Source organism: Streptomyces sp. YKOK-I1, assembly GCF_054660435.1.
Window position 1 is genome coordinate 2,049,189 of record NZ_BAAGDR010000001.1, and the last position, 114,569, is coordinate 2,163,757.

Below are 114,569 nucleotides of genomic sequence, written 5' to 3' on the forward strand. Positions count from 1 at the left end.
CTTCAGTACGGCGCGTAGCTCGTCGGCGGTCCACTCCCGGCCCGTGAGCCAGCCGGGCAGCTGGCTGTGCCAGACGAGCGTGTGGGCGCGCACCTTCTGGTGGTTCGCCCGGGCGAGGTTCACGATCTCGTCGCCCTTGGTCCAGTCGAAGACGCCCTGCTGCGGTTCGGTGGCGTACCACTTCATGCCGTTGCCGGGGGTGATCATGTCGAACTCGCTGCCGAGGATCCGGGTGTAGGCGGTGTCGGTGAGTTCGGGGTTGTCGGTGGCGCTGCCGAAGTAGCGGCCGTGGCGCTGGGCCAGGTCCGCGAGGGTGGTCCGGGGCTTGTCGTGCGCCTGGGCGGCGGGCCCGCCGGCGATCCCGGCGGCGACCAGGACGGCGGCGAGCGCTCCGGCGAGTCTCAGCCGGGTGCGGACGGTGCTGGACATGGTGCGACTCCTCACGGTCGGTGGGGCGTGGGCAGGCGCGGGCAGGGCCGGGCGCGGGTCATCCCTTCGTGGCGCCGGCGGCGAGACCGCCGACGAGCTGGCGCTCGGCGACGGAGTAGAAGGCCAGGGCGGGAACCATGGCGAGGACGAGATAGGCGAAGATCCGGGCGTACTCGGAGGAGTACTGGCCCTGGAACTGCTGCACCCCGATCGGCAGCGTCCACCAGGACGGCTCGTTGAAGACCAGCAGCGGCAGCAGGAAGTTGTTCCAGCTGGCGACGACGGCGAGCACGGAGACCGTGCCGAGCGCGGGCCGGGCCATCGGCAGCAGGATCCGCCAGAAGAAGCCGAGCGGCCCGCAGCCGTCGAGGGTCGCGGCCTCCTCCAGCTCGGCCGGTATCTCCCGGAAGAAGCCGCGCAGGATGACGATCGTCATCGGTACCCCGAAGGCGGCCTGCGGCAGGATCACCCCGAGCGGGTTGTCCAGCAGGTCCATCGAGCGCAGCAGCAGGAACAGCGGCAGGACGGCCACCGCGAACGGGAACATCAGCCCCATCGTGAACAGCGTGAACAGCAGCTCGCGGCCGCGGAAGGCGAACCGGGCGAAGGAGAACGCGGCGAGCGCGGACACCGCGACCACCACCACCGTCGTCCCGGCCGCGATCACCGTGCTGGAGCCGAGCAGCTGCCAGAAGGAGCCCGAGCCGAGGATGTCGGTGTAGTTGGAGGTGACCCATGGGTCGGGCAGTCCGAAGGGGTTGCGGGAGAGCTGGTCGGTCGACTTGAAGCCGGACAGCACGGCGTACAGCAGCGGTACGGCCATCACGGCGCCGACGACCACCAGCGCGGCGTGCACGGGAAGGGTCCGGCCCCTTCTGCGGACGCTCACGAGCCGCCTCCTCGCATGGTCGTGGTGGCGCCCTGGAGATCGCGGCGGAGCACGAACCGCTGGTAGGCCAGGGCGAAGACGAGGCTGATGCCGAAGATGACCACGCTGATCGCGCTGGCGTAGCCGACCTGGTAGCGCTTGAAGCCGTACTGGAACATGGTCACGGCCATCGTCTCGGAGTGGTGGTCGGGGCCGCCTGCGGTGACGATCCACACGAGGTCGAAGAGCTGGATGGAGCCGATCACCGACAGGAAGACGCTGATCCGCAGGGTGGGGGCGAGCAGCGGCAGGGTGACGCTGCGGAACCGCTGCCAGGGCCCGGCCCCGTCGATCAGCGCGGCCTCGGTCAACTCGGCCGGGATGGACTGGAGTCCGGCCAGGTAGAGCATCATGTGGAAGCCGAAGTACTTCCAGGTCATGACCAGGAACAGGGTGGCCATCACGGTGGAGGGGTCGGCGAACCACTGCCCGCCGAGCCCGTCCAGGCCCACCGCGCCCAGCAGATGGTCGGCCAGTCCGTCGTCGGGGGCGAAGATCATGCTGAACAGCACGCCGGTGATCGCCTCGGAGAGGATGTACGGCGCGAAGAACAGCATGCGGTAGACGGCCCGCCCGCGGATCCTCTGGTTGAGGGCGACGGCGAGGGCGAGCGCGAACGGCAGCTGGAGCAGCAGCGAGAGCCCGACCAGGACGAGGCAGCGCCACAGGTCGCCGAGGAACACCGGGTCCTGGAAGAGACGGGTGAAGTTGTCGCCGCCGATGAAGTCCTCGGGCATCCCGAAGCCGCCCCACCGGAAGAACGCGGCGTACAGCGCGAACAGCATCGGCAGCAGCACGAGCGTGCCGAACAGCGCCAGGGCGGGCACCTGGAAGCCGACGGCGGTGAGCCAGTGCAGCACCCGGCGCCGGGTCCGGCCGGCGGCCGCGGGGAGGGGCGGCGGCCGGCCGGTGTCCGGTGCGCTGCGCTTGTCCGGGAGGTAGGTCGAGGCCATCCGGCTACTGCTCTTCCTTGGCGACCTTGGTGATCGACTCGGTGACCTGCTGGGGCGACTTGGATCCGGCGATGAGTCCGGCGACGCTGTCGTTGACCTCCTGGCCGACGGCGGGCGCGTACGCCTGGTCGAGATAGAGCTGGAAGCCGGTGGCGGCCTTCAACTGGGCCTGTACGGCCGACAGGTTGGGGTCGGTGAGGGCGCTCTCGGCGGCCGGTACGACGGGCAGCACGCCGGTCTTCTTGACCAGCTCGGTGTCGGTGGCGGCCGAGGCGAAGAACTTCAGGAAGTCGACGGCCGCCTGCGGGGCGCCCTTGCGCAGGGCGTGTCCGCCGCCGCCGCCGAAGACCTCGGTGATCGCGCCCTGGCCGCCCTCGACCGCGGGGAACGGGAAGAAGCCGAGGTCGGCGCCGAGCCCCTTGCCCGCGTCGGCCTCGACCACCGGCGCCCACTGGCCCATCAGCTCCATGGCCGCCTTGCCGTTGCCCATGGTGGCGGCCTGGCCGGTGGGGGTGCTGTAGGCGGCGCCGAGGAAGCCCTTCTGGAACGGCTGGAGGTCGACGAGGTCCTGGAGATGCTGACCCGCCTGGACGAATCCGTCGCCGGTGAAGTCCTTGTCGTCGTTCGCCTTGCGCAGGGCGTCGATCCCGGCGGTGCGCATGGCGAGGTAGGCCCAGTAGTACATGCCCGGCCACTTCTCCTTGCCGGCCAGGGCGAGCGGGGTGGTCCCGGCGGCCTTCAGCTTCTTCACGGCGTCCAGGAAGCCGCTCCAGGTGGTGGGGGGAGCGGCGAGGCCGGCCTTCTTGAAGAGCGCCTTGTTGTACCAGAAGCCGATCATGCCGATGTCGAAGGGGATGCCGTAGACCTTCTCGTCGAAGAGGTACGGCTCCCGGGCGACGGAGAGCAGCCCGTCCCCCCATCCCTTGCTCCTGTCGGTCAGGTCCTCGACGAGCCCGGCGTCGATCTGCTGCTTCAGGACGCCGCCGCCCCAGGTGTGGAAGATGTCGGGCAGCTTCCCGGAGGCGGTGAGCGCGGTCATCTTCGACTTGTACGGGTCGTTCTCCAGCTGGACGATCTTGATCTTCACCTTGGGGTTCTCGGCCTCGAACTGCTTGGCCAGGCCGGCCCAGACGTCCTTGGTGGGCTGGGTGGTGGAGATGTTCCACCACTCGATCGTGGTCGTCCCCGACGACCCTCCGTCCGAGTCGCCGCCGCAGCCGCTCAGTGCCGTCATGCTCACCCCGGCCGCGGCGGAGGCCGCCAGGAAGCCGCGGCGGGACAGTGCCGGGTCGCCCATCATGCGCTCCTTCGGTAGATCTTTGGATAGATCGAAAGTTTCGAACCAGATCCAGAAAGCTTCGCTGCTGCCGCACCCTAGAGACACCCTCCGACAGGTGGCAACCCCCTGAACACAGGGAATCCTGGCGCCTGTTCACCCACCAGGGACCGACGGCGACCGAGGGAGCTCCGAAACATTCGGCCTCATCAGCGAACTTTACGAAGAGGTCTTAACGGAAGCTTGACGCCGTCCGGCCCATCATCCGCGGGCCTGTGCGTCACTCTCCGCTTACGCTGAAGCCGCCGTCCGCGTGATGGCCGAAAACCCCACGCCGGACCCGCACCCAGGAGCACGCGTATGGCCACCACCGAGCACCCTCCCCCCGGCCGCCTGCGCGCCTGGATGCTGGAGGGCCTCTCCGACATGGGCAAGGGCCATGCGCAGCAGGGCCGGCAGGCCGAGGCCGAGCCCCGGCACAAGGGCCAGCCCTGGTTCCGGGTGATGTGCCTGACGGGCGTCGACTACTTCTCGACCCTGGGCTACCAGCCCGGCATCGCCGCGCTCGCGGCCGGTCTGCTGTCACCCATCGCGACCATCGTGCTGGTGATCGTCACCCTGGCCGGCGCCCTGCCGGTCTACCGGCGCGTGGCCGACGAGAGCCCCCACGGCGAGGGCTCGATCGCGATGCTGGAGCGGCTGCTGTCCTTCTGGCAGGGCAAGCTGTTCGTGCTGACCCTGCTGGGCTTCGCCGCCACCGACTTCCTGATCACCATCACCCTGTCGGCCGCCGACGCCTCCACCCACCTGGTGGAGAACCCCCATCTGACCAGCGCCCTGCACGACAAGCAGATGATCATCACGCTGGCGCTCGTCGCGTTGCTCGGCGCGGTGTTCCTGAAGGGCTTCCTGGAGGCCATCGGCGTCGCGGTGGCCCTGGTCGGCGTCTATCTCGCGCTGAACGTCGTGGTCGTGATCGTCGGCTTCTGGCACGTGGTCACCGCGGGCCATGTCGTCACCGACTGGGCCGACGCGCTGACGGCCGAGCACGGCAATGTCCTCGCGATGGTCGGGGTGGCCCTGATCGTCTTCCCCAAGCTCGCGCTCGGCCTGTCCGGCTTCGAGACCGGTGTCGCGGTCATGCCCCACGTGAAGGGCGACGCCGACGACACGGAGGAAACGCCCACCGGCCGGATCCGGGACACCAAGAAGCTGCTCACCACCGCCGCCCTGATCATGAGCGTCTTCCTGATCGCGACCAGCTTCATCACCACGCTGCTGATCCCGGAGAAGGATTTCGAACCGGGTGGCCCGGCCAACGGCCGCGCCCTCGCCTATCTGGCCCACGAGTACCTGGGCAGCGCCTTCGGCACGGTCTACGACATCTCCACCATCGCGATCCTCTGGTTCGCCGGAGCCTCCGCGATGGCCGGGCTGCTCAACCTGATGCCCCGCTACCTGCCGCGCTACGGCATGGCCCCGCACTGGGCGCGCGCGGTCCGCCCGATGGTCATCGTCTTCACCCTGGTCGCCTTCCTGGTCACCTGGATCTTCGACGCCGACGTCGACGCCCAGGGCGGCGCCTACGCCACGGGCGTCCTGGTGCTCATCAGCTCCGCCGCCATCGCCGTGACCATCGCCGCCCACAAGGCCGGACAGCGCAGATGGAGGGTCGGCTTCGCGGTCATCTCGGCGGTGTTCCTCTACACCACGGTCGTCAACGTCATCGAGCGCCCGGACGGTGTGAAGATCGGCGCCTGCTTCATCGCCGGCATCATCCTCGTCTCCCTCCTCTCCCGCCTCGCCCGCGCCTTCGAGCTGCGCGTGACGAGCGTGACCCTCGACCCCATGGCGGAACGTTTCATCCGGGACATGGCCAGCCGGAAGCTGCGGTTCATCGCCAACGAGCCCGACCAGCGCGACAAGGCCGAGTACCGCGACAAGATCGAGCAGATCCGCGAGGACAACGACCTGCCCGGCGAGGACTTCGTCTTCGTCGAGGTGACGGTCCTCGACCCCTCCGAGTTCGAGGCGGGCCTGACGGTCCGCGGCGAGGTGCTGCACAACCGCTACCGGGTGCTGACCCTGGAGTCCTCCTCCATCCCGAACGCGCTCGCGGCCCTGCTGCTGCACACCCGCGACAGCACCGGCTGCATCCCGCACATCTACTTCGAGTGGACCGAGGGCAACCCGTTCGCCAACTTCCTGCGCTTCTTCCTGTTCGGCCAGGGCGAGGTCGCCCCGGTCACCCGCGAGGTCCTGCGCGAGGCAGAGCCGAACCGCTCGCGCCGGCCCCGGGTCCACACCGGCTGACCCCGCCGCGGCACCGCGGGGCGCCCCGGCCGCCGTACGCCCCCCGCTGCCGCCCGCTCGCGCACCGCGGCCCTATCGTGACCCGCATGCAGAGCTACACCATCGGACAGGCAGCCCGGCTGCTCGGAGTGAGCCCCGACACCGCGCGCCGCTGGGCGGACGCCGGCCGCGTGGCGACCCACCGGGACGAGGGCGGACGGCGCCTCATCGACGGCAAGGACCTCGCCGCGTTCTCCGTCTCCCTCGCCCGCACGGACAACGCCGACGAGGACGCCCCGTACACCTCGGTCCGCAACGCCTTCCCCGGCATCGTCACGGCGATCAAGCTCGGCGACGTCGCCGCCCAGGTGGAGATCCAGGCCGGCCCGCACCGACTGGTCTCCCTGCTGACCCGGGAGGCCGTCGAGGAGCTGGGCCTGGAGGTCGGCATGGAGGCCACCGCCCGGGTGAAGTCCACGAACGTGCACATCGACCGCGTCTGAAACGCGGCGGAACGGCGCCTCCGTACGAACGCACATGCGTGCCGCTCACGACGATCACCCCGGATTATGCGAAGCCCCAGAAGACGCATGCCTTGCATATGCGGCATCATCATGATGTTGGGCCGTTCGAGGGACCGCTGAAACCGAGGAGTACACCGTGATGACCCGTACCGAGCGCCGTACCCGCCGCGCCGCGCAGGTGACCGGCGCGGGAGTCGCCGCGCTGCTGGCCCTGAGCGCCTGCTCCTCCGACGGCTCCGGCGACACGTCGGCCAAGTCCGACGCCTCGTCCTCCGCCTCCGCCAAGCTCTCCGGCACGGTCACGGTCTTCGCCGCCGCCTCGCTGAAGGAGAGCTTCACCTCGCTCGGCCAGGAGTTCGAGAAGGCACACCCGGGCACGAAGGTCACCTTCAACTTCGGCGGCAGCGACACCCTGGCCGCGAGCATCACGGGCGGCGCCCCGGCCGACGTGTTCGCCTCCGCCAGCCCCAAGACCATGGCGATCGTGACCGACGCCAAGGACAACGCCACCGAGCCGGTCACCTTCGTGCGCAACCAGCTGGAGATCGCGACCCTGCCGGGCAACCCCGACAAGGTCTCCTCCCTCAAGGACCTCACCAAGTCCGGGCTGAAGGTCGTGCTGTGCGACAAGGAGGTCCCGTGCGGCGCCGCCGCCCAGAAGGCGCTGGAGGCCAGCAGCCTCCACCTCACCCCCGTCTCCTACGAGCAGGACGTCAAGGCCGCCCTGACGAAGGTCGAGCTGAAGGAGGCGGACGCGGCCGTCGTCTACAGGACCGATGTGCACGCCGCGGGTGACAAGGTGGAGGGCGTGGAGTTCCCCGAGTCCGCCGACGCCATCAACGACTACCCGATCGCCCTGCTGAAGGACGCCCCCAACGCCGAGGCCGCCAAGGCCTTCATCGCGCTGGTCCGCTCCGCCGACGGGCAGAAGGTCCTCACCGAGGCCGGGTTCCTCCAGCCGTGACCCCACCCGTGAAGCAGGCCGCCGCGGACGCCCTGGAGGGCGGCCCGCGGCGCGCCCGCGTCCGCACGGGCGTCCCGCTCGCCCTGCTCCTGCCCGCCCTGCTCGGCCTCGCCTTCCTGCTCCTGCCGCTGGTCGCGCTCCTCGTCCGGGCGCCCTGGCACACCCTGCCCGCGCAGCTCACCAGCGCCGAGGTCTGGCAGGCCCTGCGGCTGTCGCTGATCTGCGCCACGGCCGCGACCGCGGCGAGCCTGGTGATCGGGGTGCCGCTGGCCTGGCTGCTGGCCCGCACCGACTTCCCCGGCCGCGGCCTGGTCCGCGCCCTGGTGACCCTGCCGCTGGTCCTGCCCCCGGTGGTGGGCGGTGTGGCCCTGCTGCTGGCCCTCGGCCGCAACGGCGTGATCGGCCAGTGGCTGGACTCCTGGTTCGGCATCACGCTCCCCTTCACCACGGCCGGCGTGGTCGTCGCCGAGACGTTCGTGGCGATGCCGTTCCTCGTCATCAGCGTCGAGGGCACGCTCCGCGCGGCCGACCCGCGCTACGAGGAGGCCGCCACCACCCTCGGCGCCTCCCGCTTCACCGCCTTCCGCCGGGTCACGCTCCCCCTGATCGCGCCGGGCATCGCGGCCGGCGCCGTGCTGGCCTGGGCCCGCGCCCTCGGCGAGTTCGGGGCGACCATCACCTTCGCGGGCAACTTCCCGGGGCGTACCCAGACCATGCCGCTCGCCGTCTATCTCGCCCTGCAGAGCGACCCGGAGGCGGCCATCGCCCTCAGCCTGGTGCTCCTCGCCGTGTCGATCGCCGTCCTCGCCGGGCTGCGCGACCGCTGGATGACCGCGTCATGACCACGCTCGGCAAGGACACCGCCCTGTCACCGACCCTGCCCGCCGAGGGCCTCGACGCCCGCCTCGTCGTCGACCGCGGCTCCTTCCGTCTCGACGTCGCCCTGACCGCCGCCCCCGGCGACGTCGTGGCGCTGCTCGGACCCAACGGCGCCGGCAAGACCACCGCCCTGCGCGCCCTCGCCGGTCTCGTCCCGCTCACCGGCGGGCACCTCCGCCTGGACGGCACGCCCCTGGAGCGCACCCCGCCCGAGGCCCGCCCGGTCGGCGTGGTCTTCCAGGACTATCTGCTGTTCCCGCACCTCAGCGCCCTGGACAATGTCGCCTTCGGGCCGCGCTGCCACGGCGCGAGCAAGGCGGAGGCCCGCGCCGTGGCCGCCGCGTGGCTGGACCGCATGGGGCTTGCCGCGCACGCCGGCGCCAAGCCCCGCCGGCTCTCCGGCGGCCAGGCCCAGCGCGTCGCCCTGGCCCGCGCCCTCGCCGTCCACCCCCGCCTGCTGCTCCTGGACGAGCCCCTCGCCGCCCTGGACGCCCGCACCCGCCTGGAGGTGCGGGCCCAGCTCCGCCGCCATCTGGCCGAGTTCGAGGCGGTCGCCGTCCTCGTCACCCACGACCCACTGGACGCCATGGTCCTCGCGGACCGCCTGGTCGTCGTCGAGGAGGGCCGGGTCGTCCAGGAGGGCGGCCCCGCCGACATCGCCCGCCGTCCGCGCACCGACTACATCGCCCAGCTCGTCGGCCTGAACCTCTACCGCGGCCGGGCCGACGGCCACGTGGTGCGCCTGGACACCGGTCCGGCCCTCACCACGACCGAGATCCTCTCCGGGCCGGTGTTCGTCGCGTTCGCGCCGAGCGCGGTCACCCTCCACCGCGACCGCCCCACCGGCTCCAGCGCCCGCAACCTCTGGCGCTGCGAAGTCGCGGGCCTCGAGACCCACGGCGACCAGATCCGGGCCGCCCTCACGGGCGAACTCCCGCTCGCCGCCGACCTCACGACGGTCGCCGCGGCCGAGCTGGATCTCCACCCCGGCGCGGCGGTCTGGGCGACAGTCAAGGCGGCACAGACCCATGCATACCCGGCATGAGCGACGCGGAGCCGTACCGTGGGTGCCCATGACCCTGAGCATCCGCAATCAGCTCCCCGGCACCGTCACCGCCGTCCACCCCGGCGAGGTCATGGCCACGGTCCAGGTCCGCCTCGACGGCGGACAGGACCTCACGGCGGCCATCACCCTGGAGGCCGTGCAGGACCTCGGCCTCACCCCCGGCACCGCCGTCCACGCCCTGGTGAAGTCGACGGAGGTCTCCCTGGCCACCCACCAGGTCGAGGGCCTCTCGATCCGCAACCAGGTCCCCGGCGCCATCACCGGCCTGTCGACCGGCACGGTCATGGCCGTCGTCAAGGTCTCCGTGGCCGGCGGTGAGCTCACGGCGGCGATCACCAAGGACGCGGCGACCGACCTCGGGCTCTTCGTGGGCTCCGACGTCATCGTGCTGATCAAGGCGACCGAGGTGTCCCTGGCGACGGCCTGAGCACGGGCGAGGGCCCGTCCGACACCCGGACGGGCCCTGCGCCTCCTGCCCGATCAGTCCTCGTACGCGTCCAGCGGCGGGCACGAGCAGACCAGGTTCCGGTCGCCGAAGGCCTGGTCGATCCGGCGCACCGGCGGCCAGTACTTGTCGGCGACGGACACCCCGGCCGGGAAGACGGCCTCCTCACGCGTGTACGCGTGCTCCCACTCCCCGCCGAGCGCGCCGGCGGTGTGCGGCGCCTGGCGCAGCGGGTTGTCCTCCGCCGGCCACTCCCCCGCGCCCACCTTCTCGATCTCCGCACGGATGGCGATCATCGCCTCGCAGAACCGGTCCAGCTCGATGATGTCCTCGGACTCGGTCGGCTCGATCATCAGCGTCCCCGCCACCGGGAACGACATGGTCGGCGCGTGGAAGCCGTAGTCGATCAGCCGCTTCGCCACGTCGTCCACGCTCACCCCGGTCGCCTTGGTCAGCGGCCGCAGGTCGATGATGCACTCGTGCGCGACCAGTCCGCCCGGACCGGTGTACAGCACCGGGTAGTGCGGCTCCAGCCGCTTGGCGATGTAGTTGGCGCTGAGCACCGCCACCTGGGTGGCCCGCTTGAGCCCCTCGCCACCCATGAGCCGCACGTACGCCCACGAGATCGGCAGGATCCCCGCGGAGCCCCAGGGCGCGGCCGAGATCGGCCCCACACCCGTCGCGGGCCCGGCGGCGGGCTGCAGCGGGTGGTTCGGCAGATACGGCGCGAGGTGCGCGCGTACGGCCACGGGGCCGACGCCGGGACCGCCGCCGCCGTGCGGGATGCAGAAGGTCTTGTGCAGGTTCAGGTGCGAGACGTCACCGCCGAAGTGGCCCGGCTTGGCCAGCCCGACGAGCGCGTTGAGGTTGGCGCCGTCGACGTAGACCTGTCCGCCCGCCTCATGGACCTGCGCGCAGATGTCGGCGACGTGCTCCTCGAACACACCGTGCGTCGACGGGTACGTGATCATCAGCACGGCCAGCTCGTCGCGGTGCAGTTCGATCTTGGCCCGCAGGTCCTCGACGTCGATCTCGCCGTCCTCGGCGGTCTTCACGACGACGACCTTCATCCCGGCCATCACGGCGCTCGCCGCGTTGGTGCCGTGCGCGGAGGATGGGATCAGACACACGGTCCGCTGCTCGTCCCCGTTGGCCCGGTGGTAGCCGCGCACGGCCAGCAGCCCCGCCAGCTCGCCCTGCGACCCGGCGTTGGGCTGGAGCGACACCTTGTCGTACCCGGTGACCTCGGCGAGCCGCTCCTCCAGCTCCTGGATGAGCGTGAGGTAGCCCTGAGCCTGCTCGGCGGGCGCGAAGGGGTGCAGCTGCCCGAACTCGGGCCAGGTGACCGGCTCCATCTCGGTGGTCGCGTTGAGCTTCATGGTGCACGAGCCCAGCGGGATCATGCCCCGGTCGAGCGCGTAGTCCCGGTCGGCGAGCCGGCGCAGATAGCGCAGCATCGCGGTCTCGGAGCGGTGCTGGTGGAACACGGGGTGGGTGAGGATCGCGTCGGAGCGCAGCAGCCCCTCGGGCAGCGCGTCCCCGGCGGCCGCGTCGAGCGCCTCCACGTCCCCGTCCACGCCGAACGCGGCCCATACGGCGGCCAGCTGGGCCCGCGCCGTGGTCTCGTCGCACGCGATCGAGACGTGGTCCGCGTCGACGAGGTGCAGGTTGACCCCGCGTCCGCGGGCGTCGGCGACGATCTCGCCGGCCCTGGCGGGCACCCGCACCGTCAGCGTGTCGAAGTAGGAGCCGTGCACGACCTCGATCCCGCCGGCCGTGAGGCCCGCGGCGAGGATCGCGGCGTAGCGGTGGGTGCGCCCGGCGATCGACCGCAGCCCGTCGGGCCCGTGGTAGACGGCGTACATGCCGGCCATGACCGCGAGCAGCACCTGGGCGGTGCAGATGTTGCTGGTGGCCTTCTCCCGGCGGATGTGCTGCTCACGCGTCTGGAGCGCGAGCCGGTAGGCCTGGTGCCCGTCCGCGTCCACCGACACCCCGACGAGCCGTCCGGGCAGGCTGCGGGCGAACTTCTCCTGCACCGCCATGTATCCGGCGTGCGGTCCGCCGAAGCCCATCGGCACACCGAACCGCTGTGTCGTCCCGACCGCGATGTCCGCGCCCAGCTCACCGGGCGACTTCAGCAGCGTCAGCGCGAGCAGATCGGCGGCGACGGTGACGAGCGCGCCGAGCCCGTGCGCCTGGTCGATCACGGCCCTGATGTCGCGTACGGCTCCGGAGGCGCCCGGGTACTGCAGCAGCACGCCGTTGATCTCACGTCCGGCGAGCTCGGCGGGGATGCCCTCGCCGAGGTCGGCGACCACGATCTCCACCCCCGTCGGCTCGGCGCGGGTCTGCAGCACGGCGAGGGTCTGCGGCAGCACATCGGCGTCGACCAGGAAGAGGCCCTTCTTGTTCTTCCCCATGCGCCGGGACAGGGCCATCGCCTCGGCGGCGGCGGTGCCCTCGTCGAGCAGCGAGGCGCCGGAGGTGGGCAGCCCGGTGAGGTCGGCGACCATGGTCTGGAAGTTCAGCAGCGCCTCGAGCCGGCCCTGCGAGATCTCCGGCTGGTAGGGCGTGTAGGCGGTGTACCAGGCCGGGTTCTCCATGACGTTGCGCAGGATCACCGGCGGGGTGAAGGTGCCGTAGTACCCGAGGCCGATCATGGAGTCGAGGACCTGGTTGCGGTCGGCCAGCGAGCGCAGCTCCGCCAGGACCTCGGCCTCGGTGCGCGCGTCCGGCAGGTCCAGCGCGTCGGCGTTCTTGATCACGTCCGGGACCGCGGCGGCGGTCAGCTCGTCGAGCGAGCCGTAGCCGACGTGCGCGAGCATCTTGGCCCGCGCCTCCTGGTCCGGCCCGATGTGACGCTGCTCGAAGGGGACGCCCTGTTCGAGCTGGGAGAGCGGAATGCGATCGGCGGTCATGTCTGAGGCCTCCTGGTCTGACGCGACCTTCGAGGGCACCACGGCGCGGGTGCCCGGACGGCCTCCCCCTCTGTCATCTCAACCTGAGAGCTTCACCGGCCGCCACCGGGCAGCCGGCTTTCACCGTCGGTGAGGACGGAGGCCGTCGACGCCGTCGACATCCGTCCTGCTTTCCAGAGTGACCTCGTCCGCGCGGTACGTGTGCCTGAGAGATTCCGGGGAGGAGTTGCTCCTTCGGCGCCTCCGGAGGTCTCCGGAGGACTCTCCCGCACGGGGTCAGCAGCCGTTGTCAGACTACCAGCGAGGTCCTTGAGGACTGCTCGAGTGGCCGCTCGTCCCAATGTGTTCTTTTGTAGTGCTTACGGATGAGTTGCGACCAAGTGGAGGGCCCGTGCAGACCGACATCGATCCGCGCAACCTGATCGGCCGCAAGGCGTTCGACCGCAACGGCACCAAGATCGGCACCGTCGACGAGGTCTATCTGGACGACGCGACCGGCGTGCCCGAGTGGGCCGCGATACGCACCGGGCTGTTCTCCCGGGACGCCTTCGTCCCCCTGGAGCCCAGCGAACTGGTCGAGGGCACCCTCCGCATCCCCTTCGACCGGGCCCTGATCAAGGACGCGCCCGACTTCGGCGTGGGCCGGCACCTCTCCCCGGAACAGGAGCTCCAGCTCTACCACCACTACGGTCTGGACGTCGCCGCTCCTCCGCCCCTGCCGGACCACGACTTCGGCCGACTGGCGGGCACGGACGAGAGCTGACCGCCACACCGGGCATCCGTCATCCGGTGCCGCCGACTCCCCCGGCCCGCTCCCTGAGCGGACCGGGGCATGGACCACCACGCTCACCCTCACGACCCCCGCCGTCCTCACGGCCCCCGCCCTTCTCACCACCCTCACGGCCCACGCCGTTCTCGCGGCCCTCGCCGCCCTCGCCGCCCTCACGGCCCTCGCCGCCCTCACGGCCCACGCCGCCCTCACGGCCCACGCCGTTCTCATACACCTCGCCGCCCTCGCGGCCCTCGCCGTTCTCGTCCGGTCTTCGTCGCACCATCGGTCGCACCAGCGGCAACGGCTCCGCCGACGCCAGGTCCGGATCCTCCACCCGGAAGGTCCGCACCCGCCCCGGCTCCGACTCCGGGGTCTCGAACCGCACGGTGACCCGGCCCAGGCCGCTCCCCTGTACCCAGCCGTGGCCCAGCACGGCGTGGACCACGTCGTATCCGGGACGCCACCGCTGCTCGACCGGCACGGCCTCCGGCACTGCGGGCGCCTCGGAAACCTCCTCCTCGGCCCCTTCCCCCCGCTCCTCCTCCGCGGCCTGGGCGAACAGGTCCTCCTGGGTGAAGTCCGCCAGACCGCTGACACCGACCCCGAGCAGCCGCACCCCGCCCGTGGTGTCGACGGAGTCCAGCAGCCGCCCGGCGGCCTCGCGCACCACCGCGAGGTCGTCCGTGGGCCCCCGCAGCGTCTCCGACCGGGTGAGCGTCGAGAAGTCGTAGCGCCGCACCTTCAGCATGATCGTCCGCCCGGACAGACCGGAGCCCCGCAGTCTGCGCACACAGCGCTCGGCCAGCCGCTTCACCTCCAGCTCCACCCGCAGCCGGTCATGGATGTCGACGTCGTAGGTGTCCTCGACCGACACCGACTTGGCCTCCCGCTCCGCGACGACGGGCCGGTCGTCGCGCGCCAGCGCCATCGCGTACAGCCCGTGCCCGTGCGCCTTGCCCACGAGGCGCACGAGCTCGTCCTCACCGGCCTCGGCCAGCTCGTCGACCGTGGTGATCCCGGCCCGGCGCAGATGGTCCCCGGTGGCCGGGCCCACCCCGGGGAGCGTCCGCACCGACATCGGTCCGAGCAGGGCCCGCTCGGTACCGGGCTCGATGAGCACCAGACCGTCGGGCTTGGCCTGCTCGGAGGCGATCTTCGCGAGCATCTTCGAGGCGGCCAGGCCCACCGACCCGGTGAGGCCGGTGACGGCCCGGATCTCCGCCCGCAGCCGGATGCCGGCCAGCCGGGCCGATTCGCCGTCCCAGGCCGCTCCCCCGGCCTCCAGGTCCACGAACGCCTCGTCGAGGCTCAGCGGCTCCACGAGCGGCGACAGTTCCCGCAGCAGCCCCATGACCTGGTCGCTGATCCCACGGTAGAAACCGAAGCGCGGGACGAGATAGGCGGCGTTCGGGGCCAGCCGGCGCGCCTGGGCCGTGGGCATCGCCGAGTGCACCCCGAAGGCCCGGGCCTCGTAGGAGGCGGTGGCCACCACCCCGCGCGGCCCGATACCGCCCACGATCACGGCTTTTCCCCGCAGGCTCGGCTTGGATGCCTGCTCCGCCTGGGCGTAGAAGGCATCCATGTCGAGATGCAGGATCGTGGGCGCGTTTCTCACATCTCCGATGCTGCACCACGCCACTGACAATGCGGCCGCCCGGCGGGGCGGGGCTTCAGACCGCCCGGTTGCGCCGGCGCGCCAGCTCGTCCGCCGGGTTGGGCCCGACGAGCGTCTCACCGGTGTCGACCCGCTCGCCGTGCAGCTGCGACAGCGCGCCCTCCACGTCCCGCCAGACCACGCCGACGGCGATCCCGAAGATGCCCTGACCGCCCTGGAGCAGTGCGTGGACCTCGTCGGGCGAGCTGCACTCGTAGACCGTCGCGCCGTCGCTCATCAGCGTCATCCGCTCCAGATCCCGGAAGCCGCGCTCACGCAGATGCTGGACGGCCGTACGGATGTTCTGCAGCGACACCCCGGTGTCGAGGAACCGCTTGACGATCTTCAGGACGACGACGTCCCGGAAGCTGTACAGCCGCTGCGTCCCCGACCCGTACGCGGGCCGCACGCTCGGCTCGACGAGCCCGGTGCGGGCCCAGTAGTCGAGTTGCCGGTAGGTGATGCCGGCGGCCGCGCAGGCCGTCGGTCCGCGGTAGCCGATCTGCTCGCTCGCCATGGACGCCGCCCCTCCGCTGCTCGGCACGGCCGCGGGTCGCTGCGGAGCCGCGTGCTCTGCCGCGCCGCCCTGGTGGGGATATCCCCTGCCCGGGCGCAGCCGAGAGCTCGGGGGAGGGTACGGACCGCTTCCCCCGACACCGAGTCCGGGGGCACCCCCAGCCGTACCGTCGCCGCTGCTTCTCACGCCGACCTCCGTCCTTGACCTGCCTTCTCGACGGTAGGCAGTCACCAGGGGTGCGTCAACGATCGCCACACTCGCCACGCCGAGTGATAATCACCCTACGAGTGGTTTCCCGCACCCCGCCGCGGGGAAAGGCTAGCCGAATGCGTGGAGAAGGAGCCGTAGGACGCTCACACGCGCCGCTGGCAAGTGCCGGAAACAGGGCGGCCGACCCGCCGGCCGGCCCGCGCCCCTCCTCGTAGCCGCAGGCCGCGGCTCCGGCTACTGGTTGCTGGTGCCGAAGTCCTCGGGCGAGATCTGGTCGAGGAACTCGCGGAACTTCTCCACCTCGTCCTCCTGCTCGTCCGGAATGGCGATGCCCGCGTCGTCGAGCACCGTGTCACTGCCGAAGATCGGCGTCCCGGTGCGCAGCGCCAGCGCTATGGCGTCGGACGGGCGCGCGCTCACCTCGACTCCGCTGGCGAACACCAGCTCCGCGTAGAAGACGCCCTCGCGCAGATCCGTGATGCGCACCTCGGTGAGCTCCTGGCCGACGGCTTCCAGCACGTCCTTGAACAGATCGTGGGTCAGCGGTCGCGCCGGGGCCATGCCCTGCTGGGCGAAGGCGATCGCCGTCGCCTCCCCCGGTCCGATCCAGATGGGGAGGTAACGGTCGCCTCCCACTTCACGCAGCAGCACGATCGGTTGGTTGGAGGGCATTTCGACCCGGACACCTACGACATCGAGCTCGTTCACACAGCAACCCTAGGCCGTGCCCGGGACGTTTGGGTAGTCGGGCCGGGAACGGGTGACCGATCCGCCCAGGGCGAAACCGGTGGCTCAGGGCAACCGGATGCCGAGAGCGGTCTGCACGAGCGCCGCGTGCAACCGGATGGTGAGCCCCGCCAACTCCTTCGTACGGGCCTCGGCGTGCGCCCTGGTCTGCGGGTTGCGGTGGCGCTTGAGCGGGGCGACCACCTGGTCCACCAGCCCCGCCTCACGGTCCGCCGCGGCCTTCATCACCCGCAGGTGCCGGGGCTCGATCCCGAACCGCCCCAGCTCGGCGACGAGCGAGGCGACGGTGGCGGCCTCGGCGTCGTAGACCCCGTTCTCCAGCGGGACGAGCAGCCCGTAGGACTCCCACTCCACCAGCGCCGACTCGTCGATCCCGGCGGCCGCGAGCAGCTCGGCCCGCCCGATCCGGGCCGCCGTGGGCCCCTCCACGGGCTCCGGAAGGCCCTCTCCGTCCCGCTGCCGGCCCACGGTGGGCAGCGGCACGGCCTCACCCCGCTCCATGGCGTCCAGATGCTCCCGGATCACCTTGAGCGGCAGATAGTGGTCCCGTTGCATCCTCAGCACGTGGCCCAGGCGCTCGACGTCCTGCGCGCTGAACTTGCGATACCCCGAGGGGGTCCGCTGGGGCTCGATCAGCCCCTCCGCCTCCAGGAAACGGATCTTGGAGATGGTGACCTCGGGAAACTCGTCCCGCAGCGCGTTCAGTACGGTGCCGATGCTCATCGGGCCGGCGTCCGCGGCGGCGGTGCCGTGTCCGGCACCGCCCCTCGGTGTTTGAAGCATGGACCTTCCCTTGGTTCCCCCCGGATGGACTCCGGGGGAGGGTCAGTAACCCTGCTGGCTCGCGTAGAAGACCAGCCGGTACTTGCCGATCTGCACCTCGTCACCGTTCGACAGCGGGACCTCGTCGATCCGCTCCCGGTTGACGTACGTGCCGTTCAGGCTGCCCACATCCGCGACCTTGAAGGTGCCGTCCGGGTTGCGACGGAACTCCACGTGGCGACGCGAGACCGTCACGTCGTCCAGGAAGATGTCGCTCTGCGGATGACGCCCCGCCGTCGTCAGGTCGCCGTCCAGCAGGAAGCGGCTGCCCGAGTTCGGGCCACGACGGACGACCAGCAGCGCGGAACCCAGCGGCAGCGCGTCGACCGCGGCCTGCGCCTCCGGCGAGAGCGCCGGCAGCTGGGTCTGACCAGTGGCCTCGGAGTCGTAGGCCTCAAGACCGGAGATGGAGATGGTGGAGGTCGTCTCCGACGCGCGCTCCGGCGTCAGACCGGGACGCAGCGGCGCGCCGCAGTTGGAGCAGAAGCGGCTGTTCTCCGCGTTGCGGTTACCGCACCTCGTACACACCAGGGCCGACATGGGAGAAAACCCTCCACCCGTACTTGAGGTTGACGGTTGGCCGAAACCTATGCCGCCAGACTGTGCGGGGTCAACAGACGCCGCGCCCTCACCTCCGGGAATGTCACCACCCGGGCCGGACACCTGGTCCCGGAACAGCGGCCGCTGGCCCTCTGCGTCGGGCTGTGCGCGATGCCGGGCAGTCGCGTTCTCGCTGCCCTCTCGCGCGCTCTTGCCGAACAACTTCGCAAACAACTTCACGGGCGATTCCCCTTGACCGAAACAGACCCGCCCGTGGGGCAGGACGAACCCTGAATGAATACACCGGCCGACCCGGACACCTTCACAACGTCCGTATCCACCAGACAGTTTCCACCACGCACCACCCGATCGGTGCGTCGACCCCCCGCAACCTCATGCCCCTGCCGGACGACCCCCATGCACCCCCGGTTCACTGGGAGGACGACCGAGCGTAGTCAGGCTGCTTCGCCGCTCGCAAGGCGTCCACGACGATCTTGTCCGACCGCTCGACGGTCACGGTGGCCTGCTCCTTCTCAAGAGTCTGCACCACGCCTCCAGGGATGTTCAGCGCCGGTTCGAGGTCCTGCGGGTTGCCGATGACCTTGAAACGAAACGGCGCGTTGATCTTGTTCCCGTCGACGCTCACGCTGTTGTCCGAATCCGTCAGGTAGGTGCCGGCGACCACCCGCACATCGTTGACCTGGATCGCCTCGGCGCCCGCGGCGCGCAGCTCCTGGATCGCGTCGAGCAGCATGTCCGCCTCGACCGTCCCCTTCGTGTCCTCGATCGTCATCGTGATGCCCGGCCCCTGCGCGGCCACCGTGCCCGCCAGGATGCCGAGTTGCTTCTCCTTCTCCACCGTCTGCTTACGGGCCTCCTCCGCCTGGTCGGAGCTGTTCTCCAGCTCCGCCCGCTGCTTCTCGAGTCCCTGCTTCTCGTCCTCAAGACGCTGACTGCGGTCATCCAGTTCATCGAGGATGCGCACAAGGTCCTCCTGGCGCGCGCCACGCAGGGCGTTCCCGCTGTCGCTGTTGGAGGCCACCTGGACCGCCAGACCGAAGCCGAGCCCGAACAGCAGCAGGGCGACGATGAGTTGGGCCCGGGTGACGCGCGGCGGCCACAGCCCCTTCGCCAGCCGCTGCCGACCGGTCAGCACGGGCGCGACGGTCTCCCGGTCCTCCTCGGCCGCCACAGGGGGCGCCGGGACCTCCTCCGGCAGCTCCTTGCGCAGTCGGTTCTCGGCCACCTCGTCCTGGTTGCTCATCGGCGTCACGCCCGGAAGACGTGCCGGCGGATCGCCGCGGCGTTGGAGAAGATCCGGATGCCGAGCACGACCACGACACCGGTGGACAGCTGGGCGCCCACGCCCAACTTGTCGCCCAGGAAGACGATCAACGCGGCCACGACCACGTTCGACAGGAACGAGACCACGAAGACCTTGTCGTCGAAGATCCCGTCGAGCATGGCCCGCAGACCGCCGAACACGGCGTCCAGGGCCGCCACGACGGCGATCGGCAGATAAGGCTCGACGACCGCCGGAACCTCGGGCCGGACCAACAGGCCGGCCACGACTCCCACGACGAGGCCCAGTACGGCGATCACGATGTGCCCTTCTCAGTTCTCGGCTCGGCTGTACGTACGATCACACTCGGTGCTGCGGGCAGCCGGACGTCGTCCTCCACGGAAATGGCCGTCCGGATGCCGTAGTTCTCCTGCAAGACGCTCAGATAGACGCCGTCCGCGCTGTTCTGGAACTTGGCGCTGAGGTTCTTCCCGTCCCCCACCGCGAGCACCGTGTACGGCGGCACCAGCGGCTTGTTGTCGACCAGTATCGCGTCACCCGCGGCCCTGATCGCCGACAGCGCCGTCAGCCGCTGTCCGTTGATCGAGACGGCCTCGGCCCCCGACGCCCACAGCCCGTTGACCACCTTCTGCATGTCACGGTCACGGACCCGCCCGGTGTCGGAGAACCCGGAGGTCTCCCGCGGGTCGCCGTCACCCCCGGTGGTGGCTTCCTTGGCGTCGTTGACGACGAGCTTGATCCCGGGCCCGTGCACCTCCACGGCCCCCGACAGCACGCTCACCAGATCAGCCCGGCCGCTGCCACCGCTCTGCTTCAGCGCCTCACGCTGCCGGGCGCTGACGTCGTCCCGCAGCCGGTCCACGGTGCGCTCCAGCTCATCGGCCGCCTTCGTCTCGGCGTCGACCCGGTCGACCAGTTCCTCGCGCTCCTTGGCGACGACCGGAGCCGAGATCCGCGCCTGGGCCGCCCCGACGGTCACCACGAGGGCCGCGAGCACCAGCCCGCCCGCGAGACCGAGCTTCGCCCGCAGCGTCTTCGGCAGACCGCCGGCGCCCTCGGCCTCCTTCCGGGCGGCGGCCTCGGCATACCCGTCGTCGAGGCTGTGGTCCATGACGTTGGTGAGCAGCGACATGGACGCGTCCGGACGCGGCACGCGCGCGGGTGTGCTCCGAACGGGGGGCTGCTGCGGCATGCCGCACATCGTCGCACGTCGCGACCACTACCTCCGAATGGCCCCACCGCCGAACCGGACAGGCCCCCTTGAGGAGGCCTGTCCGGCACGCGCGTGTGCCTGCGCGGATCAGCGCCCGGCGCTGTCCACGACCGACGACCACTCGTCGAGCAGGGCCTGCGCGGAGGCGTCGTCGGGCCCCTCCGCCCACAGATGGGTGACGGCCTCGGCCGGGTCGGGCAGCACCATCACCCAGCGCCCGTCCGTCTCGACCACCCGCACACCGTCCGTGGTGTCCACGAAGCGGTCTCCGGCCGCCTCGACGACCCGGCGCATCACCAGCCCCTTGACGGCCCACGGGGTCGCCAGATCCCGCTTCAGGACGTGCGCCCGCGGAATCCGCGCGTCGATCTGGCTGAGCGTGAGCTGCGTCCGCGCCACCAGCCCGATCAGCCGCACGAAGGCAGCCGTACCGTCGAAGACACTGCTGAACTCGGGGACGATGAAGCCGCCCTTGCCGTCCCCGCCGAAAATCGTCGTCTCGTCCCGGCCGACCCGGGTCAGATCGTCGGGCGAGGTCGTCGTCCACTCGACCTGGGTCCCGTGGTAGGCCGCGACCTGCTCGGCGATCCGCGTCGTGGTCACCGGCAGCGCCACCCGCCCGCTGCGCCGCTCCGCGGCCACCAGGTCGAGCAGCACCAGCAGCGCCCGGTCGTCCTCGATGATCCGGCCCTTCTCGTCGACGAGCGACAGCCGCTCGCCCACCGGGTCGAACCGCACCCCGAAGGCCGCCCGCGACGAGGCGACTATCTCGCCGAGCCGTACGAGCCCCGAGCGCCGCTGATCACCCGTCTCCGTCGGCCTTGCCTCGTTCAGACCGGGATTGATCGTCAGCGAGTCCACGCCCAGTTTCCCGAGCAGACTCGGCAGCACCAGCCCCGCACTGCCGTTCGACGCGTCGACCACGACCTTCAGCCCGGACTCCGAGATCCCGGTCGTGTCCACGTTCCGCAGCAGCGATCCGGTGTACGAGTCGAACACGCTGGCCGGGAAGTGCAGATCCCCGATCTCGCCCGGGAACGCCCGCCGGTACTCCTGCCGGGCGAAGACCCGGTCCAGCTTGCGCTGACTGCCCTGCGACAGATCGGCGCCCTGCCCGTCGAAGAACATGATGTCCACGGAGTCCGGCACCCCTGGCGAGGTCCGGATCATGATCCCGCCGGCCGACCCCCGCGCCGTCTGCTGCCGCGCCACGGGCAGCGGTACGTTCTCCAGGTCCCGTACGTCGATGGCGCTGGCCTGCAGCGCGGAGATGACCGCCCGCTTCAGGGCCCGGGCGCCACGGGAGTGGTCACGAGCCGTGGTGACGGTGGAGCCCTTCTTCAGTGTCGTCGCGTAGGCGCCGGCGAGCCGCACCGCCAGCTCCGGCGTGATCTCGACGTTCAGGATGCCGGACACCCCGCGGGCGCCGAACAGATGCGCCTGCCCCCGGGACTCCCAGATCACCGAGGTGTTGACGAACGCGCCGGCCTCGATGGTCTTGAACGGATACACCCGCACATTGCCCTGCACGATCGATTCTTCACCGATCAGGCATTCATCGCCGATGACGGCGCCGTCCTCGATCCGGGCGGCCCGCATGATGTCGGTGTTCTTTCCGACGACGCAGCCGCGCAGATTGCTGTGCTGCCCGACGTACACGTTGTCGTGGACCACGGCCTTGTGCAGGAACGCGCCGCTCTTGACCACCACGTTCGAGCCCACGACGGTGTGCTCACGGATTTCCGCCCCGGCCTCGACCTTGGCGTAGTCGCCGATGTACAGCGGTCCGCGCAGTTCGGCGTCAGGATGTACCTCGGCGCCTTCCGCCACCCACACTCCGGGGGAGATCTCGAAGCCGTCGAGCTCGACGTCGACCTTGCCTTCCAGCACGTCGGCCTGGGCCTTCACATAGCTCTCGTGGGTGCCCACGTCCTCCCAGTAGCCCTCGGCGATGAAGCCGTAGATCGGCTTGCCCTCCTTCATGAGCTGCGGGAAGACATCGCCGGACCAGTCGACGGGAACATCGGCCTCGACGTACTCGAAGACCTCGGGCTCCATGACGTAGATTCCGGTGTTCACCGTGTCCGAGAAGACCTGGCCCCAGGTCGGTTTCTCGAGGAAACGCTCGACCTTGCCCTCTTCGTCGACGATGGTGATGCCAAATTCCAGCGGATTGGGTACACGCGTCAGACAGACGGTGACCAGCGCGCCCTTTTCCTTGTGGAAGCTGATCAGCTCGGTGAGGTCGAAGTCGGTCAGAGCGTCGCCGGAGATGACGAGGAAGGCGTCGTCCTTCAACGCCTCCTCTGCGTTCTTGACGCTTCCGGCGGTTCCGAGTGGCTTCTCCTCATTGGCATAGCTGAGCTCCATTCCGAGCTCTTCTCCGTCACCGAAGTAGTTCTTGACCAATGAGGCCAGGAACTGCACGGTGACGACGGTCTCGTTGAGCCCATGCCTTTTGAGCAGCCTCAGGACGTGCTCCATGATCGGCCGGTTGGCCACCGGCAGGAGCGGCTTGGGCATGCTCGAGGTCATTGGGCGAAGGCGCGTGCCTTCGCCTCCGGCCATCACGACGGCCTTCATGTCGGAAGCGTCCTCCTAGAAGAGACGACGGTCTAGCCGACTTCACCCATCAAGATTGTCCCGCACTTTTCCGAAGCGGGCCATCGAGCCACTACTGCCCCCGCCCGACGACGGGCTCAGCCGGCCATGGCGTCCGCACGAACGAGGCGGCGGACCTGCACCACGTAGAGGACTCCTGCCCACCAGTAGAGCGTTGTACCCCATCCTGCGAACGCCCATCCGAAAATAGCAGCAAGTGACGCGAGCCACCCGCTTCCGTCACTGAGCAGGAGCAACGGGAAGGCGTACATCAGGTTGAACGTGGCCGCCTTGCCCAGGTAGTTCACCTGGGGCGGCGGATAACCGTGTCGCCTGAGGATGCCCACCATCACCAGCAGAACCAGTTCCCTCGCAAGAAGTACAGCCGTCAACCAGACAGGGAGAATCTCCCGCCAGGTGAGGCCGACCAGGGTCGAAAGAATGTAGAGCCGGTCCGCTGCGGGGTCGAGCAGCCGGCCGAGGCTGCTGACCTGGTTCCAGCGCCGTGCGAGCTTCCCGTCCAGGTAGTCACTGACGCCGCTCAGAGCCAGCACCAGGAGCGCCCAGCCGTCGCTCTGCGGACCCCCGAACTCAGGCCTGAGGATCAGCCAGAGAAAGAGGGGCACGCCGAGGAGACGCGCCATGCTGAGGATGTTCGGGATGGTGAGGACCCGGTCTGTCTGGACGCGGGTCTCTTGGACCTCCACCCGGGGGCCTCCATAGAAAACGTGCCAACGATGCCCCCTGACCCTACCTCAACGCAAAAAAGCTCTGGCTCTTGGGCCAGGTGGGCCCAAGAGCCAGAGCTCTAAAAGGAGTTCGGCGGTGTCCTACTCTCCCACAGGGTCCCCCCTGCAGTACCATCGGCGCTGTGAGGCTTAGCTTCCGGGTTCGGAATGTAACCGGGCGTTTCCCTCACGCTATGACCACCGAAACACTATGAAACTGTTTCAGCCGCACCACGCTGTGGCAACGTGGGGCCGTTCGTGGTTTCAGAACCAACACAGTGGACGCGAGCAACTGAGGACAAGCCCTCGGCCTATTAGTACCGGTCACCTCCACACATTACTGTGCTTCCAGATCCGGCCTATCAACCCAGTCGTCTACTGGGAGCCTTACCCCATCAAGTGGGTGGGAATACTCATCTCGAAGCAGGCTTCCCGCTTAGATGCTTTCAGCGGTTATCCCTCCCGAACGTAGCCAACCAGCCATGCCCTTGGCAGAACAACTGGCACACCAGAGGTTCGTCCGTCCCGGTCCTCTCGTACTAGGGACAGCCCTTCTCAATATTCCTGCGCGCGCAGCGGATAGGGACCGAACTGTCTCACGACGTTCTAAACCCAGCTCGCGTACCGCTTTAATGGGCGAACAGCCCAACCCTTGGGACCGACTCCAGCCCCAGGATGCGACGAGCCGACATCGAGGTGCCAAACCATCCCGTCGATATGGACTCTTGGGGAAGATCAGCCTGTTATCCCCGGGGTACCTTTTATCCGTTGAGCGACGGCGCTTCCACAAGCCACCGCCGGATCACTAGTCCCGACTTTCGTCCCTGCTCGACCCGTCGGTCTCACAGTCAAGCTCCCTTGTGCACTTACACTCAACACCTGATTGCCAACCAGGCTGAGGGAACCTTTGGGCGCCTCCGTTACTCTTTAGGAGGCAACCGCCCCAGTTAAACTACCCATCAGACACTGTCCCTGATCCGGATCACGGACCCAGGTTAGACATCCAGCACGACCAGAGTGGTATTTCAACGACGACTCCACAACCACTGGCGTGGCTGCTTCAAAGTCTCCCACCTATCCTACACAAGCCGAACCGAACACCAATATCAAACTGTAGTAAAGGTCCCGGGGTCTTTCCGTCCTGCTGCGCGAAACGAGCATCTTTACTCGTAGTGCAATTTCACCGGGCCTATGGTTGAGACAGTCGAGAAGTCGTTACGCCATTCGTGCAGGTCGGAACTTACCCGACAAGGAATTTCGCTACCTTAGGATGGTTATAGTTACCACCGCCGTTTACTGGCGCTTAAGTTCTCAGCTTCGCCACACCGAAATGTGACTAACCGGTCCCCTTAACGTTCCAGCACCGGGCAGGCGTCAGTCCGTATACATCGCCTTACGGCTTCGCACGGACCTGTGTTTTTAGTAAACAGTCGCTTCTCGCTGGTCTCTGCGGCCACCCCCAGCTCGGGAAGCAAGTCCCCTCACCAGGCGTGGCCCCCCTTCTCCCGAAGTTACGGGGGCATTTTGCCGAGTTCCTTAACCATAGTTCACCCGAACGCCTCGGTATTCTCTACCTGACCACCTGAGTCGGTTTAGGGTACGGGCCGCCATGAAACTCGCTAGAGGCTTTTCTCGACAGCATAGGATCATCCACTTCACCACAATCGGCTCGGCATCGGGTCTCAGGCTATGTGAACGGCGGATTTGCCTACCGTTCGCCCTACACCCTTACCCCGGGACAACCACCGCCCGGGCTGGACTACCTTCCTGCGTCACCCCATCACTCACCTACTGCAAGTCTGGTTCGTCGGCTCCACCACTCCCCTTTGCCCGAAGGCTCCGGGGCGGCTTCACGGACTTAGCATCGCCTGGTTCGATGTTTGACGCTTCACAGCGGGTACCGGAATATCAACCGGTTATCCATCGACTACGCCTGTCGGCCTCGCCTTAGGTCCCGACTTACCCTGGGCAGATCAGCTTGACCCAGGAACCCTTAGTCAATCGGCGCACACGTTTCTCACGTGTGAATCGCTACTCATGCCTGCATTCTCACTCGTGAACCGTCCACAACTACCTTCCGGTGCTGCTTCACCCGGCACACGACGCTCCCCTACCCATCACAGCACCCGTTGGGGCTTATCGCTGCAATGACACGACTTCGGCGGTACGCTTGAGCCCCGCTACATTGTCGGCGCGGAATCACTAGACCAGTGAGCTATTACGCACTCTTTCAAGGGTGGCTGCTTCTAAGCCAACCTCCTGGTTGTCTCTGCGACTCCACATCCTTTCCCACTTAGCGTACGCTTAGGGGCCTTAGTCGATGCTCTGGGCTGTTTCCCTCTCGACCATGGAGCTTATCCCCCACAGTCTCACTGCCGCGCTCTCACTTACCGGCATTCGGAGTTTGGCTAAGGTCAGTAACCCGGTAGGGCCCATCGCCTATCCAGTGCTCTACCTCCGGCAAGAAACACACGACGCTGCACCTAAATGCATTTCGGGGAGAACCAGCTATCACGGAGTTTGATTGGCCTTTCACCCCTAACCACAGGTCATCCCCCAGGTTTTCAACCCTGGTGGGTTCGGTCCTCCACGAAGTCTTACCTCCGCTTCAACCTGCCCATGGCTAGATCACTCCGCTTCGGGTCTTGAGCGTGCTACTGAAACGCCCTGTTCGGACTCGCTTTCGCTACGGCTACCCCACCCGGGTTAACCTCGCAACACACCGCAAACTCGCAGGCTCATTCTTCAAAAGGCACGCAGTCACGAGACACCAGCAAGCTGATGTCCGACGCTCCCACGGCTTGTAGGCACACGGTTTCAGGTACTATTTCACTCCGCTCCCGCGGTACTTTTCACCATTCCCTCACGGTACTATCCGCTATCGGTCACCAGGGAATATTTAGGCTTAGCGGGTGGTCCCGCCAGATTCACACGGGATTTCTCGGGCCCCGTGCTACTTGGGTGTTTCTCAAACGAGCCGTACAGATTTCGACTACGGGGGTCTTACCCTCTACGCCGGACCTTTCGCATGTCCTTCGCCTATCCATACGGTTTCTGACTCGCCGACCAGCCGGCAGACTGATCAAGAGAAATCCCACAACCCCGTATGCGCAACCCCTGCCGGGTCTCACACGCATACGGTTTGGCCTCATCCGGTTTCGCTCGCCACTACTCCCGGAATCACTGTTGTTTTCTCTTCCTGCGGGTACTGAGATGTTTCACTTCCCCGCGTTCCCTCCACACTGCCTATGTGTTCAGCAGCGGGTGACAGCCCATGACGACTGCCGGGTTTCCCCATTCGGAAACCCCCGGATCAAAGCCTGGTTGACGACTCCCCGGGGACTATCGTGGCCTCCCACGTCCTTCATCGGTTCCTGGTGCCAAGGCATCCACCGTGCGCCCTTAAAAACTTGGCCACAGATGCTCGCGTCCACTGTGCAGTTCTCAAACAACGACCAGCCACCCATCACCCCCAACCACACGGTCAGAGTTCACTGGGGCCGGCATCCGAGGGTTCATTCCCTCAGACACCCAACAGCGTGCCCGACACCCTCGCCCCTCCAACTCGCGTTCCACACCGAAGCAGTACTAGCGACCAGAGCAGGTCAAGAGTGCCGAATAATCAACGTTCCACCCATGAGCAACCAGCACCGGACACTCGCCGGTGTACTGGCCTCTGGACCGCAGAGCGGCCTAGAAGTGCTCCTTAGAAAGGAGGTGATCCAGCCGCACCTTCCGGTACGGCTACCTTGTTACGACTTCGTCCCAATCGCCAGTCCCACCTTCGACAGCTCCCTCCCACAAGGGGTTGGGCCACCGGCTTCGGGTGTTACCGACTTTCGTGACGTGACGGGCGGTGTGTACAAGGCCCGGGAACGTATTCACCGCAGCAATGCTGATCTGCGATTACTAGCAACTCCGACTTCATGGGGTCGAGTTGCAGACCCCAATCCGAACTGAGACAGGCTTTTTGAGATTCGCTCCACCTCACGGTTTCGCAGCTCTTTGTACCTGCCATTGTAGCACGTGTGCAGCCCAAGACATAAGGGGCATGATGACTTGACGTCGTCCCCACCTTCCTCCGAGTTGACCCCGGCGGTCTCCTGTGAGTCCCCATCACCCCGAAGGGCATGCTGGCAACACAGGACAAGGGTTGCGCTCGTTGCGGGACTTAACCCAACATCTCACGACACGAGCTGACGACAGCCATGCACCACCTGTACACCGACCACAAGGGGGCGACCATCTCTGGCCGTTTCCGGTGTATGTCAAGCCTTGGTAAGGTTCTTCGCGTTGCGTCGAATTAAGCCACATGCTCCGCTGCTTGTGCGGGCCCCCGTCAATTCCTTTGAGTTTTAGCCTTGCGGCCGTACTCCCCAGGCGGGGAACTTAATGCGTTAGCTGCGGCACCGACGACGTGGAATGTCGCCAACACCTAGTTCCCACCGTTTACGGCGTGGACTACCAGGGTATCTAATCCTGTTCGCTCCCCACGCTTTCGCTCCTCAGCGTCAGTAATGGCCCAGAGATCCGCCTTCGCCACCGGTGTTCCTCCTGATATCTGCGCATTTCACCGCTACACCAGGAATTCCGATCTCCCCTACCACACTCTAGCTAGCCCGTATCGAATGCAGACCCGGGGTTAAGCCCCGGGCTTTCACACCCGACGTGACAAGCCGCCTACGAGCTCTTTACGCCCAATAATTCCGGACAACGCTTGCGCCCTACGTATTACCGCGGCTGCTGGCACGTAGTTAGCCGGCGCTTCTTCTGCAGGTACCGTCACTTTCGCTTCTTCCCTGCTGAAAGAGGTTTACAACCCGAAGGCCGTCATCCCTCACGCGGCGTCGCTGCATCAGGCTTTCGCCCATTGTGCAATATTCCCCACTGCTGCCTCCCGTAGGAGTCTGGGCCGTGTCTCAGTCCCAGTGTGGCCGGTCGCCCTCTCAGGCCGGCTACCCGTCGTCGCCTTGGTGAGCCGTTACCTCACCAACAAGCTGATAGGCCGCGGGCTCATCCTTCACCGCCGGAGCTTTCGACCCTCACAGATGCCTGCGAGAGTGATATCCGGTATTAGACCCCGTTTCCAGGGCTTGTCCCAGAGTGAAGGGCAGATTGCCCACGTGTTACTCACCCGTTCGCCACTAATCCACCCCGAAGGGCTTCATCGTTCGACTTGCATGTGTTAAGCACGCCGCCAGCGTTCGTCCTGAGCCAGGATCAAACTCTCCGTGAATGTTTACCGGTAATCCGGTGCACACATCACGAGAGCGGAACAGTCGGAGGAATGATCCGACCGTTCACAGCGTCCTCGCTGTGTTTTTTCAAAGGAACCTCATCCTCGGCTATCACTGCCGGGGACGGGGTATCAACTAATCTGGCGTTGATTTTTGGCACGCTGTTGAGTTCTCAAGGAACGAAAGCTTCCTTTGTACTCACCCTCTCGGGCTTTCCTCCGGGCTTCCCTTCGGTGTTTCCAACACTATCAGGGTTTTTCCGGCCTCCTGACCACCGTCCCGCAGGCATGCGGAAGATGATCCAGAGTGAGGATCCATCAGAGTTGGTTGCCGCCCTGTTAAGCGCGCTTGATCGCGTCGCTCACCCTCAGGCAGGAGTACGACTGTACACGGGGCCGCAGAGCGCGCGCAAATCCATTAGGCTGGTGGTCTAGACCACGGATCGGACTCTCGTGCGGAACCGGTACTTCATCTGACATACCCTGCTGCACAGTGCGCCGTCCGGGACAAGTAGTAACGGCCCTGTACATCTCCACCCCTGGGAGGCTTCCCATGACCACCGTGACGTCCCCTCTTGCAGGACGCGCCATCGGACTGGCCGCAGTGCCCGATCCGGTCTTCTCCGGAGCCATGGTCGGCCCCGGTACCGCGATCGACCCGGTGCGCGAACCCTCCGAGGCGGTGGCGCCCGTGGACGGGGTGATCGTCTCCCTCCACCCGCACGCGTTCGTCGTCGTCGACTCCGAGGGACACGGTGTGCTCACCCACCTCGGTATCGACACCGTGCAGCTCAACGGTGAGGGCTTCGATCTCCTTGTGAACAAGGGCGACACCGTGACCCGCGGTCAGGCCGTCGTGCGCTGGAACCCGGCGGCGGTCGAAGAGAGCGGGAAGTCCCCCGTGTGCCCCGTGGTGGCACTGGAGGCCACGGCCGAGGCCCTCGGCGAACTCCGCGAGGACGGCGACATGAAGGCCGGCGACCTTCTCTTTACCTGGCAGTGATGCCGCTCCCTATCGGGCAGTGATGCCGGCGCCGTCGTGCTGAACGGCACGACGGCACAGAGGACAACCAACGCGGCGGCGGGACCCGCCGCTCTATCGGAGACGGGTGAGATGGAGACAACGCTGCGAGGCGTCGGCGTGAGTCACGGTGTGGCGATCGGCGAGGTTCGGCACATGGGAACGGCGGTGCTCGAGCCGCCTGCCAAGCAGATACCGGCCGAGGAGGCGGAGCGCGAACAGGGGCGCGCCCGCCAGGCCGTGGAGGCGGTCGCCGCCGATCTGACGGCGCGCGGCAATCTGGCGGGCGGCGAGGCCCAGGCGGTGCTCGAGGCGCAGGCCATGATGGCCCAGGACCCCGAGCTGATGGTGGACGTGGAGCGGCGTATCGCCGTGGGCAGCACGGCCGAGCGTGCCGTGTACGACGCGTTCGCCGCGTACCGCGAGCTGCTGGCCGGAGCCGGTGAGTACCTCGCGGGTCGGGTGGCCGACCTCGACGATGTGCGGAACCGTATCGTCGCCCGTCTGCTGGGCGTCCCGATGCCGGGCGTCCCGGACAGCGACGAGCCGTACGTGCTGGTGGCCCGGGATCTGGCGCCGGCCGACACGGCGCTGCTCGACCCGACGCTGGTGCTCGGCTTCGTGACCGAGGAGGGCGGGCCGACCAGTCACAGCGCGATCCTGGCCCGCGCGCTCGGTGTGCCGGCGGTCGTGGCGCTGCCGGGCGCCGGTGAGCTGGCCGAGGGCACGATGATCGCGGTCGACGGCAGCACGGGCGAGATCTTCGTGCATCCGAGCGACGAGAAGAAGGCACAGCTGAGGGCCGCGGCCGCGGAGCGCAAGGCCGCGCTGGCGGGGTCCACCGGTCCCGGTGCGACCGCCGACGGCCACAAGGTGCCGCTGCTGGCCAACGTCGGTGGGCCGGCGGATGTACCGGCCGCCGTCGAGGCGGGGGCGGAGGGCATCGGTCTGTTCCGCACCGAGTTCCTCTTCCTCGACGACAGCAAGAACGCGCCCTCCGAGGAGAAGCAGGTCGAGGCCTATCGCCAGGTGCTCGAAGCCTTCCCCGAGGGACGGGTCGTCGTGCGGGTGCTGGACGCGGGCGCGGACAAGCCGCTGGACTTCCTGACCCCGGCCGACGAGCCGAACCCGGCACTGGGCGTGCGTGGTCTGCGCACCCTGCTGGATCACCCGGAGGTGCTGCGGACCCAGCTGACGGCGCTGGCGACGGCGGCCGAGGGGCTGCCGGTCCACCTCGAGGTGATGGCCCCCATGGTGGCGGACCGTGCCGACGCCAAGGCGTTCGCGGACGCGTGCCGCGAGGCCGGGCTGCGAGCGAAGTTCGGTGCCATGGTGGAGATCCCGTCCGCCGCGCTGCGGGCCCGTTCGATTCTGCGGGAGGTCGAGTTCCTGTCGCTGGGGACGAACGACCTCGCGCAGTACACCTTCGCCGCCGACCGGCAAGTGGGTGCGGTGTCCCGGCTGCAGGATCCGTGGCAGCCCGCGCTGCTCGACCTGGTCGCGCTGGCGGCCGAGGCGGCCGGGTCCGAGGGCAAGAGCTGTGGTGTGTGCGGTGAGGCGGCGTCCGACCCGCTGCTCGCCTGTGTGCTGACCGGTCTGGGCGTCACCTCTCTTTCCATGGGTGCGGCGTCGATTCCTTATGTGCGGGCGACTCTGGCGAAGTACACGCTCGCGCAGTGCGAGCGGGCCGCTGCTGCGGCGCGGGCGACGGACAGTGCCGAGGAGGCGCGGAGCGCGGCGCAGGCCGTGCTGTCCGGGGAGTAGACGCTCGGGCCGGCCTCCGGTCGGTGGGCAGGGGCGCGCCGCTTTCGAGTGGGGCGCCCCTTCTCGTTCTTGTTCTTCCTGTCGGCTGGGCTTGTCCGGGTGTCGGTTCAGTGGTGGTGGTCGGGCCGGGGGTCCTCGTCCAGTTCCGGTGGGACGCTGTAGTCGACTCCGGACTCGGGGGCGATGAGGTCGCCGGATTCGGCGTCGGTGCAGTAGGCGTCGAAGACCTCGCCCGCGGTCAGAGGTTCGAGGCCGTCGCCGCGCATGCGCCAGCCGTAGACCCGGTCGGGGCCGCCGGGTGCGCTTGTGCGCATGACGAGTCCGCCGGGGCCGCGGGTGGCGAGGCCGAGGGCGAGGACGGTGGTGAACTCCAGGGCTTCGGCCTCGTCGACCTGTGTCGCGCTGTCGGTCTCGTCGTCGGCGTGGAGGACGGCGACGAGGGTTTCGGGTGTTCCCGTGACGCTGCAGACGAGGTGCCGGTCGCCGGGCGGTGCGGTGTCGAGGATGCGGACGACGAGGTCGGATGCGTGCTGGAAGGCGGCGCGGCCGATGTCCTCGCCGCAGGTGGCGCAGGCTCCCAGGCGGGCGAGCAGGGTGGCGGCGTACTCCCAGGTGGCCTGGCGTACGGCTTCGTCGACCAGGGCGGGGAGCAGGTCGGCGAGGGGCTGGCCGTCGTACGGGAGGGTGGGGCCGGTGGTGGCGAGCTGGGCCGTGAAGCGGCTGCGGCTGGCGGGGAGGTCGGGGTCGAGGTTGCCTGCGGTGCAGTAGTCGGCGTATTCCTGCGGGTCGAAGAGGGCGACGGTGGTGTGGGTGCCTTGCAGGGCGCGGACCCTGAGAAGGTCTTCGACCTGGCGGAGGTAGGTGGTGTGGTCGTCGAAGGTGAAGCTGCGGTAGCGCTTCATGGCTCGGAAGTCGTGTTCGTCCGTGAGCAGGCCGATGGTGCCGGCGATTTCGCGGCGCAGGACGCGGCGCATGAGCTGGCGGTCGGTGAGTGCCATGGTTCCCCCTGGGTGCACGGTCGATCAATGCTCACTCACAGTAACCGGCGCCACTGACAACGGCTCTCGCGTGAGCCGTTCGCGGACCAGTCGATGCTGGATTGCGCAGGTCAGGGCGATGGTGGTGCCGAAGGTGAGCCAGCCGAGGGGGCCGGTGGCGATGGCGGCGGTGACGGCGAGTGGTCCGATGCTGCGCTGGGCGGACTGGGCCAGGCCATGGACTCCGAGGTAGGCGCCCTGGGCGGTGTCGGGTGCCAGGGCGACGGAGAGTTCCCAGGAGATCGTGGCGTGGAGGATCTCGGCCAGGGTGAAGAGGGCGGCCGCGGCGGTGAGGCACAGGGTGGTGGTGACGGTTCCGCCGGTCACCGAGACGGCCATGGCGATGCCGGCGAGGACGAAGGCCGCCGAGAGCGGGGCGAGGAGGCGGCGGGCGGCGGCCGTGGTGGCGCCGAAGCGGGCCAGGGGGACCTGGAGGGCCACGACCATCAGGTTGTTGAGGACCATCAGCAGCGGGGCCAGGCCGTGGGGTGCGGTGCTGGTGTGGGCGATCCAGAGGGGCAGGCCGACCTTGAAGACGGCGTCGTCGAGGAAGAGGACGGTGTCGGTGGCCACGTAGGCGAGGTAGGTGCGGTCGCGCCACGGGCTGGTGGGTGCGGCGGTGGGCCTCGGGTCCGTGGAGGTGGTCACCGTGCGGGTGTTCGAGTGGGGTTCGCCGATGCGGAGGGTGAGCAGGGCGCAGGCGAGGAAGGAGAGGGCGTCGCCTGCGAGAAGCCAGTGGTAGGCGGCCGTGGTGCCGAGCGCCAGTGCGGCCGCGGCGGCGAGGCCGCCGAGGGCCCAGCCGGCGTTGGCGACGGTGCGTTGGAGTGCCTGGTAGCGGACGCGGTCGGGGCCGGCGACGCGGGTGGCGTAGAGCTTGGTGAGGACGTTGGCGGCGCGGTCGCCGAGGCTGCCGAGGGAGCAGTAGGCGACGAGGAGCGCGTAGTGGTCGGTGGTCAGCAGGGCGAAGGAGGCGAGGGCGCGCAGCAGTTGGACGGTGACGAGGACGCGGGTGACCGGGAAGCGGTCCGCCAGGCGTCCGCCGAGCGGGGATCCGGCGATTCCGGCGGCTCCGGCCACGGCGACGAGGGTGCCGACCTGGGCGACGGAGAGGCCTGAGACGTAGGTGAAGTACAGGACGCTGACGGATGCCCACAGTCCGCTGCCGACGCGGTCGACGAGGGCGATGGTCAGCATGCGGCGTCCGTCGCGTCCTCCGGGTGTGCTGCGGGTCCAGGTGACTGCGCGGTGGATCGGTCGCACGGGCTCCCCCTTGCCTGGAATTATGTATTGATACATACTTGGCAATGTGGCAACACAATATGGGATCAGTGGTACGACGGCCAAGGGGATTGCCGCGTCCGTCGAACGGGGCGTGACCGAAGGCGCGTTGGGGCCGGGGGCCGCACTGCCTCCGGTGCGGCGGCTGGCGGACGAGCTCGGGGTCAGCCCCGGGACGGTCGCCACGGCCTACAAGGAGCTGCGGCGGCGGGGCATCGTCGTCACACGCGGGCGGGGCGGCACGGTGGTCGCGCCGGTTCCCGCCGTTGCCTCACGCAGACCGCCGAAGGTGCCGGAGGGGCTGCACGACCTGGCAGGCGGGCATCCCGATCCGAAGCTGCTGCCCGCGCTGGTGCCGCCCACGCGCCTGTCCCCCGGCGCCCGTTCGCACCGTGCGACCCCCCGGCTGGAGCGGCTGGAGGAGGCCGTACGGGACTGGCTGCGACCCGACGGCGTACCAGTGGAGCAGGTGACGTTCGCGCACGGCGCGCTGGATCTGGTCGACCGGCTGCTGTCCGTGGAGCTCCGGCCCGGGGACGCCGTGGCCATGGAGGATCCCGGATATCACCATCTTCTGGATCTGGTCACGGCCCTGGGACTGCGGATCGTGCCGGTCGCCGTGGACGACCAGGGGTTGCGTCCGGAGGCGCTCCGGACCGCCGTACGGGCGGGGGTGCGCGCGCTGGTGTGCAGTCCCCGGGCCCAGAACCCCTATGGGGGTTGTTTCTCCGAGGCGCGCCGGGACGAGCTCGTCGAGGTGTTGCGGGGCGAGCCGGATCTGCTGGTCGTCGAGAACGACCACGCCTCGGCGGTCGCGGACGCGCCGCTGTGGTCGCTGACGTCGGGCGGGCTGTCGCGCTGGGTGCATGTGCGGACGGTGAGCAAGTTCCTCGGGACCGACCTGCGGTGGGCGGCGGCGGCCTGTGATCCGACCACGCTGGCCCGGCACGACGGGCGGCTGCTGCTGACGTCCGGGTGGGTCAGCCATCTCCTGCAGGAGACGGTGTACGGGCTGCTGACCGATGACGGCACGCGCGCGTTGGTGAACCGCGCGCGGGAGACGTACGCCCGGCGCAGGGCGGCGCTGCTGCGGGAGCTGGCGGCCCGTGGCATCGCGGCGCACGGTGCGAGCGGGATGAACCTGTGGGTACCGGTGCGGGACGAGTCGGCCGTGGTGAACGGGTTGCGGTCGCAGGGCTGGTGGGTGGCGGCGGGAGCCCGGTTCCGGCTGGCGTCGGAGCCGGGGGTGCGGATCTCCGTGGCCGAGCTGGAACCGGCCGACGCGGTACGGCTGGCCTCGGACTTCGCCGCGGTGCTGGGCGAGTCCGCGGCCACCTACGGTGGCTGAGCGGCGCGCGGGGACGACCTACCGCGTGTGTCAGGCCTTCTTGCGGGCGAGTTCCTCGTAGAAGTGGAGCAGTTCCAGGTTGTCGATGGAGCCCGGGTTGACCGCCTTCTCCAAGGGTGTGCCCTGGAGGAGACGTTTGACGGGCACCTCGATGCGCTTGCCCGTGAGGGTGTGCGGGACACCGGGCACCTCGATGACCTCGTCGGGGACATGGCGCGGCGACAGCTGCTCACGGATGGCCTGCTTGATGCGGCCGAGCAGGGCGTCGTCGAGGACGGCTCCGGGGGCGAGGTGGACGAAGAGGGGCATCCAGTAGCCGCCGTCGGGCTGTTCGATGCCGATGACCAGGGATTCCTTGATCTCGGGGAGCCGCTCGACGACCTCGTAGATGTCGGCGGAGCCCATACGGACGCCCTGGCGGTTGAGCGTGGAGTCGGAACGGCCGTGGATGACGACGGAGCCGCGTGAGGTGACGGTGATCCAGTCACCGTGCCGCCAGACGCCGGGGTAGGTGTCGAAGTAGCTGTCGTGGTAGCGGCTGCCGTCGGGGTCGTTCCAGAAGTGGACCGGCATGGAGGGCATGGGGTTGGTGACGACGAGTTCGCCGACCTCGTCCACGACGGGGTGGCCGTCCGGGTCCCACGACTGGAGGTCGGTGCCGAGGCCGGGCGCCTGGAGCTCACCGATGTACACGGGGAGGGTCGGTACGGCGCCGGCGAAGCAGGAGCACACATCGGTGCCGCCGCTGACGGAGGCGATCCACAGGTCCGCCCCGCTTTCCGCGAACTCGTCGTGCAGCCAGCGGAAACCGTCGGGCGGGAGGGGGGAGCCGGTGGTGGCCACGCACTGGATCCTGGAGAGGTCGAAGTCGCGGGCCGGGTGCACCTCCGCCTTGCGGCAGGCCATGACGTACGCCGCCGAGGTGCCGTACAGGGTGGCTCCCGTGCGTGCGGCGATGCGCCACTGTGCGCCGGTGTCGGGGAAGCCGGGGCTGCCGTCGTAGAGGACGACCGTCGTGCCCGTGAGGAGGCCGGAGACGAGGAAGTTCCACATCATCCAGCCGGTCGAGGTGTACCAGAAGAAACGGTCCTCGGGGCCGAGGTCGCAGTGCAGGCCGAGCTGCTTGAGGTGTTCGACCAGGATGCCGCCCTGGGACTGGACGATGGCCTTGGGCAGGCCGGTCGTACCGGAGGAGTACAGAACCCACAGGGGGTGGGCGAAGGGGACCTGTTCGAAGACGGGTTCCTCGTCACCGGCCGTGAGCGCCGCCCAGTCCAGGGCTCCCTCGGGGGCCTCGGTACCGAGCAGCGGGATGTGGACGACGGCGCGCAGGCTGGGCAGCTCGCGGCGCAGTTCGGCGACGGCGTCGCGGCGGTCGTGTTCCTTGCCGCCGTATCGGTAGCCGTCGACGGTGAACAGGACGACGGGTTCGACCTGCTGGAAGCGGTCGAGGACGCTGCGGGCGCCGAAGTCGGGGGCGCAGGACGTCCAGACCCCGCCCGCGGCGGCGGTGGCGAGGAGGGCGACGACGGCCTGCGGGATGTTCGGGAGGTAGCCGCTGACCCGGTCCCCCGGGCGCACGCCGAGCTCGCGCAGGCGGGCGGCCAGCGCGCCGACCTGGCGGCGCAGCTCCGACCAGGTCACCGGCTGTGGTTCATGAGACTCGTCGACATACAGCAGGGCCGGTTCGTCCGGGCGGGTGGCGGCGGCACGCAGGGCGTGCTCGGCGTAGTTCAGCGTGGCCCCGGGGAACCAGGCCGCACCCGGCATGGAGCGGTCGCCCAGCACGCGCGCGTAGGGCGTCGAGAACCGTACGTCGAACCATTGCGTGACGGCCGTCCAGAACGGCTCCAGCGCGTCCACGGACCAGCGGTGCAGAGCCGGGTACCCGCCGTCCGCGGGGGCTCCGTGGTACTCGGCCGCCCAGGCCTGGAACCTGGTGACCTGGGCTTTCGCGATGCGCTGCGGATCTGGCCGCCAGAGCGGCTCGGGCTTCACGGTCGGCATGGGGGCGGCTCCCGGACTGTGGCGCGTCGTATGCGTCGTCCGCGCACGTGCGGGGTGTGCGCGTGACGCGGCTGACAGGGACGATGCCATGTGATCGACTTCTGCACCAGGGTGTGCCCCACACAGTCCGTGTCGTGAAGATGTGGTCCCGACATGGGTGAACGGCAGTTGAACGACACGCGCGTGTGGAGCGGTCAGTGGCAGGGTGAACAGCATGGACGGTCGTGACCTGGTGCGTTCGATGAAGACGGTGGGTTCCGCCGGGGCCGCCCGGGGGCTCCGTACGGTACGGGCCGCCTGGCGCCGGCGGCGCGCCGACGCCACCGGGTTGCCGGCGCGGGGTGCCGAGCGTGCCCGGGTGCCGGGGCCGGTGCAGGACGTGGAGCCGGGGCCCGGCGGCGGCACGATCCGGTTCAGCCGCTCGGACCTGCGGATCTTCGTGGCGGTGAACGGGGCGGTCTTCTGGGGCTGGGACGGGGCCGAGCCGGAGCCGTCGTACGCGCTGGCAGGGCGGTGCCCGGAGCCCGATCCGCGGGCGGTGCTGGAGCCGGACAAGGACGGCGGCTGGCGGGTGGTGGCCGAGCGGGTGACGGTGGTGGTCTCGCGGCACGGTGCGGTCGAGGTGTGCACCCCGGGCGGGGTGACGTTGCGGCGTGATCTGCCGCCGCGCTGGTGGGAGCCGAGGGACGGCGGTCCGGCGCGCTGGATGCAGCGGTCGGAGGTGGCGGCGGACGCGCGCTTCTTCGGGCTGGGCGGGCGGGCGTCGGGGCCCCGGCTGCGGGGCGGGACGTACCGGCTGTGGAACACGGATCCCGGACACGCGTTCGGCCGCGAGGACGATCCGCTGTATCTGACGATGCCGGTGCAGTTGGTGGTGTCCGACGCGGCGACGCATCTGGTGTTCCACGACTCCTCCTGGGACGGCACGGTGACCCTGCGGGAGGGCGAGGAGGGGGCCGGGTCGGGGCACGACCGGCCGGGTTCGAGCGAGCTGCGGATGGAGGGCGGCCCGTTGCGGTGCTGGGTCGTGGTGGGCACCCCCGCGCGCGTGCTGCTCGCCTGGGCCTCGCTCACGGGGGCTCCGGCGCTGCCTCCGGCGTGGGCGCTGGGGCACCATCACGCGCGCTGGGGCTTCGGCAGCGAGCAGGAGGTGCGGCGGATCGTCGCGGGCTATCACGAGCACGGTCTGCCGCTGGACGCCGTCCATCTCGACATCGACCACTACGACGACCATCAGGTGTTCACCGTCGACCAGGACCGCTTCCCCAAGCTGCCGGTGCTCGCCGAGGAGCTGCGGCGGGACGGCATCCGGCTGGTGTCGATCGTCGACCCGGCGGTCAGGGCCGAGCCGGGCAACGCCGTGTACGACAGCGGGCTCGCCGAGGACGCGTTCGTCAAGGACGCCGCGGGGCGGCTCGTCGAGGGCGTGGTGTGGCCGGGTGAAACGGTGTTCCCGGACTTCACGCACGCGCGTGTGCGGCGCTGGTGGGGAGGGCTGTACGCGGAGCGCGTCGGGCAGGGCTTCGCCGGCTTCTGGCACGACATGAACGAACCGACGTCGTTCACGGCCTTCGGTGAGCCGACGCTCCCGCGGTCGGCGCGGCACGCGCTGGACGGGCGGGAGGGCGATCACCGGGAGGCCCACAACGTCTATGCGCTATGCATGGCCAGGGCGGCGTACGAAGGGCTGCGGGAGCTGCTGCCCGAGGAGCGGCCGTTCCTGTTCTCGCGCTCCGGCTGGGCGGGCCTGCAGCGCTACGGCGGGACCTGGTCGGGGGACGTCGCCACGGGCTGGCCGGGGCTGCGGGCGTCGCTGTCGCTGGTGATGGGGCTCGGGCTGTGCGGGGTGCCGTACTCGGGGCCGGACGTGGGGGGCTTCGACGGGAGCCCGTCGCCGGAGTTGTATCTGCGGTGGTTCCAACTGGGCGCGTATCTGCCGTTGTTCCGGACGCACGCGAGCCTGCGGGCGGGTCGCCGTGAGCCGTGGGAGTTCGGTCCGGAGGTGCTGGAGCACGCGCGCGTCGCGCTCGTCGAACGTCGGCGGCTGCTGCCGTACTTCATGACGCTGGCGCATCTGGCCCGGCGCACCGGGGCTCCCTATGTGCGCCCGGTGTGGTGGGGCGCGCCCGAGGACCGGGCGTTGCGGGACTGCGAGGACGCCTTTCTGCTGGGGGACAGCCTGCTGGTGGCGCCGGTGCTGGATCCGGGTGCCGAGCGGCGCGCGGTGCAGCTGCCGAGGGGGGTCTGGTACGACACGGCGACCGGCCGGCGGCACCGGGGACCGGGGCAGGTGCTCGTGGACGCGCCGCTGTCGCGGATCCCGGTGTTCGCGCGCGCGGGTGCCGTCATACCGGTGCGCGGGGACGACGGGGGGCTGGAGCTGGAGGTGTGGACACCGGCCCGGGGACGGACCGGTGGCGGCCTGGTGGTGCGGGACGCGGGCGACGGCTGGGACGAGCCCGAGGTCGAGCGGTACGTCGCCCGGTGGGAGGGCCGGCAGGTCGTCGTCGAGCGGGAGGACGAGGACGGCCTGCACGCGCCGTCCCACCCCGTGCGGGTCCGTGGGCTCTCATAGCCCCCGCGGCGCCTGAGGGGCGTGCGGCGCGCTCAGATGTAGCGGCCCTCGAAGAACGCCCGTACCGCGTGCGTGTGCAGCGGGAAGGCGAGTTCCTCGGGCCCGCGCAGGACGTGCCAGCCCTCCGTCTCGTCGGTGGCCGCCGACTCCGGCAGGCGGTCGGCGGGGCACTCGGGGAGGAGTCCGAACAGCAGGAGGTGGCCGTCGGGCGAGCTCATGGCGTCGGCGAGGCGGACGTCGCGGCTCGCGGCGTCGATGCCGGTCTCCTCCCTGAGTTCGCGGACGACGGCCTGCCGCCAGTCCTCGCGGTGGTCGATGAAGCCGCCGGGCAGGGCGACTCCCCCGCGCGCGGGGGCGATGGTTCGGGTGATGACGACCAGACCGGTGCCCGCCGTGTCGTACACGGGCTGGAGGGCGACGGCCACCGGCAGCGGGTTGCGGTAGGCGATGGTGGCGCAGGCCGGGCAGGTGCGGGGCCAGCCGGTGACGCCCTCCCCGTAGGGCGCTCCGCAGCTCGAACAGTGGGAGTCGCGCGCGGAGTTCGCATGGGAGTGCAGAGATTCGGACACGCGGCGGAGCGTATCCGATCTTGGGGAGGGCGTCGTGCGCGTGTGGCTCAGTCCGCGGTGGTGAGAGACGCGGTGGAGACGGGGAAGTCGAAGTAGGTGTCCGGGTAGGGCTCGGGCTTGAAGGTGTAGTGCCACCATTCCTCGGCGAGGTTCACGAAGTCGAGGTCTTCCAGGGTGTTCTTGAGGAGCAGCCGGTTGGCGAGCTGCCGGCCCTGGATGCGCGGGTCCAGGGTGTGGGCGAGGGTGTCGAAGCAGTCGTAGCCCGTGCCCATGTCGACGGAGTTGTCCGGGAAGCGCTCCTCCTGGGGCGCGTGGCAGGGCACGAGGGTCTCACCGGGTACGTAGGGCCTGGTCACGAGGGCCGGGAGCTGCACGATGGTGAGGTCCATGGTGGAGCCGCGGCTGTGGCCGGACTTCTCCGCGATGTAGCCGTCCTCGAAGAGCCGGGTCTTGTCGACGTCCGGGTAGAACTCCCCCTTCATGGCCTGGTCGTCGAGGTCCTCGGCCCAGCGGACGAAGTGGTCCACGGCGCGTTGGGGCCGGTAGCAGTCGTACACCTTGAGCGAGTAGCCCTGGCGGAGCAGCCGGCTCTGTGCGCGGTGGAGGGCTTCGGCCGCCGGGCGGGTGAGGATGCAGATCGGCTGCTGGTAGCCGTCGACGGGTGCTCCGACGAAGTTGTGCGGGGTGAAGTAGCGGATGTCCTGAAGGATCGTCGGGTCCACGGTGGAGAGAGCCACGAAGTCCGCGGGGGCCCGGTCGTCGGTGGACGCACGCGCGGTGGCGGACGCGGCGGTCACCGTCAGGAGGGCGACGAGGACGGCGACAAGGCCGCGGACTGCGCTGGAGGGGCGTGTCATGCCCTCACCCTGCCCAAGGCTCGGCACCCGTGCCAAAATTCTGATTGTCCGTCAGATTGCTTGCGGAGGAGGAACGTTGCCGCATACACGCACACCTGTGGTCGCCGGGTGGTTCACCGGCGACGGGGACGACTTCCGGCTGCTCGGGACCTGTTGTTCGGCCTGCCGCTCGGTCTTCTTCCCCCGCGAGGACACGCACTGCCGCAACCCTGGATGCCTCGGCGGGGATCTGGCGGAGGTCCCGCTGTCGCGGCGGGGACGCGTCTGGTCGTACACGGACAGCCGCTACCGGCCTCCGTCACCCTATGTGACCGACCCGGAACTTTCGTGGGAGCCGTACGCGTTGATCGCTGTGGAGCTGGAGTCCGAGCGGCTCGTGGTGCTGGGACAGGCGGTTCCCGGGGTCACCGTCGCGGATCTGGCGGTGGGCATGGAGGTGGAGGTCGTCCAGGGCGTGCTGAGCGAGGACGCGGAGACGACCTGGACGACGTGGCAGTGGCGGCCGACGGGGGTGGCGGGATGACGGCAGACGTGGCGGTGCTGGGCGCCGGGATGCATCCGTGGGGCAAGTGGGGGCGCGGCTTCGTGGAGTACGGCGTGGCGGCCGCGCGGGCGGCTCTGGCCGACGCCGGTCTTCACTGGCGCGACGTCGGCGCGGTCGTCGGCGCGGACACGGTGCGCGGCGGCTACCCGGGGTATGTCGCCGGGGCGACGTTCGCCAAGGCCCTGGGCTGGCAGGGCGCGCGCGTGACGAGTGTGTACGCGGCGTGCGCGTCGGGTGCGCAGGCGATCGACGCGGCGCGGGCGCGGATCCTCGCGGGTCTGACGGACGTGGCGCTCGTGGTGGGGGCCGACGCGGCGCCGAAGGGCTTCTTCCGGCCCGCGGGCGGGGACCGGCCGGACGACCCTGACTGGCTGCGGTTCCGGGTCCTCGGCGCCACCAATCCGACGTACTTCGGGCTGTACGCACGCCGGCGCATGGCCGTGCACGGGGACACCCCGGAGGACTTCGCCCAGGTGAAGGTGAAGAACGCCGCCATGGGGGCGCTGAACCCGTATGCGCGCTACCGCAAGCGGGTCACCGCCGAGGAGGTCGCCGCCTCGGCGGTGGTCGCCGATCCGCTGCGGCTGCTGGACATCTGTGCCACCTCGGACGGCGGGGCCGCCCTGGTCCTGTCGAGCATGGAGTTCGCGCGCCGGCACGGTGCGGCGGAGCCGGTGCGGATCCGGGCCGTGTCCACCGTGACGCCCCGTTATCCCAGCGCCGTTCTGGATCTGCCGGACATCGCGACCGACTCCGCGGTCGCGGTGGATCCCCCGGACGAGCCGTTCCGCGCGTCGATCGCCCGCGCGGCCTACGAGGAAGCGGGCATCGGGCCCGAGGATCTGTCGCTGGCTGAGGTCTACGACCTGTCCACCGCCCTGGAGTTGCAGTGGTACGAGGATCTCGGCCTCTGTGGTGAGGGCGAGGGCGCCAAGCTGCTGCGCGAGGGGGCGACGGCGCCGGGCGGTCGCATACCGGTGAACACCAGCGGGGGGCTCGCCTCGTTCGGGGAGGCGGTGCCGGCGCAGGCGATCGCCCAGGTGTGCGAGCTGACCTGGCAGTTGCGGGGGCAGGCGGGAGAGCGTCAGATCCCACACGCGCGCGTGGGCGTCACGGCGAACCAGGGGCTGTTCGGGCACGGGTCGGCGGTGCTCGCGGTGCGGTGAGGAACGGTCGGGGCCGGGATGCGCGACGCGGGCTCGTCGGCCGGGCGCGGACACCGGCCGCGAGAGGCCCGGAAACGTGCGTGAACGTCTCGTGAACTGGGCCTGGGCGTCCGCCGCCGACGCCATCATGCTCCCGTGCAGTCCTGGACGGATACTCTGCGCTTCGCGTTCCAGCCGGTGGTCAATCTGATCACGGGAGGGGTGGCGGGGCTGGAGATACTCGCTCGCCCGGAGTCCGGCGACATTCTCGCGGAGGCCCGGCGGGACCCCGAACTCGACGGCCGGCTCGCCGTGGCGGCGGTCCGCGCGGCGGCGCGCAGGGAGACGCTGCTGCCGTTGCACGTCAACGTGTTCGCCGGGACCCTGGCCGACCTCGGCGGGCTCAGCCCGCTGCACGACGCGGTGCGTGCGGTGGGGCGGCTGCCGTGGGAGGTCACCGTCGACGTCGTGCCGCCGTACACGCATGTGCCGCAGCGGGCGCTCCTCGAGGCGGTGGGGGCGCTGCGGGAGCAGGGCTTCCGGATCAGCGCGGACGGGGTCGGGGACGGGGACGTACCTCTGCGGCTGCTCGTCGACCTGGCACCGGACCTGGTGAAGCTGGATCCTTCCCTGCTCGCGCGGCCCTCGGCGGTGCGGGCGATGCGGATGTGGTGCGAGGAGACGGGTGCGCTGCTGGGTGTGGAGGGGGTGGAGACCGAACTGCAGTGTGCAACGGCACTGTCGGCGGGTGCGCAACTGGCGCAGGGCGTGCTGTTCGCGCCGCCGGCCCGGCTGCCGGTCGCCGAGGTGTACATCCCGCCGCGGAGTCCCGGCTCGCCGCCGGTGCCGTGGTCGGGGCCGTCGGTGCGGGAGTTCGTACGGCCGGCCGCGCTGCTGCCCGCCGTCGCCTCCGCGGGGCAGGTGCGGGCGCTGCTGACCGGTTCGCCGGAGGTCTCCGGGGTGCTCCTCGTCGACCGGGCGGGCGCCCCGGTCCGTTCGGTGCACCGGTCGCGTTTCCTGCTGTCGTTGTCGGGGCGCTACGGCCATGCCCTGTACGCCGACCGGCCCGCGGCCAAACTGGGCGACCCGCCGAGGACGGTGGGCATCGACGCCACGGCGTGGGAGGTGCTGGACGTGGTCGCGGTCGGCGACCGGGACCGTACCTCGGACGATGTGGCGGTCGTCGACCGGCTCGGGCGGTGCGTGGGCGTCGTACGGCTGGCGGATCTCGTACGGGTGCTGGCCGAGAGCCGGGTCGAGGAGGCGGTGGGGCTCAATCCGCTGACCCGGCTGCCGGGTTCGGACGCGATCACCTCGGAGGCGGACCGGCGGATCGCGGAGGGCCGGGGGTTCGCGCTGAGCTGGCTGGACGTGGACCGCTTCAAGCAGGTGAACGACGGGGCGGGCTTCGCGGCGGGCGACGAGCTGATCCGGTCGGTGGGAAGGGCGTTGCAGGTCGCGGCGTCCGGCAGCACCCGGGTGGGGCACATCGGCGGGGACGACTTCCTGGTGCTGGCCGATCCGGAGGAGTTGGAGCTGCTGGCGGTGTCCGTGCTGGACACCCCGTGGTCGGCGGGCGGGCGTCCGGTCACGCTGTCGCTGGCCACGGTCCTGTGCCCGCCGGGCAGCGTGGCCGACCACCGGCAGGCGGCCGCGTGTCTGGCGCCGCTGAAGAAGGCCGCGAAGTCGCTGCGCGGGGCGAGTTGGGTGGTGGGGCGGGCGGGGTTCCCCGGGCACGAGGTGCGGCGGGGGTCGCCGGTGGCCACGGAGGCGGTGGGGGTGGAGCCGGGCACGGGATGAGCGGAGCGTCGCGATGACCAACCATTGCCGTCCGCCTCCTTGACGCTCCCTGGGCGCCGGTGAACACTTCCCGGTGTCAGCCGACATCGCCGTACATTCTCGGCGTATCCAGGCACGCGCCACGCGGACTTCCTTCTCCGCGGCCCTCTCCCCCAGGGCGATTCGGCTCTGACGGCACGCTCGTCGCGGACGCCGGGCGGGGCGCGGGAACCCCCTGCCATGGCCGAAGCAGCCACGCGCACCGCACCCTGCACAGCGCACCGGGGCCGATCGCCCCGGGCCGGGCCCAGGAGCCGCCATGAGCAACGGAGACATATTCGTCGGCGAGGTCATCGGTACCGCGATCCTCATCCTGTTCGGCGCGGGGGTCTGCGCCGCCGTCACCCTCAGACATTCCAAGGCGCGGGCGTCGGGGTGGGTGGTGATCGCCTTCGGCTGGGGGTTCGGTGTGCTGGCGGGGGCGTACACCGCCGCGCCGCTCTCGGGCGGGCAGCTCAACCCGGCCGTGACCATCGGTATCGCCGTCGACACGGGCAAGTGGGACAAGGTCTGGGTCTATCTGCTGGGGCAGATGGTCGGGGCGATGCTCGGTGCCGTCCTGGCGTATCTGGTGTATCTCGCGCAGTTCCAGGCCAACGTACGGCAGCCGGGCGCCGCGGAGGACGCGGCCGAGGAGCCGACGCCGACGCTGGGCATCTTCTCCACCATCCCGGAGATCCGGAACCCCGTCGCCAACCTGATCACGGAGATCATCGCGACGATGGCGCTCGTCCTGCCAATCCTTGCCTTCGGTCTGACGAAGGGTCTGGGCGAGTCGGGCACGCTCGTGCTCATCGTGTCGCTGCTCGTCGTCGGCATCGGGCTCTCCCTGGGCGGGCCGACCGGCTATGCCATCAACCCGGCGCGCGACCTGGGCCCACGGATCGTGCACACCTTCCTGCCGATCCCGAACAAGGGCACCTCCGACTGGGGTTACGCCTGGATCCCCGTCGTCGGCCCACTGGTCGGCGGGGTGCTCGCGGGTCTCCTCTACCACCTGGCCTTCTGATCGGACTTCTGAACCCAGCCCAAGGGGTAGCCATGACGGACAACGCCGAGAAGTACGTCGCCGCAATCGACCAGGGCACCACCTCCAGCCGCTGCATCGTCTTCGACCACGGCGGCGCGATCGTCGCCGTCGACCAGCGTGAGCACCGCCAGATCTTCCCCAAACCGGGATGGGTCGAGCACGACGCCACCGAGATCTGGTCGAAGGTGCAGGCCGTGGTCGCCGGGGCGATCGCGAAGGCCGGGCTGCGGGCCGACCAGATCAGCGCGCTCGGCATCACCAACCAGCGTGAGACGACCGTGCTGTGGGACCGCGCCACGGGCAAGCCCGTGCACAACGCGATCGTGTGGCAGGACACCCGGACCGCGGCGCTGTGCCATGAGCTCGGCGGCGCGGACGGGCAGGACCGGTTCCGGGATCGGACGGGGCTGCCGCTGGCCAGCTATTTCTCGGGGCCCAAAGCGGCCTGGCTGCTGGACAACGTGCCCGGGCTCAGGGACCGGGCCGAGCGGGGCGAGATCGCCTTCGGCACGATCGACTCCTGGCTGATCTGGAACCTGACCGGCGGCCCGGACGGCGGCCGGCACGTGACCGATGTGACCAACGCCGGCCGGACCATGCTGATGAACCTGGAGACCCTTCAGTGGGACACCTCCATTCTGTCGGCCATGAACGTGCCCGAGGCCGTGCTGCCGGAGATCAGGTCCTCGGCCGAGGTGTACGGCACCGCCGTGGGACAGCTCGGCGGGGTGCCGGTCGCCTCGGCGCTGGGCGATCAGCAGGCAGCGGTGTTCGGGCAGGCCTGCTACGACGTGGGGACGGCGAAGAACACGTACGGGACGGGCAGTTTCCTGCTGCTCAACACCGGCACCCGGCCGGTGCCGTCGAAGAGCGGTCTGCTGACGACGATGGGCTACAAGATCGGCGAGGAGGCGCCGGTCTACTGTCTGGAGGGTTCGATCGCGATAACGGGTGCGCTCGTGCAGTGGTTCCGCGACCAGCTGGGCATCATCCGATCGGCTGACGAGATCGAGACGCTGGCGGCGAGCGTCGAGGACAACGGCGGGGCGTACATCGTGCCCGCGTTCTCGGGGCTGTTCGCACCGTACTGGCGTTCGGACGCGCGCGGTGTCGTCACCGGGCTGACCCGCTACGTCACGAAGGCGCATCTCGCGCGGGCGGTGCTGGAGGCGACGAGCTGGCAGACGCGCGAGGTCGTGGACGCCATGTCCCAGGACTCCGGGGTGCAGATCACCACCCTGAAGGTGGACGGCGGCATGACGAAGAACAACCTGCTCATGCAGCATCAGGCGGACGTCCTCGGGGTGCCGGTGATCCGGCCCAGGGTCTCCGAGACGACCTGCCTGGGCGCGGCGTACGCGGCGGGGCTGGCCACCGGGGTGTGGAACGACCTCGACGAGCTGAAGGCGCACTGGCAGAAGGACGCCGAGTGGACGCCCGCGATGGAGGCGCCGGTACGGGACCGCGAGTACCACAACTGGCGCAAGGCGGTGGAGAAGAGCCTCGGCTGGGTGGAGGACGGCGAGGGCTAGTACGCGTGTGTGCGTCCTCCGCGAGCCGTGAGGCGGCGGCCCGTACCCCGGTCGGCGGGGGTACGGGCCGTGCGGGGCTCAGGTGGTGACGGTCTGCCGGCGCTCGGTGCCGTAGTCCATCGCGTGCTGGACGACACCGACCAGGACGTCCCGGACGGAGCGCCGGTCGCGCGCGTCGCACAGGATCACCGGTATGTCGTCGTCGAGGTCGAGGGCCCCGCGCACGTCCGCAATGGGGTAACGGTCGGCTCCCTCGAAGCAGTTGACGCCGATGAGGAAGGGGATGCCGCGCCGCTCGAAGTAGTCGACGGCGGCGAAGCAGTCCTCCAGGCGGCGGGTGTCGGCGAGCACGACGGCGCCGAGCGCGCCCTCGGAGAGCTCGTCCCACATGAACCAGAACCGCTCCTGGCCGGGTGTGCCGAACAGGTAGAGCACCAGGTCCTCGCGCAGGGTGATGCGCCCGAAGTCCATGGCGACGGTGGTCGTGTGCTTGCGCTCGACGCCGGTGAGATCGTCGATCGGGCGGCCGGCCTCGGTGAGGTACTCCTCGGTGCGCAGTGGCCTGATCTCGCTGACGGCACCGACGAGGGTGGTCTTGCCGACCCCGAAACCGCCGGCGACCAGGATCTTGAGCGTGACGGGCTCGACCGGGGGCTTGCCGCGCTCAGGACGCCCGAGGATCATCGTTCACTTCTCCTGCTTGATGGTGTGACTGGGGTGTGGGGCGGTGGGCCGTAGCCCCCGCCGCCGGGGGTCTCGACGACGAGTACGTCACCGGGGCCGACGTCCGTGGAACCGCTCCCGCCGAGCCGGACGACCGTGCCGTCGGCGCGTTCCACCCGGTTGGCCCCCGGCGCACCGGGGGCCCCTCCGGCCATACCGTACGGGGGAACCCTGCGGTGTTGGGAGAGGGTGGAGACGGTCATGCGTTCACGGAAGCGGATCCGGCGGACGGCGCCGTCCCCGCCGTGCCATTGTCCGGCCCCGCCGCTGCCGTACCGCACGGCGAACTCCTCCAGTTGTACCGGAAGACGCCACTCCAGCACCTCGGGATCGGTCAGCCGGGAGTTGGTCATATGGGTCTGGACGACGGCGGCGCCGTGGAAGCCGTCGCCCGCGCCGGACCCGGAGGCCACGGTCTCGTAGTACTGGTGGCGTGCGTTGCCGAAGGTGACGTTGTTCATGGTGCCGGAGCCCTCGGCCTGGACGCCCAGGGCCGCGTAGAGGGCGCCGGTGATCGCCTGGGACGTCTCCACGTTGCCCGCGACGACGGCGGCGGGCGGTTCGGGGGCGAGCAGGGAGCCGTGCGGCACGACGATCCGGAGGGGGCGCAGGCAGCCGTCGTTGAGGGGGATGTCGTCGGCGACGAGCGTGCGGAAGACGTACAGGACGGCCGCGTTGACGACCGCGTAGGGGGCGTTGAAGTTGGTGGCGAGCTGGGGCGAGGTCCCGGTGAAGTCGACGGTCGCGCAGCGGTTCCCGCGGTCCACGCGTACGCGTACCCGGATGACGGCGCCCGAGTCGGTCTCGTAGGTGTACGCGCCGTCGTCGAGGGCGTCGATGACGCGCCGTACCGCTTCCTCGGCGTTGTCCTGGACGTGGCGCATATAGGCCTGGACGACGTCGAGCCCGAAGTCCTCGATCATCCGGGCGACCTCGTCGACGCCCTTCTGGTTGGCGGCGATCTGGGCGCGCAGGTCGGCGAGGTTGGTCGTCGGGTTGCGGGAGGGGTACGCGGCACCGGTGAGCAGGCGGAGGGTCTCCTCCTCGCGGAAGCGTCCGTCCTCGGCGAGCAGCCAGTTGTCGAAGAGGACGCCTTCCTCGTCGATGGTGCGGCTGTCCGCGGGCATGGAGCCGGGGGCGATGCCGCCGATCTCGGCGTGATGGCCGCGGGAGGCCACGTAGAAGAGGATCTCGGGGTCACTCTCCGTGTCCGCGCCACGGGAGGTGTCGAAGACCGGGGTGATCACGGTGACGTCGGGCAGATGGGTGCCGCCGTGGTACGGATCGTTGACCGCGTAGGTGTCCCCGGGCCGCATGCCCGTGCCGCGACGGCGGATGACCTCCTTGACGCTGGTGCCCATCGAGCCCAGGTGGACGGGGATGTGCGGCGCGTTGGCCACCAGGTTTCCGTCCGGGTCGAAGAGGGCGCAGGAGAAGTCGAGGCGTTCCTTGATGTTGACGGACTGGGCCGTGGACTCCAGTCGGGCGCCCATCTGTTCGGCGATGGCCATGAACAGGTTGTTGAAGACCTCGAGGAGAACCGGATCGACTCGTGTAGCGAGATCGGAACTCTGCGTGACCGCCGTGCGTTCCATGACCAGATGCCCGCCGTGGGTCGCCGCCGCCTCCCAGCCGTCGTCGACCACGGTCGTGGCACTGGCCTCGGTGATGATCGCGGGGCCGGTGACGGACTCGCCGGGGGGAAGGTCCTCGCGGCGGTGCAGGGGTACGTCGCGCCAGGCGCCGCCGGTGTGGAGGCGGACGGTCCGGGGCGTGGCGGTGCGGCCCTCGTACGGGGCGAGGGCGGACAGATCGGGGGGTGGTGTGATGCCGGTCGCTTCCACGGAGAGCGCTTCGACGACGATCGGGCGGTCGAGCGTGAAGGAGTACGTGGCGCGATGACGTTCTTCGAAGGCGCGTGTCATCGCGGCGGGTTCGGTGAGTTCGACGGTGAGGGCGGTGTCGGTGCCGTCGTAGCGCAACTGTGCCCGGCGGGTGACGCGGACGCGGTCGTCGGGGACGTCCTCGGCGCGGAGTTCGGCGCGGGCCGCCGCTTCGAGGGCGTCGGCGGTCTTGCGGATGCCCGGCATGGCGTCGGCTTCGAGCGGGGTCTCGACGGACTGTTCGCGCATGGCGGTGGTGTCGGCGAGGCCGATGCCGAGCGCGGACAGCACACCGGCCATGGGCGGCACCAGGATGGTGCGGATGCCGAGCGAGTCGGCGACCCGGCACGCGTGCTGGCCTCCGGCCCCGCCGAAGGTCGTCAGGGCGTAGCGGGTGACGTCGTGGCCCTTCTGGACGGAGATCCGCTTCACGGCGTTGGCGATGTCGGCCACGGCGATCTGGAGGAAGCCCTCGGCGACCTGTTCGGGGGTGCGGTCGTCCCCGGTCCGCTCGTGGATCTCGCGCGCGAGGGCGGTGAAGCGGTCGCGGACCAGGGCGTCGTCCAGGGGCTGGTCGCCGTCGGGGCCGAACACCTCGGGGAAGTGGGCGGGCTGGATGCGTCCGAGCATCACGTTGGCGTCGGTGACGGTGAGCGGGCCGCCCGCGCGGTAGCAGGCCGGACCCGGGTCCGCACCGGCGGAGTCCGGTCCCACGCGGTAGCGGGAGCCGTCGAACCGCAGGACGGAACCGCCGCCCGCGGCGACGGTGTGGATGTCCAGCATGGGGGCGCGCAGCCGGACGCCGGCGAGCTGTGTGGTGAAGACGCGTTCGTACTCCCCCGCGAAGTGGGAGACGTCGGTGGAGGTGCCGCCCATGTCGAAGCCGATGACGCGGCCGAAGCCGGCGAGCTGGGACATGCGGGCCATGCCGACGATGCCGCCGGCCGGGCCGGACAGGACGGCGTCCTTGCCGCGGAACTGGTGCGCCTCGGCGAGCCCGCCGTTGGACTGCATGAACATCAGCCGGACGTCGCGCAGTTCGTCGGCGACCCGACGGACGTACCGGCGCAGTACGGGCGACAGGTAGGCGTCGACGACGGTGGTGTCCCCGCGCGGGACGAGCTTCATGAGGGGGCTGACCTCGCTGGAGAGCGAGATCTGCGGGAAGCCGATCCGGGCGGCCAGCCGTCCGACGGCCCGCTCGTGCTCCGGGTGGAGATGGCTGTGCATGCAGACGACGGCGACGGCCCGGATCCCGTCGTCGTACGCCTCGCGCAGGGCGTCGGCGAGGGAGTCCAGGTCGGGGGCGCGCAGCACGGTTCCGTCGGCCGCGATGCGCTCGTCCACCTCCACGACCCGCTCGTGGAGGAGTTCGGGGAGCTCGATCCGGCGGGCGAAGATCTGCGGACGGTTCTGGTAGGCGATCCGCAGGGCGTCGCGGAACCCGCGCGTGATGACGAGCAGAGTGCGTTCGCCCTTGCGTTCCAGCAGGGCGTTGGTGGCGACCGTCGTGCCCATGCGGACGGCCTCGACGGGGTCGTCCGAGTCCGCCAGCAGGGCGCGGACCCCGGCGACGGCCGCGTCGGCGTACCGCGCCGGGTTCTCCGACAGCAGTTTGTGCGTCAGCAACCGGCCGTCCGGGCGGCGCGCGACGATGTCGGTGAAGGTCCCGCCCCGGTCCACCCAGAACTGCCAGCCGCTCACGTCCTCACCTCGCTTCCGCGCTGCTCACAGCGCTCGGAGGCCGTTGATCACGTCACGCAGAATACTCACGTCCACCAGCTCGGCAGGGGGTACGGGCCGGTTCACATGGACGAACTCCGTGTCCACGAGGTCTCCGACGAGGACCCGTACCACGCCGATGGGCAGGTCGAGCCCCGCGGACAGCTCGGCGACCGACTGCGGCGCCCCGCGGCACAGATCCACGATGTGGACGTGTTCCGGGGACAGCGAGGGATCGGCCTCGGCCTCGTCCGCGTGGGGCTCGGCGACGACCAGTGCGATCAGATCGAGACGGTGCTGGACCGCACTGGTGGTGCGGCCCCGTGTCATGGCGTAGGGACGGACGACCGGACCGGCCTCGTCGTCGAACCAGTGGCTGCTTCCCTGACCGTCTGTGCTCATGCCATCCCACTACCCGCCCGAGGACAGATCGGTGCGCGGGGCGGTGCCCAGATGTACGCCGACCCGCTTGACCAGCAGGGTCATCTCGTACGCCACCTGGCCCACGTCCGAGTCGGCGTCCGAGAGGACGGCGAGGCAGCTGCCGTCGCCGGCGGCGGTGACGAACAGAAAGGCCTCGTCGAGCTCGACGACGGTCTGGCGGACGTCGCCGGCCTCGAAGTGGCGGCCCACACCCTTGGCGAGGCTGTGGAATCCGGAGGCGACGGCGGCCAGGTGCTCGCCGTCCTCCCGGGTGAGGTCCCTGGACGTGCCGGTCGCCAGACCGTCGCCGGAGAGCACGACGGCCTTGCGGATGCTGGCGACCCGGTCGACGAGTTCGTCGAGGAGCCAGTTCAGTTCGCCGTTGTTGCTCATGTGGCCGGTCGCCTGCGGTGCGGTCATCGACCGTCCCCCTTTGTCGTTCGTTGTGGTGCTGTGCCGCTGTGGGTCTCGTCGCCCGCGGCGTTCTCTGCGCGGCCGCGCTGCCAGCCGCGCTGGAGCGAGGCCATCCTGCTGCGTACCTCGTCGGCGTCCCGCTCCTCGATGTCGGACCGGTTCGCCGTCGTGCGCGGCGCGGGTCCCTGCCTCAGTTGCGGGGCCAGGTTCGCCTGCCGTACCCGGCGGGGCAGCGCCGCGGGCGCGGAGCCGGTGTCATGAGGCCGGTTGCCGAGGGGGCGGTCCTGCGGACCGTTCTCCAGCGTGCGCTCCACCGGGCCGCCCGTGCCACTCAGGCGCGGGTCGGGCAGCTGGTGCGTGCGTGCGGCCGGGCCGTCCTGGCCGCCGGACGTGGCCTGGCGGGTGCGCTGCGGGAGGGCGGGGGGCTGCGACGGGCCCTCGGCGCCGGGTCCGGGGCGGACCGGCAGTGCGGGGGGCTCGGTCGCTCCGGTGCTCCGGGGGATCTGCGCCCCGCTGCCCCGGCGGCGCGAGGGCAGCGGCGCCGGCCCGTCGGTGTCCGCGCGGTGGGCCGGGGTGCGGTGGGCGGATTCCTCGCCCGTCTCCGGCTGCGGGAGGCGCGGGTCGCCGACCGGGCGGCCGTGCGAGCTGACCAGCTTGGGCGTCCGGCGGTCGGGCAGCGGCAGGAGGGCGGCCGGGGCGTCGGCGCGGTGGTCCGGCTCACGGGTGTCGGGCAGCCTGCGGTGCTGGTCGACGGGGGTGACGACCGGGTCGTCCTCGGGGCGGGTCAGGGGGCGGCGCGGGCGGAACAGGACACCGCTGTCGTCCACGTCGTCCAGGGCGGGCGGGAAGCCGCCGAGGGCGTCGAGGCCGACGGGGGCCTCCAGCTCGACCGGTCCGTCCAGCACGGGCGGGCCGGGGAGCTGGGCGGACGGGGAGAGCTCGGGCCGGTGGGTCTCGGCGGACTCGGCGGCCTTCGGGGCCCGGGGGCGGTCGAGGCGGAAGCCGATGCCGTTGGTGTCGGGGACGTCGTCGGTGAGCAGGGCGTCGGGGATGAAGACGACGGCGGTGGTCCCGCCGTAAGGAGAGGGCTGGAGGGAGACGCGGACGTTCTGGCGCTGGGCGAGACGGCTGACGACGAACAGTCCGAGGCGGTCGGTGTCGGACAGCTCGAACTCCGGGGTCTCCGCGAGGCGGAGGTTGGCCTCCAGGAGTGCTTCGGGTGCCATGCCGAGGCCGCGGTCGTGGATCTCCAGGGTGAACCCGTTGGCGACCCGCTCGCCCAGGACCTGGACGGCGGTGTGCGGCGGGGAGAACACCGTGGCGTTCTCCAGGAGTTCGGCCACGAGGTGGGTGAGGTCGGCGACGGCGGGGCCGGTGACGGCGAGGCGCGGCAGCCGGCGGACCTCGATGCGCTCGTAGTCCTCGACCTCGGCGACGGCGGCGCGCACGATGTCCATGAGCTGGACGGGTTTGCGCCACTGCCGGGAGGGGGCCGCGCCGGAGAGGATCACCAGGCCCTCGGCGTGGCGGCGCATCCGGGTGGTGAGGTGGTCGAGCCGGAACAGGTCGGCGAGTTCCTCGGCGTCCTCGGTGCGGCGCTCCATGGTGTCGAGCAGGGTGAGCTGCTTGTGCAGGAGGACCTGGCTGCGGCGGGCGAGGTTGACGAAGACCTCGGAGACACCGGCGCGCAGTTCGGCCTGTTTCACGGCGGCCTCGACCGCCGCGCGCTGGAGGGTGTTGAGGGCCTGGCCGACCTCGCCCATCTCGTTCTTGTCGTACTCCAGCAGCGGCACCTCGGTCTCCACGTCGACCTGCTCGCCCGCGGAGAGGCGGCGCATCACGCTGGGCAGCCGCACGCCGGACGACTCGTGGGCCTCCAGCCGCAGCTGGCGCAGGTCGCGGATGAGGCCGCGGCCGATGCGCACGGACAGCACGAGGGAGACGATCAGGGCGACCAGTCCGAAGACACCGGCGAAGGCCGCCTTGACGATGACCTCGATCGCGATGGGCCGGACGCGGTCCTGGTAGCGGTCGTTGGCCTGTTCGTCGAGGGTGCCCAGCTCCTGGAGGACGTCTCCGGCGGCCGTGTCCCAGTTCCTGGCGGTGACGCCCTTGGGCAGGTCGCCGGGGCCGGACGTGACGACCGACTGCTCGGCGGTGCGCAGGGGGGCGGTGGTGGCGTTCTTCCAGAAGCTCTCGTAGCGCTCGCGTTCCGCGGTGGGCAGCTGGGCGAGGCTGATGTCGTAGACGACGTCGCGCTGGGCGCGGAAGTCGGAGACGTCGCGGATCTCGTCGCGGGTGAGCCGGCCGACGACGAGGGCGGAGCCGAGCAGGGCGTCCTCCCGGGAGAGCAGCTCGCGGGCGAGGGCGACACTGACGAGTGCCCGGTACTGCTTGTCCATCTCCACGCTGTCGACGACGTCCAGCTTGGCCAGCAGGGCGTAGCAGGGGTCGATGAGCTGGTTGTAGAGATCCAGCGCCTGCGCCCGGGTGACGGTGCCCTCCTCGACGCTGCCGCGCAGGGAGTCGAGCCCGTCGAAGGCGTCGAGGACCGCGGTCAGGCCTTCGGAGTCGTCGGGGTCCAGGACGTCTCGGACATCCGAGTCCTGGGCGTTCCGGCGGATCTCGGCGAGCGCCTCGTCGGTGGCGGTCCTGGTGCGGCGCAGCGCGGACAGCGCGTCGGAGGCACGGGGGTCGGCGAGGTAGACGAGGGTCTGGCGGCGTTCCTGCTGGACGACGCGGACCGTGTCCTCGACCGGGTAGTCGACCTTCTCCACGAGGGACGACACGGTGAACAGACGGTTCGCCTCACGGCCCGTCAGTACCGTGGCGAAGCCCCAGATCGCGGTCAGGGACACCAGCGGCACGAGAAGCAGCGCCACGATCTTCCGGCGGATCGACTTCCCGCGAAAGCGCATGGCCTCCCCCAGCTCGAACCCCCTCCGTCAGGGGGTACGCATGTGCGTCAACAAACGGCGCGAGCCTACTACCGACGCACAGTTAACTCGAAGAGCGGTCCGGAAGCCGAACTTCCGCACCGGAGCCCGGACATGGGGAATTGTCCGGGCAATACGGGGGATTGCGACCCCGAAACCCGCCTCCACAAGAAGACCGGATCCGATCGGCCGCGTCGGCGACTTGGCCAGAATTTTTCGGAACTTGGGAATCTTCGCGGCTTCTCGTGCGTCTTCATCATTGGGAATCGGGGGCGGAATCGGCCACAGGAGCCGCAGGCGGTCCCCCGTCGGCGTAAAACAGAGCAAGCCGGGCAGCCACTGGGGAGCCGGGTCTTCGACCCGGAGGTGAGCGGTCTGCCGGCGGTGGGGAGTGACACGGTGATGGGCACGGCGGAGCGGAGCAGAGCGTCCGAAGAGGGTGCGGCGACCACGACACAGGAGCGGTCCTCCTACCGGCCGTTGTGGGTCGAGGAGCCCGCGCGGCGGCGCCGGCTGCCGGACCCGGTGCGGACGGCGGCCGTGCGGGCGGTCCTGATCATCTCTCTGACACTGCTTCAGGCGATGGTGGCACTGCTGTGCACCCTCGCCGAGTCCTGGCTGGCCTTCCCGATGGTGATCAGCAGTGTGGTCAGCACCGTGGTGGCCACCTGGTCGGTGCTGGACGTCTGGGTGACCCGTCAGGTGTGGAACCAGCGCAACGGCGTGGTGTCGGCGCCCAGCAGCACGGCCCGCTCGCTGCGCCGTGAGCGCCGCCGGGCGCGGCGTCAGGCCCGGGCCACGGAGCGGGCGCAGGAGCGGATACGCCGTCAGAGCGGCGCGGGGCAGCTGTCGCACCCCTGAGGCACCGTCATCGGCGCCGGACAGCCCTCCGGGATCGTTTCTGAGGGCGGTCGGCGCCGCTGAGGCGCCCTCGGCGGCGCGCCGACCGCCCGCGCCTCCTACGGGGCGCTGGTGGTCGCGCGCTTGTACATCCGGGTCGCGGTGATCTCGCTGTGCACCGCCTCACCCGCCCGGGGCGGCTGGGGCAGACCCGGACGGAGGTGCTCCTCGACGCTGATGTACTTCAGGCCGGCCCTGAGGTCGGCGTCGTTGCGCAGCCGGATGACGAGCGGGAACTCGGCCAGCGCCGTCGTGTCGAACAGACCGGTGGTGTACAGCAACTGGACTCCGAGCGCGTCCGACACGGCCCGCTGGAGCTCCAGCAGGTAGGTCGCGTTGGCCCGGCCGATGGGGTTGTCGAGGAACAGCGTGCCGGCGTGCCGGTGCCTGTCCCGGCCCCGGTCGTTGGAGCGCAGGGCCGCCATGGTGCAGTACAGGGCGATGGCGGCGGTCAGCAGCTGGCCGCCGGAGAACACGTCGCCCATCTGCCCGACGGGGACGCGCTCGGCGCGCAGCACGGCGTCCGGCTTGAGGATCTCGACCGCGATCCCCTTGGGCTGGAGAGCCGCCCCCACACCCCGGAGCAGCAGTGACATGCCGTCACGCCGCAGGTCGGAGTTCTTCTTGACGGCCGCCCGGGTCGCCTCGTCGATGACCTCGCCGAGCCGCTCGGTGAGGGAGGCCTGGTCGGGCTCCTCGAAGCGGATGCGCAGGAACTCCTGGCCGGACCACTCCCCCAGCCCCTCGGGCAGGCGCGACAGCCGCTGGGCCGAGCGGAGGGTGGCGAGCGCCGTCTCGACGAGTCCGCGCAGCCGGTCCACGATCGAGTCCCGGTTGCGTTCCAGCTGCTGCAACTCGTCGGTGAGCACCCGCAGTCGCGGAGCGAAGGCGTCCGCCCACTTCTGGGCGTGCTCGGGCAGTACGGAGGCGGGCAGTTCGCGGATCTGCTGCCGGGCGGGCGTACGGACCTGCTCGTAGCGCGTGGAGTTGGCGTGCCGGACGAGCACGTCACTGGCCTCGCGCACGGCCGACTCGGCGGCGGAGAGGTCGGCGGCGCAGCCGCGCAGCGAGCGGCGGGCCTCGGCGGCCGACTGGCGGGCCTCCTCCAGCGTCCCGGGATAGGGCTCCGGGGTCTCCTGCTCCTCCTCGGAGTGCTCACGGGTCTGCTCACGCATCAGGTCGCGGAGCATCGCGGCGATCTCGTCGAAGCCGCCGGCCGCGTCCTCGGCGGCCCGGTGTGCGTCGAGCAGTTCGGCGTGCGCCTCGCGGGCCTGGGCCAACGCCTCGGTGCGGGAGGCGAGTTCGGCCGTCGCGGTGCGCAGCAGGGCCTGGGCGTGCTCGGCGTCGCGCGGCTGGAGCTCCTCGGACAGCTCGGTGTGGGCCTCGCCGTCCTCGGGGGCGTGCCGTTCGGCCTCGCCGCGCAGCCGTCCGAGCTGCTCGCTCGCGGTGGACATACGGGTCTCCAGGAGCTGGACCAGCTCCTCGGCGCGGGCGGCGGCGGCCTGCCGGGACGGCCCGTCGGAACCGTCGGGCGACTGGAGCAGCTGCTCGGCACGGGTGCGGACCTTGTTGCTCAGCCGGTCCAGTTCGGCGCGGGCGGCGCTCTCGTCGCTCTCCGCGCGCGCCTGCTCGGCCCGCAGGTCGGCGCCGACGCCGACCTTCTCGTAGACCTGGGAGGCGGCCCGGTAGGCCTCGCGCAGGGCCGGCAGGGAGGACCCGGGCGCGTCGGCGTCGGCCTCCGGTACGTCGTCGGGGGCGCCGGCGATCTCGGCACGCTCGGCGCGCAGCGCCCGCGCGGTGCGGCGGGCGTCGTCGGCGGCGCGCTGGGCGGCGCGGCGGTCCTCGTCGGCGGCACGGGCGCGTTCCAGACAGGACTGGGCCCGTGCCTCCGACTCGGTGGCCTCGTCGGCGAGTTCCCGCAGCTTCACCTGCCAGCCGGCGCGCTCGCGCAGCCGGAAGGCGAGCCCGGCGAGGGCGTCGGCGGCGCGCCGGGCCTTCTGGGCGGCTTCCTGCTTCTCGTCGCGGACCTGGGCGGCCTCGGCGGCGGCCTCCTCCGCCTCGGCGCGCACGGCGCGGGCCTCGGCGAGTTCGGCCTCGGACTCCTCGGCGAAGAGGCGCGCCTCCGCGGCGGCCCGGTCGAGTTCCGTGAGCCGTCCCGCGGGGCAGCCGGTGCGCCAGGAGGCGAGGCGGGCCGACAGTTCCCGGTCCTTGCCGAGCCGTGCGGCGAGCCGGCGGATGTCCTCGTCCCGCTCGGTGGCCCGTGCGCGCAGCGCCTGGCGTTCCTCGTCGGCGGCGTGCTCGTCGTGCATGGCCGGGTTCGGCGGGACGAGGAAGACGTCACCGCTGTGCGCGTCGGTGGCCGGGGTCGGGGCGAGCAGGGCGGCGGCCGTGCCGACGGCGACGGCGGAGCGGGGCAGCAGCGCGGCGTCACCGAGGGCGTCCCGCGCGCGGGCGTGCGAGGCGGGGTCGGTGATGATCACGCCGTCGACCAGTTCGGGGCGGGCGGCGAGCACGCGCGCGTGGTCGGCGGGGTCGACCGCCTGGGCGAGGTAGCGCCAGCCGGGCAGCGCCGGGATGCCGTGCTCGCCGAGGAACTCGACGGTGGCCAGCACATCGGGGCCGGGCGGCAGCAGCCCGCCGTCGCCGAGCGCGCCGAGGATGCGGGAGTCGTCGGCCGCGGCGGTGCGCAGGTCGAAGAGCTGCCGCTCGGCGGAGGAGACGGCGTCGTCGAGCAGAGCGCGCAGGTCGTCGGCGCAGCGATCGAGGTCCTCGGGCGTGAGGGGGCCGCCGTCCTCCGAGGCCGTGTCGTCGTCCGTGTCCTGCCGGGGCTGCGGGATGGGTCCGCGTACGGTACCGCCGGTCAGGCCGAGCAGTTCGCCGAGCCGTCCCTCGGCGGCCAGGGTCTCGGCGAGCCGGCATTCGGCCTCGTACGAGCGCTGTGCCGCCGCGGCCGCGTCCGCCGCGCGGGCCGCGGTCAGCTCGGCGCGGGACTCGGCGGAGGCGGCCTCGCGCGCGTGCTCGCCGGCCCGCCGGGAGGCTTCCCGGACGGTGTCCCAGGCGGCCACGGCGGTCTTCTCGGCGTCACTGGCGGCGAGGGCCGCGCGGGCGGGGTCGGCGTCGGGCGCGCTGTCGTCCAGCCAGCCGGCGCGGACGGCCTCGGCGGTCTCCTGCTCGACCTCGGCGAGTCGCTGGCGCAGATGCCCGATCTCGCTGCGGGCGCGCTGTGCCTCGGTCGCGGCGGAGGTGGCGTCCCGGTGGGCGGTCTCGCCGACCTCCTGGAGGGCGGCCGAGCGTTCCTCCCCCTCGTTGGCGAGGGCCTCGGCGCTCTCGGCGGCCGCGTGCAGGGCCCGTACGAGATCGACGGCGGCCTTGGCGCGGGCGGCGAGGGCCGGGGCGGCGTCGCGCTCGGCCTCCTGGATCGCGGCGGACACGCGCGCCACGCGGTCCGCGGCGGCCCGGTGGCGCAGGACGGCCTCGGCGGCCTGCCAGGCGGAGTGCAGGGTGCGCGCGTCGGCAAGTTCGCGCTTCTGGGCGGCGGCCGACTTCTCGGCGGCGGCGAGGGCCAGCGAGGCGTGCCGGAAGGCGAGTTCGGCGGCGATCAGCGCGCTGCGCTCGCGTCCCCCCTCGGAGTGGGTGACGGCGTAGGCGGCGGCCGTGACCCGCTGGGCGAGGTCGGCGGCGCGCAACCGCTCCTGCACGCCCCGCGCGGACAGCCGGCGCGCCAGGGTGCGGGTACGGCGCTCGGCGCCCGTGTGGATGTCCCGCGCGCGTGAGCGGCCTTCCGCGGCCTCCACGATCCGGCCGAGCAGATCCACCGAGCCGGCGGTGAAGTCCCGTTCGGCGATCAGCTCGGCGCGCCGGCCGAGCTTGTTGCCGAAGCCGCTGACGAGGTCGGCGAGTCCGTCGGTGTCACGGGTGTCCGTGACCGCCCGCAGCAGCAGATCGGTGAAGTCGGCGTCCTTCTTGACGGCGAAGAGGCCGGCGGCCTCGCCCTCGTCGGCGTTCATCTCCCGCTGGTAGCGGAAGAGTTCGGGGTCGAGGCCGAGTTCGGTGAGGTGTTCGACCCACCGGTCGTGGATCTCCTCCCAGTGCACCTCCAGGTGCGGGTACGCCTTGCCCGACTCGGTGAGGGCGTCCCGGAACCCCTTCATGGTGCGTCGTCGCCCCTGGGCCCCGGAGGCGCCCTCGACGGGCGGGCGTACGGCGGTGGACTCGGCGACGGGGAGGTTGTCCAGGCTGAGCCCGGGGCCGGGCCGGAAGGAGTACCAGGCCTCGGCGAACTTGCGGGGGTCGTTGGAGACCTGCCGTCCCCGCCACTCGCTCACCTTGCCGACCACCACGCACTCGCCGGTGAGGACGTGCTGCCACTCCAGGGCCACGTGCCCGCAGTCGTCGGCGAGCAGGAACTTGCGCAGCACGCCGGAGCTGGCGCCGCCGAGGGTGTTGCGGTGGCCCGGCAGCATCACCGAGAAGATCAGCTTGAGCAGGACGGACTTGCCGCCGCCGTTCTCCAGGAAGAGCACGCCTGCGGGCGCGGGCCGGCGCGGCGGGCCGACGGGCTCCTCCTCGAAGAACTCCGCCTGCGTGGGGGCGGGGTCGGGCACGACGTCACCGACACCCCGCAGGTCAAGCACGGTGTCGGCGTAGCGCGCACCGGCGGGCCCGATGGAGTAGAGGCGGACCCGGGACAGCTCGTACATGGCGGACTCTCGTCAGTCTTCGGCAGTTCAGGGGGTTCGGGGGCTGCGGTCGGCCCTCGGGTGGACAGCGGTCGGGCAGCGGTCGGGCAGGCGGCCGTCAGGAGTGGAACGGCAGTCCGGCGTCGGCCACCAGTTCCAGATCGTCCGTCTCGTCGGGGGGCAGCAGCGTCGCCGTGCCGTCGGTGACCGGGACGACGCCCAGCTCCAGCAGCTCGGCCAGGGCCGCGCTGCCCGCCATGTCGCGGACCTGGAGCTGGTAGCGGGCCGTGGTGCGGTACGTCCCGCCGTTGTCGTCGCCGGTGCGCTGGAGGAAGCCGGAGTCGGTGAGGAAGGCGACGGCCTTGCCGACGATCCCGGTGGTCGAGCCGGCGAGTCTGCGGGCGTCCTTGGTGGCTCCGGCGGCGCTGCGTCTGGCCCAGACCCGCCAGGCGGCCTCCAGGCCGGGGGCGTCGGTGGCCGGGTCGGTGTTCTCGCCCTGTTCCTCGGCGCGCTCCTCCAGCCGGCGGCAGGCCTGGCGGACGAAGGAGTCGACGCCGTTGACGCTGACGCGCCCGATGTATCCGTCGTCGGCGAGGTCCTCGGGGCGGGGGAACGCCATCGCGGCGACCGCGAGATGGGCGAGTCCGTGCAGGAAGCGGTCGCCGCCGTCGGCGGACGTGCGACGCGCGTAGTCCCCCATCCTGACGGCGAACACCGAGTCCTCGGCGGCGGTGACGGCCATGCCCGCGCGCGGGGACACCTCCAGCACGATCAGTCCGAGTCCGGCGGCGACGGCGTCGGCGAGCCGGGCGAACGCCGGGTCCTCGCGGTGGCGGCGCAGCAGGTCGGCGTACTCCTGGTCGCGCGCGGGCTGCAGTTTGGGCTGCAGGCCGAAGGCCACGAGCCGCGCCGCGTCGGCGGCGTCGGCGGGGGTGAGGGGCGCGGACACCGGCGCGGGTCCGGCGTCCGGCTCACTCCACTCGACGTGCTCGCTCACGGGTTCGGCTCCTCGGTTTTCTCGTGGTGATTCACGTAATTCACGTGGTGATTCACGTGGTGATTCACGTGGTGATTCACGTGGTGATTCACGTGGTGATTCACGTGGTGATTCACGTGGTGCTGCAAGGGAGGTCCGGGCCGGCTCATGCCGCCTCCGTGCGGTCCGCCGCCATCCCCGCGGCGTCCAGCAGGGCGGTGCCGACGATGAGGTCGGCCCCGCCGAACTCGGGGTCGTCCAGCTCCGTCCCGTCGTCCACGGCGAACAGCAGCTTCTCCTCGCCCTGCCGGTAGGCGGTGCCGACCGCGGGGCTCGCCGCGTGCACGGCCAGCAGCGCCACCAGGTACGGCAGATCGGGATCGGTGCGCCGGGCCTCGGCCAGCAGCCCGGAGAGTCTGCGGGGCGCGTCCGCCGGGAGGTCGAGCAACTCCATCGCGGCGGCCAGTTGCTCCTCGCTGAAGCGGCTGTCGTCCGGGGTCGCGATGAGGTCGGGCTCCGGCATCTCGGCGCCCAGGTGCTCGCGCTCCACCGGTGGCGTCAGCAGCAGGTCGACGAGGTCGCCCATGCGCACGGTCGCCGGGGTCCGGAAGCCCGTCCCCCGCGCGAAGAACGCGCCGGTGACCCGGGCCGCCTGGTCCAGCGGCAGCGGGAGCACGGGGGTGACGAGATGGCCGTAGAGGTCGATCCCCGACGACGTCATGGGCGTGGCGAAGGCCTGCCGGTCCTGTTCGGCGCGGAAGAGCGGGCCGGCCTCCAGCAGGCGGGACTGGAGCTGGGTGTGGCGGCGGATGCAGTCCTTGACGATGTCGACGAGTTCGGCGGCGCGCCGCTTGTTCTCGGCGTCCTCGATCTCGTCGCGGGCCTTGCGGATGTTGGTGAGGATCGCGTTCTCGTGGCGGTAGCGGTCGGCCACGTGGTCGAGCGCCTCGGCGATCATGTCGGGGACGGCGTTGAGCCAGTCCACCGCGCGGACGTTGCGCCGGGTGGCCTCCAGGGCCCTGCGGAGGGTCTCGGAGTACTGCACGGTGCGGTAGCGGGCCTGCTCCGCGGCGAGCTGGGCGTCGGCGAGGCGGCCGCGGCGGATGAGGACCTCGAGTTTGACCTCGGCCGCGATCTGGGCGCTGGTGACGTCGGTGTCGAGGGCGCCGACGAGCACGTTGACCGCCTCGTCCGTGGTCCGCAGGTAGACCGCGCCGCCGTAGCCGGGGACCTCCTCGATCAGCTTGAAGTCGTAGTCGCGGCGCACATAGGTGCCGTCCGCCGCGAAGGTGCCGTACACGGCGCGGAAGCCGCGGTCGACGCTGCCGACGTTGATCAGGTTCTCCAGGACCCAGCGGGCCACCCGCTCGTGCTCGGCGACGGGCCGCCCGGGGGCCTGTGCGGCGATGCGCGGGATGAGACGGGCCACGATCTGGTCGTGGTCCGCGCCGGTGTCGAAGTCCATGTTCAGGGTGACGAGGTCGATGGCGGCGAGGGCGATCTCCGCCATGCCGTAGACCGAGTACTCACCGGCGAGGTTGGCCTTGCGCGCGTCGAGGTCGTGGATGGGCGCGGTGCAGGCGAGCGCGCGCAGCCGCCGCGCCAGGCCCTCGTCGGCGGCCGGGCCCGGGGCCGGGCGCGGCGCCGCGCCGGGCTGGGGCGGAACACGGTCCGTCGATGCAGGCGAAGTCACGGTGCACAGAGTAGGTCCTCGGTCTGACAACGACCCAAACGACCGCAGATGCGACCGGGGGCGGGGAACCGCCGCCACGGGGCCGCGGGGCGGCCTCAGGCGCCGCCCTCGCCCGCGGCGGCTTCACCCACCCGGCGCCGGTACACCTCGACGACCCGGGCCAGGGAGTCCCGCAGGTACACCTCCAGCAGCCGCTCCGCCTCGACCCGGCCGCCCGCCTCCAGCGCCTGGAGGATCTGGCGGTTCCGCACGAGGTACGGCTCGTGCAGCCGGCGCGGGTCGTCGACCACGTGGAAGGCCAGGCGCAGCTCCGCGAAGACGCTCCGCATCAGCTCGTCGGTGCGGGCGCTGCCGGCCAGGGCGACCAGTTCGCGGTGGAAGTGGATGTTGGCGGTACCCACCACTTTCCAGTCATTCTCGAGGGAGGCGACCTGCCCCTCGGAGACGGCCGCGCGCAGTGCGTCGAGGGCGTACGGCGGCTCACCGAGGCCCCGTACGACGGCGCACTCGACGAGCGCGCGCGTGCGGTAGATGTCCTCGACGTCCTCGATGGTCAGGACCCGCACGAACACGCCCCGGTTCAGCTCGTGGACAAGCAGGCGTTCGTGCGTGAGCAGCCGGAACGCCTCGCGGAGCGTGTTGCGGGAGACCCCGAGCGCGCCGCCGATGCTGTCCTCCGACAGCCGGGTGCCCGGCGGGAAGAAGCCGTCGGCGATGCGGCTCCTGAGGATGTCCGAAACCCGTTCGGCCGTGCTGGTGCGCCCCAGGAGGGCGCGGTCGTCGGCCAGTCCCGCCAGCTGCTCTGCCATGCCCGGAATTCAACCGCAGAACACGAGAACGAAACAACACAGGTATTGAAGGATCGTTCAACGATCCTCTACCGTCCTGTCCACGACAAGGCAGGACACCGCACGACACCGCACGACACGGCACAGCCAGACACGGCACGGCTCACTCCCCGCACCCTTCGTCATCCCTCTGCGAGGTGCCCCATGAGCACGACCCCTCCACCCCAGGCCCCGAGCCACGACCAGCGCCCCGCCGCCGCCCACGCCCCCGATGACGGGGCGTTCGCCTGGCTGCAGGCCCTCGGACCGCGTGGCCGCCGCGCCTTCGCCGGCGCGTTCGGCGGCTACGCCCTCGACTCCTACGACTACTTCACGCTGCCGCTGAGCATGGTCGCCCTCACGGCGTACTTCGGCCTGGACAACGGCCAGACCGGTCTGTTCACCACCGTCACCCTGGTCGTGTCCGCGGTCGGCGGCGCCGCCGCGGGCATCGTGGCGGACCGGATCGGCCGGGTCAGGGCGCTGATGATCACGGTGATCACCTACGCCGTGTTCACGGTCGCCTGCGGCTTCGCGCCGAACTACGAGACGCTGCTGGTCTTCCGCGCGCTCCAGGGCCTCGGCTTCGGCGGCGAGTGGGCGGTCGGGGCGATCCTGGTCGCCGAGTACGCGAGCGCCCGGCACCGGGGCCGTACCCTCGGCGCGGTCCAGAGCTCCTGGGCCGTCGGCTGGGGCCTCGCGGCGATCGTGTACACGCTGGTCTTCTCGTTCTTCGACGACGACGTGGCCTGGCGCGTGATGTTCTGGACCGGCGCGCTGCCCGCGCTGCTCGTGGTGTGGATGCGGCGCCGGGTGAAGGACGCGCCGGAGGCCGCCGCCGCCCGTGAGCGGAGCACTGGGAATGGGTCGTTCCCGGCCATCTTCAGGGGCAGCCTGCTGCGCACCACGCTCTTCGCCGGGCTGCTGTCCACCGGCGTCCAGGGCGGCTACTACACCCTCGCGACCTGGGTGCCGACGTACCTGAAGTCGGAGCGGGGCCTGTCGGTGGTCGGCACCGGCGGCTATCTGAGCTTCCTGATCTCCGGCGCCTTCCTCGGCTACCTGACCGGCGGCCATCTCACCGACCGGCTGGGCCGACGCCGCAACATCTGGCTGTTCGCGCTGCTGTCGGCGCTCTGCATCCTGGCGTACGCCCACATCCCCGACGGCGCCAACACCCTGCTCCTGGTCCTCGGCTTCCCGCTCGGGTTCTGCATGTCGGCGATCTTCAGCGGCTTCGGGTCCTATCTGAGCGAGCTGTACCCGACGGCCGTGCGCGGCACCGGGCAGGGCTTCACGTACAACACCGGGCGCGCCGTCGGCGCCGTCTTCCCCACCAGCGTCGGCTTTCTGGCCGACAGCTGGGGTGTGGGCGGCGCGCTGGTCTTCGGCGCGATCGGCTACGGGATCGCCGCCCTGGCGTTGCTGGGGCTGCCGGAGACGCGTGGGAAGGAACTGGAGTGAACCGTCCGATCCTCACGGAGGACCGCCCCTCGGCCACGGCGGGGGACATTCCCCTGACCCTCGTGGACCAGCACGCGCACGCGTGGAGCCCGGAAAGCGCCCGGGCCCGCTTCCGGGAGGGCCTCGCGGGCCCCACGGCCGGGGTCGCCGCGGGCCACACCCAGGTCAACCTGATCTCGGTGCCCGCGGACTGGGCGTACGACATGCTCCTGTTCTGCCAGCGCAACCCGAAGCCGTGTCCGGTCCTCGACGTCACCGACGCCGGTTCGTGGACGACGGTCCTGGCCGAGGGCGCCGATCTGCGTACCGATCTGCCGCGCTACCGGGTGTGGGAGCACGGCGAGCTGGTGGACGAGCCGACGGACGCGCGTGCGTACTGGCGCGAGGACCTGGTGTCGTTCCTGATCGGGTGCAGCTTCACCTTCGAGTGGGCGCTGTCGGGGGCGGGCGTCCCGATCCGCCATCTCGAACAGGGGCGCAACGTCCCGATGTACGTGACGAACCGTCAGTGCCGGCCGGCGGGCAGACTGCACGGCCCGATGGTGGTGTCCATGCGTCCGGTGCCGCCGCGGCACCTGGCGGCCGCCATCCGGGAGAGCAGTCTGCTCCCGGCGGTGCACGGCAGCCCCGTACACTGCGGCGATCCCTCGGGACTGGGCATCGAGCACCTCGGCCGGCCCGACTTCGGCGATCCGGTGGACGCCGAACCGGACGACATCCCGGTGTTCTGGGCCTGCGGGGTCACCCCGCAGGCCGCGGTGATGGCCTCGCGCCCGCCGTTCGCCCTCACCCACGCCCCCGGCCAGATGTTCCTGACCGACGCCCGCGACGAGCAGTACCGCGTGGCCTGAACAGCACGCGCGCAAAGTCACGATGCGGCGCGAAGAAGCACAAGAGAACCGGAAGGAACCATGACCGCGATCGATCTGAACGCCGACCTCGGCGAGGGCTTCGGCCGCTGGCGGCTCACCGACGACGAGCAACTGCTGTCCGTGGTGACCAGCGCCAACGTGGCCTGTGGCTTCCACGCCGGGGACGCGGCCACCATGCGGCGGGTCTGCGAGCTGGCGGCCGGGCAAGGCGTGACGATCGGCGCCCAGGTCTCCTACCGGGACCTGGCCGGGTTCGGGCGGCGCGCCATGGACGTGCCGCCCGCCGAACTGGCCGCCGAGGTGGCGTACCAGATCGGCGCCCTGGAGGTCTTCGCCCGGGCGGCGGGCGCGCGCGTGGCGTACGTCAAACCGCACGGCGCGCTCTACAACCGGGTCGTGCACGACGAGGAGCAGGCCGGCGCGGTGGTCGACGGGGTGCTCCTCGCCGACGCCGCGCTGCCCGTGCTCGGACTGCCCGGCTCGCGTCTGCTGGACACGGCCGGGAAGGCGGGCCTGCCCACGGTCACCGAGGCGTTCGCGGACCGCGCCTACACCGAGCAGGGCACCCTCGTGCCACGCGGCCTGGACGGGGCCGTGGTCACCGATCCGGTGACCGTCGTGGAGCGGTCGGTGAGCCTGGCCCGTTCCGGCACGGTCGCCTCCGCCGCGGGGTCGATCATCGAGGTACGCGCGCGTTCCCTGTGTCTGCACGGCGACACACCCGGCGCGGTGGAGCTGGCGCGCCGGGTCCGGCGGCGGCTGGAGGAATCCGGGGTGCGGGTGGAGGCCTTCGCATGAGCCTGCGTGTCCTGCCGGTCGGCGACGACGCCCTGCTCGTCGAGGTGGCCTCGGGCACCGCGGCGCAGGCCCTGCACGCCGAGCTGGTACGGCGTCGCGCGGCCGGGCTGCTGACGGTCCGGGAGATCGTCCCGGCGGCCCGTACGGTGCTCCTGGACGGCGTGCCCGACCCGGTCCGTCTGACGTCGGAGCTCACGGCCGCCGAGATCCCGCCCGCTCCCCCGCGGGCGGCCGAGGTGATCGAACTGCCGGTGCGCTACGACGGCCCCGACCTCGCGGACGTCGCCGCCCACTGGGGCGTCCCCGCGCACGAGGTGGCCCGGATCCACGCGGAGACCGAGTTCCGGGTCGCGTTCTGCGGTTTCGCGCCCGGGTTCGGCTATCTCACCGGGCTGCCCTCGCACTACGACGTCCCGCGCCGGGCCACGCCGCGCACGGCGGTGCCGGCCGGCTCGGTGGCGCTGGCCGGGCCTTACACGGGCGTGTACCCGCGCTCGTCGCCGGGCGGCTGGCAGCTGATCGGCAGTACGGACGTGGTGCTGTGGGACCACGCGCGCGTGCCGGCCGCGCTGCTCTCGCCGGGCACGCGCGTGCGTTTCGTCGCGGCGGAGCCGGTGGGTGCCGGGTGACGGACCGCGCTCTCTCCGTCGTCCGCGCGGGGGCCCTGACCACCGTGCAGGACCAGGGGCGGCCCGGGCACGCCCACCTCGGCGTGCCCCGCTCCGGCGCGCTGGACGCGCCCGCGGCGGCCCTCGTCAACCGGCTCGTCGGCAATGCCCCCGGGGCGGCGGTCCTGGAGACCACCGTCAACGGCTGCGCCCTGCGGCCCCGCTGCGCCGTCACCGTCGCGGTCGGGGGTGCGCCCTGCCCGGTGACGGTGAACGGGCGTCCGGTCGCCTGGGGCGCGCCGGTACGGGTGCCCGCCGGCGCGGTCCTCGACGTCGGGTCCGCCGTGTCCGGCCTGCGCGGCTATGTGGGCGTGTCCGGCGGCGTCACCGTCGAACCGGTCCTCGGCAGCCGCTCCACGGACCTGCTCTCGGGGCTCGGTCCCGCACCCCTCACGGACGGCACGGTCCTGCCCCTGGGCCCGGAACCCGCGCCGCACGCACGCGTGGACGTCGCCCCGCAGGCCGCTCCCCCGGCCGAACTCGTCCTGCGCGTCACGCCCGGCCCGCGCGACGACTGGTTCACGCCGGAGGCGGTCCGTGCCTTCACCACGCGCGCGTACCGCGTGTCCCCTGCGAGCAACCGCATCGGCCTGCGCACCGAGGGCCCCGTCCTGGAGCGTGCCCTGCCCGGCGAGCTGGCCAGTGAAGGCATGGTGCTGGGCGCCGTCCAGGTGCCGCCCGACGGCCAGCCCGTGGTCTTCCTCGCCGACCATCCGACCACCGGGGGCTACCCGGTGATCGGGGTCGTCCGCACGGCCGACCTCCCGGCCGCCGCCCAGGCGGTACCGGGCACTCCGGTCCGTTTCGTGGCGGTACGACGGCGGTGAAGACGGCGGTGACGACTGCGGTGACGACGCCGGTCAACACGTCAACGGCTGCATCACCGGCCGCGTCGCGTCGCCCTGGGCGGCGTCCGGCTGCGGTTCCGTCGCCGACAGCGCGGCGAGTGCCGCGGAGACCGCCGCCGACGCCCTCAGGTCGAGCCGGGCGCTCGTCCCCCGGGCGCGGTGGCGCATCTCGTCGGCGGCCAGCCCGAGTAGCTGGGGCAGCAGGTCGGTGCAGCGCCGGGCCACCCAGCCGGTGCCCGCCGTCGCCAGCCACCACAGGCTCGCGGAGGTCGTCGGCGCCGGGCGCTCCGGCTCGGGCGAGGGCGCGGGTCCGGTGGCGAGGCCCGCGTCGGCCAGCAGCGCGTGGAAGCGCACGGCCAGCTGCCGGTGCCCCCGTTCGCCCGGGTGCAGCCGGTCCGCGCTCCACATCGCGCGGTCCGTCAGCCAGGCGCCCTCCGCCGCGTGCAGATGGACGGCCCCGTACCGTTCGGACAGCGCGTGGACGACGGTGTTGACCGCGCGCTGGCGCCGGGCCAGCGGGCGGGCGAGGGCTCCGGGCAGGCCGAGCATGGCCCCCGGGTCGGGCAGGCACGCGGTGAGCAGGACCGCGCCCTGCTCGGCGAAGGCGGCGTACACCGTGTCGAGGCGGGCGGCGACGGCGTGGATGTCGAAGGTACAGCGGAGGGTGTCGTTGACGCCCACGACGACGGACACCACGTCGGGCCGCAGTTCCAGCCCGGCCGGAAGCTGCCGTTCCAGCACGTCGCCCGTCTGCGCGCCGCTGACCGCGAGGTTCGTGAACTCCACGGGCTCCTCGCCGATCCCCCCGGCGAGCAGCGCGGCCCAGCCGCGCCACCCGTCGCCTGCCGGGTCGCCCACCCCCTCGGTCAGGGAGTCACCGAGGGCGACGAAACGGGTGCGTCTCATCCGACCCCTCCGGTCACGACGGAACGCACCCGTACCGTCGCGTCGTGCGCGGCGAGGAACGCCTTCACGGACGTCCCCCACCCGAAGCACTCCGCACGCGCGCGTGCCGCGTCCCGGCGCTCCGGCACAGAGCGCTCCAACAGGCCCTCCACCGCGTCGGCGAAGGCACCGCCCCGGTCGGCGGCGACCGCGCCCGCCTCGCCGATCACCTCGGGCAGCGCCGAGGAGGCGCTCACGACGACCGGCGTCCCGCAGGCCATCGCCTCCAGGGCGGCCAGCCCGAACGTCTCCGCGGGCCCCGGCGCCAGGCACACGTCGGCACTGGCCTGGAGCGCGCCCAGGGCGTCCCGGTCGGCGACATGCCCCAGGAAGGTCACCGGCAGTCCGCGTTCCCGGGCCCGCTGTTCCAGGCGCGGCCGCAGCGGTCCGTCCCCGGCGATCACCAGCACCGCCGGCGCACCCCGCGCCACCAGCGCCTCCAGGGCGTCCAGCGCGGTACCGGGCCGCTTCTCCACGGACAGCCGGGTGCAGGTGACCAGCAGGATCTCGTCCTCGCGCGCGTGCCGGGCCCGTACGTCCGCGTCGTACAGCGAGGGGTGCCGGGCGACGAGGTCGACGCCGAGCGGGGCGCGCACCACGTTCCGCGCCCCGATCCGCACGAACTCCCGTTCGGCGAACTCGGTGGTGCACACCACGCGCGCGTAGGTGTGCGCCGTACGGATGTTGAGTGCGTCGGCGGTGCGCCGGGCGGTGGCCTCGGACAGGCCCCAGGTGCGCAGCACCCCGTCGGCGGTCTCGTGGGAGACCATCACGGCCGGGACCCGGGCGCGCCGCGCCCACTTGCCGGTCCAGCGCAGCGTCGTACGGTCGGAGACCTCCAGGCGGTCCGGCGCGAGGTCCTCCAGGAGGCGGGTGAGGCGGCGCTTGTCGGTGAGGACGCGGTAGCCGCCGGTGCCGGGCAGCAGCGGTCCGGGCAGGGTGATCACCCGGCCCTGCTCGGTGTCACGGTCGCTCGCCCGCTCTCCCGGCACGATCAGCACGGGTTCGTGGCCCGCCGCACGGTAGCCCTTGCCGAGTTCGCGCAGCGCGGTACGCAGCCCGCCCGAGGCGGGGGCCACGAAGTTGGCCAGACGGACGATCCGCAGCGGCCCGCCACTCACGCCGCCGGTCATACCACCGGTCGGCCCGCCGCTCACGCCGTCGGTCGGCCCCCCGGTCAGGCCACCGCCCACTCCGCCGATCCGCCCGCCGGTCATACCACCAGTCGGCCCGCCGCTCACCCCGCCGGTAGGCCCCCCGGTCACGCCACCGCCCACCCCGCCGATCCGCCCGCCGGTCATGCCGCCACCACCGGTCGGCGCGCCGCCAGCACGTCACCGTAGTGGCCGATGAGCTGGTCGCCGACGGCGGCCCAGGTGCGCCCCTCGACCGTGGCGCGCCCCGCGGCGCCGTACGCCTTGCGCAGGGCCGGGTCGGCGGCGAGGGCCGCCACCGCGTCCCGTACGGCGGCCGTGTCGCGCGGCGGGAAGAGCAGACCGGTACGGCCGTGGGCGACCAGGTCCAGCGGGCCGCCGGCGGCGGGCGCGACGACCGGCACGCCGCTGGCCATGGCCTCCTGCACGGTCTGGCAGAACGTCTCGAAGGGGCCCGTGTGCGCGAAGACGTCCAGCGAGGCGAAGATCCGGGCCAGGTCGTCGCCGGTGCGGCGGCCGAGGAAGACGGCGCCGGGCAGGGCCTCGTCGAGGTGGGCGCGGCTGGGCCCGTCGCCCACGACCACGACCCGTACGCCCTCCAGCCCGCACACCCCGGACAGCAGTTCGACCTGCTTCTCGGGGGCGAGACGGCCGACATAGCCGACGATCAGTTCGCCGTCGGGGGCGAGTTCGCGGCGCAGGGCCTCGTCGCGGTGCCCCGGGCGGAAGCGGACGGTGTCCACGCCCCGCTGCCACAGCTTGACCCGGGGTATGCCGTGCGTCTCCAGGTCGTGCAGGGCGGCGCTGGAGGGCGCGAGGGTGAGGTCGGCGGCGGCGTGCACGGAGCGGATGCGCCGCCAGGCGGTGGCCTCGCCGACGCCCATGTACGTGCGGGCGTATCCGGCCAGATCGGTCTGGTAGACGGCGACGGCGGGGATGCCGAGCCGGGCGGCGGCCGCCATGCCGCGCACGCCGAGGACGAAGGGGCTGGCCAGGTGGACCACGTCGGCGCGGTGCTCGGCCATGGCCGCGGCGACACGCCGACTGGGGAGGGCGACGCGGACCTGGGGGTAGCCCGGGAGCGGGAGGGAGGGGACACGGACGACGGGGCACGGCGCCGAGGCGTCGGGCCCGGTACCGGCCGCGGTGGCCGGTGCGACGACGAGCGGGGAGTGACCGCGATCTACGAGGTGCCGGGCGGTCTGGAGCGCGCAGTGGGCCACGCCGTTCACGTCGGGGGGAAAGGATTCGGTCACGATGACGACACGCATACCGGTGTTGTCGCCGCCTTGGACGTGGCCGCGTCAACGTGGATCTTTCCGGACGACAAACGTCCCATGAGCGTTGCGCTGCGTGCGCCGACGCACCCCGAACGGCCCGCGCCGCCGGTGCCCGAGCAGGTCGGACGGCGTCCATGCCCGCCTGACCCGTGGGTCATCCGGTGTTCACCGGGCGGGCGGACGTCGCCCGCTCCGGCGGCGCCGGGCCGGTCCCGGGGCTACATCGCGGACGCCGCGTCCGGTCCGATGCGGCTGCGTACGGCCGTCTGGACCTCGGCCTCCTCGGCGGGGTCGGCGGCCAGCCGCCGGAGGCGTTCGACGACCCGGGCGTCGCCGGTCTCGGCATGCCGGGCGGCGATCTCGCGGGTGGTCTCCTCACAGTCCCACAGGCATTCGACGGCGAAGCCGGTGGCGAAGGAGGGGTCGGTGGCGGCCAGGGCGCGGGCGCAGCGCCCGCGCAGATGGGAGGAGGCCGTCTCACGGTAGATGTGGCGCAGCACCGGGGCCGCGCAGACGATGCCGAGGCGTCCGGTGCCGTCGACGAGGGTCCACAGGGTGGGCGCGTCGCAGCCTTCGCCGCGGACGGCCTCGCGCAGGGCGCCGAGCACGAGGTCGCTGTCCTTGGTGCCGCCGCGGCAGGCGAGCATGCGTCCGGCGGCGGCGCCGAGGGCGTCGGGCCGGTGGGCCCAGCCGCGGGCCCGTTCGACGGCGGCGATGCTGCGCATGCGTTCGAAGGCGTCGACGGCGGCGTCCACGACGGCGGTGGAGCCGGTGATCACGGCCTGTTCGACGAGCGTCAGGGCGTCGGGGTCGTTGCAGTCGGCGAGGTAGCGCAGGGCGGTGCAGCGGGCCCCGTCGGTACCGTCCTTGGCGGCCTGCACGATCTCCGGGCGGTCCTCCGGGCCGGCCACGGCGGTGAGGCAGCGGGCGGCGGGGACATGGAGGGCGGCGCCGCGCTCCAGGCCTTGCTGCGCCCATTCGAACACGGCCCGGACGCTCCAGCCGGGGCGTGGTCCGCTGGGACTCATCTGGCGTTGCCAGCGGTCGAAACAGCCGGCTTCCTGGGCGGTGCGCACGCGCGTGGAGACGTGTTCGCGGGGATCCTCGGCCCACAGACGCCAGGGTCGTGGCTCGAAGGCGTCCCGGACGGCGGCGGCCAGTTCGGCCTCGCCCTCGGTGTCGGTGGCGAACCTGGCGAGCACCGGTGCGGCGAGGGCGCGCAGTCCGGCGTCGTCGTCGCGCAGGGCGAGCTCGTCCAGGGCCCAGGCCCAGTTGGTGCCCGTGGCCGCGTACCGGCGCAACAGCTCCAGGGCGTCCCGCCGGCCGTAGGAGGCCAGGTGACCGAGGACGGCCAGGGCGAGGCCCGTGCGTGACTCCTCGGTGTCGAAGGCGTCCTCGACGTCGAAGAGGTGCGCCTCGATCTCGTCCAGTTCGCCGCTGAGGTCGAGGTAGAGACGGGCGTAGTAGAGGGAGCGGTTCTCCACCTGCCAGTCGTGGCGGGGATCGCGCAACACACAGTGGTTCAGTGCCGCGAGCGCTTCGGCGCGCGGGGCGGTGAGCGCGTGCAGCGTACCGTCGCCTCGGCCCCTCTGGAGGAGGCCGAGCAGGGTACCGCTGGGCGCTATGACCGGATCGAACATGGGAAACAGCCTCACATCAAGCGTCGACGCAACCGGGGACGTGCACTACCTGGCCGCGTGACAACACGTCGGGGCGCCCGCCGTTTCCTGCTTGCTGTAGACCATCTTCCTCTGCCTCTCGTCGGTGGCCCATGCGGACCGCATCACGGCCCGCGCGGTGCGGCAACACCTGCCCAGCCCTCACGTCCGTGAATCACGTCGTCATGATGACCCGGCGCTTCTGCCTGCCGCGACCGATATTTCCGGCGGCCTTGTACCGCCTCCCCCGTGGTCGTCGATTTACCTGCTCAGGAACTTCGTATCACCTGATCGCAAGCCGTCGGCGCGACGGCTAGGAGCCGCCGGCCCCCTGGGCCGCGAACAGCTCCAGCAACTCGGCCCTGGCGAACATCCGGGCCGTGTCGACGGCCGAGGGGGTGCCCGCGGCCGGGTCTGCGCCCGCCTCCAGAAGGACCTTGATCACGTCCGTCTCACCCTTGAAGGCGGCCCCGGCGAGCGGGGTCTGCCCCCGGTCGTTGATCCGGTCGGCCTCGGCGCCACGGGCCAGCAGGGCCCCTACCGCGTCGGCGTGGCCGTGGTAGGCGGCGAGCATCACCAGACAGTCGCCGCGGTCGTTGGTGAGGTTCGCCGGAACGCCCGCGTCCACATAGGCCACGAGCTCCTCGGTCCGCCCCTGCCGGGCCAGATCGAAGATCTTGGTCGCCAGCTCCACGACCTCGGGGTCGGGGGCTTCAGTCATCGGCCTGGACCGCCTCTCGCTCACAGCTCGACTCAACCGTTCAGGTGAATCGCCAGCGTACTGGCTCGTGCCGCACATGGGTGGTCCCGTCCGAGGCAAAGATCACGGAGGGACCCGTTCGCCGTAATTCTCCTGCTCAGGCAGCCCAGTAGATATTCCGCCACCAGAGGGAAATGTACGGAAAATCATCCAGTTGCACCTTTTATCGTATGGATACATCCTGTGATCCTGGAAGTACTCATGGTGACTGTCCCCACGCGAACCAGGAGATCCCCAATGATCCTGTCCATGTCAGGCGTCGTCCTGCTCGGCATCATCGTCTTCCTCTTCTTCCGCAAGGACGGACTGAAGGCGTCGCACGCCTGCGTCTCGGCGCTGTTCGGCTTCTACCTGGCGAGCACGGCCATCGCCCCGAGCATCAAGGCGGGCGGCGAGAGCCTGGCCGGCCTGCTCGGCGGCATCAAGTTCTGACGCCGCCCGCCCCGCCGAACGACCCTTCCGTACGCACGATCAGGAGACAGCAGTGGCCCGGCGCCCCCTCCCCCGCATCCTGAGCACAGGCAGCGCGCAGATCGCCCGGAGCCGGGAGCTGGCCCGGACGGCGGCCGACAGCGCCACCGACGTCCTCCAACCACTGATCACGATCACGCGCGGTCTGCGCCGGCTGGCCTCGGCCGGGCGGCGCAGATGGGCCGAGACACCCAAGGACAAGCGCGGCCCGCTGCTGTTCCTGGCGGCCTCGGTGATCCTGGTCGTGGCGCTCGTGCCGTACGGCCCGCTGCTCGCCGTCATCACCCTGATGGCGGCGGCGGCCTGGCAGGGCCGGGACCGCACCCCACCGGATCCCGAAGGCCCCGACGAGTCGCAGACCCAGCGGCTCCAGTCGCTGTACGAGGCCCTGGTCCCGTACTTCTCGACGGCCGAGGACCCTTCTCCCCTCTACGCCCACGGCGGCGAGTGGGAGAAGGCCTTCCCGGCGTACGAGTTCGACGGCTCCGGCCGCGTCAGCCAGCTCGTGATCCGCTACCCGGCCTACTTCCCGGACGGCGAGGCCGAGCCCCGCGCGCGGGTCGAGCTGCTGCTCACCGCCAAGTCGGGCCGTGGCCGCGAGTACCTCTTCACCTGGGACGAGGAGGGCAACGAACTCACGGTCGGGGTCCTCGCCCCGCTCCCCACCGACATCGCCGCCCAGCGCTTCGTGACCGCGCCGGGCGAGGCCGTCCTCGGCTTCACCGACCCCATCCGCGTCCAGCGCACGCTCCCCCTCACCCACGGCACGGAACAGCGCGACGTCCCGCCGGTCGTCTGGCGCACCGGCGCCCGCTCCACCGAGCCGCATCTGCTGGTGGTCGGCCAGCCCGGCAGCGGCACCTCCACCCTGCTGCGCTCCCTCGCGCTCCAGGCCCTCCCGTACGGCGACGTCCTGATCGTCGAGGGCGGCGGCACCGGGGAGTACGCCTGCCTCACCGGCCGGGACGGCGTCCTGGGCGTCGAGGTCGGGCTCGCGGGGGCGCTGACCGGACTGGAATGGGCGGCCCAGGAGACCGAGCGCCGGCTGATCGCGGCCAACCAGGCCCGTCAGGCGGGGCAGACCCCGCCGGAGGACACCAGGCGCCCGCTGTGGATCCTCCTCGACCGTCCCAGCGCCTTCACCCCGCTCGCGACGGCGGACGGCCGCGAGGACCCGCAGTCCCTCCTCCGGGTTCCGCTGCGGCACGGCCGCGCGGCCTCGGTCACCGTGGTGGTGGCCGAACAGTTCGACAGCCTCGACCTGCTGAGCGATGACGTACGGCAGCACACGCGCGCGCGTGTCGTGCTGGGGCCCGCCTCGGCGGGGCGGCTGGCCGCGGTCCTCGGGGCTCCTCCGCACACCACACCCGTGGAGCAGGTCCCGCCGGGGCGGGGGTACGCGCGGCTGGGGACGGGACCGGTGCACCGGCTCCAGGTGCCGGCCACGCCGGATCCGTACGACGACGCGACGAGCGAGATTCAGCGCCAGGCGGTGCTGGAGCTGCTGCCGCCGCGGAGCGCTCCCGCGGATGCGGAGCCGGTTGCGGTGCCCGTGGAGGCGGCTGCGGTGGCCGAAGCCTGAGACGTCGGCGGTGGGGGGCGGGTTCACCCGCCCGCGTCGGCGGGGTGCCGCTGCGCCCACCCGTGCCACCCCGGCGGCACGACTGCCCACAGCGATGAGGGCTGGGCACCGGCCCAGCGGCACGACTGCCCGCAGCGATGAGGGCTGGGCACCGGCCCAGCCGCACGACCGCCCACACCGACGAAGAGCGGGCACCACCCCCACCGCACGACCGCCCGCAGCGACGAAACGTCGGCACCACTCCAGCCGCACGACCGCCCGCAGCGACGAAACGTCGGCACCACCCCAGCCGCACGACCGCCCGCAGCGACGAAACGTCGGCACCACCCCAGCCGCACGACCGCCCGCAGCGGTGAAGGCTGGGCACCACCCCAGCCGCACGACCGCCCTGAGCGGCTTCGCTAGGCGACGAACGTGCGGGGGGCCTCGCCGCCCGCCGTCCCCCCGTTCTGGACGATCTTCGCCGCCGCCGCCAAGCGGGCAGCGGCTTCGTCCGCCACCGCGCCGCCCACCGTGAACGGCAGGCGGACGAACCCCTCGAAGGCGCCGTCCACCCCGAAGCGCGGGCCCGACGGGACGCGCACCCCGACCCGCTCGCCCGCCTCGGCGATGCGCGAGCCGGACAGACCGCCGGCCCGGACCCAGAGCGTCAGCCCGCCCTTCGGCACGGCGAACTCCCAGTCGGGCAGCTCCCGCCGGAGCGCCGCGACCAGCGCCTCCCGGTTCTCCCGGGCCTGGGCGCGCCGCAGGTCGACGGCCTGCTCCCAGCCACCCGTGCTGAACAGCCAGTTCACCGCGAGCTGCTCCAGCACGGGGGTGCCCAGATCGGCGTAGGCGCGGGCCGCGACCAGGCTGCGGATGACGTCCGGGGCCGCCCGTACCCAGCCGATGCGCATCCCCGCCCAGAACGCCTTGCTCGCCGAACCGACCGTGATCACCGTCGACCCTGCGGGGTCGAAGCCGCACACGGGCCGGGGCATCTCGACGTCGTCGTCCAGCCACAGCTCGGTCATCGTCTCGTCGGCGACCAGCACGGTCCCGGCCGACCGGGCCGCCTCCACCAGCCGGCGCCGCTGGTCCTCGTCGGCGAGGGCACCGGTCGGGTTGTGGAAGTCGGCGACGACGTACGCGATCCGCGGCGCGGCCTCGCGCAGCACCTGGCGCCAGCGGTCCAGGTCCCAGCCGGTGAGCCCCTCGGCCATGGCGACGGGCACCAGCCGGGCCCCCGCCTCGCGCATGAGCTGGAGGATGTTGGCGTAGGAGGGCGACTCGACGGCGATGCGTTCGCCGCGCCCGCCGAAGAGATGACAGATCGCGTCGATGGCGCCCATGGCACCGGTCGTCACCATGATCTGCTCGGGCATCGTCGGGATCCCGCGCGCGGTGTAGCGGTCGGCGATCATCGAGCGCAGCGCGGGCAGGCCCGCCGGATAGTCGCCGTGGGTGTGGGCGTACGGGGGCAGCTCCTCGAGGGCGCCCTGGACGGCGCGGGTGAGCCAGGGCTCGGGTGCCGGGAGGGCCGCGCAGCCGAGGTCGATCATCGAGCCGAGCGCCTCCGGCGGCAGGGGTTCCAGCCCGCGCGCGGGCAGCGGATTGCCGGCCGGGACCGCCGTCCAGCTGCCCGCCCCGCGCCGGGACTCCAGGAAGCCCTCCGCGCGCAGCGCCTCGTAGGCGGCGGCGACGGTCGTCCGGCTCACGGCGAACGACAGGGCCAGTTCGCGTTCGGCGGGCAGACGCGCGGCCACCGGGACCCTGCCCTCCAGGACCAGCAACCGGATACCGTCGGCGAGCGCCCGGTAGGCGGGCGGACGGCGGGTGCCGGGGCCGACCGGGCGGTCCTGCTGGGACTTGAGCAGCCGCGCGAGCTGCGCGGCCCCCACCGCGGAGGTCCACTGCGCCATGGTTACCAGTCCACCTTCCCCGAATTGGCCATGGATGACGATTCCTTCCAAGCCACAGAGTGTCATGCGTCAGGCCACTACCACCACCAGGGGGCTTCCCGTGTCCACGCCGGCCCGGTCCACCAGGGGACCTCTCGTCCGCCGACTGCTCCAGCTGTACGTCGGGCTCGCCCTGTACGGCGCCAGCGCCGCGCTGCTCGTCGAGGCGGGCCTCGGCCTGGAGCCGTGGGGTGTCCTGCACCAGGGCCTGGCCGAGCTCACCGGTCTGACGATCGGTGTGGTGTCGATCGTCGTGGGCGCGGTGGTGCTGCTGCTGTGGATCCCGCTGCGCCAGCGCCCCGGTCTCGGCACCGTCTCGAATGTCTTCGTCGTCGGTCTCGCGATGGACGGCACCCTGGCCCTGGTCCCGGAGGTGCACGGCCTGGCCGTGCGCGTTCCGCTCCTGGTGGCCGGTGTCCTGCTCAACGGGGTGGCCACGGGCCTGTACATCACCGCCGACTTCGGGCCCGGGCCGCGCGACGGGCTGATGACCGGTCTGCACCGGCGCACCGGCCGCTCGATCCGGCTGATGCGGACGGCGATCGAGGTGGCGGTCGTCGTGACCGGATTCACGCTCGGCGGCACCGTGGGCGCCGGCACCCTGCTCTACGCGCTGTCCATCGGCCCCCTCGCCCAGTTCTTCCTGCGGGCTTTCGCCGTTGCGAAGGCATCCGACGGCAGCACGGTCGTTGCCACGGGGACACCCCATGGGGCGATACTGCGCAGGTGACCACCCTCATACGCCACCCCTACCTCGACCATCCGGGGCCCATCCCGTTCGCGCACCGCGGCGGGGCCGCGGCCGGGCTGGAGAACACCGTGGCGCAGTTCCGGCGCGCGGTGGAGACGGGGTACCGCTACATCGAGACCGATGTGCACGCCACCCGGGACGGCAAGCTCGTCGCCTTCCACGACGGGACGCTGGACCGGGTCACCGACGGCGCCGGCCGGATCGCCGACCTGCCGTGGGCGGACGTACGGCACGCGCGCGTGGCGGGCAAGGAACCGGTGCCGCTCTTCGAGGAGCTGCTGGAGACCTTCCCCGAGGTGCGCTGGAACGTCGACATCAAGGCGGAACCGGCGCTGCATCCCCTGCTCAACCTGATCGCGCGCACCGGCGCCTGGGACCGGATCTGCGTGGGCTCGTTCTCCGAGGCCCGGGTCGTGCGGGCGCAGCGGCTGGCCGGGCCGCGCCTGGCGACGTCGTACGGCACCCGGGGTGTGCTCAATCTGCGGCTGCGGTCCTGGGGGGTGCCCGCGGCGCTGCGTCCCTCGGCGGTGGCCGCGCAGGTGCCCGAGACCCAGTCGGGCATCCAGGTCGTGGACCGGCGTTTCGTCCGGGTCGCCCATGCGCGGGGCTTGCAGGTGCACGTGTGGACCATCAATGATCCCGATGCCATGCACCGGCTCCTGGACCTGGGAGTCGATGGCATCATGACCGATCACATCGACACGTTGCGCAAGGTCATGGAGGACCGGGGCGTCTGGGTCTGACCCGCCGCACACCGTCATCGCACGCCTTCGCACCAGTGGGAAGGCGAGGGCACGGGTGGGCACCGACACCGTGCGGACGACGGCGTCCGACGAGGCCGCCGGGCGGCGCCGCGAACAGCGCGGCTGGTACTTCTACGACTGGGCGTGCTCCGTCTACTCGGCGAGCGTGCTCACCGTGTTCCTGGGGCCGTATCTGACGTCCGTCGCCAAGGAGGCGGCGGACGCCGACGGATATGTGCATCCGCTCGGCATACCGGTGCGCGCGGGGTCGTTCTTCGCGTACTCCGTGTCCCTGTCGGTGATCCTCGCGGTGGTGGTGATGCCCCTGGTGGGCGCCGCGGCCGACCGCACCGGACGCAAGAAGCCGCTGCTGGGGATCACCGCCTACGTGGGCGCCACGGCGACCACCGGCATGTTCTTCCTGGGCGGCGACCGCTATCTGCTCGGCGGGGTGCTGCTGATCGTGGCGAACGCGTCCATGTCGGTGGGCACCATGCTCTACAACTCCTATCTCCCGCAGATCGCCCCGCCCGAGGAACGCGACGCGGTCTCCTCCCGCGGGTGGGCCTTCGGCTACGCGGCCGGTTCACTGATGCTGATCGTGAACCTGGTCCTCTATCTCGCCCATGACTCCTTCGGCGTCTCGGAGTCGACGGCCGTGCGTATCTGTCTGGCCTCGGCGGGTGTGTGGTGGGGCGGGTTCGCGATCATCCCGCTGCGGCGGCTGCGCGACCGGGGCCGCACCGAGCCGGCCGCCCAGCGGGAGGCGACGGCTCCGGGGCTGCGCCAGCTCGCGGCGACGCTCCGCGACATGCGCCGCCACCCCCTCACCCTCTCCTTCCTCCTCGCGTACCTCATCTACAACGACGGCATCCAGACCGTGATCTCCCAGGCGTCGCTCTACGGCTCCGAGGAGCTCGGCCTCGGCCAGTCCACGCTCATCGGCGCCGTCCTGCTGGTCCAGGTGCTGGCCGTCGCGGGCGCGCTGGGCATGGGGCGGCTGGCCCGGACGTACGGCGCGAAGCGGACGATCCTCGGCTCGCTGGTCGCCTGGACGCTCACCCTGGGGGCCGGGTACTTCCTGCCGGCCGGGGCCCCGGTGGGCTTCTTCCTGCTGGCCTCCGCGATCGGGCTGGTCCTCGGCGGCAGCCAGGCGCTGTCCCGGTCCCTGTTCTCGCATCTCGTGCCGCCGGGCAAGGAGGCCGAGTACTTCTCCGCGTACGAGATGAGCGACCGCGGGATGAGCTGGCTCGGGCCGCTGCTGTTCGGGGTCACCTACCAGTTCACCGGAAGTTATCGGGACGCGATCATCTCCCTGGTGGCCTTCTTCGTCATAGGGTTCGTGCTGCTCGCGCGGGTCCCGGTGCGGCGGGCGATCGGGGCCGCCGGAAATCCGGTACCCGAGAAGATTTAGCGTTCAAGACGAAAGGGCGGTAGTGTACGCGTTTGGCCTGCCAGGCGTACCGTTACTGCGCGTCAAAGATGCCGAAACGCTGGGTGACATCTCCTTGCAGATGTGACAAACCGGGCGCCGGTGGGTACTGCACTGGTTGACAAGGCTGCGGCTACGACGGCGACGCAGGACCCGGAACGGGACTCGGAACGGGAATCTTTACCGCCGACCGGACGTTGACCGGATGACGACGACAGCGACACCTGTCCTGTGGGCGACAAGCCCGGGAGGCACGATTCATGAGTGAGCGAGCTCTTCGCGGCACGCGCCTCGTGGTGACCAGCTACGAGACGGACCGCGGCATCGACCTGGCCCCGCGCCAGGCCGTGGAGTACGCATGCGAGAAGGGGCACCGGTTCGAGATGCCCTTCTCGGTCGAGGCGGAGATCCCGCCGGAGTGGGAGTGCAAGGTCTGTGGTGCCACAGCACTCCTCGTGGACGGCGACGGCCCTGAGGAGAAGAAGGCCAAGCCCGCGCGTACGCATTGGGACATGCTGATGGAGCGGCGGACCCGCGAGGAACTCGAAGAGGTCCTCGAGGAGCGGCTGGCCGTTCTGCGGTCCGGGGCGATGAACCTTGCGGTGCATCCCCGGGACAGCCGCAAGTCGGCCTAGCGGGAAAGCCGGTATTTCAGCGCACGCACATGACCGCGGGCGCCGTACGTGAGATGCGTACGGCGCCCGCGGTCGTTGTGTTACTCCTCGTCCCTGATGACCTCACCCTGGACCACCTTGCCGTCCGGGCGGTGGATGCGGGCCTGCTGGAAGGCGTCGCCGAGGGAGCCGGGGGCCGCGGCGGCGAGGAACCTGCGCTCGGCGTAGGCGCCGAACGCCTTCTGCACGGGCGGAAGCAGCAGGAGCAGGCCGGCGGCGTCGGAGATCAGGCCCGGGATCATCAGGAGCAGCCCGCCGAGCATCATCAGGCCGTTGCCGGAGCCCTTCGAGGGGGAGCCGCCTCGCTGGAGGGCCTCGTTGAGGTTCCGGAAGGCACGGCGGCCCGCCCGCTTGATGACCACGGAGCCGAGGACGAAACCGGCGACGAGCAGCAGGAAGACCACGAACCCGCTCGTCGCGGCCGCGACCGTGGACAGCAGCCAGATCTCCAGCACCAGCCAGACGGCGAGGCCGAGCGGCAGGTACGTCCGCAGGCGCGAGCGCCGGGGGCGGGTGGGAGCGGAGTCGGAGCCGGAAACGGGGTAGGTCGGGATCGGAGCGCCAGTCGTCATGCTCCCAGTGTGCCCGGACCCGGCTCAGAGCGGCATAAAAGGACGATCAGCCCTCGCTGTGGGGCTTCGCGGTCGCCTCGCCGGACGCCGGGTCCGAAGTCCGGGCAGCCGGGGCGGAGGCCTGGGCAGCCGGAGCGGAGGCCCGGGTGGAGGCCTCGGCCGGCGTCCGCGGGGGCTCCGGCTGGTCCGCGCCGCGGCCCGTGATCTTGCCCACCCGCTCCCCCACGCCCCACGCCGTGACCCGCCACAGCGCCTCGACGAGGATGTCCCGGCTCATCTTGGAGTCGCCGAGTTCACGCTCGACGAAGGTGATGGGGACCTCGACGACATGGAAGCCGGCCTTGACGGCGCGGCGGGCGAGGTCGACCTGGAAGCAGTAGCCCTGGGAGGACACCTCCTCCAGGCCGAGGCCTTCGAGCGTCTCGCGCCGGAAGGCCCGGTAGCCGCCGGTGATGTCGCGCAGCGGCAGGTCCAGGGCGAGGCGCGAGTAGAGGCTGCCGCCGCGGGAGATGAACTCGCGCGACTTGGGCCAGTTCACCACCCGGCCGCCCGGCACCCAGCGGGAGCCCAGGACCAGGTCGGCGCCCTTGAGCGCGGTGAGCAGGCGGGGCAGCTCCTCGGGCTGGTGGGAGCCGTCGGCGTCCATCTCGACGAGAACGCCGTAGCCGTTCTCCAGGCCCCAGCGGAAGCCCGCGAGGTAGGCGGCGCCCAGGCCCTCCTTGCCCTTGCGGTGCAGGACCTGGACCTGGTCGTCCCCGGCGGCCAGCTCGTCCGCCAGCTTGCCGGTGCCGTCGGGGCTGTTGTCGTCGGCCACGAGGACGTGGGCCTCGGGGACGGCCTCCCGCACCCGGCCGACGATGCCCTTGATGTTCTCCGCCTCGTTGTAGGTCGGAATGATCACCAAGGCGGTGCCGAGCGGGCCGAACTGCCTCCCCCGCCTCTGTGCCGCGAGGGTCCCGTCGCCGTCGTTCACTGCTGCCCCTTCGTGTCCGTACGCAGGCCACCACCATAGTGGCCACCGCCTGCGATGACGTGACCGGACGATCGAATGGTGGTGTCGATTCCACAAGAGCGGGGTAAGAAGAAGCTTTTGGCCTTGTATGTACGACCGTACCCCGACCGGGTGAGTCGAAGCGTGCTGCGGATGGGGGCCCGGCGCCCTTCGGGCCGACCTGGGGCCCGCTGGCTGCGGGTCGACCGAAAGCCGTTGTCTACTGAGCGCCCGGGCCCCACCCGGGTCACACCTCCCCGGCCGGACGGAACGTTCCCTCGCTGCGGCGCTGGCGCTGAGCCTGGCTGCCAGTGGCGGTGCCCCGGTGCGGCACACCGTCCCTGACCCAGCGGCGCCGCGCGAGTGCGCGGACGTTCTGCGGCGGGGCGTCCGGTGGTGGACCCGGCCGAACCTACCCGCCTCCGGCCATCGGCTGTCAACAGCCGTTCGACCTGCGGCTTTGCGATCAATGCCCTGGTCAGCGGGGAGGTGGCGCCGGACACACCTCGGCGTGCGGACGGGTGATCTTCCCCGCACCGGCGCCGGAGATCACTCGCCCGGCCGTACGAACACCGTCTTTCCCGCGACCACCGTGCGCAGGCACACGGGCAGGTCGGTGCCGGGGGTGAGGTCGGGCAGGCCGGGGGTGCCGGAGCGGGGGTCGGTGGACCAGCGGGCGACCCGGTCGTCGGGGGCCTGGACGACCAGGGCGTCGGTGCGCCAGACCGCGTAGTCCGCGGGCGCGCCGGGGACGAGGACACCGGCGTCGTCGCGGCCGATCGCCCGCCAGCCGCCCCGGGTATGGGCGGTGAAGGCGGCGCGTACGGAGACACGGTGCTCGGGGGTGCGGTGGAAGGCGGCGGCCCGGACCGTTCCCCACGGGTCGAGCGGGGTGACCGGGCTGTCGGAGCCGAACGCGAGCGGGACACCGGCCCGCAGCAGGGCGGCGAAGGGGTTGAGGGTGCGGGCCCGCTCCGCGCCCAGCCGCTGGGCGTACATGCCCTCCTCGCCGCCCCACAGGGCGTCGAAGGCGGGCTGCACGGAGGCGGTCAGGCCGAGCTCGGCGAGGGCCGCCACGGTCTCGGGCGTCAGCATCTCCGCGTGCTCGACCCGGTGGCGGGCGGCGCGGACGCGGGCGAGGCCGACCTTCTCGGCGGCCGCCCGCACCCCGTCCACCACGGCGGTGACGGCGGCGTCGCCGATGGCGTGGAAGCCCGCCTGGAGGCCCGCCTCGGTGCAGGCGACCACATGGGCGGCGACATCGGCGGCGGTCAGGTAGGCGGTGCCGGTGTGGGCGGCGTCGGCGTACGGGGTGTGCAGACAGGCGGTGTGGGAGCCGAGGGCCCCGTCGACGAACAGGTCCCCGGCGGCGCCGAGCGCGCCGAGTTCCCGGGCCCGGTCGGCGTCGCGTTCGGCCCAGTAGCCGACGACGCGCGGGCCGCTCTCCTCGGCGGCGAGCCGGAGCAGGTCCGTGAAGTCGCCCTCGGAGGAGATCTCGGGGCCGCCGCACTCGTGGACGGAGCCGATGCCGAGGGAGACGGCGTGCGCGAGGGCGGCCCGCTGGGCCTCGGCGCGCTGGGCGGGCGTCACGGCTGCGAACGCGGCGGACCGGACGGTGTGGTGGGCGTCACGGGTGAGCGGCTCGCCGTCGGCGTGGCCGGGCTCGGTGCGGGCCCGGGGCGCCAGCTCCAGCAGGGCGGTGGTGACCACGGCCGAGTGGACGTCGATCCGGCTGAGGTAGAGCGGCCGGCCGCCGGTGGCCTCGTCCAGTTCGTCCCGGCGGGGAGCACGCCCCTCGGGCCAGCGGGAGGCGTCCCAGCCGTGTCCGAGCAGCACCGTGTCCTGCGGACGGGCGGCGGCGAAGTCCCGCACCAGGGCGAGGGCCGCCGTGAGGGAGGGCGCGGACGACAGGTCGAGGCCGGTCAGGGCGAGGCCCGTCGAGGTGGTGTGGACGTGCGCGTCGGTGAACGCCGGGGTGACGAGGGCGCCGTCCAGGTCGACCACCTCGTCGACGCCGTCCGCGAAGGCGTCGGCCGCGCCCTCCGAGCCGACCCAGGCGACCTGGCCGCGCTCGACGACCATCGCGGTCGCGAACGGGTCGGCGGGGCTGTGGACCTCTCCGCGGCGGAGCAGGACGGTCTTCGGCTCGGGCGTGCGCTCACTCATGACGGACAGTTTCTCGCGCCGCGGGGCCACGCTCACACCTGGGGCGCGCCGAGGGCACCCCGTCACCCCGGACCCGAGAACGCCCGGCGTCCTAGATCCGCGGCGGGCGGGCCTCGTACGGCGTGGACAGGACGACGGTCGTCCGGGTCGACACCCCCGCGAGGGCGCGGATCCGGCCGAGCAGCTCCTCCAGCTCGTGCGGGGTGGCGACGCGCACCTTGAGGATGTAGTTCTCGTCGCCCGCGACGCTGTGACAGGCCTCGATCTCGGGCACGCCGGCCAGCCGGTCGGAGATGTCGTCGGGGGCGCTGGGGTCGAACGGTTTCACCGAGATGAAGGCGGTCAGGGGCAGCCCGACGGCCTCGGGATCGACGACGGCCGCGTAGCCCCGGATGACACCGCGCTGTTCCAGCCGGCGCACCCGCTGGTGCACGGCCGACGTGGACAGGCCCGTGGCCTTGCCCAGGTCGGTGTAACTCATCCGCCCGTCCTTGACGAGCAGCTGCACGATTTGGCGGTCCAGCTCCTCCATGACGCAAGAACCTACAGTGCGTGTGATCTCCTCGGATACCTATGCAGCCCAGGTCATACCCGGTTCGTGATCTGCCGGGCGGCGGGTGCCGGTTGGCACCTGCGGATGGCATGTGACGAAGACCACAGCGCGCGTAGACGCTTCGTGATGTCCTCGTGATTACCGCCGAGACGGGCTGGGAAGTGCTTGCTGTGGTCGAGGCCTCAGTGCCTTGCGGCCCAGCCCGAGGGGGAGAATCCCATGCAGAGTCTTAAGCGCCCTGGTCGCACCGCGCCCAAGCGGCTGTCCGTGGTCGAGCCCGAGCCGGAGGGCGTCGAACCCGACGCGTTCGACGCCGACGAGCTCGACGCGTACGACACCTTCGAGATGTTCCGGGTGATCTGCCCGGACTGCGCGCAGTCCATCGCACTGCTGGAGGACGAGCAGGTGCTGCCGGAGCACGCGCTGTGCGCCTCGCCGTGGAACCCGTTCGGGCTCACGGTCTGCGCCGGCACCGGCCGTTCGGCGTCCGAGGCCCGGTCGGCGGAGGAGTCCGACACGGACCGGGAGCAGGACATCGCGATCGTGCTGACGCTCCCCCAGGGGCTCGACTGGCGTATGCAGCCCTTCTCGCACGTCGGTGGCCCGGCCTCGCGCCCGATGCGCGTACCGGCGATGCGCCGCCAGGCCGCCTGAGGCACGCGGCTCAACCCCCGTAGCTGCTCTGCACCATGGCCCGCAGGCTGCCGTGGTGCAGGATCAGCGTGTCCGGATCGGCCGGGACGGCGGCCTCGCCGAAGTGCACGCGGCGGTAGGCGACCCGCAGCATGACGATCGCCTGCCGCAGAGCGGCGTACAGCGTGTAGAAGTCCATGTCCCGCGGGGTGTGCCCGGTGAGCTGCGCGTATCTCGCCTCCACCCGGTCGCGGCGCAGCAGGTCCGGCAGTCCGCGCTGCCCGGAGGCTTGCGTCAGGTCCTGGAAGAAGCGGTGCAGGTAGATCGTCCAGCCGAGGTCGACCTCGCGCGGGGCGAGGGCCGCCATCTCCCAGTCGAGTACGGCGACGGGGTCGAACCCGTCGTACACGATGTTGCCGATGCGGGCGTCGCCCCAGCTGAGGACGGGTGGGCCCGGGTCGCTGGGCCACAGTTCCTCGAGCCGGTCGAAGGCGTCCTCGACCAGTGGTGAGCGGGCGGTGCCGTCCACGACCCATTCGTAGTAGGCGCGTTGGGCTGTGACATGCCGGCGCAGTGCCTCGCCCTCGCCGGGGTGGGCGAGGAACTCGGCTTCCGCCAGGGGCACTTGGTCGTGCAGCCGGGCCAGCAGGCCGATCGTCGCGGCTTCCAGGTGCTCCCGTTCGGCGTCGCTCGCCGCGTGCAGCCAGTTCCCCTCGTACGTGTAGGGCATCACGTCGGGCGGGACACGCCCGTCGACGCGTTCCATCACGAAGAACGGGGCGCCGAGCGGGCCGGGATCCTCCTCCAGCCACAGCACTCGCGGCACGGGCACGTCGCTGTGCTCGGCGACCAGACGCAGCGTGCGGTACTGGCGGACCATGTCGTACACGGGGAAGACCGTGTACGCCGACGGGTCCGCCGCGAGTCTCAACGCGCAGGCGCGGACGGGTGGTCGGGGGTGCTCGATGGTGAGGAGCAGGGTGTCGCTGGACATGCCGTTGGAGGCCGGGACGGTCACGCCCCTCGCTTGGGCGCCGGGCAGCCGGGCGGCCAGCCAGGCGGTGAGACGGCGGGTCAGCTCCTCCGGGTCCCGGGTCGTGGTGCGGGGGCGCGGTGCTGCGGCCATGTCATCAACTCCTCTGCGCGGCAACGGAGTCGAAGCCGGTGAAGCCGCTCGGGTCATGGCGGCCGAAGGAGCCGTGCTCGAAGACGCCGTAACCGGTATGGCCGTCGAGCCGGAAGCGGGCCGCGTGGTCGGTCACCCCGTAGGCGGCGCGGGGGTGAGGGACCGTCAGGTCGTAGCTGCGGCGGTCGGTCCAGCGCGGGCCCTGCCAGGTCCCGTGCTGCCAGTCGTCGGCCGGTGGATAGCCGGCGCCGATCGCGAGCGGGGAGGAGGTGAGGATCTCCGCCTCCAGTTCCAGGGGCTTGCGGACGTCTCCGAGGTGGACGAGGGCGTGTTCGGGGTGGCGGGTGCCGGGCCGGTAGGTGATCTCGGCCCGGGGCCAGCCGAGTTGGCGGTCGCGGCGGCCCGGCCGCACGAGGGTGGCGTCGTTGAGGGAGCGGTGGCCGTCGGCGTCCTCCTGCACGATGACCATCAGGAAGCGGTCGTCGAAGCGGACCGGGCACCAGATCCAGTGGAAGCCCTCGGTCGGATGCTCCTGCGCCAGCCGGCCGCCCTCCTCCCCGGGCACCGGGCGCACGCCCCAGCTGCGGTCCCGGGTCCCGGTCCAGGCTCCCGCCGTCAGCCGGGTCGTCTCCCCGCCCGCCCGCAGCCATCCCACGCACCGGCCGGCCTGCACGAACCTTTTCCCCTCCAGTGTGAGCCGGCCGCCGCGCCGCTGCTGGTGGTGCGGTTCCCACAGGGCCGGGAAGTCGGCCGACCAGTGGATCTCGTACGACAGTCCGTCCGGGTCGTCCGGGGCGGCGGCGCAGCTCAGCACGAAGTCCCGCAGCGGGCGTTCGACGCGGATGCGCAGCGGGCCGACCTCCAGGCGCATCCGGTCCTCGCCGAGGGCGTCGGAGGCGCGCACGGCGTACAGGGTGTCCCCGCGGCGGAGGGTGGCGTAGGCGTCGATCACGCCGAGGTTGGGGTAGACGCCGAGGCCGGCGATCAGCAGAGCGCGCCCCCGGTGGTCGAGGACATGGAAGATGCAGCGGTCGTAGGCGTTGCGGTCCCCGGTCGCCACATGCTTCATCGACAGGGGCACCTGGTGGACGGGGTACTCGTCGAGCGGCACGGGGCGGTCGTCGGCCATGGGCACTCCTCCCTGGGCACAAGGGATTTGACGGTACGTCAGCTCAGGCGTGGCGACCAGAGGGGGGACCGGCCGAAACCTGGCCCGGGCCCCACCGAACGCACGCTCGGGCGAACGGGCCGTGACCTGCCCTCACGCCCCCGCGTTGGCCCCGGTATGACCCTCACCTACACGACGGCACGTGGACGGCATCGCCAGCCCGGTGTCTCCGCGGACTCCGGAGACACCGCACACAGACCCGCAGAATCGGTTCCCCTGCCCCCGCCGGCTCCGGCCGCTCCGGCTCCCCCGCCGGACCCGCCCCTCTACCGCGAGCTGCTCCGCGCCTGGGCCGACCGGGGCCGCACCCTGCCGGGGCGGCACGACCCGGAGTGGGTGCGGCTGACGGCTCCGCAGGTGCGGCCGGGGCAGTTCAGCGCGTCTGCGGGCCCAGCAGATGCCGGGCGATGACCATCCGCTGGATCTGGTTGGTGCCCTCGACGATCTGGAGGGCCTTGGCCTCGCGCAGATGGCGCTCGACGGGGAAGTCGGCGGTGTAGCCGTATCCGCCGAGCACCTGGACGGCGTCGACGGTGACCTGCATCGCGGCGTCCGTGCAGTGCAGCTTGGCCATCGCCGCCTGCCGGGCGAACGGCCGGCCCGCGTCCCGCAGCCGCGCCGCCGCCAGATACAGGGCACGGCCCGACTCGACCCGGGTCGCCATGTCGGCGAGCAGGAAGCGCAGGCCCTGGAAGTCGGCGAGGGGCCGGCCGAACTGGCGGCGCTCGGTGGCGTACGCGACGGCCTGGTCCAGGGCCGCCTGGGCGAGGCCGACCGCGCAGGCCGCGATGCCGAGGCGCCCGGAGTCCAGTGCGGCCAGGGCGATCGCGAAGCCCTCGCCGGGCGCACCGAGGCGGCGGTCGTCGCTCACACGGACGCCGTCGAAGTGGAGCTGGGCGGTGGGCGAGCCCTTCAGACCCATCTTCCGCTCGGGCGGCGCGGCGGTGAGGCCGCCGGCGTCACCGGGCACGAGGAAGGCGGTGATCCCGTGCGGGCCCTCGCCGCCGGTGCGCGCCAGGACCGTGTAGAAGTCGGCGATCCCGCCGTGGGTGGTCCAGGCCTTGGTGCCGTCGATCACCCAGTCCCCGCCGTCCCGTACGGCCCTGGTCCGCAGCGCCGCCGCATCCGATCCGGAGGAGGGTTCGGACAGGCAGTACGCGCCGAGCAGCCCGCCGCCGAGCACGCCCGGCAGATGCGCGGCCCGCTGGGCGGCGGTGCCGTGGGCGGCCAGCGCGTAGGCGGCCAGGGTGTGGACGCTGACCCCGAGCCCCACGGTGAGCCGGGCCGCGGCGAGCTCCTCGAGGATCTGGAGGTAGACCTCGTACGGCTGGTCGCCGCCGCCGTGGCGGGAGTCGTACGGCAGTCCGAGCAGCCCCGACGCGGACAGGAGGGTGAACAGCTCGCGCGGGAAGCGTCCCGCGTCCTCGTCCTCGGCGGCCGTCGGGGCGATCTCCCGACGGGCGATGTCCCGGACGAGGGCGAGCAGTTCCCGTGCCTCGTCCGTGGGCAGGAGACGGTCCACCGGCGCCGGTGCGCGCTCGTCCATGGTGGCACTCCTCACTGGCCGACCTGGGGCTTCGCGCTGTGAGTATGCCCTCGGGACGCCCTCCCCGCACGGCGGAGCACTCCCCGGATTGGTCCAAACCATTGACCGAACTGGTCTAGTCCTCTTACCGTTTCGGCCAACGCCTCCCCGCGTTCATGCCAATCGGCGTGCGATCCCCTCCCTGTCCCTGCGAGGAGACACCCGATGCACACCCCGTTCCACCCCCGCGCCCGGCTCGGGGCGCTCCTGGCCGCCGGCTGTTGCGCCGCCCTCGGCGCCGGTCTGCTCGTCGGCGCCGGCACCGCCACCGCCGAGGTACCCGGCCCCGCCCAGGCCCGCCCCGGCTCCAAGGTCGTGGGCTACTTCACCGACTGGGGCATCTACGGCCGCCAGTACTACGTCAAGAACATCGAGACCTCCGGCTCCGCCGACAGGCTCACCCACATCAACTACGCCTTCGGCAACGTCACCGACGGCAAGTGCGCCCTCGGCGACTCCTGGGCCGACACCGATGTGCCCTTCACGGCCGAGCAGTCCGTGGACGGCGTCGCCGACACCGCGGACCAGCCGCTCAGTGGCAACTTCAACCAGCTGCGCAAGCTCAAGAAGCTGCACCCGAACCTCAAGGTCCTCTGGTCCTTCGGCGGCTGGAGCTGGTCCGGCGGCTTCGGCGAGGCGGCCAAGGACCCGAAGGCCTTCGCGCAGTCCTGCTACGACCTGGTCGAGAACTCCAAGTGGGCGGATGTCTTCGACGGCATCGACATCGACTGGGAGTACCCGAACGCCTGCGGCCTGACCTGCGACACCAGCGGCCGTGAAGCCTTCCGGGACGTCATGAAGGCGCTCCGGGAGAAGTTCGGCAAGCGCGAGCTGGTCACCGCGGCGATCACGGCGGACGCCACCGCCGGAGGCAAGATCGAGGCGGCCGACTACGCGGGCGCGGCGAAGTACGTCGACTGGTACAACCCGATGACGTACGACTACTTCGGCGCCTGGGCCGCCACCGGCCCCACGGCACCCCACTCGCCGCTGCACTCCTACCCGGGCATTCCCACCGAGGGCTACGACACGGCGAGCACGATCGCCAAGCTGAAGAGCCTGGGCATCCCGTCGCACAAGCTGCTGCTCGGCATCGGGTTCTACGGGCGCGGCTGGACCGGTGTCACCCAGGCGAAGCCCGGCGGCACAGCCACCGGCCCCGCGGCGGGAACGTACGAGGACGGCAACGAGGACTACAAGGTCCTCAGGACCAAGTGTCCCGCGACCGGCACCGTCGGCGGCACCGCCTACGCCAAGTGCGGCAACGACTGGTGGAGTTACGACACCCCGAAGACCGTCAAGGGGAAGATGAAGTACAAGGACGCCCAGCACCTGGGCGGCACCTTCTTCTGGGAGCTGAGCGGGGACACGGAGAACGGCGAGCTGATCCACGCGATCCGCTGACCCGTCCCGCCGGACACGAGGGGCGGAGGACCACGAGCCTCCGCCCCTTCCGCACGCTCAGCCCCTGCGGGCCGGCTTCGGCGCGGGGAAGGCGGGGTCGAGTTCCTCGATCGCGCGGAGGGTGCCGCCCAGGGTCTTCACCAGCAGGTCGCACATGACGTCGCGGGAGAGTTCGGGGTGGTCGATCCAGTCGAGGGTGGCGCCCTCGACGCTGCACACCCAGGAGAGCAGGGCCATCCGCGGCAGCGGCGGGACGTCACCGTCGCCGTAGGCGCCCTCGGCGATGGTCGCCACGATCGCCGCGCGCACCCCGTCCCGGATGGCGTGCACCTCGGTGTCGAAGCCGACCCCGCCGCTGACGATCGTGCGGAAGGCGGCCTGGTTGTGCTCGGCGTACCGGAGATAACCGTCGATGGTGCGCTGGACCCGGTCCACCTGGGCCAGTTCCAGACCGCTCGCGGCGAAGGAGACCAGATCGGCGACGGAGTCCTGGACGATGGCCAGGTAATACCCGCGCTTGGACTGGAAGTAGTAGTAGATCAGCCCCTTGGCGACGTGCGCCTGCCGGGCGATGTCGTCCATCGAGAGCGCGTCGTAGGAGGTGTCGGCGAACAACTTGCGCCCGATGGTGATGAGTTCGGCGCGGCGCGCCAGTGAGCGCTCGGTTCCCCGCGCCCGGGGACGGACGGCGTCGCGCTGTTGGCTGATATTCAATTTCGACCTGGTCTCCAACGGTCGGCGGGACCACGTCAGTATGTCAGGTCGAACAGCGGCTCAGCTCACCCCGCCGAGAGCCGAACAGCGGAGGTCAGAGCAGTCCGAGCCGGGTCACCAGCATCGCGACGACGGCGGCGAGGACCCAGCCCAGGACCTGCTCGGCGATCTTCGGGCCGTCCTCGCGCGGGCCGCCGGTACGGGTGCGGGCGGCGGGTGCGGCGTGTGCGGTCATGGTGTCCACTTTGCCACCGGCCGGGGCCTTTGCCGCCGAGATCTTGCTCACACGGTGACCCCCACCGCCTGCAGAGCCGCACACTGGCGCGCGGTCGGACGGACCGGGAAGTACAGGTAGCACACGCCCCCGCTGCCGGAGACGGTCTTGCCCGCCGCGTTGTAGCGCTTGGTCCTGAGCCAGATGTTCTCGAACTGCCGCCGTGCGTAGACGCGCCGCACCGAGGCGTCGTCCGCCGAGTTCGGATCGTTGGCGATCACATCGCCGTCCGCCGTGAACCCGATCACGGTCATCAGATGGCCGGCCGTGCCGTACCCCGCGCCCGTAAGCTCCTCCTTGAGGAAGGACTGGGACGTCACGGCCGGAATCCCCGCCGCGATCAGCGTCTCCAGATCGGTGAGGGACGCCAGCCGGGTGACCACGCTCTGGAGGCCGTCGAAGGTGGCCGCGTAGGCGGCGTTGAAGGGCCAGTTGCCGCAGCCCGCGTACTGGTGGTCGTAGGTGTACCGGGCGGCGTGGCACACCTGCGGGTCGGCGTAGGACGGGTCGACCCAGGTGAGCTGCGCGGGGGTCAGCCGGCCGCCCCAGTACTCGATGATCATCTGGGAGGAGGTCGGGCTGCACCAGGCCTCGCCGCCGTTGTCGTACTCCGGGTACTGACCCTGGTGGATCTCCTGCGAATAGCGCGGGACCGCCAGCTCGTGCGCGAGGCCGGGCGCCGAGGCGGGGACGGTGAAGCGGTCCGGGACGGCGGAGCCCATCACGCCGAGCCGCCACACGGTCGGGGTGAGCGTCGTGCCCGGTCGCCGGTACAGGGTCAGCCGGATTCGGTACGCGCCGATGCGCAGGCCCGTCGTGGCGTCGTCGACGGCGAGGGTGTCGGTCCACACGGTGCTGCGGCCGTCGGTCTGTCCGTCGACGGAGGCCCGTCTGATGTCCTGGTCGCCGGAGGCCCAGCGGCCCATCACGTACCAGGGGGTGTCGGAGCCGTCCGGGTACGTGGCCCGCAGTTCCACCTGGAGCCAGGTGCCGGCCGGGGTGCTCGCGTTCCAGGACGCGATCACCTCGGTGGCGGGGACGGCGAGCCGGTGCACGGGGGACGTCCAGGTCGCGTACTCCCAGTCGGCGGCGGTCCTGGCGTGCGGATCGGTGAAGGCCAGGGTGCCGGCGGGGCTGCCGAGGGCCAGGCCGGGCCGCTCGCCCGCGACGGCACGGGTGCCCTCCGCGGAGCCCGAGCTCCAGTCGGCGTACGTGAGCCAGGAGCGGAGGTCGACGGGCCGGGCGGGGGCGGCCCCGGCAGCCCGGGCTGCGGCCATGACCCCGGCGGCCTCGGCCCCGGCCCCGGCCGGGCCTGCGGCGTCCGGGGTCGCGCCGGGGCCCGGGGCGGCATGGGCCGGGACCGCGCCGCCCGCCACCACGGCGGCGACCGTGGCGGCAAGAACGGTTCTGCGGGAGGGGTGGTCTGAGCTGCTCATGGGCGGAAGGACCCCCAGGGTGTCCGGTGCACGACTGTGCGCCCACTATGAGCGCGGGCGGCCGCGCCCACCAGCACCGCAGCCCCGGAGGTCACCCGTGTCGCACTAGACTTCCGCGCCGTGCACGTCCGTATCCCGTATCCCGTCCTGTGAAGCCGCCAGGAGGCGCCGTCCGCCGGCTGGCCGCCCGGCTCCGCCGGCTCCCGCCGTCCTGCGGCCCGGTCCGGCTGATCGGGGTCGACGGGCACGCGGGCTCCGGGAAGTCCACCTTCGCGGGCCGACTGGCCGAGGCGCTCGGCGGGGCGCCGGTGCTGCATCTCGACGACATCGCCAGCCACGCGGAACTGTTCGCGTGGACCGGGCGGCTGCTGACCGAGGTGATCGAGCCGTTCGGCCGCGGGGAGAGCGCGCACTACTCCCCTTACGACTGGCGCGAGCACCGCTTCGGCCCGCCCCGGCCGCTGCCCGCGGCCCCCGTCGTCCTGATCGAGGGGGTCGGCGCCGGCCGCCGCGTCCTGCGTCCGCATCTGGCCTGTCTGCTGTGGTTGGAGATGGCGCCCGAGGAGGCCTGGGCGCGGGGGCGGGCGCGGGACGGGGAGGAGCAGCGGGAGTTCTGGGACGGATGGGTCCGGGCGGAGGCGCACCACTTCTCGGACGACCCTTCGCGCCCCCATGCCGGGCTGCTGGTACGGCAGTTGAGCGAGGGGTACGAGGTACTGCAGGGGCCGTCGGGAGACCCCGCGGAACACCCGGATGTCACCCACCGTGAGGGACCACCCGCGATGTGGTGAAGGTGTGAAAAGCCCTGCGCTCGAACTTCGCCGAGTGCCCCAACTTCGCTTGACCGGCGGCCCGGACAGGACTTACGTTCTCAATGTGCGGCAATCGCAGCCGCCCCAAGTCGCGAAGCCCCCGGTTGTTCCCCCGTGATCGGGGGCTTCGTTCTGCCCGCGCACCGCTCCGCACCCCCCGGTTCCGGACGCGCCACGGCGCCGTCCGCTCACCCAGGGTCACCGGTGCGGGATGCGCCCCGTCCGCTCCCACCTCGTCAAACGGCCTGGGCGGCACCCTTCGGCAGGCACTCCTCCGCAGGTACGATGCCCTCGGTGCGACCTACGGACAGCTGCTTCGCGCACCTTGCAACTCCGGTCCGCGGCACAGCGGTTCGACCAAGGCAGCCGGCGGGCGAGGGCCCGGTGGCAAACCGACGGGGGCACGGTTTGTGGGGGACGTGATGGATTTCGGCACGCAGGGCCTGGAGGCCCCGGCCGACCTCGCCTGGCTACGAGGCGTGGACGCCTACACCATGGGCGCGTATCCGCAGGCGGAAGAGGAGTTCCGCACGGCGGTGCGGATCGATCCCGGGATGGCCGACGGCTGGCTCGGGCTGCATGCGCTGCGCGTGGACACGACGACCGCGCTGCTGCGCATGTACCGGCACCGGGACCGGTTCGGCGAGCAGCGCGCCCGGCACCGCCGGACGCTCAACTCCTGGTACTGGCTGGGCTGGTGGGTACAGCCGGTGCTGGAGAGCCCGCGTGATCTGCTGCTCGCGCACGCCTCGCACTGGCTGGACGGACGGCATGTGCCCGAGCTGGACCGGGCGCTCGCCGGGCTCCCGCCCGTCGACGCCGATCACCAGGTCCGGTTTCTGCACGCCTGCCGCGCCTATCTGGTCAAGGACTGGGAGCAGCTCGTCCGGCACACCGACCCGCTCCTGGACGACCCGCTCCTCGGGATCGAGGCCGGGCTGTTCGGCGGGATGGCCCGGGTGCGGCTGGAGATGTACGGCCAGGCGGAACCGCTGCTCTCCGCCGCGCTGATGCGCTGCCGCAGCGAGCAGCCGCAGCGCAAGGAACTGCGGTACTGGCTGGCCAGGGCGCACGAGGGCACCGGCCGCTCGGCCGCCGCGCTCCCCCTGTACCGGGCGGTGCACCGGGTCGATCCCGCCTTCATGGACACCTCGGCCCGGCTCGCCGCGATCGCCGAGGGCGACGGCTACGACGACCCCGCCGACCTCGCGGCGATCACGCTCACCGGGATCGGGCAGGACGTGGGGGACGGCCCGGACGTCCTCGACCCGCTGTTCGGCACCGAGGGCCGCGACCTCAGACTCACCGACCCCTCGGACCTGCCGCCGGTGGGGCCGCTGCCGTCGGTCGCCGATCCGGCGGTCCGCGCGAAGACGGTGGTGGGATCCCCGCTGCCCGCCGGTCCCACCGACCCGGGCTTATTGGAGGAGGCGCTCGCCGAACTGGAGCGCATGGTGGGCCTGGAACCCGTGAAACGCCAGGTCAAGGCGCTGTCGGCACAGCTCAACATGGCCCGGTTGCGGGCCGGGCAGGGCCTTCCGGTCCAGCCGCCCAAACGGCATTTCGTCTTCTCCGGCCCCTCCGGCACCGGCAAGACCACGGTGGCCCGCATCCTCGGCCGGGTCTTCTACGCCCTCGGTCTGCTCGGTGGCGACCATCTGGTGGAGGCCCAGCGGGCCGATCTGGTCGGCGAGTACCTCGGCCAGACCGCCGTCAAGGCCAATGAACTGATCGACTCCGCCCTCGGCGGGGTCCTCTTCGTGGACGAGGCGTACTCGCTCTCCAACTCCGGGTACGGCAAGGGCGACGCCTACGGCGACGAGGCGCTCCAGGTGCTGCTGAAGCGGGCCGAGGACAACCGGGACCATCTGGTGGTGATCCTGGCCGGCTATCCGGAGGGCATGGACCGGCTGCTCACCGCCAACCCCGGGCTGTCCTCCCGCTTCACGACCCGCGTGGACTTCCCCTCGTACCGCCCCCTCGAACTCACCTCCATCGGCGAGGTGCTGGCCGCCGAGAACGGTGACGCGTGGGACGAGGAGGCGCTGGACGAGCTGCGCTCGATCGCCGGCCACGTCGTCGACCAGGGGTGGATCGACGAGCTGGGCAACGGGCGGTTCCTGCGGACGCTGTACGAGAAGAGCTGCGCGTACCGGGATCTGCGGCTGTCGACGTACCCCACGGCGCTGACCCGGGACGACCTGTCGACCCTGCGGCTCCCCGACCTCATGCAGGCGTACGGCGAGGTGCTGTCGGGGCGGGGACCGCAGGATCCGTCGGCGATGTAGCCGGGGGCGACCGGAACCGCCCGGGGGCGCGGGGCTGTATCGATATGCGGCTCCGGCGCGTGGGCGCGATCAGCCGTCACGCGCCCGCAGACGGAACGGTCGCCGCCGCGGCCCTACGACGCCATCGCCTCCTCCGGCTCGCCGCTGGCCCTCGGCTCCGTCAGCCGGACCTCCGGGACGTCCCGGTGCGCCGGGTCGGTGACCTCGCCGACCAGGAGTTCCAGTACGTCCTCCAGGGCGGCCAGGCCCAGGACCTTGCCGGAGGCGTCCGCGACCTGGGCGAGATGGGTGGCCGCGCGGCGCATCACCGTCAGGGCGTCGTCCAGGGGCAGGTCCGAGCGCAGGGTCGTCATCGGGCGCCACAGCTGCTGGGGTACCGCCCGCTCGGAGTCCTCCACGTCGAGGACGTCCTTCACATGGACATAGCCCATGAAGGCGCCGTTCTCCGCGGCGACGGGGAAGCGGGAGTAGCCGGTCCGGGCGGTGAGCTCGACGATCTGGCCCGGGGTGACCGACGGAGGCACCGTGATCAGCGACTCCCGCTTGAGGAGGACGTCGGTCACCGGACGCGAGCCCAGTTCCAGCGCGTCCTCCAGGCGCTCCTGCTCCTCGGGGTCGAGGAGGCCCGCCTGGCCGGAGTCCTCCAGCAGCCGGTTGAGCTGCTCGCTGGTGACGACGGCCTCGACCTCGTCCTTGGGCTCGACCCGGAAGAGCCGCAGGATGGCCTGGGCGCAGGAGCCGAGGGCGACCGTGATCGGACGGCAGACCCGCGCGAAGGCGACCAGGCCCGGGCTGAGCCACAGGGCCGCCTTCTCGGGGGCCGCCATCGCGAGGTTCTTCGGAACCATCTCGCCGATGACCAGGTGGAAGAAGACCACGGCGGCCAGGGCGATGACATAGCCCAGCGGGTGGATCATGCCGTGCGGGAGGTGGATCCACTCGAAGAACGGTTCCAGCAGCTCGGCCACGGTCGGTTCGGCGACCGCGCCGAGGGTGAGGGAGCACAGGGTGATGCCGAACTGGGCGGCGGCCATCATCTGCGGCAGGCGCTCCAGACCGTGGAGGACCTGGCGGGCGCGCGCGGTGCCCAGGGGCTCGATCTGGCTGCGGCGCACGGAGACGAGCGCGAACTCGGCGCCCACGAAGAAGCCGTTGGCCAGCACGAGCAGCGCGGCGAAGACGAGTTGGAGGACGCTCATCGGGCGGCCTCCGCGACCTGGGCCGCCGCAGCCTGACCGAGCCGGCCGACATGGACCAGCCGGACCCGTTCGGCCCGGTAGTGGCCGACCCGGCGCACGGACAGCCGCCAGCCGGGCAGTTCCGCCCGGTCGCCGACGGCCGGGATGCGTCCGAGCAGGTCGGCGACGAGGCCGGCGACCGTCTCGTACGGCCCCTCGGGCACCTCCAGGCCTATCCGCTGGAGGGTGTCGACCCGGCAGCTGCCGTCGACGTCCCAGGCGGGCTTGCCCTCCTCGGGCGGGGCGGCGGCCAGTTCGGGGGTGTCCTGGCCGTCGTGCTCGTCGCGGACCTCGCCGACGATCTCCTCGACGATGTCCTCCAGGGTGACCACGCCCGCCGTGCCGCCGTACTCGTCGACGACGACGGCGATGGGCTGCTCGCTGCGCAGCCGGGCCAGCAACGGCTGGACGGGCAGGGTCTCGGGCACCAGCAGCGCCGGGCGGGCGATCCGGGCGACGGGGGTGCGCAGCCGGTCCTGGACGGGGACGGCCAGGGCGTCCTTGAGGTGGGCCATGCCGACGATCTCGTCGATCTTCTCGCGGTAGACGGGGAAACGGGACAGGCCGGTGGCCCGGGTCAGATTGACCACGTCCTCGGCGGTGGCCGAGGACTGCAGGGCGCTGACCTTCACCCGCGGGGTCATCACATGCTGGGCGGTCAGCTCGGCCAGCGACAGGGTGCGGACGAACAGGTCCGCCGTGTCCTGTTCGAGGGCGCCCGCCTGGGCGGAGTGGCGGGCCAGGGAGACGAGTTCGCCGGGGGTGCGGGCCGAGGCCAGCTCCTCGGTCGGCTCGACGCCCAGGGCGCGCACCAGCCGGTTGGCGACGGTGTTGAGCGCCGAGATCACCGGCCGGAACAGGCGGGAGAAGGCGTGCTGCGGTCCGGCGACGAACCGCGCGACCTGGAGGGGCCTGGACACCGCCCAGTTCTTGGGCACGAGTTCGCCGACCACCATCTGGACGGCGGAGGCGAGCAGCATGCCGACGACCACGGCGACACCGGAGACGACGCCCTCGGGGACACCGATCGCGGTGAACGGGGTGTGCAGCAGCTCCGCGAGCGCCGGTTCGGCGAGCATGCCGACGACGAGCGAGGTGATGGTGATGCCGAGCTGGGTGCCGGAGAGCTGGAAGGACAGCTCCTTGAGGGACTCCACGACCGTACCGGCTCGTCTGTCGCCTTCGGCGGCGGCCTTCTCCGCTTCCGGCCGCTCGACCGTGACGAGGCCGAACTCGGCGGCCACGAAGAAGCCGTTGGCCAGGATGAGCAGGAACGCGGCTGCCAGGAGCAGCAAGGGGATGGTCATGATGCCGCCGCCTCCGGAACGTGCCGGATGGGGGCGGCGCAGGTACTACAGGACGAACCGTCCATCGCCGGAGAGGGTCACTCCTCGGGTAGCAGGAAACCCCTGTGCACCGGCAGGGCACCACAGGGGTGGAGGCACAAGGGGAACGCCTCCGTCACCAGATTAATCAAGACAGGGCCTTGAGCGGCAGGGGCGGCGACCCCGAGTCAGCCCCGATCTTGCCCGGTGGGCGTCTCGGGGTCCCGGACCGAGCGGGCCTCGACGAGGGCGCGCAGGGCCCGGGCGTCCGTGATGGCCTGCTGCTTGTTGATGCCGGGCTGGATGCCGAGCGCGGGCAGGCTGGTGCCGTCGGTGAGGTTCAGGAACACCCAGGGGTCGCCCGGACGGAGGTTCACCTGGATGATCTCGGCCCAGTCGAGCCGTCGCCTGCTCGCGATGTTCACCACGGTGACCCCGCTGTCGTCGGCGACGACCCGGACGCGTGCGAGCTGGGCCAGCGCCCAGAAGATCAGGGCGCCGGTGACGACGAAGCTGAGCCGCTCCCCCGGGCCGAGCTTCTCCAGCAGCATGGCGACGCCGGAGATGACGAGGAAGATCACCACCCCGGCCGAGAGCAGCACCGCGCGGGTGCGGCCCGGCCGGAAGGTGACGGGGAGGGAGGGCAGCTCGCTGCCCGCGAGATCGGACATGTTCCCGGTGGAGGTCGTGGTCGAGTTCGAGGTCAGAGGCGGCAGGCGTGGATCGCCGTGGTGAGGATGGCGCGGGCGCCGATGTCGTACAGGTCGTCCATGATCCGCTGCGCCTCCTTGGCGGGGACCATGGCGCGGACGGCGACCCAGCCCTCGTTGTGCAGCGGGGAGACGGTCGGCGACTCCAGGCCCGGGGTCAGCGCGACGGCCTTCTCCAGCTGCTCGACACGGCAGTCGTAGTCCATCATCACGTAGGTCCGGGCGACCAGGACGCCCTGGAGGCGGCGCAGGAACTGCTGCACCTTGGGCTCGGCCTCGTCGGGCTCCGCGTCGGTGCGGCGGATCACGACGGCCTCGGACTTCATGATGGGCTCGCCGAAGACCTCCAGGCCCGCGTTGCGCAGCGAGGTGCCGGTCTCGACGACGTCGGCGATGACCTCGGCGACGCCCAGCTCGATCGCGGTCTCGACGGCGCCGTCGAGGTGGACGACGGAGGCGTCGATGCCGTGCTCGGCGAGGTGGCCCTCGACGATGCCCTCGTAGGAGGTGGCGACGGTGCGGCCCTTGAGGTCCTCCACGCCGTTCGCCGTGCCCGGCTTGGCGGCGAAGCGGAACGTGGAGCGGGCGAAGCCGAGCGGGAGGATCTCCTCGGCGTCGGCGCCGGAGTCGATCAGCAGGTCGCGGCCGGTGATGCCGATGTCGAGCTTGCCGGAGGAGACGTAGATCGCGATGTCGCGGGGGCGCAGATAGAAGAACTCGACCTCGTTGGCCGGGTCGACGATCCGCAGTTCCTTGGACTCGCGGCGCTGCCGGTAGCCGGCCTCATGCAGCATCTCCGCCGCAGGGCCTGACAGGGAACCCTTGTTGGGGACGGCGATGCGCAGCATGAGGTCGGCTTCCTTCGCGTGAGAGGTGGGTGTCGGTCGGATCAGGGGTTCACAGGTGGGCGTAGACGTCGTCCAGCGAGATCCCGCGGGCGACCATCATCACCTGGACGTGGTAGAGCAGCTGCGAGATCTCCTCGGCGGCCGCCTCCTTGCCCTCGTACTCGGCGGCCATCCAGACCTCGGCGGCCTCTTCGACGACCTTCTTGCCGATGGCATGGACGCCCTTGCCGACGAGTTCTGCGGTGCGGGAGGTGGCGGGGTCGCCGGTGGCGGCCTTCTGCTGGAGCTCGGTGAAGAGCTCCTCGAACGTCTTCTTGGACATGGTGCGTCCCACCCTAGCCGTAATGCCGGGCCGCCTACCTCCAGGGTTCAGATACTGAGCGGAGGGTGGCCGCGGTGGCCACGGCGGCGGTCACGGCCTCGTGCCCCTTGTCCTCGTTCGAGCCCTCCAGACCGGCCCGGTCGAGGGCCTGCTCCTCGGTGTCGCAGGTGAGGACGCCGAAGCCGATGGGGACACCGGTCTCGACGGAGACCTGGGTGAGGCCCTGGGTGACGCCTCCGCACACATAGTCGAAGTGCGGGGTGCCGCCGCGGATGACGACGCCGAGGGCGACGATCGCGTCGTAGCCGCGGCCCGCGAGGACCTTGGCGACGACCGGCAGCTCCCAGCTGCCGGGGACCCTGAGCAGGGTCGGCTCGTCGATGCCCAGGTCGTGCAGGGCGCGCAGCGCGCCGTCGACCAGGCCGTCCATCACCTTCTCGTGCCACTGGGCCGCGATGACGGCGACCCTGAGGTCACCCACATTGCGTACGGACAGTTCCGGTGCGCCCTTGCCGCTCACGTCTCTCCTCGAGGTGTTTCTTGCTTACTGGTTGCCGCAGGGGGACACGGGGGCCGCGTCCAGCCAGGGCAGGTCGTGTCCCATCCGGTCCCGCTTGGTGCGCAGGTAGCGGATGTTGTGCTCGCCCGCCTGGACGGGCATCGGCACCCGGTCCGTGACCTTCAGGCCGTGCCGGACGAGCGCGTCGCTCTTCTCGGGGTTGTTGGTCATCAGACGGACGCTGCGCACGCCGAGGTCGGCGAGGATCTGCGCGCCCGCCCCGTAGTCGCGGGCGTCGGCGGGCAGGCCCAGTTCCAGGTTGGCGTCGAGGGTGTCGTGGCCCTGCTCCTGGAGCTCGTAGGCCCGCAGCTTGGACAGCAGGCCGATACCGCGTCCCTCGTGGCCGCGCAGGTAGACGACGACGCCCCGGCCCTCGCTCTGAATGCGCTCCAGGGAGGCGTCGAGCTGGGGGCCGCAGTCGCAGCGCTGGGAGGCGAAGATGTCGCCGGTGAGGCATTCGGAGTGGATCCGGACCAGCACGTCCTCGCCGTCGCCGAGCTCGCCGCGGACGAGGGCGACGTGCTCGACGCCGTCGGCGGTGGAGCGGTAGCCGTACGCCGTGAAGGTGCCGTGGACGGTGGGCAGCCGGGTCTCGGCCTCGCGGCGGACGGTCGGCTCGGCGCTGCGGCGGTAGGCGATCAGGTCCTCGATGGAGATGATCGTCAGGCCGTGCTTGCGGGCGAACGGGATCAGTTCGGGCAGCCGGAGCATCCGGCCGTCCTCGCCGGCGATCTCCACGATCGCGCCGGCCGGGCGCAGTCCCGCGAGGCGGGCGAGGTCGACGGCGGCCTCGGTGTGGCCGTTGCGGGTCAGGACCCCGCCGGAGCGGGCGCGCAGCGGGAAGATGTGGCCGGGGCGGACGAAGTCCGTCGGTTCGGCGTCACCGCTCGCCAGGAGCCGGAGGGTGGTGGCGCGGTCGGAGGCGGAGATCCCGGTGGTCACACCGTGCGCGCCGGAGGCGTCGACGGAGACGGTGAAGGCGGTCTTCATCGACTCGGTGTTGTCCTCGACCATCTGAGGGAGCTTCAGCCGGTCGAGTTCGTCGCTCTCCATGGGGGCGCAGATCAGGCCGCGGCACTCGCTCATCATGAACGCGATGATCTCGGGGGTGGCCTTCTCGGCGGCGACGACGAGGTCGCCCTCGTTCTCGCGGTCCTCGTCGTCGACGACCACGATCGGGCGGCCGGCCGCGATGTCGGCGATGGCCTGCTCGACGGGGTCGAGGCTGAGGTCGTCGAGGCCGTCGGTGCTGTACAGGATCGGTGCCGTGCTCATGCCGGCGCTCCTTCCAGGGTGGGGCGCGCGGCCTTGCGGGAGCGCAGCCACCAGTCGCGCATGCCCCACAGGACGAGCGCGCCGTAGATGACGTAGACGAAGCCGGAGAAGGCGTAGCCGTTGGCGAAGTTGAGGGGGACACCGACCAGGTCGACGAGGAGCCAGGCGATCCAGAACTCGACCATGCCGCGGGCCTGGGCGTACATGGCGACGACGGTGCCGACGAAGATGTAGGCGTCCGGCCAGGGGTCCCAGGACAGGGACGGGTAGGCCTTGAAGAGCAGGGCGACGGCGACGGTGCCGGCGGCGGCCGCGCCGACCATGGCGCCGCGCTCGGTCCAGGTGGCGAACCGCGGGGCGATGTGGCCGTCGCCGGCCTCGCCCTTCTGCCGCTTCCACTGCCACCAGCCGTACAGGGCGACGGCCATGACGATCGCCTGCTTGCCCGCGCTGCCGGTCAGATGGCCGAAGAAGGCGCCGAAGAGGATCAGGCCGGCCAGGAACTGGACGGGCCAGCTCCAGAGGGAGCGCCGCCAGCCGAGGACGAGGGCGATCAGACCGGTGATGTTGCCGATCATGTCCGTCCAGAGGATGTCCTTGCCGAAAGCGGTGAACGCCACGGAGGTCAGCCAGTTCACTTGTCGGCTCCCTGGGAGCTCGCGAGCAGCCGCTCGACGTACTTGGCGACGATGTCCACCTCGAGGTTGACCGGGTCGCCGGGCTGCTTCAGGCCGAGCGTGGTCAGGGCGAGGGTGGTGGGGATGAGGCTGACGGTGAAGTGGTCGGGGCCGGCCTCGACGACCGTGAGGCTGATGCCGTCGACGGTGATGGAGCCCTTCTCGACGACGTACCGGGCGAGTCCGGCCGGGAGGGAGACCTTGACGATCTCCCAGTTCTCGGAGGGCTTGCGCTCCAGGACCTGACCGGTGCCGTCGACGTGTCCCTGGACGATGTGCCCGCCGAGGCGGGAGCCGACGGCGGTGGGGCGTTCGAGGTTGACGCGGGAGCCGACGGCGAGGGCGCCGAGGCTGGAGCGGTCGAGGGTCTCGGCCATGACGTCGGCGGTGAACTCGTCGCCCTCGTGCTCGACGACGGTGAGACAGACCCCGTTCACGGCGATGGAGTCGCCGTGCTTCGCGCCGTCGGTGACGACGGGGCCGCGCAGCCGGAAGCGGGAGGCGTCGCCGAGATTCTCGACGGCGGTGACCTCACCCAGTTCTTCGACGATTCCGGTGAACACTTCCCGGGTCCTCCTGCCTCATTCGGGCACGGACTCCGGGGCCTGTCGATGACGACAGCAGACACGAGCGGGGACATCGGGGGGCGACGCCGACGGACTCGTCCGCCTGGACGAGTACACATACGGCGGCGCGCACGAATGCCCGCCCGCCGCGCACTGCCTCCCATCCGGACTTTAACCGTCGGTCCAGGAATTTCACCTGGTCAACCGGCCACTGGAAGTGACCGGGTCGCGGACTGTAACCGCCGGTTCGGACTTTCACCGACCCCGGAGTGCGCTGCTTTAGGTACAGGGCCAGTGTGCCACGCCCGATCGTGGTCCATACGGGCGAAGTATGTGGGCTCGCTCACAGAGACAGAGGGGCACCCGACAGCTGGTCCAGACCTGTTGACCTATTGGTCTAGTCCTCTTAGGGTCGTCGGGTGCGTCCGGCGGCGGTGACGACGGCCCTTGCCCGTCGCCGGGCCTCCCAGCCCGGGGCTCCCGGCGCGGGCCGCCTCCCGGGCTCTGACAGGGTGAGCCCATGACGACGAGCGCGAGCGCCGACGAGTTCGAGACGCACCGTCCCCGGTTGTTCGGGCTCGCGTACCGGATGCTCGGTTCGGCCGAGGAGGCCGAGGACGCGGTCCAGGACGCGTATCTGCGCTTCAGCGGGGCCGACCGCACCGCGATCGCCCATCCGGCGGCCTGGCTCGCGAAGACCGTCACCAACCTCTGTCTGACCCGCCTGACTTCGGCGCGGGCACGACGCGAACGCTATACCGGGCCCTGGCTGCCCGAGCCCGTGGTCACCTCCGACGGCACGCTCGGCCCCCTGGAGTCGGCCGAGCAGCGGGACGCCGTGTCGCTCGCGATGCTGGTGCTGCTGGAGCGGCTGACACCGACCGAGCGGGCGGTGTACGTGCTGCGGGAGGCGTTCGCCTACGGCCACCGGGAGATCGCCGGGGCGCTCGACCTGAGCGAGGCCAACTGCCGCCAGCTGTACCGGAGGGCGGTGCGGCGGCTGGCGGCCGGGGAAGGCCGTTTCGACGTTCCCGTACGGCGACGGGAGGAACTGGTCGCCTCCTTCCTGACGGCGGCCCGGGACGGCGACCTCGCCGCTCTGGAGCGGCTCCTCGCGGCCGACGTGACCTGGTGGGGCGACGGCGGGGGCCGGGTCAGCGCGGCCCGGCGGCCGATCGAGGGGCGCGAGAAGGTGCTGCGGTTCCTGGCCGGCGGCTCGCGGAGCTTCGCGGCCGGCTTCATGTACACCGCCGTCGAGCTCAACGGCGCCCCGGGGCTGCTCGCCCTGGACGGCGGCGCCCTGGTGGCCGCGATCGGCTTCGACTGCGGTCCGGACGGGATCACCGGCCTGCGGGCGGTGCTCAACCCGGACAAGCTGGACTTCGTACGACGTCAGCTCGCGTGATCGCGGGGTCTGTCACATTCGGCGGGCACCGCTCGGTCTCAGCGGGCGGAGGGCGCGTCCGTCCGGGCGCGCCCCGGTGTCCGAAGGAGCTGAACAGCATGACCACGATCCTGGTGACCGGCGGTACCGGAACCCTCGGCAGGCTCGTCACCGAGCGGCTGCGGGCGGACGGGCACGAGGTGCGGGTGCTGAGCCGGCACAGCCGGCCGTACGCCGTCGATCTGCGGGAGGGCGGACCGGCGCTGGATGCGGCCCTGACCGGGGTGGACACGGTCGTGCACTGCGCCAGCACCCCGCGCGGGGGCGACGAGAAGGCGGCCGCGCAGCTGATCGCGGCGGCCCGGAGGGCGGGGGTACGGCACCTCGTGTACATCTCGATCGTCGGGGTGGACCGGGTGCCGTTCGGGTACTACCGGGCGAAGCTGGCCGTCGAGCGGCTGGTGGCGGACTCGGGGCTGGGCTGGACCGTGCTGCGCGCGACCCAGTTCCACGATCTGGTGCTCCAGGTGCTGGAGGCGCTGGCCAGGGTGCCGGTGCTGGTGCTGCCGGCCGGGGTGAGCGACCAGCCGGTGGAGGTGGCCGAGGTCACCGACCGGCTCGCGGAACTGGCGGCCGGGGAACCGGCGGGGCGCGTCGAGGACATGGCGGGACCCGAGGTCCGTACGTTCGAGTCGCTGGCCCGCGCCTATCTGAAGGCGAGCGGCAAGCGGCGCCGGGTGGTGAACCTGCCGCTGTTCGGCGCGGCCTACCGGGCGTTCCGCGCAGGCGGCCACCTGGCCCCGGAACGGGCCGTGGGAAAGGGAACGTTCGAGGACTTCCTGACAGCACGCACGCGCAGGCCCGGCAGGGCTGACTGACCCGCACCGCGCGCCTCACGGCGCGCCGAAGAGTTCCTCCTGCGCGGACTCCCTGGCGGTGAGCAGTGCTCCGCGCAGGACCGCCGTGCCGCCGAGACGGCTCGGCCTGACCTCGGTGGGCAGGGGCGTCATGCGCCGGAGCCGCTCGGCCACCCGGTCGGCCAGCTCCGGCCCTCCCGCCTGCCCGATCTCGCCCCCGAGGACCACACACCCGGGGTCGAGGACGGCCACGACCGAGGCGACCCCGAGCGCGATGCGGTCGGCGAGGGCGTCGAGGAAGGACACCGGTCCCACGGCGTCGCCCCGCCCCAGCGCCTCGCGGACCACGGCCGCCCCGGACGGCTCCTCCCCCTCCGGCCGGGCCGTCAGCCCATGCCGCGCCGCCAGTGCGGTGATCGCCGCCGAGCCGGCCAGGGAATGGAAACCCCCCTCGCAGTCCGCGGCCGACGGGAGCCCCTCCGCGCCCGGGACCGGAAGGAAACCTATCTCTCCGGTACCGCCGGAGGCACCGCGGCGCAGGGTGCCGTCGAGGACGACGGCGGCGCCGGTGCCGTGGCCGAGCCAGAGCAGGACGAAGGTGTCCCGGTGCCGCGCGGCGCCCTCCCGCTGCTCGGCGAGCGCGGCGAGGTTGGTCTCGTTCTCGACGCTCACGCGCGCGTGCGGGAAGCGTTCCTGAAGGGCCGCCACCAGACGGCGGTGCCATTCGGGCAGGCCGATGGAGTTGCGCAGCTCTCCCCCGGCCGGGTCGATCAGCCCCGGAGCGCCGATGCCGACGGTGTGCAGCCGGTCGGCGCCGGCCTCCTTCACGGTCCGCTCGACGAGCGTCACCGCCTGCTCCACGGCCGGACCGGTGCCGATGTCACCGGCGATCGGCACGGAGGCCTCCGCCAGGAGCCGGCCCACCAGGTCGGACACCCGGACGGTGACCCCCTCGGTGCGCACGTCCAGCGCCGCGAGATGCGCACGGTCGGCGACCAGGCCGTACAGCTTGGCGTTGGGTCCGCGCCGCTGTTCCCCCGCCTCCCCGGCGACCTCGATGAGTCCGGCGGCCGTGAGGCGTTCGACGAGGTCGGCGACCGTCGGCCGGGACAGGCCGGTGAGTTCCTTCAGCCGTCCCGCCGTCAACGGGCCTTCGTCCTGGAGCAGTTGCAGGGCCAGCCGGTCGTTGATGGCCCGGGCGGTGCGCGGCGATGCGGGCATGCGGGGAATCCTCCCACGGGGCGGACGGACGCCGGTCCGAGAGCGCTCTCTTTTTATCAGGCAGGGTTCCTGATAGTTTACGGCGGCACCGCGCCGGAGCGGTGCGCGGCCGGGAGGGGCGGAAGAATGAGCGAAGTGGTCCACGCACCGTCGGAGGTACGGCGCGCCCGGTACGCCGTGGCGGCCGTGTTCACCGTGCACGGCGCGGTGACCGGCTCGTTCGCGACCCGGGTGCCGTGGATCCAGGACCACGCGGGGGTGAGCGCGGGCCAGTTGGGGTTCGCCCTCGCCTTCACCGCGTTCGGCGCCTCCTGCTCGATGCCGCTGGCCGGCCGGATCGCGCACGGCCTCGGCACCCGGACGGCCCTGAGCCTGCTCGTCTCCCTGTGGACGCTCTCCCTCACCCTGCCGTCGCTCGCCCCGAACCTGCTGACGCTGTGCCTGGCGATGTTCGCCTACGGCGCGACCTCGGGCATGGCCGACGTGGTGATGAACGCGCTCGGCGTGGAGGTGGAGCGGCGGCTCGGGAAGTCGATCATGTCGGGGCTGCACGGCATGTGGAGCGCCGGGGCACTGATCGGCTCGGCGGGCGGGACGCTCGCGGCGCATCTCGGCGCGGACGCGCGCGTGCACCACGCGCTGGCGGCCGCCGTCCTCACCGCGCTCGGTCTGCTGGCCTGCCGGTGGGTGCCGGACCTGCGCCCGCAGGAGGACGAGGAGCCGCCGCCGCGCTTCGCGCTGCCGCCCCGCTCGGCCCTGCTGATCGGCGCGGTCGGATTCTGCGCGGTGTTCGCGGAGGGGGCGAGTCTGGACTGGTCGGCCGTCTATCTGCGCGATCAGCTGGAGACCTCGGCCGGACTCGCGGCGGCCTGCACGACCGGCTTCATGCTGACCATGGCGGTGGCCCGGCTCGTGGGCGACGCGGTGGTGAACCGCTTCGGCACGGTGCGGACCGTGCGGGCGGGCGGGGCGCTGGCCGCGCTGGGCGGGCTGCTGATCGTGCTCGCCGGGCATCCCGCGGTCGCGATGACCGGGTTCGGGCTGATGGGGCTCGGGATCGCCGTGGTCGTACCGCTGTGCTTCGCCGCGGCCGGGCACAGCGGGCCGAACCCCAGTCAGGCCATCGCGGGCGTCGCGACGATCACGTACACCTCCGGGCTGATCGCCCCGAGCCTGATCGGCGGGGTGGCGCAGGCGACGAGCCTGGTGGTGTCGTTCGGCGTGGTGACGCTGCTGGCGTGCGGGCTCGCCGTGTTCGCGGGAGTGCTGCGCGGCGGCGGGCGGACCGGCGCGAAGGTCAGTCCGCGGGCCGCAGCAGTGCCCGACCCGCGGCCCTGAAGCCCTCGCTCCACGGCGTCGGCCGCAGGGTGGCCGCGTCGAGCCGGACGAGGACCCGGGTGCCGCGCGCGTACGTCGTGCCGCCGTCGGCCGCGCAGAGGCGGAAGCCGTACGTCAGCCCGGTGGTGCCGAGCCGCTCCAGCCAGAGGTGGACGGCGTACGCGCCGCTGCGGGTGACCGGGACGTCGTAGCCGATGAGCAGCTCCTTGACCACGTTGCAGGCGTCCCCGGCGGCCGCCCAGTCGCCCTCGAAGCGGACGCCGTTCGCCTCCCAGAACTCGGTCCACGCCCGCTCGACCAGCAGCGGGTAGCGGGCGTTGTGCAGCATGCCGAGCGCGTCGAGGTCGTCGAAGTGGACGGTGACGGGGATCAGCCGGCCGTACGACAGGGCGGGGGCGATCGGGGCTTCGGCGGTCACGGGCGGGACTCCTGTGTATGTATGGGGCAACGACGCCATCGTACGGGGTCGCTAAGCGGTCGCTCACCTTCCGGTCGGTGGGCTTTCGCCGGCTCCCGCGCGGCGGGCCCGTTCCCCCGTTCCGGGGAAGCGTCCGGCCCGCCGACGCGCGGGGCGGCCCCGGGCTGCCACCCTTCCCCCATGCCGCAATCGGAACAGTTCACCCCGGCCGTCGACCCGGCGCTCGACGCGAGCGTGCACGACGTGATCGCCCGGATGCGGGCCCTGGACGCGGCCCTGCCGGTCTCCGACGGGATCGCGGTCTTCAACCGGGTCTACCTCGCCGTGACCCAGGAGGTCGACCGGCGCATCGACACGGGCCGCTTCCCGGACGCCCGGGCCGCGCGCACCCTGGACCTGCGGTTCGCGGAACGCTATCTGGCCGCGGTGGACGCGGCCGTGACCGACCGGCGCCCGCCCGCCTGCTGGCGCCCGCTGTTCCAGATGCGCCGCCATCCCGGCGTACGGCCGCTGCAGTTCGCGCTCGCCGGCATCAACGCGCACATCGGGCACGACCTGGCGCTCGCCGTGGTGGACGCCTGCCGTGACCTCGGCTGTGAACCGGCCGATCTGGCGGACGAGTACGAGCGGGTGGGGGATCTGCTCGTCGCGCTGGAGGAACGCGTCCGCGAGGACTTGATGCCGGGCCCCGACGTGCTCCAGATCGCCGATCCGCTCACCCATCTGCTGGGCTCCTGGAGCCTGGAGCGGGCCCGGGACGCCACCTGGACGGCGGCCCGGGCGCTGTGGGCGCTGCGCCGGCTGCCCGATGTCGCCGGGGAGTTCACCGAACGCCTGGACACGGCGGTGGGGTTCGCGGGGCGCATGCTGCTCACGCCCCTGCGGGACCGGCGGGACTGAAGCGCTCAGTCCTCCGGCAGCTCGACCGGGGCGATCTCGTCGTACACGTCGCCCGGGCCCGGGTTGCCCGCGTCGGTCGCGCCGCCGAAGTGGTGCATCACGCCCCAGACCGCGTTGAGCGCGGTCTGGACGGCGCCCTCGGCCCAGCCCGCCGTCCAGGAGATGTCGTCGCCGGCGAGGAAGATGCCCCGCTTGTCCTCGGGCAGCCGGTCCTGCATGAAGTGGGTGAACAGGCGCCGCTGGTAGCGGTAGTGGCCGGGCAGGTTGGCCTTGAACGCGCCCATGAAGTAGGGCTCGTTCTCCCAGGAGACGGTCACCGGGTTGCCGATGACGTGCTTCCTGATGTCGACCTTCGGGTAGATCTCGCCGAGCGACTTCAGCATGACCTCCATCCGCTCGTTCGCGGACAGCGGCAGCCACTTCAGGCTGTCGTCGCACCAGGTGTAGGAGAGACAGATGACGGCGGGCTTGTCCGGACCGTCGTCGAGCAGGTAAGTCCCGCGTGTCATGCGGTCGGTGAGCGTCATCGACATGACGTCCCGGCCCGTCGGATTGCCCCTGTCGTCGACGGCCTTGTCGAGCCAGAACGGCCGGTCGACGGGCACGAAGAGCTTCGAGGACTCCATGTAGTGGGTGCGCTCGATCGCCGTCCAGTGGTCGATCGGGAACAGCGAGTCGTCGCAGTCGATCTTCGACAGCAGCATCCAGGACTGGGCGGTGAAGATCGCCGCCCGGTAGGTGCGGATGTCGCCGTTCGCGTCGGTCACCGTGATCCGGTCACCGGCCGTACGGTGCATCCGGGTCACGGCCGGACGGGGCTCGCCGCCCTCGTGCAGGCTCGCCAGCGAGGTGCCGTACGCCCAGTGGACGATCTTCTCCGGCTCGCGCTCCCACAGCCGCACCGGCAGCTGCTGGGAGCCGCCGACGATCCCGCGGTGGTGGTCGTCGGCCTCGGTGTAGACGACGCGGAGGATCTCCAGGATGGAGTTGGGGAAGTCGGTGTCCCAGCCGCCGGTGCCGAAGCCGACCTGGCCGAAGATCTCCCGGTGCCGGAACGACCTGAAGGCCTCGGAGTCGCAGAGGAAGCCGTAGAAGGTCTGGTTGTCGAGCTTCTCGACGAGCTTCGCCCAGATCTCGCGGATGCGCGGCACGTCCCGCTCGCGCATCGCGCGGTTCATGTCGGAGAAGTCGGCGCCTTCTTCGAGACACTTGTTCCATGCCTCGGCGACATCGCGGTAGACCTGCGGCAGGTCGTCGATCGTCTCGGCGTAGTGGGACTCGCCCTTGAGGTCGACGACGGTCGAAGGGGTCGCCTCGGCAAGGGGGTTGGGGAAGGGGCTGGTCTCGAGCCCGACCAGGTCGATGTAGTGCTGGAGGGCCGTGGAGGAGGGCGGGAACCGCATCGCGCCCATCTCGGCGGTGAGCCCCTCGGCGCCGGCGCCGTCGAAACCGACGGTCCGCAGCCGGCCGCCGATCCGGTCGGCCTCGTACACGACGGGCTTCAGGCCCATCTTCATCAGCTCGTACGCGGCCACGATGCCCGACAGTCCGCCGCCGATGACCGCGACCTCGGTGCCGTGCCCGGTCGCCGGTATCTGGCCGAGGCCCGCCGGGTGCGCGAGGAAGTCGTCGTACGCGTACGGGAAGTCCGGGCCGAACATGGTGATCGGGGGCTGCTGCGGCTCGTCGGTGTGCTCGACGGCGTTGGGCACCATGGACGTCATGGGGTGAGGGCTCCTTGCGGCTTACGGCGCGCGAATCGAGACGTGCGGCTGACGACGGGAAGGTTCGGGGGCTCAGACGTAGAGCTCGGGACGCCGGTCCCGCAGATACGGGTTGGCCTCGCGGGAGGCGGCGAGGGCGGCCGGGTCGGTGTCGGCGAGGACCAGCTCCTCACCGCGTCCGGCACGGGCCCGGGCCACCCCGTCGGGACCGGCGAGGGTGGAGAGCCCGACGAACTCGAACTCGCCCTCCTGACCGACCCGGTTGACGTAGGCGACGTACAGCTGGTTCTCGAAGGCGCGCACCGGGATCATCGACTCGGCGACGAACTGGAACGGGTGCATCTGCGCGGTCGGGACGAGCAGCAGGTCCGTGCCGGCCAGGGCGTGGGCCCGGACGTTCTCCGGGAACTCGACGTCGTAGCAGATCAGGAGGCCGACGGTGAGCCCGCCCAGCTCGGCCTGGACGACGGGCCGCTCCCCCGGGACGAAGTGGTCGTGCTCGAAGCAGCCGAAGAGATGGGTCTTGCGGTAGTTCGCGAGCCGGGTGCCGTCGGCGGAGATCAGCTGCGCGGAGTTGTACACGCCCTCGCCGGACCGCTCCGGGTAGCCGTAGGCGACCGCGACCCCGTGCCGGGCGGCCAGCTCGGCGATCGCGTCCGCGGAGTCGCCGTCGGCGGGCTCGGCGAGGCGCGCGATGTCGTCG

At 71.4% G+C, this 114,569-nt stretch carries 93 protein-coding genes, 3 rRNA genes, 1 pseudogene and 2 riboswitches (2 of these 99 cut by a window edge); of the genes and pseudogenes, 36 read left to right on the plus strand and 61 right to left on the minus strand.

Annotated elements, in window-relative coordinates; genetic code table 11:
- The 4 genes from ACYQ8Q_RS08580 to ACYQ8Q_RS08595 form a co-directional block, all read right to left on the minus strand.
- Positions 1–429 carry the beginning of an endo-1,4-beta-xylanase gene (locus tag ACYQ8Q_RS08580; protein WP_460063282.1) on the minus strand. The gene continues 627 nt to the left of window position 1, outside the view, so only the first 429 of its 1,056 coding nucleotides appear in the window; the start codon lies at positions 427–429; its stop codon lies beyond the left edge, outside the window.
- 58 nt (positions 430–487) lie between these two features.
- Entirely contained in the window at positions 488–1,252 is a 765-nt protein-coding gene (locus ACYQ8Q_RS08585) for a carbohydrate ABC transporter permease (protein ID WP_460073218.1), read from the minus strand.
- A gap of 62 nt (positions 1,253–1,314) precedes the next feature.
- Positions 1,315–2,310, minus strand: a complete 996-nt coding sequence (locus tag ACYQ8Q_RS08590) for a carbohydrate ABC transporter permease (protein WP_460063284.1) — start codon at positions 2,308–2,310, stop codon at positions 1,315–1,317.
- A gap of 4 nt (positions 2,311–2,314) precedes the next feature.
- Positions 2,315–3,607 (minus strand): extracellular solute-binding protein, encoded by a 1,293-nt coding sequence (locus ACYQ8Q_RS08595; protein ID WP_460063285.1) that lies wholly within the window; start codon positions 3,605–3,607, stop codon positions 2,315–2,317.
- 339 nt (positions 3,608–3,946) lie between these two features.
- Here ACYQ8Q_RS08595 and ACYQ8Q_RS08600 point away from each other — a divergent pair, with 339 nt between their 5' ends.
- The 6 genes from ACYQ8Q_RS08600 (at position 3,947) to ACYQ8Q_RS08625 (ending at position 9,738) form a co-directional block, all read left to right on the plus strand.
- Positions 3,947–5,899, plus strand: a complete 1,953-nt coding sequence (locus ACYQ8Q_RS08600) for an APC family permease (RefSeq protein ID WP_460063288.1) — start codon at positions 3,947–3,949, stop codon at positions 5,897–5,899.
- A gap of 86 nt (positions 5,900–5,985) precedes the next feature.
- Complete coding sequence (locus ACYQ8Q_RS08605) at positions 5,986–6,381, plus strand: TOBE domain-containing protein (RefSeq protein WP_460063290.1); 396 nt, start codon at positions 5,986–5,988, stop codon at positions 6,379–6,381.
- Positions 6,382–6,541: 160 nt separating this feature from the next.
- Positions 6,542–7,366 carry a molybdate ABC transporter substrate-binding protein gene (gene modA / locus ACYQ8Q_RS08610; protein WP_460063293.1) on the plus strand — a complete coding sequence of 275 codons (825 nt, stop codon included), beginning with the start codon at positions 6,542–6,544 and terminating at the stop codon, positions 7,364–7,366.
- Positions 7,363–8,208 (plus strand): molybdate ABC transporter permease subunit, encoded by an 846-nt coding sequence (modB, locus tag ACYQ8Q_RS08615; RefSeq protein WP_460063294.1) that lies wholly within the window; start codon positions 7,363–7,365, stop codon positions 8,206–8,208. Before modA ends, modB begins: the two co-directional genes overlap by 4 nt.
- A complete protein-coding gene (locus ACYQ8Q_RS08620) occupies positions 8,205–9,290 on the plus strand; it encodes an ABC transporter ATP-binding protein (RefSeq protein WP_460063296.1) in 1,086 nt (361 codons plus the stop codon). The genes modB and ACYQ8Q_RS08620 overlap by 4 nt, the downstream gene beginning before the upstream one ends.
- A gap of 28 nt (positions 9,291–9,318) precedes the next feature.
- Positions 9,319–9,738 carry a TOBE domain-containing protein gene (locus ACYQ8Q_RS08625; protein ID WP_460063298.1) on the plus strand — a complete coding sequence of 140 codons (420 nt, stop codon included), beginning with the start codon at positions 9,319–9,321 and terminating at the stop codon, positions 9,736–9,738.
- 53 nt (positions 9,739–9,791) lie between these two features.
- Here ACYQ8Q_RS08625 and gcvP read toward each other — a convergent pair whose 3' ends face one another.
- A complete protein-coding gene (gene gcvP / locus ACYQ8Q_RS08630) occupies positions 9,792–12,677 on the minus strand; it encodes an aminomethyl-transferring glycine dehydrogenase (protein ID WP_460063300.1) in 2,886 nt (961 codons plus the stop codon).
- 183 nt (positions 12,678–12,860) lie between these two features.
- Positions 12,861–12,956: riboswitch (glycine riboswitch) on the minus strand.
- Between the two features lie 112 nt (positions 12,957–13,068).
- On the opposite strand from gcvP, the gene ACYQ8Q_RS08635 reads away from it, so the two are divergent.
- Positions 13,069–13,440, plus strand: coding sequence for a PRC-barrel domain-containing protein (locus ACYQ8Q_RS08635; RefSeq protein WP_460063302.1), 372 nt, complete (start codon positions 13,069–13,071; stop codon positions 13,438–13,440).
- 19 nt (positions 13,441–13,459) lie between these two features.
- On the opposite strand, the gene ACYQ8Q_RS08640 is transcribed toward ACYQ8Q_RS08635, so the two are convergent.
- From ACYQ8Q_RS08640 to ACYQ8Q_RS08700, 13 genes are all read right to left on the minus strand, one after another.
- The gene (locus ACYQ8Q_RS08640; protein ID WP_460063303.1) at positions 13,460–15,064 is read right to left on the minus strand and encodes a DNA polymerase IV; all 1,605 of its coding nucleotides are present in this window, start codon (positions 15,062–15,064) and stop codon (positions 13,460–13,462) included.
- 55 nt (positions 15,065–15,119) lie between these two features.
- Positions 15,120–15,806 carry a MerR family transcriptional regulator gene (locus ACYQ8Q_RS08645; RefSeq protein WP_460063305.1) on the minus strand — a complete coding sequence of 229 codons (687 nt, stop codon included), beginning with the start codon at positions 15,804–15,806 and terminating at the stop codon, positions 15,120–15,122.
- Between the two features lie 258 nt (positions 15,807–16,064).
- Entirely contained in the window at positions 16,065–16,538 is a 474-nt protein-coding gene (locus ACYQ8Q_RS08650) for a bifunctional nuclease family protein (RefSeq protein ID WP_055634823.1), read from the minus strand.
- 84 nt (positions 16,539–16,622) lie between these two features.
- Positions 16,623–17,360, minus strand: a complete 738-nt coding sequence (gene ftsR / locus ACYQ8Q_RS08655) for a transcriptional regulator FtsR (protein WP_460063308.1) — start codon at positions 17,358–17,360, stop codon at positions 16,623–16,625.
- A gap of 42 nt (positions 17,361–17,402) precedes the next feature.
- Positions 17,403–18,239 (minus strand): FHA domain-containing protein, encoded by an 837-nt coding sequence (locus ACYQ8Q_RS08660; protein ID WP_460073219.1) that lies wholly within the window; start codon positions 18,237–18,239, stop codon positions 17,403–17,405.
- 130 nt (positions 18,240–18,369) lie between these two features.
- Positions 18,370–19,203, minus strand: a complete 834-nt coding sequence (locus tag ACYQ8Q_RS08665; RefSeq protein WP_460063311.1) for a DUF881 domain-containing protein — start codon at positions 19,201–19,203, stop codon at positions 18,370–18,372.
- Positions 19,204–19,208: 5 nt separating this feature from the next.
- On the minus strand, positions 19,209–19,541 hold the full coding sequence (locus tag ACYQ8Q_RS08670; RefSeq protein WP_003988855.1) for a small basic family protein: 333 nt from the start codon (positions 19,539–19,541) through the stop codon (positions 19,209–19,211).
- Positions 19,538–20,443: a DUF881 domain-containing protein gene (locus tag ACYQ8Q_RS08675; protein WP_460063313.1), complete on the minus strand. Its 906-nt coding sequence runs from the start codon at positions 20,441–20,443 to the stop codon at positions 19,538–19,540. The genes ACYQ8Q_RS08670 and ACYQ8Q_RS08675 overlap by 4 nt, the downstream gene beginning before the upstream one ends.
- Positions 20,444–20,542: 99 nt before the next feature.
- Positions 20,543–23,038, minus strand: a complete 2,496-nt coding sequence (locus ACYQ8Q_RS08680; RefSeq protein ID WP_460063315.1) for a sugar phosphate nucleotidyltransferase — start codon at positions 23,036–23,038, stop codon at positions 20,543–20,545.
- Positions 23,039–23,154: 116 nt separating this feature from the next.
- On the minus strand, positions 23,155–23,763 hold the full coding sequence (locus ACYQ8Q_RS08685) for a CDP-alcohol phosphatidyltransferase family protein (protein WP_055634817.1): 609 nt from the start codon (positions 23,761–23,763) through the stop codon (positions 23,155–23,157).
- Between the two features lie 110 nt (positions 23,764–23,873).
- Positions 23,874–23,990: ribosomal RNA gene (rrf, locus tag ACYQ8Q_RS08690) — 5S ribosomal RNA — on the minus strand.
- Between the two features lie 88 nt (positions 23,991–24,078).
- Positions 24,079–27,200: ribosomal RNA gene (locus ACYQ8Q_RS08695) — 23S ribosomal RNA — on the minus strand.
- Positions 27,201–27,494: 294 nt separating this feature from the next.
- Positions 27,495–29,020: ribosomal RNA gene (locus tag ACYQ8Q_RS08700) — 16S ribosomal RNA — on the minus strand.
- The 16S, 23S and 5S rRNA genes sit together here, the layout of an rRNA operon.
- A gap of 553 nt (positions 29,021–29,573) precedes the next feature.
- On the opposite strand from ACYQ8Q_RS08700, the gene ACYQ8Q_RS08705 reads away from it, so the two are divergent.
- Together ACYQ8Q_RS08705 and ptsP are read left to right on the plus strand one after the other, a co-directional pair.
- Entirely contained in the window at positions 29,574–30,023 is a 450-nt protein-coding gene (locus ACYQ8Q_RS08705) for a PTS sugar transporter subunit IIA (RefSeq protein WP_460063316.1), read from the plus strand.
- Positions 30,024–30,134: 111 nt separating this feature from the next.
- The gene (gene ptsP, locus ACYQ8Q_RS08710; RefSeq protein WP_460063317.1) at positions 30,135–31,805 is read left to right on the plus strand and encodes a phosphoenolpyruvate--protein phosphotransferase; all 1,671 of its coding nucleotides are present in this window, start codon (positions 30,135–30,137) and stop codon (positions 31,803–31,805) included.
- A gap of 107 nt (positions 31,806–31,912) precedes the next feature.
- Here ptsP and ACYQ8Q_RS08715 read toward each other — a convergent pair whose 3' ends face one another.
- Positions 31,913–32,803, minus strand: a complete 891-nt coding sequence (locus ACYQ8Q_RS08715) for a hypothetical protein (RefSeq protein WP_460063319.1) — start codon at positions 32,801–32,803, stop codon at positions 31,913–31,915.
- Positions 32,804–32,827: 24 nt separating this feature from the next.
- Positions 32,828–34,036 carry an MFS transporter gene (locus tag ACYQ8Q_RS08720; RefSeq protein ID WP_460063321.1) on the minus strand — a complete coding sequence of 403 codons (1,209 nt, stop codon included), beginning with the start codon at positions 34,034–34,036 and terminating at the stop codon, positions 32,828–32,830.
- Positions 34,037–34,148: 112 nt separating this feature from the next.
- Here ACYQ8Q_RS08720 and ACYQ8Q_RS08725 point away from each other — a divergent pair, with 112 nt between their 5' ends.
- A complete protein-coding gene (locus ACYQ8Q_RS08725; protein WP_460063323.1) occupies positions 34,149–35,468 on the plus strand; it encodes an aminotransferase class I/II-fold pyridoxal phosphate-dependent enzyme in 1,320 nt (439 codons plus the stop codon).
- A gap of 30 nt (positions 35,469–35,498) precedes the next feature.
- On the opposite strand, the gene ACYQ8Q_RS08730 is transcribed toward ACYQ8Q_RS08725, so the two are convergent.
- The gene (locus ACYQ8Q_RS08730) at positions 35,499–37,475 is read right to left on the minus strand and encodes an acetoacetate--CoA ligase (protein WP_460063325.1); all 1,977 of its coding nucleotides are present in this window, start codon (positions 37,473–37,475) and stop codon (positions 35,499–35,501) included.
- A gap of 214 nt (positions 37,476–37,689) precedes the next feature.
- Here ACYQ8Q_RS08730 and ACYQ8Q_RS08735 point away from each other — a divergent pair, with 214 nt between their 5' ends.
- The gene (locus ACYQ8Q_RS08735; RefSeq protein ID WP_460063326.1) at positions 37,690–40,050 is read left to right on the plus strand and encodes a glycoside hydrolase family 31 protein; all 2,361 of its coding nucleotides are present in this window, start codon (positions 37,690–37,692) and stop codon (positions 40,048–40,050) included.
- Positions 40,051–40,082: 32 nt separating this feature from the next.
- On the opposite strand, the gene ACYQ8Q_RS08740 is transcribed toward ACYQ8Q_RS08735, so the two are convergent.
- Positions 40,083–40,619: an NUDIX domain-containing protein gene (locus ACYQ8Q_RS08740; RefSeq protein WP_460063328.1), complete on the minus strand. Its 537-nt coding sequence runs from the start codon at positions 40,617–40,619 to the stop codon at positions 40,083–40,085.
- Positions 40,620–40,666: 47 nt separating this feature from the next.
- On the minus strand, positions 40,667–41,476 hold the full coding sequence (locus ACYQ8Q_RS08745) for a M15 family metallopeptidase (RefSeq protein WP_460063329.1): 810 nt from the start codon (positions 41,474–41,476) through the stop codon (positions 40,667–40,669).
- Positions 41,477–41,573: 97 nt separating this feature from the next.
- Between ACYQ8Q_RS08745 and ACYQ8Q_RS08750 the strand changes: the two genes are divergently transcribed.
- The 5 genes from ACYQ8Q_RS08750 (at position 41,574) to glpK (ending at position 47,566) form a co-directional block, all read left to right on the plus strand.
- On the plus strand, positions 41,574–41,999 hold the full coding sequence (locus ACYQ8Q_RS08750) for a Zn-ribbon domain-containing OB-fold protein (RefSeq protein ID WP_460073220.1): 426 nt from the start codon (positions 41,574–41,576) through the stop codon (positions 41,997–41,999).
- Positions 41,996–43,186, plus strand: coding sequence for a lipid-transfer protein (locus ACYQ8Q_RS08755; RefSeq protein WP_460063330.1), 1,191 nt, complete (start codon positions 41,996–41,998; stop codon positions 43,184–43,186). Before ACYQ8Q_RS08750 ends, ACYQ8Q_RS08755 begins: the two co-directional genes overlap by 4 nt.
- Before the next feature lie 135 nt (positions 43,187–43,321).
- Positions 43,322–44,965, plus strand: a complete 1,644-nt coding sequence (locus ACYQ8Q_RS08760) for an EAL domain-containing protein (RefSeq protein ID WP_460063331.1) — start codon at positions 43,322–43,324, stop codon at positions 44,963–44,965.
- 298 nt (positions 44,966–45,263) lie between these two features.
- A complete protein-coding gene (locus tag ACYQ8Q_RS08765; protein ID WP_460063333.1) occupies positions 45,264–46,013 on the plus strand; it encodes an MIP/aquaporin family protein in 750 nt (249 codons plus the stop codon).
- A gap of 32 nt (positions 46,014–46,045) precedes the next feature.
- Positions 46,046–47,566: a glycerol kinase GlpK gene (gene glpK / locus ACYQ8Q_RS08770; protein ID WP_460063334.1), complete on the plus strand. Its 1,521-nt coding sequence runs from the start codon at positions 46,046–46,048 to the stop codon at positions 47,564–47,566.
- Between the two features lie 78 nt (positions 47,567–47,644).
- Here the strand turns inward: glpK and ACYQ8Q_RS08775 are convergent, their stop codons facing one another.
- The 5 genes and pseudogenes from ACYQ8Q_RS08775 to ACYQ8Q_RS08795 form a co-directional block, all read right to left on the minus strand.
- Complete coding sequence (locus tag ACYQ8Q_RS08775; RefSeq protein ID WP_460063335.1) at positions 47,645–48,250, minus strand: GTP-binding protein; 606 nt, start codon at positions 48,248–48,250, stop codon at positions 47,645–47,647.
- A pseudogene (locus tag ACYQ8Q_RS08780) lies at positions 48,231–51,876 on the minus strand (hydantoinase B/oxoprolinase family protein). The gene ACYQ8Q_RS08775 and the pseudogene ACYQ8Q_RS08780 overlap by 20 nt, the downstream one beginning before the upstream one ends.
- 24 nt (positions 51,877–51,900) lie before the next feature.
- Positions 51,901–52,296 (minus strand): DUF742 domain-containing protein, encoded by a 396-nt coding sequence (locus ACYQ8Q_RS08785; protein ID WP_359000859.1) that lies wholly within the window; start codon positions 52,294–52,296, stop codon positions 51,901–51,903.
- Positions 52,297–52,305: 9 nt separating this feature from the next.
- Complete coding sequence (locus ACYQ8Q_RS08790; protein ID WP_359000862.1) at positions 52,306–52,737, minus strand: roadblock/LC7 domain-containing protein; 432 nt, start codon at positions 52,735–52,737, stop codon at positions 52,306–52,308.
- A complete protein-coding gene (locus ACYQ8Q_RS08795; RefSeq protein ID WP_460063338.1) occupies positions 52,734–55,649 on the minus strand; it encodes a nitrate- and nitrite sensing domain-containing protein in 2,916 nt (971 codons plus the stop codon). The genes ACYQ8Q_RS08790 and ACYQ8Q_RS08795 overlap by 4 nt, the downstream gene beginning before the upstream one ends.
- Positions 55,650–56,069: 420 nt before the next feature.
- Here ACYQ8Q_RS08795 and ACYQ8Q_RS08800 point away from each other — a divergent pair, with 420 nt between their 5' ends.
- Positions 56,070–56,528 (plus strand): hypothetical protein, encoded by a 459-nt coding sequence (locus tag ACYQ8Q_RS08800; protein WP_460073221.1) that lies wholly within the window; start codon positions 56,070–56,072, stop codon positions 56,526–56,528.
- A 98-nt stretch (positions 56,529–56,626) separates the two neighbouring features.
- On the opposite strand, the gene ACYQ8Q_RS08805 is transcribed toward ACYQ8Q_RS08800, so the two are convergent.
- The 4 genes from ACYQ8Q_RS08805 to ACYQ8Q_RS08820 all read right to left on the minus strand — a co-directional run bounded on the left by ACYQ8Q_RS08805 (position 56,627) and on the right by ACYQ8Q_RS08820 (position 64,724).
- Positions 56,627–61,267 (minus strand): hypothetical protein, encoded by a 4,641-nt coding sequence (locus tag ACYQ8Q_RS08805; protein WP_460063340.1) that lies wholly within the window; start codon positions 61,265–61,267, stop codon positions 56,627–56,629.
- A 97-nt stretch (positions 61,268–61,364) separates the two neighbouring features.
- Complete coding sequence (locus ACYQ8Q_RS08810; RefSeq protein WP_460063342.1) at positions 61,365–62,243, minus strand: hypothetical protein; 879 nt, start codon at positions 62,241–62,243, stop codon at positions 61,365–61,367.
- Between the two features lie 145 nt (positions 62,244–62,388).
- Entirely contained in the window at positions 62,389–63,915 is a 1,527-nt protein-coding gene (locus tag ACYQ8Q_RS08815; RefSeq protein WP_460063344.1) for a hypothetical protein, read from the minus strand.
- Between the two features lie 95 nt (positions 63,916–64,010).
- Positions 64,011–64,724 (minus strand): GntR family transcriptional regulator, encoded by a 714-nt coding sequence (locus ACYQ8Q_RS08820; RefSeq protein WP_460063345.1) that lies wholly within the window; start codon positions 64,722–64,724, stop codon positions 64,011–64,013.
- 183 nt (positions 64,725–64,907) lie between these two features.
- On the opposite strand from ACYQ8Q_RS08820, the gene ACYQ8Q_RS08825 reads away from it, so the two are divergent.
- Genes ACYQ8Q_RS08825 through ACYQ8Q_RS08845 form a run of 5 tightly spaced genes read left to right on the plus strand, consistent with a single transcriptional unit; the run spans position 64,908 to position 69,371 of the window.
- On the plus strand, positions 64,908–66,206 hold the full coding sequence (locus ACYQ8Q_RS08825) for an MFS transporter (protein WP_460063347.1): 1,299 nt from the start codon (positions 64,908–64,910) through the stop codon (positions 66,204–66,206).
- On the plus strand, positions 66,203–67,057 hold the full coding sequence (locus tag ACYQ8Q_RS08830) for a putative hydro-lyase (protein ID WP_460063348.1): 855 nt from the start codon (positions 66,203–66,205) through the stop codon (positions 67,055–67,057). Before ACYQ8Q_RS08825 ends, ACYQ8Q_RS08830 begins: the two co-directional genes overlap by 4 nt.
- Positions 67,058–67,117: 60 nt before the next feature.
- Positions 67,118–67,876 (plus strand): LamB/YcsF family protein, encoded by a 759-nt coding sequence (locus ACYQ8Q_RS08835; RefSeq protein ID WP_460063351.1) that lies wholly within the window; start codon positions 67,118–67,120, stop codon positions 67,874–67,876.
- A gap of 2 nt (positions 67,877–67,878) precedes the next feature.
- Positions 67,879–68,505: a 5-oxoprolinase subunit B family protein gene (locus tag ACYQ8Q_RS08840; RefSeq protein WP_460073222.1), complete on the plus strand. Its 627-nt coding sequence runs from the start codon at positions 67,879–67,881 to the stop codon at positions 68,503–68,505.
- Complete coding sequence (locus ACYQ8Q_RS08845; protein ID WP_460063352.1) at positions 68,502–69,371, plus strand: 5-oxoprolinase subunit C family protein; 870 nt, start codon at positions 68,502–68,504, stop codon at positions 69,369–69,371. Before ACYQ8Q_RS08840 ends, ACYQ8Q_RS08845 begins: the two co-directional genes overlap by 4 nt.
- 33 nt (positions 69,372–69,404) lie before the next feature.
- On the opposite strand, the gene ACYQ8Q_RS08850 is transcribed toward ACYQ8Q_RS08845, so the two are convergent.
- From ACYQ8Q_RS08850 to ACYQ8Q_RS08870, 5 genes are all read right to left on the minus strand, one after another.
- The gene (locus tag ACYQ8Q_RS08850) at positions 69,405–70,298 is read right to left on the minus strand and encodes an SGNH/GDSL hydrolase family protein (RefSeq protein ID WP_460063354.1); all 894 of its coding nucleotides are present in this window, start codon (positions 70,296–70,298) and stop codon (positions 69,405–69,407) included.
- The gene (locus ACYQ8Q_RS08855; protein WP_460073223.1) at positions 70,295–71,470 is read right to left on the minus strand and encodes a glycosyltransferase; all 1,176 of its coding nucleotides are present in this window, start codon (positions 71,468–71,470) and stop codon (positions 70,295–70,297) included. The genes ACYQ8Q_RS08850 and ACYQ8Q_RS08855 overlap by 4 nt, the downstream gene beginning before the upstream one ends.
- A gap of 164 nt (positions 71,471–71,634) precedes the next feature.
- Positions 71,635–72,762 (minus strand): glycosyltransferase family 4 protein, encoded by a 1,128-nt coding sequence (locus ACYQ8Q_RS08860; RefSeq protein ID WP_460063356.1) that lies wholly within the window; start codon positions 72,760–72,762, stop codon positions 71,635–71,637.
- Positions 72,763–72,989: 227 nt separating this feature from the next.
- A complete protein-coding gene (locus ACYQ8Q_RS08865; RefSeq protein WP_460063358.1) occupies positions 72,990–74,411 on the minus strand; it encodes a HEAT repeat domain-containing protein in 1,422 nt (473 codons plus the stop codon).
- Positions 74,412–74,742: 331 nt separating this feature from the next.
- Positions 74,743–75,150 (minus strand): ankyrin repeat domain-containing protein, encoded by a 408-nt coding sequence (locus ACYQ8Q_RS08870; protein WP_460063360.1) that lies wholly within the window; start codon positions 75,148–75,150, stop codon positions 74,743–74,745.
- Between the two features lie 276 nt (positions 75,151–75,426).
- On the opposite strand from ACYQ8Q_RS08870, the gene ACYQ8Q_RS08875 reads away from it, so the two are divergent.
- Positions 75,427–75,621, plus strand: a complete 195-nt coding sequence (locus ACYQ8Q_RS08875; protein ID WP_055638461.1) for a hypothetical protein — start codon at positions 75,427–75,429, stop codon at positions 75,619–75,621.
- A 52-nt stretch (positions 75,622–75,673) separates the two neighbouring features.
- A complete protein-coding gene (locus ACYQ8Q_RS08880; RefSeq protein ID WP_460063363.1) occupies positions 75,674–77,242 on the plus strand; it encodes a P-loop NTPase family protein in 1,569 nt (522 codons plus the stop codon).
- Positions 77,243–77,643: 401 nt separating this feature from the next.
- On the opposite strand, the gene ACYQ8Q_RS08885 is transcribed toward ACYQ8Q_RS08880, so the two are convergent.
- Positions 77,644–79,143 carry an SCO1417 family PLP biosynthesis transcription factor gene (locus ACYQ8Q_RS08885; RefSeq protein ID WP_460063365.1) on the minus strand — a complete coding sequence of 500 codons (1,500 nt, stop codon included), beginning with the start codon at positions 79,141–79,143 and terminating at the stop codon, positions 77,644–77,646.
- 64 nt (positions 79,144–79,207) lie between these two features.
- Between ACYQ8Q_RS08885 and yczE the strand changes: the two genes are divergently transcribed.
- The 4 genes from yczE (at position 79,208) to ACYQ8Q_RS08905 (ending at position 82,743) form a co-directional block, all read left to right on the plus strand.
- Positions 79,208–79,912: a membrane protein YczE gene (yczE, locus tag ACYQ8Q_RS08890; RefSeq protein WP_460063366.1), complete on the plus strand. Its 705-nt coding sequence runs from the start codon at positions 79,208–79,210 to the stop codon at positions 79,910–79,912.
- Complete coding sequence (locus ACYQ8Q_RS08895; RefSeq protein WP_460063368.1) at positions 79,909–80,676, plus strand: glycerophosphodiester phosphodiesterase; 768 nt, start codon at positions 79,909–79,911, stop codon at positions 80,674–80,676. Before yczE ends, ACYQ8Q_RS08895 begins: the two co-directional genes overlap by 4 nt.
- A gap of 55 nt (positions 80,677–80,731) precedes the next feature.
- Positions 80,732–82,090 (plus strand): MFS transporter, encoded by a 1,359-nt coding sequence (locus ACYQ8Q_RS08900; protein WP_460063369.1) that lies wholly within the window; start codon positions 80,732–80,734, stop codon positions 82,088–82,090.
- 278 nt (positions 82,091–82,368) lie between these two features.
- On the plus strand, positions 82,369–82,743 hold the full coding sequence (locus ACYQ8Q_RS08905; RefSeq protein WP_055637205.1) for an RNA polymerase-binding protein RbpA: 375 nt from the start codon (positions 82,369–82,371) through the stop codon (positions 82,741–82,743).
- A gap of 80 nt (positions 82,744–82,823) precedes the next feature.
- On the opposite strand, the gene fxsA is transcribed toward ACYQ8Q_RS08905, so the two are convergent.
- The 4 genes from fxsA to ACYQ8Q_RS08925 form a co-directional block, all read right to left on the minus strand.
- The gene (gene fxsA / locus ACYQ8Q_RS08910; RefSeq protein WP_460063372.1) at positions 82,824–83,354 is read right to left on the minus strand and encodes an FxsA family membrane protein; all 531 of its coding nucleotides are present in this window, start codon (positions 83,352–83,354) and stop codon (positions 82,824–82,826) included.
- A gap of 46 nt (positions 83,355–83,400) precedes the next feature.
- Positions 83,401–84,327, minus strand: coding sequence for a polyprenol monophosphomannose synthase (locus ACYQ8Q_RS08915; RefSeq protein WP_460063373.1), 927 nt, complete (start codon positions 84,325–84,327; stop codon positions 83,401–83,403).
- 567 nt (positions 84,328–84,894) lie between these two features.
- Positions 84,895–86,511, minus strand: coding sequence for an amidohydrolase (locus tag ACYQ8Q_RS08920; protein WP_460063375.1), 1,617 nt, complete (start codon positions 86,509–86,511; stop codon positions 84,895–84,897).
- A 91-nt stretch (positions 86,512–86,602) separates the two neighbouring features.
- A complete protein-coding gene (locus ACYQ8Q_RS08925; RefSeq protein WP_460063376.1) occupies positions 86,603–87,043 on the minus strand; it encodes an Lrp/AsnC family transcriptional regulator in 441 nt (146 codons plus the stop codon).
- A 240-nt stretch (positions 87,044–87,283) separates the two neighbouring features.
- On the opposite strand from ACYQ8Q_RS08925, the gene ACYQ8Q_RS08930 reads away from it, so the two are divergent.
- Positions 87,284–87,718: a hypothetical protein gene (locus ACYQ8Q_RS08930; protein WP_460063378.1), complete on the plus strand. Its 435-nt coding sequence runs from the start codon at positions 87,284–87,286 to the stop codon at positions 87,716–87,718.
- 10 nt (positions 87,719–87,728) lie between these two features.
- Here the strand turns inward: ACYQ8Q_RS08930 and ACYQ8Q_RS08935 are convergent, their stop codons facing one another.
- The 3 genes from ACYQ8Q_RS08935 to ACYQ8Q_RS08945 form a co-directional block, all read right to left on the minus strand.
- Positions 87,729–88,823 (minus strand): phosphotransferase family protein, encoded by a 1,095-nt coding sequence (locus ACYQ8Q_RS08935; protein ID WP_460063379.1) that lies wholly within the window; start codon positions 88,821–88,823, stop codon positions 87,729–87,731.
- A 4-nt stretch (positions 88,824–88,827) separates the two neighbouring features.
- Complete coding sequence (locus ACYQ8Q_RS08940; RefSeq protein WP_460063380.1) at positions 88,828–89,952, minus strand: hypothetical protein; 1,125 nt, start codon at positions 89,950–89,952, stop codon at positions 88,828–88,830.
- 412 nt (positions 89,953–90,364) lie between these two features.
- The gene (locus tag ACYQ8Q_RS08945; RefSeq protein ID WP_460063382.1) at positions 90,365–91,537 is read right to left on the minus strand and encodes an acyl-CoA dehydrogenase family protein; all 1,173 of its coding nucleotides are present in this window, start codon (positions 91,535–91,537) and stop codon (positions 90,365–90,367) included.
- Positions 91,538–91,741: 204 nt separating this feature from the next.
- Between ACYQ8Q_RS08945 and ACYQ8Q_RS08950 the strand changes: the two genes are divergently transcribed.
- Positions 91,742–92,980: a glycoside hydrolase family 18 protein gene (locus tag ACYQ8Q_RS08950; protein ID WP_460063383.1), complete on the plus strand. Its 1,239-nt coding sequence runs from the start codon at positions 91,742–91,744 to the stop codon at positions 92,978–92,980.
- A gap of 57 nt (positions 92,981–93,037) precedes the next feature.
- Here the strand turns inward: ACYQ8Q_RS08950 and ACYQ8Q_RS08955 are convergent, their stop codons facing one another.
- The 3 genes from ACYQ8Q_RS08955 to ACYQ8Q_RS08965 all read right to left on the minus strand — a co-directional run bounded on the left by ACYQ8Q_RS08955 (position 93,038) and on the right by ACYQ8Q_RS08965 (position 95,404).
- Positions 93,038–93,694 (minus strand): TetR/AcrR family transcriptional regulator, encoded by a 657-nt coding sequence (locus ACYQ8Q_RS08955; protein WP_460063385.1) that lies wholly within the window; start codon positions 93,692–93,694, stop codon positions 93,038–93,040.
- 94 nt (positions 93,695–93,788) lie between these two features.
- Entirely contained in the window at positions 93,789–93,929 is a 141-nt protein-coding gene (locus ACYQ8Q_RS08960; RefSeq protein WP_460063386.1) for an SCO1431 family membrane protein, read from the minus strand.
- 47 nt (positions 93,930–93,976) lie between these two features.
- On the minus strand, positions 93,977–95,404 hold the full coding sequence (locus tag ACYQ8Q_RS08965) for a peptidase C39 family protein (RefSeq protein WP_460063388.1): 1,428 nt from the start codon (positions 95,402–95,404) through the stop codon (positions 93,977–93,979).
- A gap of 149 nt (positions 95,405–95,553) precedes the next feature.
- On the opposite strand from ACYQ8Q_RS08965, the gene ACYQ8Q_RS08970 reads away from it, so the two are divergent.
- A complete protein-coding gene (locus ACYQ8Q_RS08970) occupies positions 95,554–96,195 on the plus strand; it encodes a uridine kinase family protein (protein WP_460063390.1) in 642 nt (213 codons plus the stop codon).
- Between the two features lie 443 nt (positions 96,196–96,638).
- On the plus strand, positions 96,639–98,504 hold the full coding sequence (locus ACYQ8Q_RS08975) for an AAA family ATPase (RefSeq protein ID WP_460063391.1): 1,866 nt from the start codon (positions 96,639–96,641) through the stop codon (positions 98,502–98,504).
- Between the two features lie 113 nt (positions 98,505–98,617).
- Here ACYQ8Q_RS08975 and ACYQ8Q_RS08980 read toward each other — a convergent pair whose 3' ends face one another.
- The 9 genes from ACYQ8Q_RS08980 to ACYQ8Q_RS09020 form a co-directional block, all read right to left on the minus strand.
- Entirely contained in the window at positions 98,618–99,703 is a 1,086-nt protein-coding gene (locus tag ACYQ8Q_RS08980) for a hemolysin family protein (protein ID WP_460063392.1), read from the minus strand.
- A complete protein-coding gene (locus ACYQ8Q_RS08985) occupies positions 99,700–101,049 on the minus strand; it encodes a hemolysin family protein (protein ID WP_460063394.1) in 1,350 nt (449 codons plus the stop codon). Before ACYQ8Q_RS08985 ends, ACYQ8Q_RS08980 begins: the two co-directional genes overlap by 4 nt.
- A gap of 206 nt (positions 101,050–101,255) precedes the next feature.
- Positions 101,256–101,738: a PH domain-containing protein gene (locus ACYQ8Q_RS08990; RefSeq protein WP_460063396.1), complete on the minus strand. Its 483-nt coding sequence runs from the start codon at positions 101,736–101,738 to the stop codon at positions 101,256–101,258.
- Positions 101,739–101,770: 32 nt separating this feature from the next.
- Positions 101,771–102,625, minus strand: coding sequence for an ATP phosphoribosyltransferase (gene hisG, locus ACYQ8Q_RS08995; protein WP_460063398.1), 855 nt, complete (start codon positions 102,623–102,625; stop codon positions 101,771–101,773).
- Between the two features lie 49 nt (positions 102,626–102,674).
- A complete protein-coding gene (locus ACYQ8Q_RS09000; protein ID WP_086760055.1) occupies positions 102,675–102,947 on the minus strand; it encodes a phosphoribosyl-ATP diphosphatase in 273 nt (90 codons plus the stop codon).
- 34 nt (positions 102,948–102,981) lie between these two features.
- On the minus strand, positions 102,982–103,467 hold the full coding sequence (gene ribH / locus ACYQ8Q_RS09005) for a 6,7-dimethyl-8-ribityllumazine synthase (protein WP_460063401.1): 486 nt from the start codon (positions 103,465–103,467) through the stop codon (positions 102,982–102,984).
- A 24-nt stretch (positions 103,468–103,491) separates the two neighbouring features.
- The gene (locus ACYQ8Q_RS09010) at positions 103,492–104,781 is read right to left on the minus strand and encodes a bifunctional 3,4-dihydroxy-2-butanone-4-phosphate synthase/GTP cyclohydrolase II (RefSeq protein WP_460063404.1); all 1,290 of its coding nucleotides are present in this window, start codon (positions 104,779–104,781) and stop codon (positions 103,492–103,494) included.
- Positions 104,778–105,419: a nicotinamide mononucleotide transporter family protein gene (locus ACYQ8Q_RS09015; RefSeq protein WP_460063406.1), complete on the minus strand. Its 642-nt coding sequence runs from the start codon at positions 105,417–105,419 to the stop codon at positions 104,778–104,780. Before ACYQ8Q_RS09015 ends, ACYQ8Q_RS09010 begins: the two co-directional genes overlap by 4 nt.
- Positions 105,416–106,021, minus strand: a complete 606-nt coding sequence (locus ACYQ8Q_RS09020; protein ID WP_460063407.1) for a riboflavin synthase — start codon at positions 106,019–106,021, stop codon at positions 105,416–105,418. The genes ACYQ8Q_RS09015 and ACYQ8Q_RS09020 overlap by 4 nt, the downstream gene beginning before the upstream one ends.
- A 149-nt stretch (positions 106,022–106,170) precedes the next feature.
- Positions 106,171–106,301, minus strand: a riboswitch (FMN riboswitch).
- 243 nt (positions 106,302–106,544) lie between these two features.
- Between ACYQ8Q_RS09020 and ACYQ8Q_RS09025 the strand changes: the two genes are divergently transcribed.
- Positions 106,545–107,429, plus strand: a complete 885-nt coding sequence (locus ACYQ8Q_RS09025; protein WP_460063408.1) for an RNA polymerase sigma-70 factor — start codon at positions 106,545–106,547, stop codon at positions 107,427–107,429.
- Positions 107,430–107,527: 98 nt separating this feature from the next.
- A complete protein-coding gene (locus ACYQ8Q_RS09030; RefSeq protein WP_460063410.1) occupies positions 107,528–108,286 on the plus strand; it encodes an SDR family oxidoreductase in 759 nt (252 codons plus the stop codon).
- Positions 108,287–108,301: 15 nt separating this feature from the next.
- Here ACYQ8Q_RS09030 and ACYQ8Q_RS09035 read toward each other — a convergent pair whose 3' ends face one another.
- Complete coding sequence (locus ACYQ8Q_RS09035; protein WP_460063411.1) at positions 108,302–109,486, minus strand: ROK family transcriptional regulator; 1,185 nt, start codon at positions 109,484–109,486, stop codon at positions 108,302–108,304.
- A 126-nt stretch (positions 109,487–109,612) separates the two neighbouring features.
- Between ACYQ8Q_RS09035 and ACYQ8Q_RS09040 the strand changes: the two genes are divergently transcribed.
- Positions 109,613–110,824 carry an MFS transporter gene (locus tag ACYQ8Q_RS09040; protein ID WP_460063414.1) on the plus strand — a complete coding sequence of 404 codons (1,212 nt, stop codon included), beginning with the start codon at positions 109,613–109,615 and terminating at the stop codon, positions 110,822–110,824.
- Here the strand turns inward: ACYQ8Q_RS09040 and ACYQ8Q_RS09045 are convergent.
- Positions 110,784–111,242 (minus strand): acyl-CoA thioesterase, encoded by a 459-nt coding sequence (locus ACYQ8Q_RS09045; RefSeq protein ID WP_460063415.1) that lies wholly within the window; start codon positions 111,240–111,242, stop codon positions 110,784–110,786. The genes ACYQ8Q_RS09040 and ACYQ8Q_RS09045 overlap by 41 nt on opposite strands.
- Positions 111,243–111,422: 180 nt before the next feature.
- On the opposite strand from ACYQ8Q_RS09045, the gene ACYQ8Q_RS09050 reads away from it, so the two are divergent.
- Positions 111,423–112,142 (plus strand): DUF5995 family protein, encoded by a 720-nt coding sequence (locus tag ACYQ8Q_RS09050; RefSeq protein WP_460063416.1) that lies wholly within the window; start codon positions 111,423–111,425, stop codon positions 112,140–112,142.
- 5 nt (positions 112,143–112,147) lie between these two features.
- Here ACYQ8Q_RS09050 and ACYQ8Q_RS09055 read toward each other — a convergent pair whose 3' ends face one another.
- The gene (locus ACYQ8Q_RS09055; protein WP_460063418.1) at positions 112,148–113,866 is read right to left on the minus strand and encodes a flavin monoamine oxidase family protein; all 1,719 of its coding nucleotides are present in this window, start codon (positions 113,864–113,866) and stop codon (positions 112,148–112,150) included.
- 72 nt (positions 113,867–113,938) lie between these two features.
- Positions 113,939–114,569, minus strand: partial view of a carbon-nitrogen hydrolase family protein gene (locus ACYQ8Q_RS09060; protein ID WP_460063420.1) — the 3' portion only. The gene runs 149 nt beyond the window's last position; the window shows 631 of its 780 coding nt (coding positions 150–780); the start codon falls outside the window, past its right edge; the stop codon is at positions 113,939–113,941.

Coding starts and splice junctions, on each gene's coding strand:
- ACYQ8Q_RS08835 (WP_460063351.1), top strand. CDS start 67,118: ATGACCGCGATCGATCTGAACGCCGACCTCGGCGAGGGCTTCGGCCGC.
- ACYQ8Q_RS08790 (WP_359000862.1), bottom strand. CDS start 52,737: ATGACCGCACCGCAGGCGACCGGCCACATGAGCAACAACGGCGAACTG.
- ACYQ8Q_RS09030 (WP_460063410.1), top strand. CDS start 107,528: ATGACCACGATCCTGGTGACCGGCGGTACCGGAACCCTCGGCAGGCTC.
- ACYQ8Q_RS08875 (WP_055638461.1), top strand. CDS start 75,427: ATGATCCTGTCCATGTCAGGCGTCGTCCTGCTCGGCATCATCGTCTTC.
- ACYQ8Q_RS08870 (WP_460063360.1), bottom strand. CDS start 75,150: ATGACTGAAGCCCCCGACCCCGAGGTCGTGGAGCTGGCGACCAAGATC.
- ACYQ8Q_RS08805 (WP_460063340.1), bottom strand. CDS start 61,267: ATGTACGAGCTGTCCCGGGTCCGCCTCTACTCCATCGGGCCCGCCGGT.
- glpK (WP_460063334.1), top strand. CDS start 46,046: ATGACGGACAACGCCGAGAAGTACGTCGCCGCAATCGACCAGGGCACC.
- ACYQ8Q_RS08595 (WP_460063285.1), bottom strand. CDS start 3,607: ATGGGCGACCCGGCACTGTCCCGCCGCGGCTTCCTGGCGGCCTCCGCC.
- ACYQ8Q_RS09010 (WP_460063404.1), bottom strand. CDS start 104,781: ATGAGCACGGCACCGATCCTGTACAGCACCGACGGCCTCGACGACCTC.
- ACYQ8Q_RS08705 (WP_460063316.1), top strand. CDS start 29,574: ATGACCACCGTGACGTCCCCTCTTGCAGGACGCGCCATCGGACTGGCC.
- ACYQ8Q_RS08785 (WP_359000859.1), bottom strand. CDS start 52,296: ATGAGCACAGACGGTCAGGGAAGCAGCCACTGGTTCGACGACGAGGCC.
- ACYQ8Q_RS08665 (WP_460063311.1), bottom strand. CDS start 19,203: ATGAGCAACCAGGACGAGGTGGCCGAGAACCGACTGCGCAAGGAGCTG.
- ACYQ8Q_RS08975 (WP_460063391.1), top strand. CDS start 96,639: ATGGATTTCGGCACGCAGGGCCTGGAGGCCCCGGCCGACCTCGCCTGG.
- ptsP (WP_460063317.1), top strand. CDS start 30,135: ATGGAGACAACGCTGCGAGGCGTCGGCGTGAGTCACGGTGTGGCGATC.
- ACYQ8Q_RS08730 (WP_460063325.1), bottom strand. CDS start 37,475: ATGCCGACCGTGAAGCCCGAGCCGCTCTGGCGGCCAGATCCGCAGCGC.
- ACYQ8Q_RS08920 (WP_460063375.1), bottom strand. CDS start 86,511: ATGAGTGAGCGCACGCCCGAGCCGAAGACCGTCCTGCTCCGCCGCGGA.
- fxsA (WP_460063372.1), bottom strand. CDS start 83,354: ATGACGACTGGCGCTCCGATCCCGACCTACCCCGTTTCCGGCTCCGAC.
- ACYQ8Q_RS08980 (WP_460063392.1), bottom strand. CDS start 99,703: ATGAGCGTCCTCCAACTCGTCTTCGCCGCGCTGCTCGTGCTGGCCAAC.
- ACYQ8Q_RS08600 (WP_460063288.1), top strand. CDS start 3,947: ATGGCCACCACCGAGCACCCTCCCCCCGGCCGCCTGCGCGCCTGGATG.
- ACYQ8Q_RS09055 (WP_460063418.1), bottom strand. CDS start 113,866: ATGACGTCCATGGTGCCCAACGCCGTCGAGCACACCGACGAGCCGCAG.
- ACYQ8Q_RS08800 (WP_460073221.1), top strand. CDS start 56,070: ATGGGCACGGCGGAGCGGAGCAGAGCGTCCGAAGAGGGTGCGGCGACC.
- modA (WP_460063293.1), top strand. CDS start 6,542: ATGACCCGTACCGAGCGCCGTACCCGCCGCGCCGCGCAGGTGACCGGC.
- ACYQ8Q_RS08885 (WP_460063365.1), bottom strand. CDS start 79,143: ATGGCGCAGTGGACCTCCGCGGTGGGGGCCGCGCAGCTCGCGCGGCTG.
- ACYQ8Q_RS08795 (WP_460063338.1), bottom strand. CDS start 55,649: ATGCGCTTTCGCGGGAAGTCGATCCGCCGGAAGATCGTGGCGCTGCTT.
- ACYQ8Q_RS08905 (WP_055637205.1), top strand. CDS start 82,369: ATGAGTGAGCGAGCTCTTCGCGGCACGCGCCTCGTGGTGACCAGCTAC.
- ACYQ8Q_RS08715 (WP_460063319.1), bottom strand. CDS start 32,803: ATGGCACTCACCGACCGCCAGCTCATGCGCCGCGTCCTGCGCCGCGAA.
- ACYQ8Q_RS08935 (WP_460063379.1), bottom strand. CDS start 88,823: ATGGCCGCAGCACCGCGCCCCCGCACCACGACCCGGGACCCGGAGGAG.
- ACYQ8Q_RS08775 (WP_460063335.1), bottom strand. CDS start 48,250: ATGATCCTCGGGCGTCCTGAGCGCGGCAAGCCCCCGGTCGAGCCCGTC.
- ACYQ8Q_RS08950 (WP_460063383.1), top strand. CDS start 91,742: ATGCACACCCCGTTCCACCCCCGCGCCCGGCTCGGGGCGCTCCTGGCC.
- ACYQ8Q_RS09025 (WP_460063408.1), top strand. CDS start 106,545: ATGACGACGAGCGCGAGCGCCGACGAGTTCGAGACGCACCGTCCCCGG.
- ACYQ8Q_RS08590 (WP_460063284.1), bottom strand. CDS start 2,310: ATGGCCTCGACCTACCTCCCGGACAAGCGCAGCGCACCGGACACCGGC.
- ACYQ8Q_RS08755 (WP_460063330.1), top strand. CDS start 41,996: ATGACGGCAGACGTGGCGGTGCTGGGCGCCGGGATGCATCCGTGGGGC.
- ACYQ8Q_RS08930 (WP_460063378.1), top strand. CDS start 87,284: ATGCAGAGTCTTAAGCGCCCTGGTCGCACCGCGCCCAAGCGGCTGTCC.
- ACYQ8Q_RS08605 (WP_460063290.1), top strand. CDS start 5,986: ATGCAGAGCTACACCATCGGACAGGCAGCCCGGCTGCTCGGAGTGAGC.
- ACYQ8Q_RS08990 (WP_460063396.1), bottom strand. CDS start 101,738: ATGTCCGATCTCGCGGGCAGCGAGCTGCCCTCCCTCCCCGTCACCTTC.
- ftsR (WP_460063308.1), bottom strand. CDS start 17,360: ATGCTTCAAACACCGAGGGGCGGTGCCGGACACGGCACCGCCGCCGCG.
- ACYQ8Q_RS08945 (WP_460063382.1), bottom strand. CDS start 91,537: ATGGACGAGCGCGCACCGGCGCCGGTGGACCGTCTCCTGCCCACGGAC.
- ACYQ8Q_RS08625 (WP_460063298.1), top strand. CDS start 9,319: ATGACCCTGAGCATCCGCAATCAGCTCCCCGGCACCGTCACCGCCGTC.
- ACYQ8Q_RS08965 (WP_460063388.1), bottom strand. CDS start 95,404: ATGAGCAGCTCAGACCACCCCTCCCGCAGAACCGTTCTTGCCGCCACG.
- ACYQ8Q_RS08825 (WP_460063347.1), top strand. CDS start 64,908: ATGAGCACGACCCCTCCACCCCAGGCCCCGAGCCACGACCAGCGCCCC.
- ACYQ8Q_RS08855 (WP_460073223.1), bottom strand. CDS start 71,470: ATGACCGGCGGCGTGAGTGGCGGGCCGCTGCGGATCGTCCGTCTGGCC.
- ACYQ8Q_RS08720 (WP_460063321.1), bottom strand. CDS start 34,036: ATGCTGACCATCGCCCTCGTCGACCGCGTCGGCAGCGGACTGTGGGCA.
- ACYQ8Q_RS08745 (WP_460063329.1), bottom strand. CDS start 41,476: ATGACACGCCCCTCCAGCGCAGTCCGCGGCCTTGTCGCCGTCCTCGTC.
- ACYQ8Q_RS09035 (WP_460063411.1), bottom strand. CDS start 109,486: ATGCCCGCATCGCCGCGCACCGCCCGGGCCATCAACGACCGGCTGGCC.
- ACYQ8Q_RS08820 (WP_460063345.1), bottom strand. CDS start 64,724: ATGGCAGAGCAGCTGGCGGGACTGGCCGACGACCGCGCCCTCCTGGGG.
- ACYQ8Q_RS08765 (WP_460063333.1), top strand. CDS start 45,264: ATGAGCAACGGAGACATATTCGTCGGCGAGGTCATCGGTACCGCGATC.
- gcvP (WP_460063300.1), bottom strand. CDS start 12,677: ATGACCGCCGATCGCATTCCGCTCTCCCAGCTCGAACAGGGCGTCCCC.
- ACYQ8Q_RS08680 (WP_460063315.1), bottom strand. CDS start 23,038: ATGAAGGCCGTCGTGATGGCCGGAGGCGAAGGCACGCGCCTTCGCCCA.
- ACYQ8Q_RS08735 (WP_460063326.1), top strand. CDS start 37,690: ATGGACGGTCGTGACCTGGTGCGTTCGATGAAGACGGTGGGTTCCGCC.
- ACYQ8Q_RS09040 (WP_460063414.1), top strand. CDS start 109,613: ATGAGCGAAGTGGTCCACGCACCGTCGGAGGTACGGCGCGCCCGGTAC.
- yczE (WP_460063366.1), top strand. CDS start 79,208: ATGCGTCAGGCCACTACCACCACCAGGGGGCTTCCCGTGTCCACGCCG.
- ACYQ8Q_RS08850 (WP_460063354.1), bottom strand. CDS start 70,298: ATGAGACGCACCCGTTTCGTCGCCCTCGGTGACTCCCTGACCGAGGGG.
- ACYQ8Q_RS08585 (WP_460073218.1), bottom strand. CDS start 1,252: ATGGCCGTACCGCTGCTGTACGCCGTGCTGTCCGGCTTCAAGTCGACC.
- ACYQ8Q_RS09050 (WP_460063416.1), top strand. CDS start 111,423: ATGCCGCAATCGGAACAGTTCACCCCGGCCGTCGACCCGGCGCTCGAC.
- ACYQ8Q_RS08925 (WP_460063376.1), bottom strand. CDS start 87,043: ATGGAGGAGCTGGACCGCCAAATCGTGCAGCTGCTCGTCAAGGACGGG.
- ACYQ8Q_RS08940 (WP_460063380.1), bottom strand. CDS start 89,952: ATGGCCGACGACCGCCCCGTGCCGCTCGACGAGTACCCCGTCCACCAG.
- ACYQ8Q_RS08960 (WP_460063386.1), bottom strand. CDS start 93,929: ATGACCGCACACGCCGCACCCGCCGCCCGCACCCGTACCGGCGGCCCG.
- ACYQ8Q_RS08620 (WP_460063296.1), top strand. CDS start 8,205: ATGACCACGCTCGGCAAGGACACCGCCCTGTCACCGACCCTGCCCGCC.
- hisG (WP_460063398.1), bottom strand. CDS start 102,625: ATGCTGCGCATCGCCGTCCCCAACAAGGGTTCCCTGTCAGGCCCTGCG.
- ACYQ8Q_RS09000 (WP_086760055.1), bottom strand. CDS start 102,947: ATGTCCAAGAAGACGTTCGAGGAGCTCTTCACCGAGCTCCAGCAGAAG.
- ACYQ8Q_RS08860 (WP_460063356.1), bottom strand. CDS start 72,762: ATGCGTGTCGTCATCGTGACCGAATCCTTTCCCCCCGACGTGAACGGC.
- ACYQ8Q_RS08675 (WP_460063313.1), bottom strand. CDS start 20,443: ATGTGCGGCATGCCGCAGCAGCCCCCCGTTCGGAGCACACCCGCGCGC.
- ACYQ8Q_RS08985 (WP_460063394.1), bottom strand. CDS start 101,049: ATGACCATCCCCTTGCTGCTCCTGGCAGCCGCGTTCCTGCTCATCCTG.
- ACYQ8Q_RS08865 (WP_460063358.1), bottom strand. CDS start 74,411: ATGTTCGATCCGGTCATAGCGCCCAGCGGTACCCTGCTCGGCCTCCTC.